Source organism: Ilumatobacteraceae bacterium, from assembly GCA_033344875.1.
GTDB lineage: Bacteria > Actinomycetota > Acidimicrobiia > Acidimicrobiales > Ilumatobacteraceae > Ilumatobacter.
On sequence record JAWPMO010000001.1, the window covers coordinates 458,103 to 573,445 of the forward strand.

A 115,343-nucleotide genomic window follows, 5' to 3' on the forward strand; every position below is an offset into this window, starting at 1 on the left:
AGATGGTCTCGGCCGTCAACGCGATCGCGAACGACGGCACCTACGTCGCCCCCCGGCTCGTCGCCGGCACGGTCGGGCCCGACGGCGAGGTCATCCCCGCCGAGCCGTCGGCGACCCACGAGGTGGTCCGCCCCGAGATCGCCGAGCAGGTGCAGCAGATGATGCGGGCCGTCGTCTGTGACCCGGCCGGTACCGGCAAGCGTGCCCAGGAGGGGCTCACCACCTTCAGCGTGGCCGGCAAGACCGGCACCGGACTGAAGGCGCAACCGAACGGTACGTACCTCAACGAGGCGGGTGACCGCGTCTACTACGCCAGCTTCGTCGGGTTCTTCCCGGCCGAAGACCCGCAGATCACGGTGCTCGTGTCGATCGACGAGCCGCCCGCCGGTGACATCAACCGCTTCGGCGGTACCGCCTCGGCGCCGGTGTTCCGCGAGTTGGTCCCGACGATCGCCCACGAGACGAACCTGCAGCCGCCCGCCGACATCACCCCCTGCGCGCCGTGAACGAGCGCACCGTGTCGGCCGAGACGGTGGCCGCAGCGATCCCGCCCTCGATCGTGCTCGAGGTGATCGGTGCGGCGACCGACATCGTCGATCTGACCCACGACTCGCGAGATGTTCGGCCCGGCGTCGGTTTCGCCTGCGTCGTCGGTGACCGCTCGGATGGACACGACTTCGCAGCGCAGGCGGTCGAGGACGGAGCGACGATGCTGATCGCCTCGCGTCGGCTCCCACTCGACGTCGCCCAGATCCTCGTCACGGATGTGCGGCGTGCGATGGGGTACGCCGCCGCCGCGGTGCACGGCTTCCCGTCGCGGGCCCTCGAACTCGTCGGCATCACCGGCACCAACGGCAAGACGACGACGGCGCAGATGCTGGGAGCGATCCTCACGGCGAGCGGTCGCTCGCAGCGCACGCTCGGCACGCTGTCGGGCGCCCGCACGACACCCGAGGCCACCGACCTCCAGCGTCGGCTCGCCGAGTTCGTCCGCGACGGCGTCGAGAGCGTCGTGATGGAGGTGTCGTCGCACGCGATGGTGTACCACCGCGTCGTCGGGGCGGAGTTCGACGTGGTCGTGTTCACGAACCTGGGTCGCGACCATCTCGACCTGCACGAGTCGATGGAGTCGTACTTCCGCGCCAAGGCGTCGCTGTTCGACCCTGCGTTCGCCGCGGTCGGCGCGTCCAACGTCGACGATCTGCACGGACGACTCCTCGTCGATGCGGCGTCGATCGAGGTGACACCGTTCGGTCTCGCCGATGCCGCCGACGTCGAGGTCGGCGTCGCCGAGCACTCGTTCACCTGGCGCGGCCATCGGGTCCATGTGCCGATCGGCGGTGGGTTCAACGTGCTCAATTCGCTCGCAGCGCTCACGGCAGCGTCACTGCTCGGCCTCGACCCGGCCGATGCCGCGTCCGGTCTCGGCCACCTCGCGCCGGTGCCCGGACGATTCGAGACGGTCAGCGACCCCCGCCGGCATCGTGCCGCCGTGGTCGTCGACTACGCACACACGCCCGACGGGCTGCAGGAAGTCCTGCGATCGGCGCGCCGACTGGTCGCCGGGGGTCGTGTGATCGCCGTGTTCGGCTGCGCGGGCGACCGTGACGTCGAGAAGCGGGCACCGATGGGTGCGGTCGGGGGAGACCTGGCCGACGTCGCGATCGTGACGTCCGACAATCCCCGGAGCGAGGACCCGCAGGCGATCGTCGACCAGGTCGTCGCCGGCGTGGCCGCGTCGGCACGTTCGAAGGTGCGTTCCGAGGTCGACCGCCGAGCTGCGATGGCCGACGCGATCCGCCTCGCCGGACCCGACGACATCGTCGTGATCGCCGGCAAGGGACACGAGGCGACCCAGACGATCGGTGATGAACAGCGTCCGTTCGATGACAGAGTGGTGGCTCGTGAGCTCCTCGACGAGCTGGCCACCATCGACATGACTGGAGACGCCTCGTGATTGCCGTTCTGATCGCCGGCGCGGTCTCGACCCTGATCTCGCTGTTCGGGACCCGCTACCTCATCGTGTTCTTCCGCACCCGCGGGCAAGGGCAGCCGATCCTCGGCAAGGAGGACCACGGCCCGGAACACCACATGGTCAAGCAGGGCACGCCCACGATGGGTGGCATCGCGATCGTCGTCGCCGCCTTCGTCGGCTGGGCGGTCGCGCACGTGCGCGACATCGCGTTCTCCGACCAGGCGATGATCGTGTGGGTCGGCATCCTGTCGATGTCGTTCATGGGGTTCCTCGACGACTGGATCAAGGTCCGCAAACGCCACAACCGAGGCATCTTCTGGAAGCAGAAGAACTACATCACGATGGCGATGGCCTTCGGATTCGCAGCCTGGCTCGCGACGACGACCGGCATCGACGAGTCGGTGACGCTGGTGCGCGCCGGCGACCTCGGGTTCGAGGTGCCGACGATCCTCTGGATCATCTGGGCCGGCGGCATCGTGTGGGCGACGACCAACGCCGTCAACGTGACCGACGGGCTCGACGGGCTGGCGGGCGGCTCGGCGCTGATGGGATTCGGTGCGTTCATGATCATCGCCTACTGGGGTTTCCGAAATCCCGACGTGTACAGCGAGATCGTCAACCCGCTCGACATGGGGGTGCTCGCCGCCGGCTTCGCCGGTGCCTGTCTCGGTTTCCTGTGGTGGAACGCGGCACCCGCGCGCATCTTCATGGGCGACGTCGGCGCGTTGGGTATCGGATCGGCGTTGGCCTTCCTGGCGCTCACGCTGAACACGCACCTGCTCTTGATCCTGATCTGCGGCATCAACGTCATCGAGGCTGGTTCGGTCGCGGTCCAGATGGGCGTGTTCAAGGCGTCCGGTCGGACCCGTCGCCTGTTCCGCATGTCACCGATCCACCACCATTTCGAGCTGGGCGGTTGGCCGGAGACCACGGTCATCATCAGGTTCTGGCTGATCTCGGCGATCTGCGTCGCATCGGCCCTCGCGATCTTCATCGCCGACTACACGCGGGTGATCGGCTGATCATGCGCGCGCTCGTGTACGGCTTCGCGATCGCCGGCGAGTCGACCGTGCGCGCGTTGCTCCGCCACGGCCACGAGGTCGTGGTCGTCGACGACCGCATCGACGACACCAAACGAGATCTGGCGGACGCGCTCGGGGTCGAGCTGCTGCACACACCCCTCGACCCCGGCGCGTTCGCCTGCCAATTCGACGTGATCGTGCCGGCTCCCGGCGTGCCCGAGACGCACCCGATCGTCGTCTCGGCCCAGCGTGCGGGGGTCCCGCTGGTGTCGGAGATCGAACTCGGCTACCGCTGGGAGCAGGAACGCCCCGGCGGGCCACGCCCGATCCTCGCCGTCACCGGGACCGACGGCAAGACGACCACCACCGACATGACCGTCGCCATGCTCCGCGCCGCCGGTCGACGCGCCGAGGCGGTCGGCAACACCGATGTGCCGTTCGTCGACGCGATCGACACCGATCTCGACGTGTTCGTGATCGAGTGCAGCAGCTTCCGGTTGGCGTGGACCGAACAGTTCCGGGCCGACGCCGCCGTGTGGCTCAACTTCGCCCCCGACCACCTGAACTGGCATCGCTCGCTCGAGAGCTACGAGGCGACCAAGGCCCGGATCTTCTCGCTGCAGTCCGCCACCGATGTCGCCGTCGGATTCGCCGACGACCTCACCGTGATGCGGCACCTCGCCGACGCTCCGGGACGCCGATGCTCGTTCGGTCTGGAACACGGCGACTATCGGCTCGACGGGACCACGCTCGTCGGCCCGCTGGGTCCGATCGCCGACACCGCGGCCATGGCGCGCAGCCTGCCGCACGACATCACCAACGCGCTCGCCGCGTCGGCACTGGTGCTCGAGACGGGTCTCGCCGACGCCGATGCCATCGCCACGGCGCTCGCCACGTTCGCCGCGCAGCCGCACCGGTTGGAAGAGATCGGGCGTGCCGGCGGAGTCACCTGGTACAACGACTCGAAGGCGACGACGCCTCACGCAGCGGCGACCGCGATCCGAGCATTCGACTCGCTGGTGCTGATCGCCGGTGGGAGCCGCAAGGGCGTCGACCTCTCGCCGATGGCGACGACGGGGTCGCGCGTGCGGGCGGTCGTGGCGATCGGAGAGGCTGCGCCCGACGTCAGCGCCGTGTTCGCCGACTCGACCGATGTGACCGTCGCCGACTCCATGGCCGACGCCGTCGCTCTGGCCGGCGAGCGTGCCGAGCCCGGCGACGCCGTCGTGCTGTCGCCCGGATGTGCCAGCTTCGACTGGTACGTGGGCTACCACGCCCGGGGCGACGACTTCCGCCGTCTGGTCCGGGAGCGACTCGCGCTGCCCGGAGACACCGTTTCGCCGACCCTCGAGGCCACGGCATGACCGTCGCCTCCTTCCAGAAAGCAGGTCGATACCGATGACCTCCGCGATGAATCCGTGGTCGGCGACGTCCGACGTGCGCGCACGCCGGGCCGCCGCGCTCGATCGTCTCCACGGAGGCGCCGACTACTCGACCAAGGCACGCCGGGCGAAGCCGTCACGTCGAGCCGTGCAGATGAAGGAACCACGCGTCACCGAGCAGCTCGGACCGACGCCCGGCGTGTTCTACGCGATCATGGTGATCGTCGCCGTGTTCGTGATGCTCGGGCTCGTCATGGTGCTCTCGGCCACGTCGGCCAACCAGGTCGGCGGCGACGAATCGCCGTACTCGATCTTCAACCGCCAGCTCCTGTGGGCCAGCCTGGGGTTCGTCGCGATGATCGTCGCCTACAAGGTGCCGTACCAGCGCTGGCGGTCGTTCGTCGTGGTCGGCTCGATCCTCGCTGCCGGCAGCATGATGCTGCCGTTCGTCCCGGGTCTCGGCGCGACGATCAACGACGCCAACTCCTGGGTGCGGTTCGGTTCGTTCGGGTTCCAGCCGTCCGAGTTCCTGAAACTGGCCGCGATCGCGTTCCTCGCCGACACGTTCGCCCGTCACCGCGACGAACTCCACGAGCCGCGCCGCGGTTTGATCCCGCTCGGAGTCGTGGCGTTCGGGAGCGCCGGCATCAGCTTCCTGCAGGGCGACCTCGGATCGGCCATCGTGCTCGCCGCGGTCGTGCTCGCCGTCGGGTTGATCGCCGGGGTACCGATGATCCACGTCTCGTCGATCGGGTTGATCGGAGCCCTCGGCGCGACCATCGCCGTCGTGTCGGACCCTCGGCGCTTCAATCGACTCGCCGCCTTCCGCGACATCGAGGGCAACAAGGAGCATCTCGCCTGGCAGTCGTGGCAGGGGCTGCTCAGCATCGCCAACGGCGGCATGACCGGTTCGGGCATCGGCGGCAGCAACTCCAAGCTCGGGTACCTGCCGCTCGCCCACAGCGACTTCATCTTCGCGGTGATCGCCGACGAGCTCGGCTTCATCGGTTCGGTCGCCGTCATCGGGGGGTTCGGTCTCCTGGTGTGGTTCGGGATCCAGACCGCGCTGGCCGCGCCCGACCAGTTCGGCCTCATCCTCGCCGGGGGGATCTCCGCCTGGTTCGGGGTGCAGGCGATCGTCAACCTCGGCGGCGTCGTGGGCCTGATGCCCGTGACCGGGCTCACGCTCCCGTTCTTCTCCGCCGGCGGAACATCTCTGTTCACCTCGATGGTCGCCGCCGGGCTCCTGCTCAACGTGGCCCGACGGGCCGTGACCGCCCCTCGCCGACGCGCTGCGCCCACGTCGACCCCGTCCCGGTCGGCCCGCCGGTCGCCGGCTCTGGTGCGGTGACGGAGACGTTCGCCGTCGTCACGGGCGGCGGTACCTCGGGTCACGTCCTGCCCGCCATCGCCGTCGCCGAGGCGCTCGTCGCTCGAGGACACGATCCGTCGACGATCCACTACATCGGTGCCGTGCGCGGTATCGAGACGCGCTTGCTGCCCGAGACGCCGTTCGCGCACACGTTCTTCGACGTCGTGGGGTTCCAGCGCAGCTTCAGTCGCCGCAACATCGCGTTCGTGCCGAAGATGGTCCGAGCCCGGCAGCAGGCGATCCGGCTCCTGCGATCGCTGCGACCGAGCGTCGTCGTCAGCGTCGGCGGATACGCCAGCATGCCGGCCGTGTTCGCGGCTCGAGCCCTCGACATCCCCGTCGTCGTGGTCAGCTACGACCTGCTGCCCGGCCGGGCGAGCACGCTCGCCGCCAAGCGGGCCGCGGCATCCGCGGTCGCGTTCCCCGACTCGCCGCTGCCGCGTGCCACGCTCACCGGTGCCCCGGTCCGCCAGTCGATCCTCGACGTCCGGCGCGGACGTGATCGAGCGGTCGCCCGGCATCGCCTCGGGCTGCCGTCCGACCGTTTCGTCATCGCCGTCATGGGCGGATCCCAGGGGTCCGGACTGCTGAACGAGGCGATCGCGCGACTCGTCGACGAGCGCCGCGACGACGCATCGATCGCGATCCGACACGCGGTCGGTGAGCGGTTCCTGGACGAGGCGGCACCGGCAGCCGACGGCACGTCCGGCATCCTGTACCAACCGATCGGCTACGAGACCGAGATGCCGCTCGTGTACGCCGCCGCCGACGTCCTGGTCGGGCGCGGCGGGGCCAGCACGGTCCACGAAGTCGCCGTGACCGGCATCCCGGCCGTCCTGGTGCCCTGGGCGAACTCGGCGGAAGACCACCAGACGCTGAACGTGCGCTGGCTGTCCGACGCCGGCGCGGCGGTGCTCCTGACCGAAGACCGCATCGGCGAGCTCGGCGTCGTGCTCCACGAGCTGCAGGTCGATCACGAGCGGCGGTCGACACTGTCGGCACGAGCCGCCGAGTTGGGCGAGACACATCGCCGCGGCGCCCTGGCCGAACTGATCGACGAGGTCGCCGCACGATGATTCGACCACCGTCGACGGTCGACGGCTGCGGTCGTCCGAACCCGCCCGTCCCCGTCGGCGGCATGGCGCCCGTCGCGGGTGGCGGTCTCCTAGCCTGAGCGGTGCTGTGAGCACCGTCGTAACCACCCCCGTCGCCCCACTCGACCTGTCGACGCCCCGTCGCCTGCACGTGATCGGCGCGGCCGGGCCCGGCATGAGCGCGATCGCGATCGCATTGGCCCAGATGGGGCACAACGTGTCGGGGGTCGACCTGCGCGAGAGGCAGATCCTCGACCGCCTGCGTGCGGCGGGCGTCATCGTCCACATCGGGCACTCGCGATCGCACGTGGTGGGGTGCGATGCCGTCACCGCGTCGACCGCGATCCCCGCCGATCTCAACGAGCTCGACGAAGCCCGCAAGCTCGGCGTCACCGTGCTGAGCCGAGCGGGCATGCTCGCGTCGATCTGCGCACAGGCCAAGTCGCTGGCGGTCGCCGGCACACACGGCAAGACGACCACGACCTCGATGTTGATGCTGATCCTGAGCGAAGCCGACCTCCGGCCGAGCTTCGTGATCGGCGGCGACGTCCGTGACATGGGCACCGGGGCCCACTGGACCGGTGGCGAATGGTTCGTCGTCGAAGCCGACGAGAGCGACGGCACGCACCTCGAACTACCGCTGTACGGCACGATCCTCACCAACATCGACGTCGATCACCTCGACCACTACGGCTCGATCGACGAGATCGAGCACTCGTTCGACCGGTATCTGTCGCAGATCCCGGGCCCGAAGGTCGTGTGCGTCGACGGTGAACGGGCGGCAAGCGTCGCCGCCCGGCACCCCGACAGCATCACCTACGGTCTCGACGCCGCTGCGCAGTTCCGCGCCGTGAACCTCCGGCCCGACCACGGCTCGTTCCGTTTCGACGTCGAGCGCGACGGCGAACTGCTCACGTCGGTCCACCTGCCGCTGCGCGGCGAACACAACGTCGTCAACGCCACTGGTGCCCTCGCGCTGGCGGTGGCGATCGGCGTCGACCCCGCGGTGGCGGCCGACGCGCTGTCGCGGTTCGGTGGCGTGGCGCGCCGCTTCGACGTGCGCGGATACGACGGGGGAGCCACGTTCGTCGACGACTACGCCCACCTGCCGACCGAGATCGACGCCGTGCTGCGAGCCGCCCGCGACAGCGGCGACGACTGGCGACGGCTGGTCGCCGTGTTCCAACCCAATCGGTACAACCGGATGGCCGAGATGTGGCGCGACTACGGCGATGCGTTCACCGCGGCCGATCTGATCGTGCTGACCGACATCTACCCGTCGGGTACGCAGCCGATCCCCGGCGTCACGGGCAAACTCGTCGTCAACGCCGTGCTCGACGACCACCCCGATGCCCGAGTCGTGTGGCTGCCGCGTCGCGACGACCTCGTGTCGTTCCTCGCCTCGCACGTCGGCGACGGCGACGTGTGCATCTCGATGGGGTGCGGCGACATCGCCTCGCTGCCCGACGAGGTCCTCGCCGCTCGGGGTGCGGTGTGACGGTCTCCGTCGTCGACGAGGCATCCGACCTGCTCGGAGCGCACCTCGGCGACCGCCTCCGGCGCGACGTGCCGCTGGCACCGATGACCACCTATCGGGTGGGTGGTTCGGCAGCGATGTTCGTCGACGTCGCGTCGCTCGACGACCTGATGGCGGTGGCCGACGTGCGAGCGCGGACCGGCGTGCCGGTGCTGGTCGTCGGCCGTGGTTCGAACATGCTCGTCGCCGACTCGGGGTTCGCCGGCGTCGCGTTGTCGATCGCCGGTTTCGCCGACCACATCGACCTGCCCGACCCGATGATCGCGGCGCAGAACGAACCGGGGTACCCGCTCGTCGTCGCCGCCGGCGGTGGTGTCTCGCTCCCGGTGCTGGCCCGCCGGACGGCGACGGCCGGCATCCGTGGTTTCGAGTGGGCCGTCGGTGTGCCCGGCTCGGTCGGCGGTGCGGTACGGATGAATGCCGGCGGACACGGTTCCGACATGGCCGCCCACCTGATCGACGTCAGCGTCTTCGACATGAACGCCCCGGAGTCAGGTCTGCAGACGCTGCCGGCCGAGCGGCTCGGGCTGCGCTTCCGCGCCTCCGACCTGGCGCCGGCGCACATCGTCCACGAGGTGCGACTGCAGCTGGAGTCGGGCGATCGTGCCGAGGCGGACGACGAGATCAGCGCCGTCGTCAAGTGGCGTCGCGAGCACCAACCGGGCGGTCAGAACTGCGGGTCGGTGTTCGTCAACCCGGTTCCGGGCGAGGTCACGGCGGGTGGTCTGATCGACGGGTTGGGGCTCCGTGGCTTCTCGATCGGCACGGCGTTCGTGTCCGACAAACACGCCAACTTCATCCAGGCGAGCGACGGCGGCCGTGCCGCCGACGTGCGGGCCGTGATCGAACACGTCCGCGACGCGGTCGCCAGCGAGACCGGATACCGACTGCGCAGCGAAGTGCGGCTCGTCGGGTTCGACGACACCGACCCGCTGTCGTTCGACGAAGCAGGCGGGACCGATGCCTGAGTCCCACGAGCACGAACCCGACCAGGCGGCGCTCGACGAGCTGATGCGCGCCTTCGGCCGGGGACCCGATCCCGACACCGTCCCGGACGAGACGGACGAGCCGGGTGCTGATGAGGACGATCGCTCCGACCACGACGCGTTCGTCGACATCGACGCGTCCGACGGTCTCGCGTTCGATGATGCCGACGGCGAGCCGGCCGAGTTGCTGATCGTCGAACAGGAACCGATGGAGGCACCGGTCGACCCGACGCCGACGCCGCCCACGGTCATCCGCATCGACGACTACAGCGGATCGACGGTGGTCGACGTCGCCGGCGACGAGCAGGCACCGCCGGTGAGCGACGTCGCACCACCGCCGAGCGGCGACGACGAGGCGCCCGTCGTCATCGCGATCGAGGACGAAGACCTTCCCGACGCCGTGTACGTCGCCGGGAACCTCGAACGGTCCGGTAACCGGTCGATCGTGTTCATCGAGGACGACGACACCGGCGACACGATCGCGCCCGACGCCGAACGAGACGTCCGCCGCGGGATCGAGCCGCGCATGCGCGAACGTCGCGCTGCGGTCAGACGGGCGATCGGCCGCAAGCGGCTGCGCTGGATCCTGCTGGTGCTCGTGGTGGTCGTCGTCGCCGTCGGCGGTCTGGCGGTGCTGGGATCGGGGCTGTTCGCGGTCAAGGCCGAGAACGTGCGGGTGTTCGGAGCCGTTTACGCCGACGAAGAACAGGTGCAGGCGGTCGTGGACGATCTGGTCGGAACACCGACGTTGCGGGCCGACAGCCAGGCGGCCGAAGTCGCGCTCGAGCGGATCCCCTGGGTCGACGAGGCTCGCGTCCGGGTGTCGTTCCCGAACAGTGCCACGATCGAGATCCGTGAACGTGAGGCCTGGACGACCTACCAGGGGCCCGATCAGCGCTACCGGGTGCTCGATCGCGAGGGGCGCGTCCTCGCCGTGCTCGACGGGTATCCGATCGCCTACCTGCTGCTCGCCGGCCCCGACCCGGTCGACCTCGAACCCGGCGACTTCGCCCCCCAGGGCTACGCCGCGGCATCGGAGTTGGCGAAGAACCTGACCGGCTCGATCCGGGGGCAGGTGTCGTTCGTCTCGGTGACCTCCGACGGTTCGAGGCTCAGCATCTTCCTCGACGACGGCACCGAGGTGCGTTTCGGGGCCGCACGTGATCTCTTCAACAAGCTGCTCCGGCTCGAGACCACGCTGGCGAACAATCCCGAACGTGAACCCGGCGTGATCGACGTCTCGACCAGCGAGGTGACCCTCTGATCGAGGTGGAGGCGTCGGCTCCGATCGACGGTTGGGGAAGGGGTCGGCCACTCGGCGGGCTAGCATCACCGCAGCTGTGGGCTTCTACGTGCCAGGATGTCGCGTTGAGACGTCGATCGCAGACTGCAGAACCATGACTTCACTGACCCGCTCTACCTCGATCCACCTGTTCCGACGGAGGAATCACTGATGGCCGCCGCACCCACCAACTATCTCGCTGTGATCAAGGTCGTCGGTGTCGGCGGCGGCGGCGTCAACGCTGTCAACCGGATGATCGACGCCGGTCTGAAGGGCGTCGAGTTCATCGCGGTCAACACCGATGCGCAGGCGCTGCTCATGAGCGACGCCGACGTCAAGCTCGACATCGGCCGTGACCTGACGCGCGGGCTCGGTGCCGGCAGCGATCCCGAGGTCGGACGCACCGCTGCGGAGTCGCACAACGACGAGATCGACGAGATGGTCAAGGGTGCCGACATGGTGTTCATCACCGCCGGTGAGGGCGGTGGCACCGGCACCGGTGCCGCGCCCGTGATCGCCGAGGTGGCCCGGGCCGCCGGCGCACTCACGATCGGCGTCGTCACCCGGCCGTTCGGGTTCGAGGGCCGCCGCCGGTCGGTGCAGGCCGACAACGGCGTGCAGCGCCTCAAGGAAAAGGTCGACACGCTCATCGTCATCCCGAACGACCGACTGCTCTCGGTCGCGAACGACAAGACCAGCGTGCTCAATGCGTTCAAGATGGCCGACGAGGTCCTCCTGCAGGGCGTGTCCGGCATCACCAACCTGATCACCACCCCCGGCCTGATCAACACCGACTTCGCCGACGTCAAGATGGTGCTCTCGAACGCCGGGTCGGCGCTGATGGGTATCGGACAGTCCAGCGGCGACGAGCGAGCGGTCTCGGCTGCCAAGCAGGCGATCTCCAGCCCGCTGCTCGAGTCGGCGATCGACGGCGCCCGCGGCGTGCTGCTCAACATCACCGGCCCGTCCAGCATGGGCCTGTTCGAGATGAACGCCGCCGCCGAGATCATCCACGGCGTCGCCCACCAGGATGCGAACATCATCTTCGGCACCGTCATCGACGACGAGATGGGCGACGAGGTCAAGGTCACGGTCATCGCCGCCGGCTTCGACCGACTCGACAGTGCGTCGTCGTCCGGCGGGCTGTCGCTCGGCAACGGTGGCGGGTCCACCCGGATCACCGAGTTGTTCGCCGAGCCGGAAGCGGCCGAGCCGATCGACGATGACGACGACGACTTCGACGTCCCGTCGTTCCTCAAGTAGCGGCCGCAGCGTCACGATCGCGTGCTCCACGCGCCGTGACGGCGACTTCCACCTGACCCGACAACCGCGGCCCGTCCTCGAGCGCACCCGTCGTGCCTTCGTCGACCTGCCGTGGACGATGACCGACCAGCGGCACGGCCGTGACGTCGTGCGGGTGACGGCGCCCGGCGATGGCGACGGTGCCACCGGCGACATCGCCATCACCGGCCTCGACGACGTCGTGCTGGGCTGCTGGGTCGGCGACTGCGCCCCGATCGTCCTGATCGGCGCCGACCGCCAGTTCGCGGTCGTCCACGCCGGCTGGCGTGGTCTGGCGTCAGGTGTCGTCGACGCCGCCGTGGCGGCGTTCGACGAACCCGTCGTCGGCGCCGTGCTCGGCCCGACCATCGGGGCATGCTGCTACGAGTTCGGCGATCACGACCTGGTCGCCGTCGCCGCCGGCACTCACGCCGATCCCGAAGCGATCCGAGGGCGCACGACCTCCGGCGCACCGGCGCTCGACGTCGAGGCTGCCGTCCGGTCAGCGCTGGCGGTCCACGAGCTGTCGGCCGACGTGCTCGCCGGGTGCACCGGCTGCACCTTCGACGGCTTCTCACACCGTGTCCGCCGCGACGCCGAACGCCACGTCGTGGCGGCCTGGAGGAACGGCGCATGAACGACGCAGCGACCGTGGCGTCGCGGCTCGCCGAGACGCGAGCCCGGATCACCGCCGCCGGCGGGGGACCGGAGGTCGACATCCTCGCGGTGACCAAGGCGTTCGATCCCGAGGTCGTCGCCGTCGCCGTCGCCGCCGGATGCCGCTCGATCGGCGAGAACTACGCGCAGGAACTCCTCGCGAAGCAATCCGCGATCGGCGCTCATCCTGGCCTCGGCGTGCACTTCATCGGCCAGTTGCAGACCAACAAGGTGCGTCAGATCGCCGGTCTGGTGACGCTCTACGAGACGATCGACCGGGCCAAGCTCGCTCGTGAGGTCGCCAAACGAGCGCCGGGCGCCGCCGTCCTGCTCCAGGTCGACACGTCCGCGTTGACCGGTGACGAAGCCGATGGCAAGGGCGGATGCCCGATCGCCGAGCTAAGTGCGCTCGTCGAATCGGTCGGTGAGGTCGACCTCGACCTCCGGGGCCTGATGACCGTCGGCCCGACCGAGGGTGGCCCCGCTGCGGCGAGGATCGGCTTCGATGCGGTTCGTTCGGCGACCGATCGGCTCGGCCTCGCGATGTGCTCGATGGGCATGTCCGGCGACCTCGAGGTCGCGGTCGAGTGCGGGTCGACGCAGGTACGCGTCGGAACCGCTCTGTTCGGTTCTCGACCTGTCCCCATCTGGCGTGAGCAGGGGCGATAGGCTCCGCGGCAAGGAGGAAGTCAGCACATGTCTTTCTGGAAGCGAACGATGGACTATCTGGGTCTGGGTCCTGACGACGCATACGACGACTACGACGTCGAAGAAGAGTACGAACCAGCCCCTCGAGGCCGTCGGCAAGACGTAGAGGCGCGCGCTCCGCGCCAACGCGACGAGACCGGTGGCGAAGGAGTCGTTCGCACGTTGCCCAGCCGTCCCACGTTCCCATCCCGTGACTTCGACCCGTCGCAGGCGCGTCGCTCGAACGAACGCGACGACTCCGGTGTGCAGCCGCGACCGAAGGGCAACGGCCGCCAGGCGTCCGGCAACAGCGAACCGGCCACGGTCAAACCGCGCCGATTCGACCAAGCCCAGGAAGTCGCCGACAAGTTCAAAGAGGGCAACCCGGTGATCATGAACCTCGAAGGCTCCGATCGCGAAGTGGCCCGCCGTCTGATCGACTTCGCCAGTGGCCTGTGCTACGGCCTCGACGGCTCGATGGAGAAGGTCGCCAACGGCGTCTATCTCCTCAAGCCGATCTCAGCACGCACGCCTCGGTACGACGAGTACGACGACTGAGCCCGGCAATGGAGCTCTCACCCGCCCAGATCACCGAGGCGTCGTTCCGTACCATCCGCAAGGGGTACGACCCCGACGAAGTCGATGCGTTCCTCGCCGAGGTCGCCAAGGCACTCGAATCCTCCCGGCAGCAGGCGACCGCGATGGAGGCACGCGCTCGTGCCGCAGTCGCCCGCCTGCAAGAGGTCACCGCCGCCGCTGCGGCCGAGCCCGCACCCGCGCCGCCCGAACCTGCCCCGGCGCCGCCGCCCGAACCGGTCGAGGCGCCGACCGTGCAGCTCCCGGCTGCCGAGTCCGAGGCGATCTCCCGAACCCTGTTCCTGGCGCAACGGACCGCCGACTCCACGGTCGCCGAGGCGCGGAGCGAGGCCGAACGGATCCTCGGCGAGGCCACCTCCGAGGCCGAAGCGACCATCGACTCCACGCGCGAGATGTCCGCGCAGATGATCGAAGAGGCTCGTGCCGAGGCGAGGAGCGCATCCGAAGCCGAACGCGTCGCCGCCGCGAACGAGGTCGAGGCGCTGGTCGCCCGCCGCGAGTTCCTCGTCGGCGACGTCGACCAACTCGAGCGGTTCCTGATCGACCAGCGCGACCGCCTCCGCGGTGCCGCACGCCAGATCGAAGCGCTCTGCGAGCGTGTGCCCGAGGGCCTGGGCTCGGTGCGGCCGCCGGCGTTGTCGGCGTCCGACGACCACGAGCAGGGCGACCCGACCGAAGAGATGCAGCGGCCGTCACCCGACGACGACCAGGACGACGATTCGTCGAGCCGAACCGACGGCGAAATCGACCCGACCGCTCGCTAGCATGCCTCCAACGGCATCGACGAGCCATCACCTCCGAGCCTCCGGAAGAACGGCTCCTGGTCGACAGGAGCTCAGTAGAACCGGACGGGTCCAGCCCGTCACCGCTGGCGAATGCGAGCGGCCGTCTCCTGCGGGAAGCGGCAAGCAGGGTGGTACCGCGGGCTCCGGCTCGTCCCTGGCAGAACCGACACCGCCAGGAGCCAACGTGAACCAGCCCGCATACCCCGCCGTGACGTCACAGCCGAACCTGCCCGAGCTCGAACGCGCCGTCCTCGACCGCTGGAAGCGTGAGCAGACGTTCCGCGCATCGGTCGAACAGCGCCCCGCGGGCGACGACGGTGACAACGAGTTCGTGTTCTACGACGGCCCCCCGTTCGCGAACGGACTGCCGCACTACGGCCATCTCCTCACGGGATACGTCAAGGACGCCGTGCCCCGCTACCAGACGATGCGCGGTCGTCGCGTCGAGCGTCGATTCGGATGGGACTGCCACGGACTGCCCGCCGAGGTCCAGGCCGAGAAGGAGCTGGGCATCGCCGGCCATCCCGAGATCACCGAGTTCGGCATCGACAAGTTCAACGATGCCTGTCGTACGAGCGTGCTGCGGTACACCTCCGAATGGGAGGAGTACGTGACCCGCCAGGCCCGCTGGGTCGACTTCGACAACGACTACAAGACGCTCGACACCGACTACATGGAGTCGGTCATGTGGGCGTTCAAGTCGCTGTGGGACAAGGACCTGATCACCGAGGGGTTCCGGGTGCTCGCGTACTGCTGGCGCTGTGAGACGCCGCTCAGCAACACCGAGACCCGGATGGACGACGTGTACCGCGATCGGCAGGACCCGGCGCTCACGGTGCGGTTCCGGCTCACCGAGGGGTTGCCGGGTGGAGAGGACGTACCGACCTCGATCCTCGCCTGGACGACGACGCCATGGACGCTGCCGTCGAACCTCGCGCTCGCCGTGGGACCCGACATCACGTACGCCGTCATGGAGGAGGACGGACAGCGGTACGTGCTCGCCGAGTCGCGCCTCGCCGCCTATGAGCGTGAGCTGGAACATGCCACCCGCGTCGGCGAGATCTCGGGTTCCGAGCTCGTCGGCCGCACCTACGCGCCGATGTTCTCGTACTTCGCCGACACGCCCAACGCCTTCCAGGTGCTCGGTGCCGAGTTCGTCTCGACCGAGGACGGCACCGGCATCGTCCACATGGCTCCCGGCTTCGGCGAGGACGACCAGATCACCGCGAACGCGGTCGGTATCCCGACCATCTGCCCGATGGACGAGCACGGCCAGTACACCGCCGAGGTCGTCGACTACGTCGGCCAGCACGTGTTCGACGCCAACCCGGCGATCATCCGCCGGCTCAAGGACGAGGGCGTCGTCGTGCGCCACGACAGCTACGACCACTCGTATCCGCACTGCTGGCGCTGCGCCCAGCCGCTGGTGTACCGGGCGATCTCGTCGTGGTTCGTCAAGGTCACCGAGTTCCGCGATCGTATGGTCGAGTTGAACCAGGACATCACCTGGGTGCCCGAACACATCAAGGAGGGCAGCTTCGGCAAGTGGATCGAGAACGCCCGCGACTGGGCGATCAGCCGCAACCGGTTCTGGGGTTCACCGATCCCGGTCTGGAAGAGCGACGACCCGACCTATCCCCGGATCGACGTGTACGGCTCGATCGACGACCTGCAACGCGATTTCGGCACGACGGTCACCGACCTGCACCGGCCGGCGATCGACGACCTGACGCGCCCGAACCCCGACGACCCCACCGGACGGTCGACCATGCGACGCGTTCCCGAGGTGCTCGACTGCTGGTTCGAGTCGGGCTCGATGCCGTTCGCCCAGGTGCACTACCCGTTCGAGAACGCCGAGTGGTTCGAGAACCACTATCCCGGTGACTTCATCGTCGAGTACATCGGTCAGACGCGCGGCTGGTTCTACACGATGCACGTGCTGGCCACGGCGCTGTTCGACCGGCCGGCGTTCTCCAGTTGCCTCAGCCACGGCATCGTGCTCGGCGACGACGGTCGCAAGATGTCGAAGTCGCTCAGCAATTACCCGGATCCGAACGAGATGTTCGACGTCCACGGGGCCGACGCGATGCGGTGGTACCTGCTGTCGTCGCCGATCCTGCGGGGGGCCGACTTCTCCGTCACCGAGACGGGGCTGCGCGACACCGTCCGCCATGTGATCCTGCCGTTCTGGAACGCGTACTACTTCCTGACGCTGTACTCGAACGCGGCCGGGACGACGGGAACGTTCCGGACCGATCAGACCGACGTTCTCGACCGCTACCTCCTCGGTGAGCTCCGCGGGCTGGTCGAGGGTGTCACGGAGACGATGGACGTCTACGACCTGTTCGGCGCGTGCGAGAACGTCGCGACGTTCCTCGACACGCTCACGAACTGGTACATCCGCCGGAGCCGTGACCGGTTCTGGGCCGGTGACCAGGACGCGATCGACACACTCCACACCGCGCTCGTCACGCTGTGCCAGGTGGGAGCACCGCTGCTCCCGCTGGTGTCCGAGCACGTGCACGACGGTCTGACCGGCGGGGCGGGCAGCGTCCACCTGACCGACTGGCCGGCCGCCGACCAGTTCCCCCGCGACAGCGATCTGCACGCCGGCATGGCGCAGGTCCGCGATGCGTGCTCGACCCTGCTGTCACTCCGCAAGGCGGAAGGGTTGCGCGTTCGGTTGCCGCTGGCCAAGGCGGTCGTCGCGACTCCCGACGTCGACCTGATCGCCCCGCACGTCGACATCCTGCGCGACGAACTGAATGTGAAGGACGTCGAGCTCACGGTCGACGTCGACCGGTTCGGCCGAAAGGAACTGATGCTCAACCCGAAGGCGCTCGGGCCACGGCTCGGCGGGCAGATGCAGCAGGTCGTGAAGGCGCACAAGTCCGGTGATTGGACGGTCGAGGGCGATGTCGCGACCGTCGGCGGGGTCGAACTGCAGCCGGGCGAGTTCGACTTCCGTCTGGTCTCGGGTGACGACGGGGGAGCGGTGGCGACGTTGAAGAACGCCGCCGGGCTCGTCGTGCTCGACACCGCCGTCACGCCCGAACTCGAGCGAGAGGGGACCGCACGCGACCTCATCCGCCAGATCCAGCAGGCGCGGCGTGAGGAGGGGCTCGACGTGAGCGATCGCATCGACCTCACCGTGACGGGTCCGGCCGAGGTGGTCGAGGCATTCGAGGCCCATCGAGAACTCGTCATGAGCGAGACGCTCGCGGTGTCGGCATCGGCCGAGACGGGCGACGCCTCGGTGCGGGTCGCTCGCAGCACCGGCTGATGGCCCGGCTCGTCGTTCGCGCCCAGCCGAATGCCCGGCGCGACGGCTTCAGCGGTTGGTTCGGTGACCTCCCGAGGTTCTCGGTGAGGGCGGCACCCGTCGACGGTGCGGCCAACGAGGCGATCGAGCGGGCGCTGGCCGCCGCGCTCGGTCTGCGGCGTCGGGCCGTCCGCCTGATCGGCGGCGCGGGGTCGCGCACCAAACGGTTCGAGGTCGACGGCCTCGATCAGGATGGTCTCACAGCGCTCGTCGAGCGACTGAATCCGCGTCGCATCGAAGCGTCGTCGCACGTAGACCCCCACATCGGGGAATGAAACGGGTAGAGTCCGGCGTTCACATTCGCCAGGAGGTGCACCGATCGTGGCTGTAGCGAAGAAGAAGTCGTCCGCGAAGCAAGCGGCCGCGAAGCAGAAGACGACCAAGAAGACGTCGTCCGCCAAGAAATCGGCTCCGACGAAGAAGACGACCGCCAAGAAGGCGGCTGCGAAGAAGACGACCGCCGCCAAGGCCAAGAAGACCACGGCGAAGAAGACCACGGCGAAGAAGGCACCGGCCAAGAAGACGACCGCCAAGAAGACGACCGCCAAGAAGACCACGGCCAAGAAGACCACGGCCAAGAAGACCACGGCCAAGAAGGCGCCGGTGAAGAAAACGACCGCCGCCACGAAGGCACCGGCCAAGAAGACGACCGCCAAGAAGACGACGGCCAAGAAGACCAGCACCAAGAAGACCACGAACGCCACATCAGCGACGTCCACGACGACGACTCCAGCCCGGTCGGGCACCTCGGGCAGAGCCCGCAAGAAACCGGCCGCATCCACCCCTCGATCATCCGCACGGAAGGCACCTGACACCCCCACCATGTCGACCACCAGCGCCCACAACGGTTCCCAGACCGAACTTCCCAAGCCTCGCTTCAACAAGGACGGCTTCGGCTACACCAAGGACTTCGACCTCACGTTCGTCAAGGAGATGCACGATGCACTGCAGGCCGAGCGGGTTCGCCTGACCGGTCAGGCGAAGCGACTCGAAGACGAAGCGCACCAACTCGTCGAAGAAGCCGAGATGGGCGACGTGCAGTTCGACGACGAAGGCGGCGAAGGCGACACCATGGTCGTCGAGCGGGAGCGTGACCTCGCGCTCAGCGCGCAGGCGCGTGAGGCCGTCCAGGAGATCGACGCAGCGTTGCTCCGCATCATGGCCGGCACCTACGGCTACTCGACGGTCTCCGGCCGTCCGATCCCGAAAGAGCGGCTCGAGGCCATCCCGTGGTCCACCGAGCTGGTCGAAGAGAAGGTCGGCGGCATCGGCCGCTGATCGATCTTCGCGACCCCGGCGCGCCATGATGGTTCCGACATGAACCGCTTCGAAGGCGCGCGCCTCGCCTGGGCACCGGTCGCCCTGTTCGTGATCGTCGCCGACCAGCTGACGAAGCACTGGGCCGTCAACGAACTCGTCGATCGCGACATCGACGTGTTCTGGACCCTCCGGTTCAACCTGTCGTACAACACCGGTATGGCGTTCAGCCGCGGACAGAACATGGGGCCGATCATCGGCGTCGTGGCGCTCGTGGTCGTCGTGGTACTCCTGCTCAGCATCAAACGCCAGCCCGGTCGACTCACCGACGTCGCCGTCGGGATGATCGTCGGTGGTGCGATCGGCAACGTCATCGACCGGCTGTTCCGCCAGGAAGCATGGCTCCGCGGCGGCGTGGTCGACTTCATCGACTTCCAATGGTTCCCGATCTTCAACATCGCCGACATCGGGGTCACCGTCGGGGGAGCGCTGCTCGTGCTGGCATCCTGGATGGTCGGCCGTGCCGATGCGAGCGAACCCGACAGAACGGTGGATGCCCATGAGTAGCGAGATCGTCGAAGCGGTGCCGTCGGCACTCGACGGCGAACGACTCGACCGGATCGTCGCGCTGCTGCTCGACGTGAGTCGATCGATCGCGTCGACGGTGATCGACGCCGGCGGAGCCACCGTCGACGGTGAGACCGCCCCGTCGGGCAAGATCCGCCTCGCCGAGGGGCAGGTGGTCACGGTCGACCCCGACGCCGTGCCCGTCGACCAACCGCCGCAGGCCGACGACTCCGTCGAGTTCGGCGTCATCCACGAAGACGACTCGATCGTCGTCATCGACAAGCCGGCCGGTCTGGTCGTCCATCCCGGGGCCGGCAACGACACCGGTACGCTCGCCAACGGCCTGCTGGCCCGGTACCCGGAGGTCGTCGACGTCGGCGAACGGATCCGACCCGGCATCGTGCACCGTCTCGATGCCGGCAGCTCCGGTCTGCTCGTCGTCGCCCGTACCCAGGACGCCGCCGACGCGCTGATCGAACAGTTCGCCGACCACTCGGCCACCCGGGCCTACCTCGCGCTCGTCTGGGGGCACCCGGCGTCACCCCACGGGGTGATCGACGCGCCGATCGGTCGTTCGCGGCGCGACCCGCTGCGGATGGCGGTCGTCGCCGACGGTCGCTGGGCCCGCACCGAGTACCAGGTCCTCGAACGGTTCGACAGCCCGGCCGAGCTCGCCTTGCTCGAATGTCGGCTCGAGACCGGGCGGACCCATCAGATCAGGGTGCACCTCAGCTCGATCAACCACCCCCTCGTCGGCGATCCGACGTACGGCCAACGGCGGCCGAAACTCCAGGTCGAGCGACCGTTCCTGCACGCTGCGGAGCTGTCGTTCGTGCACCCGGCGACCGGCGAACAGGTGACGTACCGGAGCGAACTCGCCGCCGACCTGTCGGAACGGCTCAGCACCCTTCGTCGCGTCGATCCCGACGCCTGACCGCGCTCAGGGCTCGACGGGCACGGTCGGCCACGGCGCGTCGCCGCGCGCGACGTCGGCGATCGACGCCAGGGTGAATCCGACGAGGTGGCGACGCATGACCTCGCCCGCCTGGTTCCAGATCGCCAGGAGGACGCACTGGCCCTCGTGGTCGCACGACCCGTCCTGGTGGGGTTGGCCGAAGTCGCCGAGCGTGATCGGGCCGTCGACCGCCGAGAGGATCTCGGACAGCAGGATCTCCTCGGGCTGGCGTGCCAGCACGTAGCCACCGCCGACACCGCGCTTCGACCGGACGAGCCCGGCGCCCTTGAGCGCCAGCAGGATCTGCTCGAGGTACGGCTGTGGGAGGCCGGTGCGCTCGGCGATGTCGCGCACCGACGTGGGCCCACTCTCGCTCTCTCGGAGCGCCAACGACAACAGGGCTCGACACGCGTAATCGCCTCGGGTGGACACTCGCACGAGCCCAGCGTAGGGCTTCGAGCGGCTCGCGCTTGGCCTCGGCCCTCCGAAGGTGGTGGACTGGGCGTGCGTGACCGAGATCGACGACCAGCCCATCGTGCCCGACTACGGCGGCGCGAACGTGCGCGGCATCGTGCCGGCGCTGCTCGGGCCGCAGTCGTGGAGCACGTCGCTGCCGAGCTGGATGCCCGAGGTGGTCTCCCACGCGAACCAGGTGGTGATGCTCGTCCTCGACGGACTCGGCTGGGATCAACTCCGGGAGCGACCCGACGTCGCACCGACGCTGTCGTCGCTCGGCGGTGAGCGGATCACGACGGTCGCGCCGACTACCACGGCGACCGCGCTCAGCTCGATCGCCACCGGGCTCACACCGGGCGAGCACGGGCTGATCGGCTATCGGATCGTGCTCGGCGGCGAGGTGATGAACGTCCTGCGCTGGGCGGTCGACGGCGACAACCGCCGTCGATCCAACGTGCCACGCGACATCCAGCGTTTCCCGGCGTTCCTCGGTGAGACCGTGCCGATCATCAGCCCGACCGAACTGGCCGACTCGGCATTCACCGAGGCCCACCTGCGAGGAGGCCGCTCGGTCGGCTACCGGGCCCCGTCGTCGATCTGCGTCTCGGTCGCCGAGCAGCTGGCCGCCGGTGAACGATTCGTGTACGCGTATTACGCCGGCGTCGACAAGATCGCCCACGAGCGCGGGTTCGGGCCGTACTACGACGCCGAACTCCGCACCGCCGATCGGCTGGTCGGCGACATCCTCGACGCACTCCCGCCTGGTGCCGCGCTGCTGATCACCGCCGACCACGGCCAGGTCCAGGTCGCCGACAACATCGTCAAGCCGACCGACGATCTGCTCTCGCACGTCGCGATGCAGTCGGGTGAGGGTCGGTTCCGATGGTTGCACGCGCATCGTGGTGCGACCGACGACCTGCTCGACGCGGCGACCGAGGAGTTCGGTGACACGGGCTGGGTGCGTTCACGTGAGCAGTTGATCGCCGACGGGTGGTTCGGACCCACCGTGGCGCCCCAGGTGGCCCAGCGGCTCGGTGACGTGGCACTCGTGGCACGCGACGACGTCAGTTACCACGATCCCGACGACGGTGGGCCGTTCGAGCTGGTGTGCCGGCACGGGTCGATGACGTCGGCCGAGGTGTACGTTCCGCTGTTGGCGGGAATGCCTCGTTGACGAACTGGTTGTAATCGACCGAGGAGAACCATGACCGACACCCCCGACCTGATGACCGAGACCGACGCGGAGACACCAGACGCCGACCGTACCGACGATCCGAACTCCGTCGTGGAGCACGGTGAGTTGGTCGAGTCCGATACGGACGACCAGTCCGACGAGCCCGAGACGAACTCGGTGACCGAGCCCGCCAAGGTGATGCGGATCGGGTCGATGGTCAAGCAGTTGCTCGAGGAGGTCCGGCAGGCCCCGCTCGACGAGGCGAGCCGGGAGCGGTTGGCCGAGGTGTACGAGCGATCGGTCGTCGAGTTGTCCGAGGCGCTGTCGCCCGATCTGCAGCAGGAACTCAAGATGCTGACGCTGCCGTTCGAGGACGGCGAAGTTCCGAGCGAGAGTGAACTGCGCGTTGCCCAGGCACAACTCGTCGGCTGGCTCGAAGGCTTGTTCCACGGCATCCAGGCCACGCTGTTCGCGCAGCAGTTGGCCGCACGACAGCAGCTCGAGCAGATGCGGCAACTCCCGCCAGGGGCCCAGGTGCCGGGCATGCCCGGGCAACCTCCGGCCGGTGGCGAGCGCCCTGGCACCTACCTCTGAGCGACCACCTGCCGAGCCCGCCGTCGCGGAACCGTCAGAACAGCGGTGCCTGACCGGTGACCTCACCGGCTTCGGCGACGGTGATCGGTTCGGCGAGTGGTTCCACGTCCGGACGGAGTTCACGCACCGCGGCGTGGAACCGGCGCGCGAGTGCCGGTGAGAACAGGTTCTGAGGCTGATGGGCGAAGACGAACGGTCGTCGCCCCTCGTCGAGCCACCGCACCACGTCGGTCTTCCACGCTGCGAGCCCGGCGAAGTTCGATTCGACGTCGTCGCCGCCGATGACACGTACCACGGGATCGTCGCCCATCAGGCCGGTCACGACGGGCAGGCGTGGCTTCGTCCGTCGCTCCTCGACCGCGGCCTCGGTGGCCGCCGGCTCCGCGTACAGCGGACGGGTGTCGAGGACGACCCGACCGACGCCGGCGCTGCGCAGGATCTCGTCGACCTGCCGGTGCGCCGGGCCGCCGTCGAAGAATCGCCCGTGACGGAGTTCGACCACCCACCGGTGCGTCGTGGGGAGTCCGACCACGAACCGGGCGAGCACATCGATCGATTCCGGACCGAACGACGGCGGCAGCTGCAGCTGTACGGGGCCGACCCGGTCGCCGAGCGGTGCGACGGTTCGCAGGAACGAGGCTACGTCCCCATGTGACTCCGGCCTGAGCCTGCGGTCGTGGGTGACCGTTCGAGGCACCTTGAAGGCGAACCGGAAGTCCGGCGGCGCCTGCGCCGCCCAGCGGACCACGGTCGACGCGGCGGGTTCGGCGTAGAACGTCGTGTTGCCCTCCACCGCGTTGCACCACGTGGCGTACTCGGCGAGTTCATCGCCCTTGCGACCAGGGGAGAGGTACCGCCCCACCCACGGCGGGTGCGCCCACATCGCGCACCCCACCCGCAACGTCTGGTTCGTGCCGTGGTCGGCGTCCGGCCGGGTCATCCGACCAGTCTGGTGTGCGAGGATCAGCCGATGCTCCACGAGTGGCACATCGAGCGACGCGAGATCGAACGTCACCTCGCTCGACGGGGGTCCGAGCATGCGTTCGCCGAGATCGTGGCGTCTCGTACCGCATTGGTCGTCGTCGATCTCGTGCCGTTCTTCACGCAGTCGAACCCGTACGCCGCCGGTGTCATCCCGAACGTGAACGCGCTGGCTCGCTCTGTGCGCTCCGGTGGCGGTGTGGTCGCTTGGATCGTGCCGTCCGCCACCGAGCCGAACGCCGCCCGTCGGGCGCTGTACGGCAGTGATGTCGCCGACCGGTACCGGCGCTCCGGAGGAGACGGCGAGGTGTTCGACCGACTGGACCCGGACCTCGCCCAGCGCGAGGGCGACCTGGGCCTGGAGAAGGACGGTGCGAGTGCGTTCTTCCCAGGATCCTGCGAGTTGCACGACGAATTGCGTCGCCGAAGCATCGACACGGTGCTCATCGCCGGGACCGTCGCCGATGTCTGCTGTGCCTCGTCGGCCCGTGATGCGCTCGAGCACGGCTACCGGGTCGTGATGGTCGCCGACGCCAATGCGGCCAACCGCGACGCCGACCTGAACGCGACGCTGCATACGATCTATCGCAGCTTCGGCGACGTGCGGTCGACCGCCGATCTCGTCGGCACGTTGAGCGGCTGATCGCGCCGGAGCGGGGGCAGATCGCGCGTGGTAGGTTCGCGAATCACGTCTTTGTGATTCCCACCGCCTGAACCAGTGTCTTCCGACTCCTTCACCCACCTCCACGTCCATACCGAATTCTCGATGCTCGACGGCGCGGCGCGCCTCGACGAGATGGTCGCCAAGGCGGTGGCCGACGGTCAGCCGGCGATCGGCATGACCGATCACGGCAACATGTACGGCACCTTGGAGTTCTACAAGGAGTGCCGCAAGCAGGGCATCAAGCCGATCATCGGCACCGAGGCCTACATGGCCCACGATCACCGGTCCGAGCGCCCGACCCGGCGTGGTCGCGTCGACGACTCCGGTGGCGACACCGAGGGCGGCAAGAAGCTCTACTACCACCTCACGCTGCTCGCCGAGAACGAGGTCGGCTACCGCAACCTGATCCAGCTGTCGAGCCTCGCGTTCCTGGAGGGCTACTACTACAAGCCCCGGATCGACTGGGAGCTGATCGAGCGATACTCCAAGGGCCTGATCGCGACCACCGGCTGCCTCGGCGGTCAGGTGCTGCAGTCGATGCTCAACGGCGACGACAAGGGTGCGCTCGAGAAGGCCGCCCGGCTGCAGGACATCTTCGGCAAGGACAACCTGTTCGTCGAACTGCAGGACCACGGCATCGCGGCGCAGATCGAGACCAACCCCAAGCTCGTCGAGATCGCCAAGAAGATCGGCGCACCGCTGCTCGCCACCAACGACAGCCACTACACGCATCGCGAAGACCACGAGGCGCACGACGCCCTCCTGTGCGTGCAGACCGGGGCCCTGATCTCCGACCCCAAGCGGTTCAAGTTCGAAGGGCACGAGCACTATCTCAAGACCGCGCAGGAGATGCGCTACCTGTTCCGTGAACTCCCCGAAGCGTGCGACAACAGCCTCTGGATCGCCGAGCGGGCCGACCTCGAGATCGAGTTCGGCGATGCGCTGCTCCCGAACTTCCCCCTGCCCGCCGGCTTCTCCTCCGACGCCGAGTACCTCGAGCACCTCACGTGGGAGGGGGCCAAGCGGCGGTGGGGCGACAACCTGCCCAACAGCGTCGTCGAACGGGTGTCGTACGAGCTCAAGGTCATCAACGACATGGGCTTCGCGTCGTACTTCCTGATCACGTGGGACCTCATCAAGTACGCACGCGATGCAGGTATCCGCGTCGGGCCGGGCCGCGGTTCGGCCGCCGGTTGCGCCGTCGCGTACTGCCTCTGGATCACCGACCTCGACCCGATCAAGTACGACCTGCTGTTCGAGCGGTTCCTCAACCCGAGCCGCGTGTCGATGCCCGACATCGACATGGACTTCGACTCCCGCTACCGCGACCAGATGATCCGGTACGCGGCCGACACGTACGGCCGCGACCACGTGGCGCAGATCATCACCTTCGGCACGATCAAGGCCCGCAACGCAGTCCGCGACGCGGCCCGCGTGCTCGGCTACCCGTACGGCGTCGGCGACAAGGTGGCCAAGGCGATGCCGCCCCTGGTGATGGGTCGTGACACGCCGCTGAAGTACTGCTTCGAGCAGAGCGACAAGTACGCCGACGGGTACAAGGCGGCGCAAGACCTGCGGGCCATGTACGACACCGACCCCGACATCAAGAAGGTCGTCGACGTCGCCAAGGGACTCGAGGGGCTGAAGCGCTCCGACGGCATCCATGCCGCAGCGGTGGTCATCACCAAAGAACCGGTCACGCACTACCTGCCGATCCAGCGCAAGCCCGAGTCGGGGCAGAACCCGGAAGACGCACCGGTCGTCACGCAGTACGAGATGCACGGCGTCGAGGAACTCGGTCTGCTCAAGATGGACTTCCTCGGGCTGCGCAACCTCGACGTCATCACCGACGCGCAGGCCATGATCCGGGCCCACCGCGACCCCGACTTCGACATCGACACGGTCCCGCTCGACGACCAGCCGACCTTCGACCTGCTGTCGCGCGGCGACACGATCGGTGTGTTCCAGCTCGAATCGCCGCCCATGCGTCAACTGCTCAAGGCGATGGCGCCCAACAGCTTCGAGGATGTCTCCGCTGTGCTCGCGCTCTATCGGCCCGGGCCGATGAGCGTCAACATGCACTACGACTACGCCGACCGCAAGAACGGTCGGAAACCGGTCGAGTACATCCACCCCGACGCCGCCGAGGTGCTCGAAGACACGTTCGGCCTGATGATCTATCAGGAGAGCGTGATGCGGGTGGCGCAGAAGTTCGCCGGCTACTCGCTCGCCGAAGCCGACAACCTCCGCAAGGCGATGGGCAAGAAGGTCCGCGAGGTCATGGCCGCGGCGCGCGACGGCTTCGAGCGCGGTGTCGTCAACACGGGGTACGACGAGTCGCTCGGCAAAGACCTGTTCGACATCATCGAGAAGTTCGCCGACTACGCGTTCAACAAGAGCCACACGTTCGGGTACGGCCTCGTCACGTACCAGACCGCCTACCTCAAGGCGCACTACCCGGTCGAGTACTTCGCCTGCCTGCTGACGAGCGTCAAGAGCAACCTCGACAAGGCAGCGGTGTACCTCAGCGATTGTCGGTCGGCCGGGATCAAGGTGCTCACACCCGACATCAACCGGTCGGTGATGAACTTCGACGCGATCGAAGCCGGTCGGGTCCCCGACGACGTGTCCCTCGCCGTCGGCAGCCCCGGGGCGATCACGTTCGGACTGTCGGCAGTCCGCAACGTGGGGGAGGGGCTCGTGGAGCTCCTCCTCGCGGAGCGCGACGAGAACGGCGAGTTCGAATCGTTCTACGACTTCGCCGAGCGCGTGCCCGAGCAGGTGCTGAACAAGCGCACCGTCGAGTCGTTGATCAAGGCCGGTGCGTTCGATCGCCTCGGTCTGCCGCGGCGTGGGCTGCTGGCCTCGTTCGAACAGATCCTCGACACGACGATCGATCGTCGGCGTGAGCGCGACAAGGGCATCATGAGCCTGTTCGGCGACATGGGCGACGACGAGGCCGGCGACGACGGCGGCTTCAGCGAACGGATCCCGATCCCCGACATCGAGTTCGACAAGGGCGACAAGCTGAAGGCCGAAAAGGACATGCTCGGCCTGTACGTGTCGGACCACCCGCTGTTCGGCGTCGAGGCGGCGCTCAAACGTAAGGTCGAACACGCGTTGCTCGACCTGCCGGAGATGGAGGACGGCGCGGCGGTCAAGGTCGGCGGTGTCATCACCAATCTCGCCCGGAAGTTCACGAAGAAGGGTGACCAGATGGCCGTCTTCGTGATCGAGGATCTCGAGGCGTCGATCGAGGTCACGGTCTTCCCGCGCACACTGCTCGAACAGGGCCACAAGCTCGAGGACGACGTGATCGTCACCGTGAAGGGTCGGCTCGACAAGCGCGACGAGTCACGGTTCGGTCTGATCGCACAGCAGATCGACGTGCTCTCGGGGTTGACCGACGGTCCTGCCCCGCCACTGCGCCTGCTGTTGCCGAGCACCAGCCTCGACGAACTCAAGATCCAACGGCTCAAGCGGATCCTCCGCGATCACCCCGGCGATTCGGTCGTGCAGATCGACATCGGCCAGGGCAAGCTGCTCCGCCTCGCCGACGAGTTCCGGGTCGACATCGATCGAGCGGTCGGCGAACTCCGCATGGCGTTCGGTCACGACGCGGTGATGTTGTGATCAACCGGATGAAACGCCTGGTCACCAGCATCGTGATCTGGCGTGTCATCTCGGCGATTCGTCGCCGTTTGTGAATCCCCCGCGAATCAGTGGCACAATAGAGGCTCCAGAAGTTCCGGGAGCTGAGGACCAGATGCCGCTCGAAGTCACGACGAATGACGCCAGTTCACTGACCGATGCCGATCTCGACGAGATGGGCTCGATCGAAGGTGCCTTCGACATCGGGGCCATCTCCAAGGCCAAGGAGGATTGGGTCCTCGCCACGGTCGCCCGGGTCGACGACAAGCTGCACGGCTTCATGTTCTCGACCCTCGAGCGCATCGGCGGCACGCCCTGTGTGCTGATCGGCATGTTCAGCGTGCGGCGTCACTCCAAGCGCGACACCGTGATGCGCGGATTGATGGGCGAGGCATACCACCGGGCGCTCATGGCGTTCCCCGACGAGGACGTGGTGGTCGGATCGCGGTTCGTCGGCGCCGACGGACTCGAAGCGTTCGACAAGCTCGACGAGGTCACCCCGGCTCCCGATTCGCAAGCGGTCGGCGAAGAGCGGGCATGGGGTCGTCGGCTCGCCAAGCGGTTCGGCGTCGACAGCAAGTACGACGCCAAGACGTTCATCGCCTCGAACGGTCAGTCGGGCTTCCTCGACTTCGAATCGTCCAAACCCGAGAAGCTCGACCCGGATGTCGTCGAGATGTTCTCGAAGCTCAAGCCGAAGTCGTCCGACGTGATGATCGCGTACGGCTGGACCATGGCCGAAGACCTCGTCAAACTCGGCAAACGCTGAGAACGGGCCGAGTGCGGCGATCGCTGCGTTGCGCCTCACCGCTCACAGCCCGAAGGCTGTTCGGGTTCGTCGCGCCTTGCGCTCCCCACACTCGATCCCGTCTCAGAAGATCTGATGCGCAGGTCATGCGCCACTGCGTCGGTGGGGCGGGTGCACGCTCCTGGGCTCGGGGCACGCCGCCGATCACTGCGTTCCGCCTCACCGCTCACAGCCCGGAGGGCGATGGCCCGAGCGGGTATGTCGTTTGTGGGGCCGGGGTCCTGGACTCGCGTCAAACGGCTGGGGCGGCCATCGGTGGGGTTCGAGGGGCGATGGGGGATGATGGGGGATGAGTTCGTTCGGGGGTCGGTCGTTCGAGGAGGTGGTTCGTGGACGGCGGATGACCCGGGCGTTCCGGACCGATCCGCTGCCCGCCGGGATGCTCGACGAGCTGATCGACCTGGCGAGCCGGGCGCCCAGCGCCGGCAAGACGCAGGGCTGGCACGCCGTGGCGCTCGAGGGTGATCAGACGTCGACGTTCTGGGACATCACGCTGCCAGAGCCCCGACGATCGACGTTCCGGTGGCAGCGTCTGCCCGACGCCCCGGTGATCCTGCTGCCGTTCGCCGATCCGCAGGCATACGTCGACCGATACGCCGAACCGGACAAGGCTCGTACCGGACTGGGATCGGGCACGGACGCCTGGCCCGTGCCGTACTGGACCATCGACACGTCGATGGCGGTCATGAACCTGCTCCTGGCCGCCGAGGACGCGGGGCTCGGCGCGCTGTTCTTCGGTGTGTTCCGCGGCGAAGAACAGCTGCGAGCAGCGATCGGGGTGCCGGCGCGTCTCCAACTGCTGGGGGCCGTCGCGCTCGGGTACCCGGCAGGAGACCACGACGGCGCCGGCCGCAGCTCGGGGCGGGCGAGGCGTCGGCCCGACGAGATCATCCACCGGGGACGATGGTCGCACCCTCCGGCAGCGGACGGCCGGTGATCCGCTCGTAGAGCGCTTCCGGCGAGCTCGCCGGAAGGTCACACACCGCGTTGCGGCAGACGTACGCATGGCCGGCGTCGCGGTCGTCCCACAGCGGCGAGTCGAACGGTTCACCCCACGCCAGTACGGCGTCGGGACGCCAGACGGTCTGAGCGACCCGCACCATCGTCGGTTCGTCGCCGACGATGACGATCTCGACCAGCCCGCGGTGACGGAGCTCGATCGCCAGCAGGGCGTTCGACACCGCGCCCGGCGCGGCATCGATGACCGACGCGAGGAGCTGCAGGATCCGATCGGCGTGGTTCCGGTATCGGAGGTCGCCGGTGAGCGCCGCCAGCCGGAGCAGCCCATGCGTCGCGGAGGAGTTCGCCGACGGCGTGGCGTTGTCGTGCAGGTCCTTCTGGCGGACCACGAGGTCGTCGCCGTCCTCGGGCGTCGTGAACAGACCGCCGTCGACGGGGTCCCAGAACCAGTCGAGCATCGTGTCGGCGGTCTCGCGAGCGGCGTCGATCCAGCGCGCCTCACCGGTGAGTTCCCCGAGCCGGATGAAGGCCTCGACGAGCGCCGCGTGATCCGCTGCGAGCGCACGGTGTCGTGGCCCGCCGTCGGCGTGCCACGACCGGTACCAACGACCCGACGCATCGCGCAGTTCGGCGAGCAGGAACTCCCCGTTCGCGACCGCTGCGGCCTTCCAATCGGGGCGCTGCAGCGCAGCGGCCGCATCGGCGAGTGCGGCGAGGAACCATGCGTTCCACTCGGTGATGACCTTGTCGTCGAGCCCCGGTCGTCGGCGCGAGGATCGTGCGTCGAGGAGCCGGCCGTGTGCCCCGTCGATGTCGGCCGGTCGCGTGAGTTGGCCACGCGCGTGCATCCGGTTCGGGATCGAGCGACCTTCGAAGTTGCCCTCGTCGGTGATGTTCCACCAGTCGAGGACACGCTCGACGCCGTCGGCGTCCATGTCGGCGAGCGCTTCACGGACCTCGGTCGGGGTCCAGGTGGCGAACAGGCCCTCGACGCCGTGACCATCCGCGTCGGGGGAGTCGGCGTCCTCGGCGGCGTAGAAGCCGCCGTCGGGGTGGCGGAGGTCGCGCAGGACGTACTCGATCGTCTCCTCGACGATCTGGCGGTCGGCCGGCCGGCCGAGCACCGAGTACGCCTCGCGATAGACGCGAACGAGCATCGCCTGGTCGGTGAGCATCTTCTCGAAGTGCGGCACGAGCCACTCGCGGTCGGTCGAGTAGCGGGCGAACCCGCCACCGATGTGGTCGTACACGCCCCCGGACGCCATCGCATCGAGGGTGGTCGTCACGACCTGCTTCGCCCCGTCGCCACCGGAGGTCATGAACGCCCGGAGCACGAGTTGGAGATGGTGCGGCGACGGGAACTTCGGTGCGGTGCCGAACCCGCCCCACTCCTGGTCGAACGCCCCGGCGATCTTCTTCAACGTGTCGTTGATGACATCGAGCGCCGGGATGGACGCTTTCGGCTGCGTGGCCTTGCCGATGGCGGCGATGATCGAGTTCGCGCTCTGATCGAGTTCGTCTCGGCGCTCGGTCCAGGCCTGACCCAGGGCGTTCAGCAGTTCCATGAACTGCGGCTTGGGGAGGTACGTCCCGCCCCAGAAGGGGCGTCCCGTCGGGTCGAGCGCCACCGTCATCGGCCAGCCGCCGCGCCCGGTGATGGCCTGGACCGCGGCCATGTACAGCGCGTCGACGTCGGGCCGTTCCTCGCGGTCGACCTTGATGTTGACGAACCGCTCGTTCATCACGGTGGCGACCTCGTCGTCCTCGAAGCACTCGTGCGCCATGACGTGGCACCAGTGGCATGCGGAGTACCCGATCGACAGGATGATCGGAACGTCGCGCTCGCGTGCGGCGGCGAAGGCTTCGTCGCCCCAGGGGTACCAGTCGACGGGGTTGTCGACGTGTTGGCGGAGGTAAGGCGAGCTCTCGTCGGCGAGGCGGTTCACGTGGCGACCCTACCGACGACGAGTCCCGTCGTCGCCGCGTCCCGAGCCGGGCGTCGTCGACCGATCACCCTGCCGATGCGCGACCGGTCGGGCGGTTCTCGTGCCATCCTGGCGCCGTGTCCGTCGTCGCCGCCGTCCTCCTGCTGTTCGTCGGGCTCGTGGGGCTCTTGTCGTCGTGGAATGCCGCGAGGCCCTTGATCGATCCGACACGCCGATATTCGCCGTCGTGGCTTCCGGCGATGGTCGTCACGGAGTTGGCGCCGTTCTGGGTGCTCGTGCACCTCGGTGTGCTCGTCGGCGGGCTCGCTCTGGGCGGCTGGGAGAACTGGGGTGGCCGAATCGGCGTCGGCCTGCTCGCCGCATCGATGATCCTGCTCGGCTGGATCATGATGCGAACGCTGCTCGCCGTGCGGCGTCTCCGCCGGCTGGTCGACGGCCCAGTCCACCGACCGTCGGGCGTCGCCCGCCTGGTCGGTCGGCCGGTGCGCACACCGCTGGGCGTTCGGGAGATCGCCGGCCTCGAGTGGCGGCACGGTCTCACCCTCGACCTGATCCGGCCGGACGACGATCGGCGCGAGCTGCCCGTCGTCGTGTACGTGCACGGCGGTGGATGGACCGGGGGAGGCCCGCAACGACAGGGCCGCGACATGTACCACACACTCGCGCTCGACGGCTGGGCCACGTTGGCGATCAGGTACCCGTTCACGCCGCAGGTGACGGTGCTCGACCAGATCGCCGCCGTCCGTGACGCCGTCACGTGGGCCCGCACGCACGGCCCCGATCACGGTGTCGTGCCGACGATGGTGGTCCTGGCCGGAGGATCCGCCGGCGCGCACCTGGCGACGATGGCCGCCCTCACCCCGGCCGACGACACCCAACGGGTCGCCGGCATCGTCGGGCTGTACGGCATCTACGACATGGCGAACCGGCACGGGCAGCGTGCGCACTGGGACATGATCCGGCGTGACGTGATGCGGGCAAGCGTCGCCGAGGCACCGCAGCGGTACGACGCGGTGTCGCCGCTCGTCCAGAGGTTGTCGGCTGCGCCACCGATGCTGATCGTGCACGGCACCCGCGACACCCTGGTGCCGATCGGTGAGGCGGAGCAGTTCGTCGAGGCGCTGCGTTCAGCCGGTCGTCCGGTCGACTTCGTGCCAGTCGTCGGCGCCCAGCATGCGTTCGACGCGGTGACGGCACCCGTCCCCCGAGCCACGGCTGCGGCGATCAGGACGTGGTTGCGGGGTCTCGAGGGAGCGGCCTGACACCGGGCTCACGGGCGAACCACGAGCGGTGGTCGACCGACCGGGTGCTCAGGCGCCGACGGCGTGGTAGCCGCCGTCGACGTGGATGATCTCGCCGGTCGTGGCGGGGAACCAGTCGGACATCAGCGCGACGCACGCACGTGCGACGGGTTCGGAATTCTGGACGTCCCATCCGAGTGGCGCACGGCCGTCCCACGTGTCCTCGAAGAGCTTGAATCCGGGGATCGACTTCGCTGCGATCGTCTTGATGGGGCCGGCCGCGACCAGATTGCAGCGAATCTGCTGTGGTCCGAGTTCGCGTGCGAGGTACCGGGACACGCTCTGCAGCGCGGACTTCGCGACGCCCATCCAGTTGTACGCGGGCCATGCCTGCTGGTTGTCGAAGTCGAGTCCGACGATCGAGCCGCCCTGGTCCATCAGCGGGACGAAGGCGTCGGCGAGGGTCTTCAGCGAGTACGTCGAGACGTGCATCGCCACGGCGACATCGTCCCACGGTGCACCGAAGAAGTCGTCGCCGAGGCACGACTCCGGAGCGAAGCCGATGGCGTGGAGCACACCGTCGACGCGACCCCACTTGGCGGCGACCGCATCGCGGACGGCGTCGACGTGCTCGGGAACGGTGACGTCGAGTTCGAACACGTCGATGTCGTCACCGAGCTTGCGTGCCGTTCGCCTGGTCAGGCTGAGGGCGCGGCCGGCGCCGGTGAGCACGATCTCGGCACCTTCCTCGAGGGCGATCTTGGCGACGCCGAAGGCCAAGGAGGCGTCGGTGAGGACGCCGGTGATCACGAGCTTCTTGCCGTCGAGGATTCCCATGCATCGGAACGTAGTCGGCCCGGCACCCTGGGCCAGAACGTTTGCCGCCGCCGCGATCAGGTGGTCGACCGGTTACGTGTGCCAGGCTCGGTGCATGCGAATCGGTGTGATCGGTGGCAGCGGACCGGCCGGCAGCAGCCTGGCGGCCCGTCTGGCCAGCGTTGGGTACGAATCGGTGATCGGCTCCCGCTCGAAGTATCGGGCGATGGAGAGCAGGGACTCGTTCGTCGAGCGGTTCCCCGACCTCGAGGAGTTGCTCGGTTACGGCGACAACGCAACAGCGGCCGATTGTGAGATCGTCGTGATCGCCACCCCGTGGGACTCGGCCGCGACGATGGCGCAGGATCACGCTGCCTACCTCCGCGGCAAGATCGTCGTCAGCATGGCGAATGCGCTGATCCGTGTGGGGAAGGAGTTCCAGCCGCTCGTCCCACCCCGCGGGAGCGTCGCCGCGCACGTGCAGGCGGCGGTGCCCGAGAGCCGCGTCGTCGCGGCGTTCCACCATCTCCCGGCGACCGAACTCGGTCACATCGGCGATCCGATCGAGAGCGATGTGCTGATCTGCGGCGACGATGCGTCCGCGGTCACCACGATAAGCGAGATGGTCGCGAAGATCCCGGGCTGCCGGCCGCTCGACGCCGGCGAACTCTCCAACGCGACCGCGATCGAAGCGTTCACGGCCGTGCTGCTGCAGCTGAACGTGCGGTACAAGACCCGGGTCGCCCCGAAGCTGACGGGAATCAAAGCAGACCCGCGCACGTTGAAGGCCTGAGCATGTCCACCCTCCAGCTCTACGACACGGCGCGGCGCGCCGTCGTGCCCTTCGAACCCGGTGAACAGGTGCTGATGTACACGTGCGGGATCACGCCGTACGACGCCACACACCTCGGCCACGCAGCGACGTTCATCTCCTATGACGTGCTGCAACGGCACCTGATCGACAAGGGTCACACGGTCAAGTGCGTCCGCAACGTGACCGATGTCGACGACCCGCTGTTCGAGAAGGCTCGCCAACTGGGTGTGCACTACCTCGATCTGGCCGCCGCCGAGGAGGCTCGGTTCGAGCGCGACATGGTGGCGCTCAACGCATTGCCGGTCGCATCGACGCCTCGCGCCTCGTCGGCGATCCCGGACATCCGAGGTTTCATCGGCATGGTGCTCGATCGGGGTTTCGCCTACGAGGCGGGCGGTTCGGTCTACTTCGATGTGACGAAGTTCGACTCGTTCGGTTCGCTGAGCAACTACACCGAAGCAGAGATGCTGGAGTACGCGAAGCAGCGCGGCGGGCAGGTCGACGACCCGAACAAGCGGCATGCGCTCGACTTCGTCCTGTGGCATCCGTCGGCCGACGACGAACCGGCATGGGACACGATGTGGGGCTCGGGGCGGCCGGGCTGGCACATCGAGTGCAGCGCTCTGGCGTTGCGCGAGCTCGGCACGACGATCGACCTGCACGGAGGCGGCGCCGACCTGATCTTCCCGCACCACGAGAGCGAGCGGGCGCAGTCCGAGGCGGCGACGGGCGAACCGTTCGTGAAGCACTGGATGCACACGGCCCTCATCAGCATGGACGGTCAGAAGATGTCGAAGAGCCTCGGCAACCTCGTGTTCGTCGACGGCCTCCGGGAGGAGTACGACCCGATGGCGATCCGCCTCGGCCTGATCGAGCACCACTACCGCGTCGAGTGGGAATGGGACGACGGGCTGATGCCGCGCAACCAGCGTCGCCTCGACACGTGGCGCGCTGCCGCCGACGGCACGCCCGGCGACGTGCTCGACGAGGTGCGCGAGCGACTCGACGACGACCTCGACTCGCCCGGAGCCGTGGCGGCGGTCGACGCGGCCGCCGCGCGTGGCGAATCGACGCGTGCCGCCGCGACGCTGCTCGGTGTCGAGTTCTGACCGCGCCGCAGCTTCACGGAGAATCAACCTGCCGGGCCACCCGGCGACACCCGGGTGTTCTACAGTGCGGGCATGGGTGACCAGCCGGGGGCGAGCAAGCTGCAGGCCCGTACGCGCACGGTCCTCCGCCCCCTCGCGAAGCGAGCGTGGAACATCGAAACGGTGGGCTACGAGCGTCTGCCGGCGGTCGGCCCGGCGATCCTGTGCCCGAACCACATCAGCTTCCTCGACTCCGCGGTGCTGATGCTGACGATGCCGCGCAACATCAGCTTCGTCGGCAAGGCCGAGTACATGGACGACTGGAAGACGAAGTACGTGTTCCCGGCGATGGGCATGATCCCGATCGACCGGTCGGGCGGCAGCAAGAGCCAGGCCGCGCTCGACACCGCCGCCGAAGTGCTGCGCCGCGGCGAACTCTTCGGGATCTACCCGGAAGGCACCCGCAGCCGTGACGGCGACCTGTACAAGGCCCGCACCGGTGCCGCCCGCCTGGCGATGAGCATCGGTTGCCCGATCTTCCCGGTCGGCATCACCGGGACCGACGTGATCCAGCCGATCGGCTCGAACATGCCGAAGCTCGGCAAGTCGTGTCGCATCCAGATCGGGCGCCCGGTTCGCCCCGAGCGGTACGCCGGTCGGGGTGCCGAACACCTGTCCTGGCGTTCGATGATGGACGAGGTCATGTTCGAGATCCGTGACATGACGGGTCAGACGTACCACAACGTGTACTCGGGCGAGCGTGAAGCGGCCGATCGCGAGCCCGGTCGGGTCGGCACGGTGACCGACGGTCCGGTTGCCGACCGCGAACTCGTCTCCGCCGGCTGATCGACCGCTGTGGCGTCGGGTTTCCTGCGCCACCTCGAAACGGAGCCGACCGACCTCACCGGTCGCTGCCTAGACTTTTCGACGTCATGTCGAACATCACCATCTCCCTGCCGGACGGATCCGAGCGAGAGTTGCCGGAGGGCGCCACGGCGCTCGACCTGGCGGCCTCGATCGGCAATCGACTCAAGAAGTCGGCGGTCGCAGCGACCGTCGACGGCACCGAGACCGACCTGACCCGGCCGCTGCCCGACGGCAGCACGGTCGGCATCATCACCAACGACACCGACGAGGGCCGCCATGTGTTGCGCCACTCGACGGCACACGTGCTGGCCCAGGCCGTCACCCGGCTGTTCCCCGGCGCCAAGTTCTCGATCGGTCCGGCCATCGAGAACGGCTTCTATTACGACTTCGACCTGCCCGACGGCAAGACCTTCAACGACGACGACCTCGAGGCGATCGAGCGTGAGATGCGCGAGATCGTCAAGGCGAATCAGCCGTTCGAGCGCAGCGAGATGTCGATGTCCGAAGCCAAGGAGCTCTTCGCCGATCAGCCGTACAAGGTCGAGATCATCGAGCGGGTCGAGTCGGCCGCCGGCGACCAACTCGACGCGGGCGAGGTCTCGAGCGACGGCATCATCAGCGCCTACCGCAACACCGACGAGTTCGTCGACATGTGTGTCGGCCCGCACGTGCCGTCCACCGGCAAACTCGGGTTCTTCAAGCTGCAACGGGTGTCGGGCGCCCACTGGCGTGGCAACGAAGAGGGCATCATGCTCCAGCGCATCTACGGCACGGCGTGGGAGTCGAAGCAGGCGCTGGCCGAGCATCTGCACCGCCTCGAAGAGGCGGCCAAGCGCGATCACCGCAAGTTGGCCACCGAGATGGATCTGCTCAGCTTCCCGTCGGAACTCGGCGGCGGTCTGGCGGTCTGGCACCCCAAGGGCGCCATCATCCGCAAGATCATGGAGGACTACAGCCGCGAGCGTCACGAGCACGGCGGCTACGAGTTCGTGTTCACGCCGCACCTCGCCAACGCCAAGTTGTTCGAGACCTCCGGCCACCTCCAGTGGTACGAGGACGGCATGTACCCGCCGATGGAGATGGACAACGGCACGTACTACATGAAGCCGATGAACTGCCCGATGCACTGTCTGATCTTCAAGAGCAGGCAGCGGTCGTACCGGGAGCTCCCGCTCCGGCTGTTCGAGCTCGGCAACGTCTACCGCTACGAGCGGGCCGGCACGCTGCACGGTCTGCTCCGGATCCGCGGGTTCACGCAGGACGACAGTCACATCTACTGCACCAAGGAGCAGCTCGCCGACGAGATCGCGTCGCTGCTCGACTTCGTGCTGTCGGTGCTGCGGGCCTTCGGGTTCGAGGACTTCACGTTCAACCTCTCGACCAAGGACCCCGAGAAGTACGTCGGTTCCGACGAGATCTGGGACGAGGCGACCGAGGCGCTGCGCCAGGCGCTCGACTCCCACGGGCTCGAGTACGCGATCAAGGAAGGCGACGCCGCGTTCTACGGCCCGAAGATCGACATCGACGTGCGTGATGCGATCGGACGCTCCTGGCAGCTGTCGACCATTCAGGCCGACTTCCAGTTGCCCGAGCGGTTCGACCTCGAGTACGTCGGTGCCGACAACGAGCGCCACCGCCCGATCATGTTGCACCGCGCCCTGCTCGGGTCGATCGAGCGCTTCATGGGTGTGCTGATCGAGCACTACGCGGGCAACTTCCCGACCTGGCTCGCACCGCTGCAGGTCCGGGTGCTGCCGGTCTCGACCGCGCACGAGGAGTACGCCGAGACGGTGCGCAGCCGCCTCGCCGACGCCGACGTCCGGGTCGACGTGATCGGTGCCAACGACGCACTCGGCAAGCGGATCCGCTCGTCGAAGATGGAGAAGATCCCGTACATCCTCGTCGTCGGCGACGACGACGTCGCCGCGACGACCGTCGGTGTGAACCCCCGCGGGGGAGAGGTCGAGCGCGATGTCGACCTCGGCGAGTTCGTGCAGCGCGTGGCCGACGAGGTGTCCGATGCCACGCATCAGGCGCTCAGCGCCTGACCCGAGGCGTCACGACTCCGGCACGAACGACGCCTTGCTGTAGTCGAACGAGATGATCCGGGTCGGACGAATTCGGATCAGGACCGGATCCCACTTGTCGGCCATGCCGGCGGCGTACGCGGCAGCGGCGTCGTGATCGCCGATGTAGCGCTCGAAGATGCTCACCCGGCGCTCCGCCGCGTCGGTCGGGTCGACCGTGGCCTCCCCGGAGATCATCACGCCCCGGTACGGCATCGATGCGCTGTCGATCAGGATGGTGACCCTGGGATCGCGTTCGACGTTCTTGACCTTGCGCTGCACCGATTGTGTGCTGACGCGAACTTCACCGTCCCGCCACTCGTACCAGATCGGCAGCGTGTGCGGTGTGCCGTCGGGATCGATCGTGCTCAGACGCGCCAGATGCGGTTCGGCGAGGAACTCGTCGAGTTCGGCCTCGGTCATCGCCGGCATCTGTGGATAGCCATGGACTTCGGTCACGGCCCACCTCCTCGTTGTCGGACCACCATGTTCGCGCAGCGACTCCGTCCGACGCGCCGGTGGTAGACAACAGGACATGACTCCGCTCGAACGACTCTGGAACGGCTGGCGGGCCACGTACGTCCAGTCGGTCGGCACCTCCGAGGTGCCGGCGGGGGAGGGCAGCATCTTCACGCGCATCCTCGCTTCCGGGATGAGCGACGAGGAGGCCAACATCGTCCACCGCGGGGAGCACGTGTTCGTGATCCTCAACGCGTACCCGTACGGGACGGGGCACACACTGATCCTGCCGTACCGTGAGGTGGCCGACCTCGAAGCACTCACCGTCGACGAGACGACCGAGCTGTGGGCAACCGCGACCGACACCGTGCGCGCGGTCAAGACGGCCTACCGTCCCGACGGTGTGAACGTCGGTCTCAACCTCGGACGCCCGGCGGGCGGATCGGTCAGCGAGCACCTGCACGTCCACGTCGTGCCGCGCTGGACGGGCGATGCGAACTTCATGACGGCGGTCGCCAACACGCGCACACTCCCCGAACCGCTGGCTGACACCGCACGCAAGCTCCGGTCGGCTTGGCCAGTAGGCTGAGTCGATCATGAGTTCCCCCGATTCCGTCGACGACCTGCGCGACGAACTCCCGGACGACATCAACGCCGCCGATTTCGTCGGGGCGTACCGATTCCCCGACAACTCGCGCCGCCGGATTCCCGGCTACCTGTACCTGGCGCTCGCCGTGGTCTGCCTGGTCGCCTATCTCACCGGCCGCGACTCGTCGCCGATCGTCAACGGTGGTCTGGGCTGGGCGGCGGTGATCCTGGGTGTCGCCGGGGTCGTCAGCATCACCTCCGGGTGGCGGATGAAGATCGACGAGAAAGAAGCGTTGGTCGAGGCCCAGCAGGCGATCGGCTTCCCGGTCGGACACGCGTCGGCCCAACAGGTCTGGCACGGGCTGCGCAGCCGCCCGACGTGGCGCGTGCTCTGCTACTCGACCGAAGAACCACCCGAACGTCGCGGTCTGGTGCTGGTCGACGCGGTCGACGGCCGCGTGATCCAGCACCTCGTCGAAGACAACCCCGAGCAGTGGCGGCCGTCGCCGTCCGACGCATGATCGGCCTCGACTGATGTTCGACGGCAAGTTCCGCGCTCCGGTCGACGCCGCGGTCAAGCCGATGGGCGCCGCGCTCCGGAAGACCAAGCTGACCCCCGACCACCTGACCGTGGTCGGGCTGGTCGTCGGTGCGGCATCGGCGGTCGCGGTCGGTTCCGGTCATCTGCGTTGGGGGCTCGTGCTCGTCATCCTGGCGGCCCTGCCCGACCTGCTCGACGGCGCGCTCGCCAAGGCGTCCAACACGTCGAGTCAGCGGGGTGCGTTCTTCGACTCGACGGTCGATCGCGTCACCGATGCGCTCCTGCTCGGCGGTATCGCCTACTACTTCGCCGAGACTCAGGATCCCCGCCTGGCCGTCCTGCCGTTCGCGGTCTCGGCGGTCTCGTCGGTCATCTCGTACCAGCGGGCCAAGGCCGAATCGCTCGGGCTCGATGCCAAGGGCGGCCTGATGGAACGCGCCGAGCGGATCGTCGTGCTGTGCATCGGCCTCTTCATCGAGCCGTGGGTCGACGGCGCACTGGTGTGGATCCTGTGGGGCATGCTCGTGCTGATCTCGATCACGGCCGTGCAGCGGTTCGTCAAGGTGTGGAAGCAGGCGGCGGTCGCTCCGGTCACGCAGGCCCGCATCGACATGCGCCGCGAGCAGCGGATGGCCCGTCGCGATGCACGAACCCGACGCCGGAGCACTCGGGTGCCCCTGCGTGAGCGGGTGCCCCGTCGACAGGACTGATCGGTCGGTGAGCCGGTCGCGTCCCACCCTCAGCGACGCCGCAGCACTCGGCGGGTACCGGTTGGCGGCGCTCGCAGCTCGCGGGCTGCCCGGGTTCGCAGCGCAGGGCCTCGCTCCGGCGCTCGGGTTCGGTGCCAGCTTCGCCAGCCTCGAACGCCGCTCGATGATCGAGCGGCATCTCCGCCGAGCCGACCCGACGATCGGCGGCGTCCGACTCAGGCGCTCGGTGCAGGAAGCGTTCGACTCGTACACCCGCTACTGGCTCGAGAGTTTTCGGCTGCCGCACCTGAACGGGCGCGCCGTCGAGCGAGGGATGCGCGTGCAGGGCTACGAGCACGTCGTGGAGGCGCTCGACGCCGGCAACGGAGTGATCCTCGCATTGCCCCACCTGGGTGGCTGGGAATGGGCCGGACGCTGGCTGGTCGAGCGTGGTCACGGCATCACCGTGGTGGTCGAGCAGATCGAACCACCCGAACTGTTCGATTGGTTCGTCGATCTGCGTCAGAAGCTGGGCATGAACGTGGTCGCGCTGGGGCCCTCAGCCGGGCGCGAGGTGCTCGCCGCCCTGAAACGCAACGAGGTGGTGTGTCTGCTCAGCGATCGAGACATCCAGCGCACCGGTGTCGAGGTCGAGTTCTTCGGTGAAGTCACCACGCTGCCGGCCGGGCCGGCCACGCTCTCGCTGCGCACCGGCGCACCGTTGTTGCCGACGGCGGTGTACTTCACCGATCGCACCGACGGCCACCTCGGCGTGGTCAGGCCGCCGGTCGACATCAGCCGATCCGACGACGGTCTGCGGGCCGATGTCGCCAGGGTGACCCAGGCGCTCGCCGACGAACTCGAGCACCTGATCCGACGGGCGCCGCACCAGTGGCACCTCTTCCAGCCCAACTGGCCGAGCGATCCCGGGTACGCGGCGGGCTGACCCTCAACTCGGGTGATGCCCGTGCCGATGACCCGTTGATGAATCGGTCGCTCTTCGCGCCCATCGGCCTCGGGCTGTTCGGTCTCGGTGCTCTTCTCGCGTACCTGTTGCCGACGGCATCGAAGAACACCGAATACGCCGCCGCCGGTGCACCGGCGTTCGCCGCGATCGCCGTGGTGATCGCCATCGTGACGTTCCGCCCGGTCCGCCCCGTTCCGTGGCTCCTGTACGCCGTCGGGATCACGATGCTCGGCGTCGCCACACTCGTGCGGGCCGACGAATGGTACGGCTCGACCGGCGTCATGTTCCCGGCCGGGTACGAGGCGTTCACGATCCTGGCGTACCCCTCGCTCTTCGTCGCCACGATCGGGATCTCATCCGGTCGGCGTCACGCTCGCGATCTGCTCGCCGGCTCCGAACCGATCATCTACGCCATCGCCGTCACGGCGTTGATCTGGCTGGCCGTCACCGGGCCGTACCTCGAAGACGGCACGATGCCGTTGACCGCCGAGGCGTGGATCTGGGTGTTTCCTCTGCTCGACGGCCTGCTGGCACTGCTCTCGCTGCGTCGGAGCGACCGCTCGGAACCGGGCCACCGCGCCTTCCAGACGATGACGCTGGGGTTCCTCGTCCTCGGCGGGGCCCACGTGCTGACCGGCTGGGAGGCGTACGAGGGCGGGCTCCAGCTGGGCTCCATGGTCGCCGCGTCGGCCATGGTCGGGCCGATCTTGCTCGGACTGGCCGCGACGATGCCATCATTGCGGCCAGTGGTAGCAGGAACCGGTGAACCCTTCCGTGTCCACTGGGCACAGATTTTCGGACTGCTCCTCGCCGCGCTCGTCCCGCTCGGAGCGATGATCCTGATGCTCGCGGCCGGACTCTCGTCGACGTCGTCGTTCGTGGTCGTGTCGCTCGCGACCGTGAGTGTGATCGTCCTCGCGCTGGCCCGCATGTGGCGGCTGGTCGACCAGGTCCGACTGCTCACCGAGCAGCGTGGCCACGCTCGTCTCGCCGCGATGGTCGAGCACTCCAGCGACGTCGTGATGCTCGCCGACGACCAGGGCCGGGTGAACTATGCCAGCCCGGGGCTTCGGGCGACCCTCGGGTACGACCCCGAGAGCTGGTCGGGACGCCATCTGCTCGACGTCGTGGTCGAAGAGGAGCGCGACGACGCGCTGCGCCAGTTCGAGCGACTCGTCGAGTACGGACACGGTGGCACGGTCGAGTTCGAGACCGGCCTGCTGCACGTCGACGGCCAGCATCGGAAAGCCAACGTCGTCGTCGCCAACCTGGTCGGCGGTGCCGCGGTCGACGGGATCGTCGCCACGTTCCGTGACGTCACCGAGCAGCGCAACCTCGAGCGACAGCTGAGCCACCGGGCGTTCCACGACGAACTCACCGGTCTGGCGAACCGTGCGCTGTTCCTCGACCGCATGGATCACGCGCTCCGGGTCACGCGTCCGCAGAGCGATCCGGTCGTCGTGCTCTTCGTCGACCTCGACGACTTCAAGTCGGTCAACGACGTGCTCGGGCACGCCGTTGGCGACCAACTCCTCAAGACCGTTGCCGACCGCATCCGCAACGCCGCCGGCAGCGGCGACACCGCAGCCCGGCTCGGCGGCGACGAGTTCGCCATCCTGCTCGAGGACCGCGGTGGCATCGATCGGGCGATCGACGTCGCCGAGACGTTGCTCGATGCGCTCCGTGACCCGGTCACGATCGCCGGGTACGACGTCGCCGTCCTGGCCAGCGTCGGCGTGGCCGTCGCCGCTCCGGGCATGAACACGACCAGCCTGCTCCGCGATGCCGACGTGGCGATGTACGAAGCCAAGCGGGCCGGCAAGGGCCAGATCCGCATCTTCGATCCGGCCATGCGCCTGGTCGCCACGAAGCACCTCGAGTACCGCAGCGAGCTCGCCGCCGCACTCGAGCACGACCAACTCCGGCTCGTGTACATGCCGTTCGTCGACCTGCGCAGCGGTCAGGTCACCGGCGCCGAGGCGCTCGTGCGCTGGCACCATCCCACCCACGGCGACGTGCCGGCCAGCGACTTCATCCCGATCGCCGAGCGTTCGGGTCTGATCGTGCCGATGGGGTACTGGATCCTCGACGAGGCGCTCGCTCAGGCAGCGGCGTGGCGACCGGGGCTGTACCTCAGCGTCAACGTGTCGGGCGTGCAGATCCGCCAGACCGACTTCGCCGAGCGGGTCATCGAGGCCGTCGATCGCCATCACGTCGATCCGAGCTCCGTCGTGTTCGAGATCACCGAGACCGTCCTCGTCGACGAGGGCGACCGCGCGACCGAGACGATCCGGCGGCTCCGCGAGGAGGGGTTCCGGTTCGCCGTCGACGACTACGGCGCCGACTACTGCTCGCTGAGCCACCTCCAGCGGCATCCGGTCGATCTCCTGAAGATCGACCGCGCCTCGATCGAGGAGTTCGGCAACGACCCGCGCGGCAACACGTTGGCCCGCACGATCCTGCAGATGGCGGAGTCGCTGGCGCTCCAGACCGTCGCGGAGGGCATCGAGACGTCGAGCCAGCTGCGCGAGCTCCGCCGGTACGGGTGTGACCTCGGTCAGGGGTACTTGCTCTCGAAACCGCTCGAGGCGAACGAACTCGCACAGCGGTTCCGTCAGGCCGACGCCGTCGGCGCCTACTGACCACCGGCCGCCGTTCGGGTACCGTGCTGTCGGTGACCCCCCACGGCGTGCGCTCCGATTCTGCGTCGCGTGGCCCATCGGCCCCGGCCCGACCGTTGCGGGTGGGCATGGTGTGCCCGTACAGCCTGTCGATTCCGGGTGGTGTCCAGGCGCAGGTGCTCGGCCTCGCCCGCGAGCTTCGTCGACAGGGACACGAGGTCAGGGTGCTCGGGCCGTGTGACGGGCCACCGCCCGAGCCGTTCGTGACACCCTTGGGCGACAGTCTGCCGGCCTCGGCCAACGGGTCGGTCGCGCCGCTCGCTCCCGACCCGTCGGCAACCCTGCGGACGATCCGGGTGCTGCGCGACGAGGCGTTCGACGTGGTCCACATCCACGAGCCGCTCGCCCCGGGCCCTCCGATCACGTCGGTGGTGCTGCACACCGCTCCGACGGTCGGCACGTTCCACGCCGCGGGTCGATCCTCGAGCTATCGGTTCATGGCCGGGGGATTGCGGCGGATCCTCGGTCGCCTCGATCACAAGGTCGTGGTGTCGAAAGATGCGCTCGCGCTGGTGCAGGGCTACCTGGGTGGCGAGTTCGAGATGCTGTTCAACGGGGTGGAGACCACGGAGATCCGCAGTGTCGAACCCGCCCGGCCGGAGCGTCGCTCGATCTTCTTCGTCGGCCGCCACGAAGAGCGCAAGGGCCTCGGCGTGCTGCTGGCGGCGCTGCGTCTCACCGACGCCGACATCACCTGCTGGGTGGCGGGAGACGGCCCCGACTCGGCCGCCCTCCGCTCAGAGTACGCGGCCGACACGCGGATCGAGTGGCTGGGTCGGATCTCCGATGCCGACAAGATCGCCCGCTTGCGCGGTGCGTCACTGTTCTGCGCGCCGTCGTTGCACGGTGAGTCGTTCGGCGTCGTGCTGATCGAGGCGATGGCGGCCGGGACCCCCGTCGTCGCGAGTTCGCTCGACGGCTACCGCAACGTCGCCACGCACGGCGTCGACTCGCTGCTCGTGCCTCCGGGCGACCCCGAAGCCCTCGCGCGGGCGATCGAGCAGGTGCTGGCCGACGACGATCTCGCGGCCCGACTCGTGGCGAACGGTGAGCATCGGGCGGAGGACTTCGCCATGTCGAGCCTGGCTGCGGCCTATGTGGGCATCTACGAACGCCTGAGGGCGGGCGGCGTAGACTGACGCCCATGGTCTATTTCATCATCCTGCTGATCGTGGTGGTGGCGCTCGTCGCCTACCTGATCAGCGCCTACAACGGTCTGATTCGCCGGCGCAACCAGATCGAGAACGCCTGGTCACAGATCGACGTGCAGCTCAAGCGTCGCCTCGATCTGATCCCCAACCTCGTCGAGACGGTCAAGGGCTACGCCGCCCACGAGAAGGAGACACTCGACGCCGTGATCCAAGCGCGCAACGCGTCGGTCGCCGCCTCGACCCCGCACGAGCAGGCCAATGCCGAGAACATGCTCGAGGGCACCCTGAGTCGGTTGTTCGCACTGAGCGAGGCCTATCCCGACCTCAAGGCCAACCAGAACTTCCTGGCGCTCCAGGAGGAACTGACCGCCACCGAGGGCCGGGTCGCCTATTCGCGCCAGTTCTACAACGACAGCGTCCTGGCGTACAACAACAAGCTGCAGCAGTTCCCGACGATGTACTTCGCGAAGATGCTCAAGTTCGAGCGCCGCGAGTACTTCGAGGCGGACGAGGCGGCGCGCACGGCGCCGACCATCGAGTTCTGATCCGACCGTCCCCCCGACATGCATGAACTGATTCGTTCGAACAAGCGCCGCAGCGCGCTGCTGGTCACCGGCTTCGTCATCGTCGTCGCCATCGTCGGCGGCGGCTTCGGCCTGCTGATCGGCGGCGGCCTGGTCGCCACCGTGATCGCCCTGGTCGTCGCCGGTGGCATCGCCTTCCTCAGCTACTGGAAGGCCGACAAGATCGCACTTCGGGTGAGCCGCGCCTACGAGGCCGACACCCAGGAGTATGCGCGACTGCACAACATCGTCGAAGGGCTCTGCATCGCGAGCGGCCTCCCGAAGCCCGGGGTGTACATCGTCGACGACCCTGCACCCAACGCTTTCGCCACCGGGCGCGATCCGAAGCATGCCTCGATCGCCGTCACGACCGGACTGCTCGAGAAACTGAACCGCGTCGAGCTCGAAGGTGTGGTCGCTCACGAGCTGAGCCACATCCGCAACTACGACATCCTCGTGTCCACCCTGGCGGTCACCATGGTCGGCGCGGTCGCCTTGCTGAGCGATGTCGCGATCCGCACCATGTGGTGGAACGGAGGGCGTGTCCGCCGCGCCGGTGACCGCAACGACAGCGGCAACCCGCTGGCGATCGTCGGCTTCGTCCTGCTGATCCTGGCACCGCTCGCCGCCAAGGCGATGCAGGCAGCGATCTCGCGCCAGCGCGAGACGTTGGCCGACGTGAGCGCGTGCCAGATGACCCGGTATCCGCCAGGTCTGATCTCGGCGCTCGAAAAGCTGCAGGACGACACGACGGTGACACATTCTGCGTCGACGGCTACGGCACACTTGTGGATCGAACAGCCGATGAGCGGGGTGGGTGACGCAGGTCGCCTGGGTGGCGCTCACAAGATGTTCGACACCCATCCGCCGCTCGAAGAGCGCATTGCCCTGCTGAGAGAACTGTGAACAGAACTGCCCTTGCCCTGCTCGTGACCGTCGGCTTCGTCGCCGCATCCTGCTCGGGTGGCGACGACGACGCCTCCGAGACCACGCCGGCCCCGACGATCGAGTCGACCGTGCCCGACACCGAACCGACGACCACGACGTCGAGCACCTCGACGACCGTGGCTCGCACGACGACCACCTCGACCACGGTGCCCGACGTGCTCCGGATGCCGCTGACCGGCGAGCCGATCGACGATGAGTCCGAGATCCCGGATCGTCCGGCGCTCGTGGTGAAGATCTCGAACGCACCGCTCAACGTGATGCCACAGGCCGGTCTGAACAGCGCCGACATCGTGTTCGAGGAGGTCATCAACGATCAGGCCACCCGGCTCGCCGCGGTCTACCACTCGCAAGACGTCGATCCGGTCGGCCCCATCCGCTCGGGGCGTGCGCAGGACATCAACCTGCTCCTGTCGCTCCAACGACCGCTCTTCGCCTGGAGCGGCGGCAACCCGGCGGTGACCCGCGCGATCCGCGACTCCGATCTGATCGATCTGAGTGCCGTCAACGGCTCGTCGGGCTACTACCGGCGGTCGGGGCGCTCCGACGCGAACACGTTGTTCTCGAGCTCGGAGGCGCTCTGGGCCCAGACCACCGACGAGGCCGGGCGGCCGAATCCGGTGTATCCGTACGTGTCCGAGGGAGAGGAGATCTCCGGTGCGCCGGCGGCGCGCATCGAGATCATCATGGACAGCCTGACGGTCGTCTGGGAGTACGACGAGGAGACCGACGGGTACTACCGCATGCAGAACGGACGCGAGCACAACACCGAGACCGCCGACGGGGTGGAGCCGGTGTGGGCCAAGAACGTCGTCGTCATGCTGGCCGACTACGGACGCAACCAGTTCGACGGCAACCCCGACGCCCAGGTGCTCGGCTCCAACCCGGTCTACGTGTTCACCAACGGCCTCGTGCAAGAGGGCGAGTGGCTGCGTTTCATGCCGGAGGATCCGTTCGAGTTCTACGACAACTTCGACGATCTGAACGAGTTGTCGCTGCAACCAGGTCGGACCTGGATGGAGATCCCACGCAACCTCGACGACATCATCTCCTGGGAGAGCTGACCCGAGGGGCCTGACCGGGAAGCGTGATCCGGGCGTGTGCCAAGCTGGCCACGACCCGGTCATCCCGCCGGCATCCCGAGCCCGACCCAGGAGGATCCATGCGTCTGACCGCAGCCGACGACCACGAGTTCGACGCCTACGAGGTGCACCCCGACGGGGCCGCCGCCTCGGTGGTGATCGTGCAGGAGATCTTCGGGGTCAACGCCCACATCCGCTCGGTGGTCGACCGGTACGCGTCGTTCGGGTACCGGGCGGTCGCTCCCGCCCTGTTCGACCGGGTCGAGGCCGGGGTCGAGCTCGGCTACGACGAGCAGGGCATCACACGCGGTCGTGAGATCGCCGGGCAGACCGCCTTCGAACCGGCGATGCGTGATGTCGCCGCCGCGGTCGAGGCCGTGGCGGCGACCGGTCCGGTGGCGGTGATCGGCTACTGCTTCGGCGGGAGCGTCGCCTGGCTCGCTGCCGACGAACTGCCGGTGCAGGCCGCGGTCGGCTACTACGGAGGCCAGATCGCGGGCCTGATCGACCGGCAGCCGAAGGTGCCGACGATGCTGCACTTCGGCGAACTCGACCACGCGATCCCCCTCGACGGTGTGGAGCAGGTCGCCGACGCACATCCCGAGGTGCCCGTCCACGTGTACGCGGGTGCCCAGCACGGGTTCAGCTGCGACGCGCGGGGTTCGTACCATCCGCTGTCGGCCGCGATCGCGCTCGGCCGGACGCTCGAGTTCCTGCTCGACGCCGGCGTCACACCCTGAGCCGGCCGGCGGCGCTCAGCCGTTCGCGAGCGAGCGGGCTGCGGTCGTGACGACGTGCACCGCGGCTTCCTCGACGGCGTCGTGCACACTCGCGTCGGGGATCTCCTGGGCCGAGCGGTTCACGAGCACGCCGGCGACCATGCCGGCTCGCCATCCGTTGGCGGCGCACATCGTGAACAGCGTGGCGCCTTCCATCTCGTAGTTGAGGACGTGGAGGGCGTGCCACTCGTCGCGGCTGCCGGCGAAGCGCCGATTGACGTAGCCGGAGACCGTGTCGTACCGCTCCTGTCCGGGGTAGAACGTGTCGGACGAGGCGGTGACACCGACGTGGCGGGTGATCCCGAGGTCGTCGGCGGCGGTGACGAGCGCGTTCACGCAGTCGTAGTGGGCGACCGCCGGGTACTCCAGCGGAGCGAAGTGCTGGCTCGCACCGTCGAGCCGAACGGCGCCGGTGGTGACGATCACGTCGGCGACGGCGATGTCGTCCTGGATCGCCCCGGTGGTACCGACCCGCAGGAAGGTACGCACGCCGAGCTGAGCGAGTTCTTCGACGGCGATCGACGTGGACGGCCCGCCGATGCCGGTCGAACACACGACGATCGGGGTGCCGTCGGCGAACCCGAGCGCACTGGTGAACTCGCGTTTGGAGGCGAGGGCGACCGAGCGATCGAACCGGTCGGCGATCTTGGCGACGCGCCCGGGATCGCCGGGCAGGATGGCGATCGTCGCCCCCTGGAGGTCACTGCGGGTCAGGCCGAGGTGGAACACATCCGACATGCACCCACCGTATCCGTGACGGACCGGCTCCGCCCGGCGGCGCAGTAGGACCGCGAAACCCGCACGACCCCGACGGTCCGTGTCACACTTCTGGTGGGCTGGAGGGTCTAGGTGGGTGTGACGTACGAGGAGTTCGTTCGACGTGATGGCGTCCGGCTTCGGGCCGGGCTCGTCGCGGCCTACGGGCCCGACGTCGGTGCCGATGCAGCAGCCGAAGCGCTGGCGTACGGGTTCGAGCACTGGGACCGGGTGGGCGGCATGGACAACCCCGCGGGCTACCTGTACCGGGTCGGGCAGAGCGAGGCTCGCAAGCACTTCCGACCGACGGGCTACCTGCCGCTCGCTCCCGCACCGGGTTTCCCCGACTTCGAGCCGGGCCTCGCCCCGGCGATGGAGGCGCTGACCGAGTCGCAGCGCGTCGGTGTCGTGCTCGTGCATGCGCTCGGCTGGACCCAGCGCGAAGCCGCCCAACTCCTCGATGTCGACATATCCACCCTGCGTACGCACATCGCAAGAGCGATGGTCAAGCTGCGCACCGCCTTGGAGGTGACCGTCGATGCCCGATGACCTGGAATCCCAACTGAAGGCGTTCGGCGCCACCCTCGAATCGCACACCGGTGAACCGATCGCGAGCGGCTCGCCCGAGAACGCAACGACACGGGCGACCCGCCGCTGGTGGTCGATCGCCGGCGCTGCGGCGTGCCTGCTCGCGATCGTGGTCGGCCTGGTCGCATTGACCGGTCGCGACGCCGAGGCGCCCGCCGTCCAGCCGGTGAATCCGGCCGTGTTGGTGCCGGCGCCGGCGGTGCCCGTCGACGGATTGCGCCTCGACGATGAGGGTTGGATCCTGACGCGACACAGCCGGTCGGCCTTCACGGTCATCGACGCGATGTCGTGCGGCGAGACACGCGAACTCGCGGCGCTGTCGGGACATGAAGTGGTGGTCGAGGAGTATCAGGGCTCGACCGGCGCTGCGTGGATGAGGGTCACCCATGTCAGCTACCCGGACCTGGCGACGGCGGTGGACCGGGTCGGACCCTTCACCGACCTTCGGAACTGTCCGGATGCCGACCTGGACGGTTACGAGCAGATCGATCTCGACGCCGGCCCCGACGTCACGGCGATGGGGTATCGACAGCACGGTTCGGCCGAGGTCGCGTTCATCGGCGGCGACGGCGGGACGGTGCTCGCCCGTGTCGGCAACGACGACAGCGCTGCCACGCTCCAGCTGCTCGCCGAGCGATCCGCCGTGCTCCTCGGTGGCCGGCTCGACTCGGTCCCGCCCGACGGCACCGTGACCGGCCTCGATGACCTCGCGGCGATGGTCGGCGATGATCCGATCGGCCTGATGGCCGACGGTTGGACGGAGGTGTCCTATGGGCTGACACCGTTCGAGCCCCAGACCTGGCCCGTGTGCGGACCGCCCGACGCGGTGGACGCGCTGGCCGGCGTATCCGTGCTCGACGCCGTGTTCGTGTCCCCGTCCGAAGAAGGAACCTGGGTCCGGTTCCTCCGGGTTGACGATCCTGCCGCTCGAGCTGCACTCGGGAGCGCGTTCGTCGCCGAGAGCGAGTGTCCGGCGTCGTCCCAGCCCGACCTCGGCGCGAGCGTCGCGGTCGAGTCCGATGCCGAAGCGGGCCGCTGGCGGCGGAGCGAGCGTGATCTCACGTCGGTGCTCGTCGCTCCGCGGGGCGCCGGCGCGCTCCCGCTGGTGGCAACCGTGACCGGCGAGAGCGATCGCGTCGAGGCGCTCGCCGACCGCGCTGCGGCCTTCATCGCCGGTGGCGCTACGGCTTCACCGGCCGATCCGGTCGGTGACGATCCGCTGGGACTGGAGCGGGACGGCTGGACGCTCGTGCAGCGGGACACCGAGTCGTTCGCGGCCGGTGAGCTGCCGTGCGGCGTCGCGGCCGTGGTCGAGGGGATCGACGGCGCCGACCAGGTGCACGACATGCTCACGCCGCCCGACGGCGACGGGTTGGACCTCGACATCCAGATCGTCGATGTCGGATCGATCGAGCGTGGCCAGGCGCTTGCCGAGTTCGTGGCAGCGATCGGCGACTGCATCGCCGACACGCAGGGCATCGCCGTCGAGACCGGGGCGATGTCGTCGATCCGGGCGACCTGGTTCCGAGCCGGCCCGGACTTCGCCCTCGTGGCGATCGTGGGGGAGGGGGCCCGGTCGATCGTGTTGGAGATCGAGGGCGCCCCGTTCGACGACGACCTGATCGGCGCTCTGGCCGAGCGTGCCGACCAGTTCCTCCGAGGCGAATCGGTTGCCGAGGTGGAGGTCATCGAGGTGGTCGGTGGTTCCGACCTCGGGACTCCGCAGGTCGAGCCGGTTGCCGGCCAGGTGAAGCTGTGGGTCTCGAACCAGAGCTTCGAGGACGACCCCGTCGCCGTCACGATCGAGATCGACGGTGTGCAGATCGTCGACGACTCGTTCGAGGTCGGCGGTCAGCACAACTGGTTCAGCTTCCTGATCGACGGCCTGGAACCGGGCGAGCACACACTGACCGCGACCAGCGGCACCGGAGCGGTGTTCGAGGGCACCTTCACGCTGCCGCCGGACGAGCCCCGTTGGATGGTCGTCGATTACTGGCACTACCCGGACGACACCGAGGGTCGCCACTTCACCTTCGACACATCGGACGAGCCGATCATCTTCAGCTGAGCTCGACGTGTCTCGGAACGAACGGAGCGAACCTGGTTCGCTCCGTTCGGGCAGCAGGTCAGAAGCGGCCGCCGTCGACCATGAACTGCTGGGCGGTGCAGCCGCCGCTGTCGTCGGCAGCGAGGAACAGGATCATCTGCACGAACTCGTCGGGCACGATCCGCTTCTTGAGCGCCTGGTCGTTCAGGGTGCCTTCCTCACCCTCGGGTGACCACCACTTCTCCAGCTGACGCTCGGTCGGCACCCAGCCGGGCAGCACCGTGTTGACGCGCACGTTCTTCGGCCCGAAGGTGCGGGCCATCGTTCGGGTGATGCCCTCGACGCCCGACTTGCCGATCGCGTAGCCGGGAAAGAAGTCCTCCTGCATCATGTAGCTGCTCGACCCGACGTTGACGATCGAGCCGAGTTCGGCCTCGAGCATCTGCGGTGCCATCGCCTGGATCGCGAAGAAGTAGTGCCGCAGGTTCACGTTGAGCCGGTCGTTCCAGTAGTCGACGGTCATGTCCTCCCAGCTGTGGCGGTCGTCGTTGGCGGCGTTGTTGACGAGCACCGTTACTCCGCCCAGGTCGTCGATCGCCTGGGCGCAGGCCGCCTGGAGCGCGTCGATGTCGCGCAGGTCCACCTCGTAGAAGATCGGCGTGTGGACGGCACCGGCGTCGACGCACCGTTCGATCGTGCGCCGTGCGTAATCGGCGTTGATGTCGACGAAGGCGACCTTGCTGCCCTGGCGGGCGAAGTGCTGCACTGCGGCGCTCCCGATGCCGTCGGCGCCGCCGGTGACGAACACCGTCCGGTCGACGAGCGACGGGTAGCGGGCGTAGTTCTCGATGGCGCTGTGCTGGTCGGTCATGATGTCTCCTTGGTGATCGATGGGAATCCGTAGACCTCGGCCGGGTTGTCGACCAAGACCTGTTGCTGCAGTTCGGCGGTGGGGAGCCACGCGTCGAGCAACCTGTTGACGTGTTCGTTCGGCACGGGCGCGGTCTGGCTGGGGTGCGGCCAGTTCGACGCCCACAGCATGCGTTCGGGGGCGACCTCGATCAAGCGGTGCGCGAGCGTCGCGACGGCGGGGTAGTCGGGCGCACCCTCGGTGGTCGATTCGTACGGGGCCGACAGCTTCACCCAGCATCGGCCGGTCTCGATCAGCGTCAGCAGGGCGCCGAACGCCGGCTCGTCGACCCGCACCGGCGGCGTGAACCGCCCCACGTGGTCGATCACCAGCGGTGTCGGCAGGTCGAGCAGCGCGTCGAGTCGCTCGGGTAGCTCACGGCCGTTCAGCTGGAGCTGCACGTGCCAGCCGTGGTCGGCGATCGTGCGGGCGACGGGGGAGAGCATCTCCCACGGCACGGCGCCACCGGGCAGCATGTGGAACCGCACGCCGACAGCGCCCTGCTGGGCGAGTCGGGCGATCGTGTCGGCGTCGGCTCGGTCGTCGACGACCACGACGGCGCGGGCGCGCGATCCGACTTCGGCGACGGCGTCGAGCTGGCACCGGTTGTCGAGCCCGTAGGTGGTGGGCTGCACGAACACCACCCGTTCCAGTCCGAGCTCGGCCTGTACGGCGCGGTAGTCGTCGACCGAGGCATCGGGTGGGGTGAGCACGGTCGTGGCACTGAGCGGGTACCGCTGGTCGTACACGTGGACGTGCGTGTCGCACGCACCGGGCAGGCGGGTCACTGCGACCACCAGGCTCGCAGTCGGTGCGCGTCGCCGGGGTTCACGGACCGTTCGGGCAGTTCGTGCGCCGCGATCGAACGCACCTGCTCGACGGAGTGCATCGCCTGGGCGTCGGCGTTCTCGGGCGTCAGGCCACCGAGGTGTGGCGTGGCCACGACGCCGGGTCGCGCCGCGAGTTCGGGTGATGGTCGCTGGTCGGGCGCCCGGCCGACGTCCATGGCCAGCCCGCCGAGGTGGCCGCTGTCGAGCGCGGCCGCCACCGCAGCCTCGTCGAGCAGCTCGCCGCGCGACACGTTGACGAGTATCGCCCCCTGCTTCATCCGGGCGAGGGCCGCTCCGTCGATCAGGTTCTCGGTCTCCGGGGTGGAGACGGCGAGCGGCAGCACGTAATCGCTCCGGCCGAGCAGCGTCGGCACATCGACCTGTTCGAACCCGTCGGCGGCAGCATTGGCGTACGGGTCGGCGATCAGCACGTGGACGCCGAGGCCGGCGAGCGCGGGTGCGAGGTAGCGGGCGATCGAGCCGTACCCGATGATGCCCGCCACCTTGCCGCGCAGCTGGAAACCGGGACGCTGGGCCGGAGCGACACCGTTGCGGTAGTCGACCACCGACTCGCTCACGTTCCGGGTCACGTCGAGCAGCAAGGCCAGGGCGATCTCGGCGGTGGACGGCACGAACGCCTTGTCGGCGTGGGCGACGAGCACGCCGTTGCGTGACGCTGCGGCGACATCGACGGTCGAGATGTCGACCGCGGTGCGGAGGAAAGCGACGAGATCGCTGTTCCGCTCGAACAGTTCGGCCTCGCCGGGCGTCGCCCGATGTGCGACCACGATCTGACATCCCGCCGAGTGTTGGATCAGTTCGTCGGTCGTGAGGTCCCGATCGAGCGGGTTCAGCACCACCTCGCACACGTCGCGCAGCTCGGGGAGGGCACGCCCGAAGTACACGTCGAGGTCCTCGGGATTGTGGGTCACGAAGGTCCGCAGCACCCTCCCGAACCTAACCCGACGGTTGGTGCCCTGCACCAACCGTCGGGTACCGTCCGCGGCATGGGACGCCACGCGATCAAGACACCCCCACACCACGCCACCTGGCAGGACTTCCTCGACACCTGGGTCGAAGCGGACGGCATCGAGACGTTCGAGTCGGCCTGGAGCTGGGACCACTTCTACCCGCTGGCGCCGCCCTACGACGGACCGAACCTGGAGGGCTGGACGATGCTCGCCGCCCTGGCCCAGGCGACCACCCGGCTCCGGCTCGGTGCGATGGTCAACGGCATGCACCACCGCCACCCGGCGGTCACCGCCAACACGGCGGCGACGGTCGACATCATCTCCGGTGGCAGGTTCGAACTCGGAATGGGGGCCGGCTGGAACGAGATGGAGTCCAAGGCCTACGGCATCGAGTTGGGCACGGTCACACAGCGACTCGACCGGTTCGACGAGGGCATCGAGATCATCCGATCGCTGCTCGACAACACCGTCACCAACTTCGCCGGCGAATACTTCACGGTCACCGATGCGTGGTGCGAGCCCAAGCCGGTGCAGACGAAGGTGCCGCTGGTGATCGGCGGCAAGGGCAAGAAGCGCACGCTGAAGACCGCCGCTCGATTCGCCGACCAGTGGGACATGACGTTCCCCGATGCCCCGTCGCACTGGCAGGAGCTCGACGAGGCGCTGCGCGGTCACTGTGACGACGTCGGTCGCGACCAGTCGGAGATCACCCGGTCGGTCCACCTCGGGTTCGCCGAGAGCGACGACCCGGCTGCACTCGCCGATCAGGCCGACGGCTTCTTCGAGGTCGGCGTCGACGTCGTCGTGTGGTCGATGCGGGGTGCGATCACCCCGGCGCGGCTCGGGCCGCTCGCCGACGCGGTCCGCTGATCAGCCGAGCGAGGTGACGTCGCTGACGGTGTACTTGTTCACGACCCGCGACACCACCGGCAGCGAGGCGGACCGTTCCCGCCAGGCCGCCATGTGCTCGGACGCGAAGTGGCCGGCGAGGGCGTCCTCGTCGTCCCAGAGTTCCCACAGTCGGACCAGATCGGCGTCGTTCGGGTCGGGTGTGAAGGCGTAGGCCCGGCAGCCGGGCTCGGTCAGTGTGGCCTCGACCATCGGTGCGACCGACTCGAAGAACTGGTCACGGGTTCCTGGCTGCATCCTGAACTCACCGGCGATGATCAACATGGCGCCACCGTAGCGAGGCGGCCGGGTCGGTCTGGCACACTGGCACCATGCCGATCGAAGGAACGTACGTCCCCAGCGCGAGCGACTGGGTCAGGGAGCAGATCGAGGAGTACGAGGCGTCCGGTGGCACCCGTGCCACGACGTTGCGCGAGACCGGCATCCCGGTGATCGTCGTGACGATGCGGGGTCATCAGACGGGTAACGTCCGCAAGATCGCCCTGATGCGGGTCGAGCACGACGGCGCCTACGCGCTGGTCGCCTCGATGGGTGGGGCACCCAACAATCCGGCGTGGTACGCCAATCTCGTCGCCGACCCGAACGTCGAGATCCAGGACGGCCCCGACAAGCACGACTACACGGTCCGCGAGGTCGACGGTGACGAGCGGGCCGCGTGGTGGGAGCGTTCGGTCGCGGTGTTCCCGACCTACGAGGAATACCGGGCGAAGACCGATCGTACGATCCCGGTGCTCGTCGCCGAGCGCGCCGACTGATACGCCGACGGGTTGTCCCCAAGCTGTCCACAGCGTCGTCCCCACGGTAATTCACACGTTTTCGGGGGTGACGTTCCACAGGGTGTTTGGTTCATGATGGCGTCATGTCGTCGAGCATCCTTCATTCCGGGCAGCGAGCTCGTCAGCACGGTGCCGTGCTGCAACCGAACTCGCGCCGCGAACTGGAGCGCGCCGGGTGGCGTACGACGCTCGACTACCGCGAGAACCACGTCCGCGGACTCGATGGACGACTGCTCCGGGTCGAGCCGGTCTGGACCGCGGAAGCCGAGCGCTTCGACGGCGAGGTCGTCGTCGCCAGCGCGACGGGGTCCACGTCCGACATCGCCTGGGCGAATCTGCGGTCCGACATCGACGCGGCGCTCGTCACGACCAGGCGTCGGGTCCGACTGGCGCCACTGCGCTGAGGGGCTGCCCGCCGGACGTCATCGGTAGAGCGGCGGCGGTTCTTCGATCTCGATCGGCACCGTGATCTGCTCGTCGAGCGACCGCCGGATCGCACCGACGACCTGTTGGGACCGATAGCCGTCCCAGGTGCTCGGCCCCGTCGGTTCGCCGGCGCGGATCGAGGTGACCCACGCCTGATCCTGGTTGCGATAGGCGTCGGCGAACCAGCCGAACCAATCGGTACCGAGATGGACGTCGACCGACCCGTCGTGCCGCCGGATCGCCCGCGTCGGTGGGCTGGTGAGCGCATCGCCGGTCCGGGTGAGGACCTCGACGCCGACCTCGTACGCGAATCCGCCGTCGTCGAACTCGACGAACGCGTGAGCACCGTCGGAGAGGCGACACAGCGCACCGATGTGTCGGAACGAGCCGTCGTCGGCGCCCGCTCCAGACACGTGCACCGAGGTGATCTCGGCGCCGGTCAGGAACCGGACCGAGTGGACGTCGTGCACCATCGACTGCACGATGATCGCCTCGAGTGTGCGCCGGGTGGTGTTGGCGTTGCGGTGGAAGGCGCGTACGTGGTCGATCCGGCCCAGTTCGGCGAGCGCCGCGACGAGTTGCCGGTGTGCCGGGTCGTACTCGCGCATGAATCCGAGTTGGATCAGGCGTCGACCGAGTGCGACTTCGGCCTCGACGACCGATCGGGCATCTTCGACCGTCGTCGCCAACGGTTTCTCGCACAGGGTGGGGAGCCCCCGCTCGAGCGCTGCCAAGGCGAGTCCGGCGTGCGTGTCGTCGGGCGACGCGATCACCAACGCGTCGATCTCATCGCTGCGGATCAGCTCGAACGGATCGTCGACGATGGCGGCACCGTGCCGGTCGCTGACCGCCTCGGCGTTGGGAAGATGTGGGTCCGAGACCGCGGCGATCGAGACGTCGGCGAGATCGCCGAGCGTGTTCGCATGGAACGTCCCCATACCGCCGACGCCGATGATGCCGATTCGGAGGTGCTGCACGCGACGAGTGTGGCACGCGTCCACGATGTGGAAGGCGACCTGGTTTCGAGCCCCGTCTACAGTGGCGTGTTCGTCGCACGACGAGGTGCGGCCGACGAGCCCAAGGAGTACCGATGCAACTCGCTGAACGTCTGGATCGACTCGGCACCGAGACCGCCTTCGCCGTCTCGCAGGCAGCGAGCGACTGGGCGGCGGGCGGCAATCGGGTCTACCCGTTCCACCTCGGCGACATCGACCTGCCGACGCCGGGCAACATCGTCGAGGCGATGAACGCGGCGATCGCCGACGGCAAAACCGGCTACTGCCCGGCCGCCGGCATCCCGGCGCTTCGTGAGGCGCTCGCCGACGACATCGGCCGGGGGAGAGGCATGGAGCTCTCGGGTGCCAACATCGTCGTGCAGCCGGGCGGCAAGCCGGTGATCACCAAGTTCGTCCAGACCCTGATGAATCCGGGCGACGGTGTGCTCTACCCGAACCCGGGATACCCGATCTACGAGAGTCAGATCGACTACTACGGCGGCCGGGCGCTGCCGTACCGCTACCACGAGACGGCGACGGGCTTCGGGATCGACCTCGAACAACTCCGGGAGCTCGCTCCCCTGGCCCGGGTGCTGATCTACAACAACCTGCAGAACCCCCTCGGCTGTGAGAGCACGCCGGAGGAGATGGCCGAGATCGCCCGCATCGCGATCGAACACGACCTGATGGTGCTGTCCGACGAGGCGTACTTCGAGATGCGCTACTCGGGGACGTCGACGTCGATCGCGTCCCTGCCGGGTATGGCCGAGCGGACGGTGATCCTGTACACGTTCTCGAAGAAGTTCGCCATGACGGGGTGGCGGCTGGGGTGTGCGGTCGCACCGGTGCCGGTCGCCGACCAGATCGCGAAGATCAACACCAACGACGAGAGCTGCACCGCCCACTTCGTGCAGGCCGCCGGCGTCGAGGCACTGCGTGATCCGTCGGGCGCGGCGAGGCTGCTCGCCGAACTCGAGCGCCGCCGCGATGCCGCCGTGGCGGGTCTCGCGGCTGTACCCGGGGTCTCCTGTGCGACTCCGGAGTCGACGTTCTACCTGTTCCCCAACGTCACTGCGGCCGTCGAACGGCTGGGGCTGTCGACGGTGACCGAGTTCGCGACCGCCGCGCTCCACCAGACGGGTGTGTCGTTCTGCACCCGTCACCACTTCGGTTCTGCGCAACCCGACGAGACCGAGCACTACATCCGGCTCGCGTATTCGGGCATCTCGGTCGAGGCGATCGAGGAGGGTCTCGGCGAGCTCGCCGCCTGGGTGGGCGCAACGTGAGCCGCGTGGTCGTGACCGGAAGGATTCCGGAGCCCGGGCTCGAGGTGCTCCGCGGAGCCGCCGACGTGTGGGCATGGGACGGTGACGGACCGGTCCCGAACGATGTTCGCGATGAGCAACTGGCGACAGCCGACGCGGCGGTCACACTGCTCACCGACCGCGTCGACGACGCCTTCCTGGACGCCGCTCCGAACCTGCGGATCGTCGCCAACGTCGCCGTCGGCTACAACAACGTCGACGTCGACGCGTGTGCGGCTCGTGGCGTCGTCGTGACCAACACCCCTGACGTCTTGACCGACGCCACCGCCGACCTCGCGATGGGGCTGACCCTGATGATCACCCGCCGCCTCGGAGAAGGGGAGCGCTTGATCCGGTCGCAGGAACCGTGGAAGTGGGGCATGTTCATGATGCTCGGTTCGGGCTTGCAGGGACGCCGGCTCGGCATCGTCGGGATGGGCGCGATCGGCGAAGCGTTCGCCCGTCGCGCGACGGCGTTCGGCATGTCGGTCGTCTACCACAACCGGCGGGCCGTCGACGCCGAGACCGAAGCCGCGCTCGGCGCCGAACTCGTCGGTCTGCACGAGTTGCTCGAGACATGCGACGTGGTGTCGCTCAACTGCCCCTACACCGAGGCGACGCATCACCTGATCGACGAAGCCGCGCTCGACCGGATGCGGCCGAACGCGTACCTGATCAACACGGCGCGAGGCCCGATCGTCGACGAAGCGGCCCTCGTCGATGCACTGCGGGCGGGCCGCATCGCCGGCGCAGGACTCGACGTGTTCGAGAACGAGCCCGACGTCCACCCCGGCCTGATCGGTCTCGACAACGTCGTCCTCGTACCCCACCTCGGCTCCGCCACGGTCGAGACCCGCTCGGCCATGGCCGAGTTGGCCGCGAAGAATGTCGTCGAAGTTCTCGCCGACCGAGCGCCCCTGACCCCGGTCGGTTGACCGGTCGCCGCTGACGAGCCGACGACTTCTCGGGGCGGGGTTCCCAGGGCAGGGCTGGAGGACCTCGACGGTGACGCAGGAAGTCCGACAGACGCGGTGGTAACGAAACGCACGTCGGCTACTGTTTGGCTCCCAGTGCAGCAACTGGTCACGCCCTGTCTCGAGTGGTTCGGCGCCATGCGTTCGTCACCGCTGAGCGAGACCGGAAGCGGAGCGGTGCGCTGCGGAGTTCGAAGGCGGGAAGTCACATCATGAAGAGGTTCCAACGTCACGCTGCGGTGCTCGGTGTGGTGGCGATGATGGCAGGTGGTCTAGTGGTCGCGGTCCCGACCAACGTCGCGCAGGCAGCCGGGCCGCCCGTTGCATCGTTGCCGACCGACAATCCGGCGAACTGGACCCCGAACGTGTTGGACGGTCAGGTCAACTCGATCTGGCAGTTCGGGAACAAGGTCGTCATCGGCGGTACGTTCACGCAGGTCGCCGACTCGGACATCAACGGCGGAGTGGTCCACGATCAGGCGTACGTGGCAGCTTTCGACGCGGCGACGGGCGTGGTCGACACCGGGTTCGACCCGGTGCTCAACGACGGCGTCGAAGTCGTCATCCCCGGCACCGACGCCAACACGTTGTTCATCGGCGGTGACTTCAACACGGTCGACGGTGAGAATCGCCGCAAGGTCGCCAAGCTGAACGTGGCCGACGGTTCGCTGGTCGAGGCGTTCGACATCAACGGGATGAACGGGCGGGTCCGCGACCTGCGCCTCGTCGACACCACGTTGTACGCCGCCGGCCTGTTCACCGTCGTCGGCGGCGCCGACCGCGAGTATCTCGCATCGTTCGACGCCGCTTCCGGCGACGTCACGGGCGACCTCGACCTCGACTTCGCAGGCCTGCACAGCGGCGGGGTGGGCAAGGTGATCAAGATCGAGACCACCCCCGACGCCGGCCGGATGCTGATCACCGGCAACTTCACCTCGATCGAAGGTGTCGAGCGTGACCAGGTCGCGCTGATCGACCTGAGTACGACTCCGGCGACGGTCAGCGACTGGCAGACCGATTGGTACGCCGCCGAGTGCGCATCGGCCTTCGACAGCTACACGCGCGACCTCGACATCTCGGCCGACGGCGCCTACGCGATCGTGGTGACGACCGGCGCTTACCGGGCCGGGCGCTCGTGCGACACGGTGTCGCGACTCGAGCTCGACGACGAGTCGGCCGGAGTGACGCCGACGTGGGTCAGCTACACCGGCGGCGACACCAGCTACTCGGTCGAGATCCACGACGGGGTCGCCTACGTCGGCGGTCACATGCGCTGGTTCAACAACCCGTACGCAGGCGATCGACACGGCGCCGGGGGCGTCGCCCGTGCGGGCATGGGTGCGCTCGACGTCGTCACCGGGCTGCCCTTCTCGTGGAACCCGACCCGCACCCGGGGGATCGGGCTGTTCGACTACCACGTCACCGCACAGGGCATCTGGGCCGGCAGCGACACCGACCGCTGGAACGACGAGCTACGGATGAAGCTCGCGTTCTTCCCGTGGACCGGTGGGACGACGGTGCTGGGCAGCGAGATCGGCGACCTGCCGGCCGACATCTACCAGCTCGGCAACGAAGCGGGCACCACCGGCACTCCCGATCAGACCGTGCTGTACCGCGTCAATGCGGGCGGCCCGGCACTCGCGTCCGCCGACGACGGCCCCGCTTGGGAGGCCGACACCTCGACCCTGTCGAGTTACCGCAACAGCGGCAGCAACGCCTACACCGCGCCGGACGGCCTGGCGGTTCCCCAGCTCGACTCGGCCGTGCCTGATGGCGACATGGATCGCCCACCGGCGCATCTCTGGACGACCGAGCGGTGGGACCCCAGCGGCGGCACGGAAATGCAGTGGAACTTCCCCGTCGACCCCGGGGCCGACCTCACCGTTCGGATCTTCCTCGCGAACCGCTGCACCTGTACCAACGGTGGCAACGAGCGGATCTTCGACGTCCAGATCGACGGCGTCACGCGGGTCGACGACCTCGACCTGTCCAAGACCGTGGGCCACGATGTCGGGACCGTCCGCTCGTTCGACATCACCGCCGATGCCGACGGGGTCGACATCGACTTCATCCACGGTGCCGAGGACAATCCGCTCGTCAGCGGCATCGAGATCATCGACCGCGGCACCGCGGCTTCGGGCACGCTCGGAACCCAGGACGACGTCCGGACGTTGACGTGGAACGGCGCGGATGCGCCGGTGTCGACGCCGATCCCGAACACCACCGTTCCGTGGCGGACGGTGCGCGGTGCGTTCATGGTCAACGCCGACCTGTTCACCTTCCACGCCGACGGCACGCTCATGAAGCGCACGTTCGACGGCAGCGACTTCGGCCCTGGTCGCTCCGTCGACGGCTGGTCGAACGACATCATGGCCGACATGCCGACGATCAGCGGCATCTTCTTCGACCCCGACACCGCGAGCGTCTACTACACCGTCGAGGGAGAAGGCGCTCTGTACACCAGGACGTTCCTGCCCGAATCGGGTGTGTTGAACGCCCAGGCGACCACCGTGGCCGCCGGTGACGTGGGCGCGCTCGATCCGACACGGGTCGCCGGGATGTTCCTGGCCGACGGTCGTCTGTACCTCGTCGACGACGCATCCGGCGAACTGCTCTCCATGGCCTGGGCCGACGGTGCGCCGGTGGGCCCGACATCGCTCGCCGACGACACCGCGGACTGGCGCGCCCGGGCGCTCTTCCTTGCCACTGCGCCCAACGTGAACGAGGCGCCGACGGCGGTGATCGCCGCACCGACCTGCGACGACAACGTGTGCGAGTTCGACGGCACGGGTTCGAGCGATGTCGACGGCACGATCGTGTCGCACCAGTGGGACTTCGGCGACGGTGGTCTGGACGGCACCGGCGCGAGCACGTCGCACACGTACGGCGCTGCGGGTGCGTACACCGTGACCCTGACGGTCACCGACGACGACGGAGCGATCGGAACCACCGACGTCGTCGTCAACCCGACGGCTCCGCCGAACGAGGCACCGACCGCAGTGGCCGCCGAGCCGAGTTGTGTCGACAACCTGTGCACGTTCGACGGTACGGGTTCGAGCGATGCCGACGGCACGATCGTGTCGTACCTCTGGTTCTTCGGTGATGGTGAGACGGGTACGGGTTCTTCGCCGTCGCACACGTACGAGGCGGGCGGTTCGTACACGGTCACGTTGATCGTGACCGACGACGAGGGTGCGACCGGTACGACCGATGCGGTGGCCGATCCGACGGATCCGCCGAACGCGTCGCCGACGGCGGTGATCGGCGAGCCGATTTGTGTCGACAACGTGTGTGAGTTCGACGGTACGGGTTCGAGCGATGTGGACGGCACGATCGTGTCGTACCTCTGGTTCTTCGGTGATGGTGAGACGGGTACGGGTTCTTCGCCGTCGCACACGTACGAGGCGGGCGGTTCGTACACGGTCACGTTGACGGTGACCGACGACGAGGGTGCGACCGGTACGACCGATGCGGTGGCCGATCCGACGGATCCGTCGAACGCGGCGCCGACCGCGTCGGCCGCCGGCAGCTGCACGGCCAACGTGTGTGAGTTCGACGGCACGGGTTCGAGCGATGTCGACGGCACGATCGTGTCGTATCTCTGGGACTTCGGTGACGGCGAGACCGGCAGCGGTCCGTCACCGTCGCACAGCTACGGCACGGGCGGCGAGTACACCGTCACCCTGACGGTGACCGACGACGACGGTGCGACCGGCAGCGACGAGCTCGACGTCGCTCCTGCTGCCGCGGACGACCTGGTGTCGGTGGTGCCGGCTCGGTTGTTGGAGTCGCGTCCTGGTGAGTTGACGGTGGATCACGAGTTCGAGGGGATCGGGCGTCGTGGGGCTGGGTCGGTGACGGCGTTGAAGGTGACGGGTCGTGGTGGTGTTCCGGCCGATGCTGATGCGGTGTTGTTGAACGTGGCGGCGGTGTTGCCGGATGGTTTGGGGTTCTTGACGGTGTATCCGTGTGGTGTGGATCGGCCGTTGGCGTCGAACGTGAACTATGGGCCGGGTGATGTGGTGCCGAATGCGGTGTTGGCGAAGGTGGGTGATGGTGGGCGTGTGTGTATCTACACGTTGACCGGGACCGACATCATCGCCGACGTCAACGGGTACGTGCCGGCTGGTGGTTCACCGGTGTCGGTGGTGCCGGCTCGGTTGTTGGAGTCGCGTCCTGGTGAGTTGACGGTGGATCACGAGTTCGAGGGGATCGGGCGTCGTGGGGCTGGGTCGGTGACGGCGTTGAAGGTGACGGGTCGTGGTGGTGTTCCGGCCGATGCTGATGCGGTGTTGTTGAACGTGGCGGCGGTGTTGCCGGATGGTTTGGGGTTCTTGACGGTGTATCCGTGTGGTGTGGATCGGCCGTTGGCGTCGAACGTGAACTATGGGCCGGGTGATGTGGTGCCGAATGCGGTGTTGGCGAAGGTGGGTGATGGTGGGCGTGTGTGTATCTACACGTTGACCGGGACCGACATCATCGCCGACGTCAACGGGTACGTGCCGGCTGGTGGTTCACCGGTGTCGGTGGTGCCGGCTCGGTTGTTGGAGTCGCGTCCTGGTGAGTTGACGGTGGATCACGAGTTCGAGGGGATCGGGCGTCCTGGGGCTGGGTCGGTGACGGCGTTGAAGGTGACGGGTCGTGGTGGTGTTCCGGCCGATGCTGATGCGGTGTTGTTGAACGTGGCGGCGGTGTTGCCGGATGGTTTGGGGTTCTTGACGGTGTATCCGTGTGGTGTGGATCGGCCGTTGGCGTCGAACGTGAACTATGGGCCGGGTGATGTGGTGCCGAATGCGGTGTTGGCGAAGGTGGGTGATGGTGGGCGTGTGTGTATCTACACGTTGACCGGGACCGACATCATCGCCGACGTCAACGGCTACGTGCCGTAGACCGCGTGCAGGTCGACGGGTCGGTCAGTTGCGCTGCCAGGGCCACCGGCGCGGCGTCGGTTCCGCTGGCTGCGGGGGCGGGGCCTCGCTCGGTTGACCGGTGAAGACCTCGGCCGGGTCGCTGCCGTACGGATTGTCGGTGGCGTCGTGGCCGGGCCACACGACCATCTGCGGGAACGCGATGGTGATGCCTTCGTCGGCCAACGCATGGTGTACGGCGAGCATCAGATCGTGGGTCGTCGCCAGTTCGGACGGCACGTCGCTGGTGTGCCAGTAGAAGATCGTGAAGTCGATGCTCGACTCGCCGAACTGGCGCAGCAGTACCTGCGGCTTGGGCATGGTGCGGATGCGAGGCACCCTGGCGACCGCCTCACCGAGCACGCGGGTCGCCTGCTCGAGATCGGAGTCGTACGCCACGCCGACCTGGAGCTCGCTGCGGCGGGCCGAGTCGCGGGTCAGATTGACGATCGCCGAGTTGAGGACGTCCATGTTCGGGAGCCGGATCATCGAGCCGTCGAGCCCTCGAAGCACCACCGTGCGGGCATCGACATCGGTCACGACGCCGGTGTGGCCGTCGAGCTGCACCGTGTCGCCGACCGTGAACGGCCGACGTGTCTGCAAGATCAGTGCCCCGACGAAATTCTCGACCACCTTCTGGAGCGCCAACGCCAGCACGAGACCGCTGAGCCCGAGGGCGCCGAGCAGGGGACCGACGCGTACTCCCAGCGTGTTGAGGGCGTACACCAGGCCGATCAGGAAGATCAGGTACCCGATGATGCGGGCGGTGATGATCGCCCCGAACCCGGCGCCCAGCGAACGGGACACGATCGACCGGGCGATGCGGTTGGCGGCGATCGCGACGGCGATCGCACCGAGCATGATGGCGCCGGCCTGGAGCCAATCGGTCCCGGTCAGCCCCTGCAACGCCTCCACGGTGTCGGAATCGGGATCGGGCGTCGGCAGGCGCAGCATCGTGACCCTCATACTGCCCGATCGACCGAACCGGCGGGGGCCGCCGCTGCCGGCGTCCGCCCCGTGGTGTCGAACCACATCAGCGCAGCCGCGATCGCAGCGAGGCAGGCCGCAACCGTCCAGACCGGCCAGTACACGCCGATCCGGTCGACGGTGAAGCCGGCGACCGGCGCCGAGATCGACATGCCGCCGAGGAATCCGAGCATCACCACGCCGGACGCCCGACCCGACTGAGCCTTCGAGAAGAACATGATGATCGCGAGCATCGCAACCGCATTCCAGGCGGCGATCCCGACGGCACTGAGCGGCGGAGCGAGGAACAGCAGACCCCGCGTCGACTCGTTCACGGCAGCGAGCAGCACGCAGTAGGACACGCCGACCATCGCCAGCACGCTGAGGAGCCGAGTCGGTGCGATCCGGTTCTCCGCCAGGCGTCCGACGATCACGCGGGCGATCATGCCGAGCAACCCCCCGATCGCGGTCAACAACCCGGCCGTGCCGAGCGAGAATCCGAGCGACTCCTCGGCGTAGAGCGGGAAGAAGCGGCCGACCGCGCCGCCCGCGGTACCCATCAGGAGGGCGAACACGGCCAACCGGACGACGAACGGATCGAGCCGGCCCCTGACCGAGCTCCCCGCCGACGACGTGGTGGGCTCGGGCTCGGCTTCGGGGTCGGGTCCGAGGGTGAAGTGCACGGCGACCGCCAGGACGGTGAAGACGACGGCGAAGGCGAAGCTGGCCGCCCGCCAGTCCCACTGCGCCTCGAACGCCGGGAGCGCGAGACCGGAGAGGAACACGCCGAGCGTGACACCCGACTGCTTCACGCCGGTGACCCCGCCTCGGCGGCCCGGTGCCACACGCGTGGCGATCAGGCTGTTGGTCGCCGGATTGCCCCAACCCTGCGGGATCCCGCCGACGGCGGCAGCCAGGAACAGCCACCACATCGAGGGCGCCCAGGCCATGAGCGCCATACCCGCCGCGCTGAACCCCAGGACGAAGCTGACCGCACGGCGTGGACCGATCCGGTCGGTCAACCGACCGGTCATCGGTGCGGTGACCGCTCCGATCGCCGTGTTGACCGAACCGACCAGCCCGAGTTGGGCTCGGCTCAGATCGAGTTCGGCGATGATCGGTGACGCGAGGATCGCGAGCGCGAAGACCTGGAACGCCGACGCGGTCATCGTGAGCAACAATGTGCCCGGGAAGACCACCCGTGGCGCCGCGGCCGGCGCGGCGTCAGATGGCGGCAAGAATGTCGTTGAGCGTCTTGCTCGGCCGCATCGCTGCCGCCGCCTTGGCCGGGTCGGGCTGGAAATAGCCGCCGAGGTCGACCGGGTCGCCCTGGGCGGCGATCAGCTCGTCGTTGATCGTGTCGGCGTGCTCGGTGAGCTGAGCGGCCACGGGGGCGAAGCGTTCGGCGAGCGTCGCGTCGTCCGTCTGCTCGGCGAGCGCCTGCGCCCAGTACACGGCGAGCCAGGCGTGGCTGCCGCGATTGTCGATCTGGCCGAGCCGACGTGCCGGCGACTTGTTCTCGTCGAGCACGCGGCCGGTCGCGACGTCGAGCGTGGCGCCGAGCACCTTGGCCTGCGAATTGCCGGTGACGTCGCTGAAGTGCTCGAGCGACACGGCGAGCGCCAGGAACTCACCGAGCGAGTCCCACCGCAGATAGTTCTCCTTGACGAACTGCTGCACGTGCTTGGGAGCCGAACCACCGGCACCGGTCTCGAACAGACCGCCACCGTTCATCAGGGGCACGATCGAGAGCATCTTGGCGCTCGTGCCGACCTCGAGGATCGGGAACAGGTCGGTGTTGTAGTCGCGCAGCACGTTGCCCGTGACCGAGATCGTCTCGAGGCCCTGGCGGATGCGGGCGACAGAGAGTTTGGTCGCCTCGACCGGCGACATGATCCGGATGTCGAGACCCTCGGTGTCGTGGTCGCCGAGGTACCGGTTGACCTTCTCGATCAGCTGGCGGTCGTGTGCGCGCTCCTCGTCGAGCCAGAAGACGGCGGGGGCGCCGGTGGCCCGGGCCCGGTTGACCGCGAGCTTGACCCAGTCCTGGATCGGCAGGTCGCGCACGTTGCACATGCGCCACACGTCGTTCGCGCCGACGTCGAACGTCATGAGGGCCTCACCGGCCCGGTCGACGACCCGGACGGTGCCGGCGGCGGGCACCTCGAAGGTCTTGTCGTGGCTGCCGTACTCCTCGGCCTTCTGGGCCATCAGGCCGACGTTGGGCACCGTGCCCATCGTGGCGGGGTCGTAGGCGCCGTGCTCCTGACAGTCATCGATCACGGCCTGGTACACCCCGGCGTAGCTGGAGTCGGGGATGACGGCCTTGCTGTCTTGGAGTTCGCCCGCCTTGTTCCACATCTGGCCCGACGTGCGGATCATCGCGGGCATCGAGGCGTCGACGATCACGTCGCTCGGCACGTGCAGGTTGGTGATGCCACGATCGGAGTCGACCATGGCGACATCGGGTCGATCGGCCATCGTGGCTTCGATCGCAGCGTTGATCTCGGCCTGTTGATCGGCGGGGAGCGTCTCGATCGCTGCGAGTACGCCGGCCCAGCCGTTGTTCGGCTCGGCGCCGGCCGCCTCGAGCACGTCGCCGTACTGCTCGAAGACCGGGGCGAAGAACGCCTCGACCGCGTGACCGAAGATGATCGGGTCGGACACCTTCATCATCGTGGCCTTCATGTGGAGCGAGAACAGGATGCCCTGCTGCCGGGCATCGGCGATCTGCTCGTGGAGGAACTGCTTGAGCGCCGCGACCGACATGAACGTGCCGTCGACGACCTCGCCGGCCTGGACCGGTACCGAGGCCTTGAGGACCGTGACGTTGCCGTCGGCGTCGACGTGCTCGATGCGCAGATCGTCGGCCGACTCCATGGTCGTCGACTGCTCGTTGGACTTGAAGTCGTCGTGGCCCATGGTCGCGACGTGCGTCTTCGAGTCGCTCGACCACTCGCCCATCGAGTGCGGGTTCTTGCGGGCGTACTCCTTGACGGCCTTGGGCGCACGACGATCGGAGTTGCCTTCTCGCAGCACCGGGTTGACGGCCGAACCCTTGACCTTGTCGTAGCGGGCCCGGATGTCGCGCTCGGCGTCGGTCTGCGGGTCGTCGGGGTAGTCGGGGAGCGCGTAGCCCTGCGACTGCAACTCGGAGATGGCCGCCTCGAGCTGCGGCACCGATGCCGAGATGTTCGGCAACTTGATGATGTTCGCCTCGGGTGTCGTCGCGAGCTCGCCCAACTCGGCGAGGTCGTCGGACTGCCGCTGTTCCGGCTGCAGGAAGTCGGGGAACTGCGAGAGGATCCGGCCGGCGAGCGAGATGTCGCGCTTCTCGAGCGCAACCCCGGCGGCCCCGGCGAACGCCTCGACGATCGGGAGCAGCGAGTACGTGGCGAGTGCCGGCGCTTCGTCGGTGTGCGTGTAGATGATTTTCGAGTCGGTCACAAGGCGATCGTACCGGTCGACCATTCGCTCGCTCCAATGGTCCGGGGCCGCGTCGCCTTGTCGGGCCGCCGTCGGGCGGGCGCTCCGGCGTCGGATGGTTCAACTCGCCCAGGATGTCTGCCGATGGAGTGTCATGAATCTGGCGCGCCGCTACCTGGTCCCGGGGCTCCTGCTCGCGTGCCCGATCGCCGTCCTGCTGATGCTCCGCCTGGTGCCCCGTCTCGACGTGCAGTTCTTCGACGCCGGCGTCCATCTGGTCGTGATCGTCGGGATCGCGACGTGCGCGTTCGCGACGGCTGCCGTGGCAGTGGCGGGTGCGAGACGCGCCGAGCATCCCGGTCCGGTCTGGCTCGGCGTCGGTTGTGCCGGCGTGGGCGTCTTGATGATGGGCCACGGACTGATGACCCCCGGCGTGAACGGTCGTGAGTTCACGCAGTGGGTCACCAGGTTCCCGCATCTCGCGATGGTGGTGTTCGCCGTCTCGCTCGTCATCGCCGGGCGCCGAGCCGATTGGGGTCCCAACCGGGTGGTCGCGCGGTTCCCGCTCGGTTCCGCCCTGGTGCTCGTCGCTCCGATGGTGGCACTGCTCATGTGGGCGCTCGTCGACGATCAAGCGCTCGGCGCCGGAACTCCGCCACGGTACGAGGAGTCGCTGTTCGACGTGGTCAGTGTGGTCACGATCGTCCTGCTGCTGATCGTCATGGTGACCCACTCACGTCGGTGGCACCTGGGTCGTGACATCGTGCAGCTCGCCATCGTGCTCGCCGCCGGCATGTCGATCGCCGCGGTGACGGCATTCCAGCACGGACGGTTCACGCAGCTGTCGTGGTGGGACTACCACGCCTACCTGCTGGCGGGTTTCGGCGCCGCGGTGTATGCGGTGTTCCAGTCGGGCGTCCGTGAGCGGGCGATCAGCCAGGTGCTGGGCCGCACCTTCTCCGACAATCCGTTCGAGCACATCGAGCAGGGATACCCCGAGGCGCTCCGGTCGCTCGTCCGGGCAGTCGAGATCAAGGACGCCTACACCCATGGTCACAGCGCCCGGACCGCGCGTGTCGCGGTGGAGATCGGACTGCGGATGCGGCTCGACGAACGTCAACTCCGTGTGATCGCCCGTGGCGCCTACCTGCATGACCTCGGCAAGATCGGCATCCCGGACGAGATCCTGAACAAGGCCGGACGACTCACCGACGAGGAACGCTCGGTGATCGAGACACATCCCCAGCTCGGCTACGAGCTGGCGTCGCCGGCGACGTCGTTGGCCGAGGCGCTCCCGGTCATCCTGCACCATCACGAACGTGTCGACGGCGGTGGGTATCCCCATGGGCTCGCGGGTGCGGAGATCCCGATCGAGGCGCGGGTCGTCGCCGTGGCCGACGTCTGGGATGCACTGACCTCCGACCGGTCGTATCGGAGGGGTTGGCCTGCGGCCGAGGCGCTGGCACACATCGAGGCCGGCGCCGGGACCCACTTCGACACCAGAGCGGTCGACGCCATGGTCGCGCTCGCTGCCGACTGGGGCGTGCGCTCGACCGATGACGGTGAGGCCGACCAGGCCTGGCACGCGGCGCAGACGTGCCACGAGTTGGACAGCGACACGACGGACGCAGACGCCGACCTGATCTCGGCCTGACGGAGCAGCGCCCGACCGGTTCGCACCGGAGAGCCGTTTGCGCGACGCTCGGGGGGTGAGCTCGCCCGACGACGGACCCACCGGTTGGCAACTCCTCCGGAACCGCTACCTCAACAAGGGGACCGCGTTCACCGCCGACGAACGCGACCGTCTCGGTCTGCACGGGCTCCTGCCGCCGGTGGTCGAGTCGCTCGGCCATCAGCTGGAGCGGGTCGACGCCGAGTACCGGACCAAGGGCACCGACCTCGGGCGCCACATCTTCCTCCGGCTCCTCCAGGAACGGAATTCGGTCCTGTTCTACTCGTACCTCCAGCGCCACCTCGCCGAGCTGCTCCCGGTCGTGTACACGCCGACCGTGGGCCTCGCGTGCCAGGAGTGGTCGCGCATCTACCGGCAGGAGCACGGTCTGTACCTGTCGTGGCCCGAACGGCACCGCATCCCGGAACTGCTCGACAACGTGCTGCGCGACCACGACGACGTCGACGTCATCGTCGTCACCGACGGCGAACGCATCCTCGGGCTCGGCGACCTCGGAGCCGGCGGGATGGGGATCCCGATCGGAAAACTCGCGCTCTACAGCGCCGTCGGCGGCATCGACCCCTCCCGGTCGCTGGCCGTGCTGCTCGACGTCGGCACCGACAACGAGGGATTGCTCTCCGACCCGCTGTACCTCGGATGGCGCCACGCCCGCGTGCGCGGCGGCGCGTACGACGAACTCGTCGATGCGTTCGTCGACGCCGTGTCCGATCGGTTGCCGCGGGCGCTCGTGCAATGGGAGGATTTCGCCCAGCAGAACGCCCGACGGCTCCTCGACCGGCACCGTGATCGTTGCTGCTCCTTCAACGACGACATCCAGGGCACGGCCGCGGTGACGGCCGCCGCCGTCCGTTCTGGCCTGCATCGCACCGGGGTCTCGCCCGACGAGATGCGTGTCGTCATCGTCGGCGCCGGCTCGGCGGGGACGGGTGTCGCCGACGAGCTCGTCCGGTTCCTCGTCGGCGCCGGCATGTCGGAAGCCGAGGCGGTCGGGCGGTGTTGGCTCGTCGACCGAGATGGTCTGCTCCACGACGGCATGGACGGTCTCCACGACTTCCAGTGGCGCTACGCACACCCGATCGGCGACGTACCCGGCGACGGCTCGCTGGTCGACGTGGTGCGGGCCGTGCGTCCGCAAGCACTCATCGGCGTGTCGGGTCAGCCGGGCCTGTTCACCGAGGAGGTCGTGCGGTCGATGGCCGCCGGCGTCGACCGTCCGATCGTGCTGCCCCTGTCGAACCCGACCCCGCGAGCCGAAGCGATCCCGGCCGACGTGCTCGCCTGGACCGACGGACGAGCCTTCGTCGGGACCGGCAGTCCGTTCGCACCGGTGGCGGTCCACGGGCGCGATGTCGTGATCTCGCAGGTCAACAACATCTCGATCTTCCCCGGTGTCGGACTCGGCGTGATCGCCTCGGGTGCCGACACCGTGACCGATTCGATGATCACGGCCGCTGCCGGAGCGGTCGCCGAGCTGGCCGTGTCGCTCCCGGGGGAGCAGCTCCTCCCCCCGGTCGAGGAGGCGGCAAGATGTGCCGAAGCAGTGGCGCTCGCGGTCGCGGAAGCAGCCGTGCGAGCGGGGGTCGCCGCACCGGATGTCGGTACCGGCGACGACCTCGTGGCCCGCATCGCGGCGGCGACCTGGTGTCCGACGTACGCCTGACGTCGACGTGACCACGTCGATCCCGGACGTCGTCGGCCTCGGCGCAGTGTTGCGGTCAGCGGGCTTCGTCGCCGCCGAACGCGAGGCCGAGGTGTTGCTCGCCCACGCGTCAGGCGACCGGGCCGTTTTCGGCGCCGCGCTGGCACGGCGCCTCGGTGGTGAGCCGCTCGCCTGGATCGTCGGTGAGACGATGTTCTTCGGGGCGACGGTTTCGGTGCGGGCCGGGGTGTACGTCCCCCGTCGACAGTCCGAGTCGCTCGTGCGCCGAGCGATCGAACTCCTACCGCGAGGTGGTACGGCGGTCGACGTCTGCACCGGGACGGGTGCGATCGCCCGAGCCATCGGCCGCGCACGTCCCGACGCCACGGTCGTCGCGTCCGACATCGACCCCCGGGCCGTGGCGTGCGCGAGAGCGAACGGCGTCGAGGCGTTCGTCGGCGACCTGCTCGAACCGGTTCCGGCGGGTCTGCGGGGTCGTGTCGATCTCGTGGTCGGTGTGGTGCCGTACGTGCCGAGTGCCGCCATGTCGTTGCTGCAGCGGGACACGTTGGCGTTCGAGTCGGGAGTGTCGTACGACGGCGGTGACGACGGCGTCGACATCCTGCGCCGCGTCGTCGCCGAGGGCACTCGCTACCTCCGCCACGGCGGTTCGCTCCTGCTCGAACTCGGAGCCGACCAGGCGGGGCTGATCGCTTCCGACCTCGAACGTGCGGGCTACTCGCCGGCGGTCGTACTGCTCGACGACGATCGAGACCCACGCGGGATCGAAACGACGTTCACCGGGTCGTGAACGCCCGGCACACCACCCGGCCGACGATTCAGCTCGTGGGAGCGTGTGGCGCCCGCACGGGCTCCGGATGATCCTGGCTGAGCACGATCGATGCGAGCGCACCGATCACCACCACGATCGCGGCGATCTGCACCGCGGACAGCGCCTCGCCGAGGAAGATCCACGCGACGACCGCGCCGACCACCGGGATCAGCAGCGTGAGGACCGAACCGAGCCACAGCGGGATCCGTACGAGCGACCAGTTCATGATCGAATGCCCGAGGATGCCGGCGCCGATCGTGAGACCCAGCACCAAGAACCAGTCGGTGCCGGTGGGCGGTGACATGTCCTGGCCGAAGGCCAGCCCGGCCATCAGGCAGATCAGCGTCGTCCAACAGGCGGTGCCGGCCGTGTACTGCTGCGACGTGAGCACACCCTTCGAGCGCTTCGAGAAGATGAAGTAGCCACTCCACGAGAACACGGCGCCAACGGCCAGCAGGTCGCCCTTCGGGCTCCACTCCGGCGTGTCGCTCGACTCGATCACGATGACGATGACCGCGACGATCGCGATCAGTGCGGCGACGACATCGCGCCAGCGGATCCGCTCACCGAAGAACCGGGCTGCGACGACCGCGACGATCACCGGCTGCAGCGCGCCGATGGTGGTGGCGTTGACGACGTTGGTCAGCTTGACCGCCGAGAAGAAGAACACCACGTCGAGGCCGAGGCTGAGACCACCGGCCGCCGACGCCCGGAGCACGCGCAGGTCGAGCGTCGCTCGTCTGAATCGCATCCAGCCGGTGAGCGCGACGACGTACAGCAGGAATCGCCAGAAGCCGACGGACAGGCCACCCATGTCGATCGACTTGATGACGGCGCCGGAGGCACCCCAGGCCGTGACGGAGATGCAGATGCCGAGCAGCGCGAGGTTCGTGTCGCCGCCGGTCTCGGGAGAGGCGGTCGAGGGCTCGCGCACTCAGGCGCCGCCGGCGATCTCGAACGCCGTGGCGTACTCGCAGCCGAACTGTTCGCCGATGCTGCGGGCCGGATTGCGGAGGAACGGATCGGGGTCGTCGTGGTCGCCGAGCGCGGCGAGGTACAGTTCGTGGCACCGCAGCGACGCGATGCCGGCCTCGATGTGATCGCCGACGTCGACGGCGTGCGTGTTGTTCGGCGAGGCGTTGAACGCGACGAACCGGACGCCGTCCCACGGCTCACCGACGTCTTGGAACAACCACCGGTTGCCGGCGTCGCGCATCGCGTCGAGCAGGGCGCGCCCGACCGCACGATGGTCGGCGTGGTTCCATGACGGCCCGCCCCACGAGTCGCGATGGTTGATCGACAAGATGACGTCGGGCCGGTGGCGTCGGATCGCCGCCGTCAGGTCGCGGCGCAGTTCGATGCCCTCGACGACGAGTCCGTCGGGGTGGTCGAGGTACTCGAGGATGTCGACGCCCACGGCCGCACAGCTGTTGCGTTGCTCGACCTCGCGGAGCGCCTTCACCTCGTCGGGCGGCATCGTCGAGATGCCCGCCTCGCCCCGGGTGGCCAGCACGTACGCGATCTGTTTGCCCTCGGAGGTCCATTTCGCCACGGCGCTCGCAGCGCCGTACTCCATGTCGTCGGGGTGGGCGACGACCGCGAGCCCTCGCTGCCAATCGTCGGGGAACGGCTGGAGATCGTTCACGAGACCACCCGGTCGAGCCACGAGACGAGGTCGTCGAGCACCTGATCCTGCTCGGGCTCGTTGAAGATCTCGTGGTACAGACCGTCGTAGTAGTGCACGGTCAGGTCGGCGTTCACCGCACCGGCTTCGAGCGCCTTCGAGCCGCTGATGTCGGCCAACTTGTCGTCGGTGCCGTGCATGATCAGAAGCGGCAGTTGCAGCGAGGGGTACCGATCGGGGAAACGCTCCATCGCATCGATCAGCGCGGCGCCGATGCCCGCCGACATCTTGCCGGTGTAGACGAGCGGGTCGGCGAGGTAGGCGTCGACCACCGACTGGTCGCGACTGATCGCGCTCGCGTCGAGTCCCTCCGGGCGGACGCCGGGAGCGACCTTGGCGATCAGCTTGAAGATCTTGATCTGGAGGGGGGAGAGCGCGTCGCTGACCGCGAGCGCAGGACCGCTGAGGGCGAGGCCCGCGACGCCGCTCTGGTGGTCGAGCACGTGACCGACGGCGAGGTTGCCGCCCATGCTGTGGCCGAGGACGATCAGCGGCAGCCCGGGGTGCTCGGCCTCGATGTGCCCGCGGAACTGGATCAGGTCGGCCATGAACTCGTCGTACGATTTGACGAACACGCGCTTGCCCTCGCTCTTGCCGTGGCCCCGATGGTCGAGCGCGTGGACGGCGTAGCCGGCCGAGATCAACCGGCCGGCGACGTGCCCGTAGCGACCCGAGTGCTCGCCCAGCCCGTGGACGAGCATGACGGCCGCTTTCGGGTCGCCGTCGGGCAACCACGACTGGTGGTGGATCGTGAGCCCGTCGAACGACGTGAGGGTGCCTTCGGCATGCTGCGACATGCCGCCAGTCTCGCAGTTCGGAGGGGGATCGGTCGCGTCAGAACCCCGAACGCCAGTCGGCGATCGCGGCAGCGATCTCGGACGGGCTGTCCTCTTGCAGGAAGTGGTTGCCGCGCACGGTCACCTCGGTCTGGTTCGGCCACGTCCGGCAGAACTCCCGTTGCTCGCCGATGAGGATCGCCCCGGGGTCGGCGTCGACGAACAGCTTCGGGAGATCGGCGCCCGAGAGCCAGTCGGCGTACGAGTGCACGATCTCGACGACATCGTCGGGATGCCCGTCGATCGGGATCTCGCGCGGCCACGTGAGCGTCGGGCGGCGGCGCTCACCGCCTTCAGCGAACGGGCGCCGGTACTCGGCCATCTCCTCGTCGGTCAGGTCACGGAGGATCGAACCGGGCAGGACCCGTTCGACGAACACGTTCTTCTCGAGCACCATCTCCTCGCCGGCCGGGCTGCGGAAGGCTTGGAAGATCGGACGGGCGGCGTCGGGCCACTGCTCCCACGTGACCGGCATGACGATCGCCTCCATGTAGGCGATGCCGGCGACGCGGTCACGGTGCCGGTTGGCCCAGTCGAACCCGAGCGCGGAACCCCAGTCGTGGATCACGAGGGTGATCGCGTCACCGAGATCGAGTTGGTCGAGCAGTTTGTCGAGGTACTCGCGGTGATCGACGAACCGGTAGGCCTCGGGCCCCTCGTCGCCGGTCGGCTCGCTGTCGCCCATGCCGATCAGATCGGGAGCGACGCATCGGTACGAGCCGTTCAGCTCGCGAATGATGTTGCGCCACAGGTACGACGACGTGGGATTGCCGTGCAGGAACACCACGGTCGGGCCGGTGCCGGAGTCGTGGTACGCCATCTGCTTCCCGTTGACGGTGGCGTACTGCTTGTCGAGCGGGGTCGCGTCCATGACGCGACGGTAGATCAACCGAGTTCGGCGGTGAGCAGCGGGAGCAACTCGTCGAACTCGTCGACGGCGGAGAACTGCGGATACTCCGCCTGCACGTTGGCAGGCGACTTGAACAGGAACCCACGATCGGCCGCACCGAGCATCGACGTGTCGTTGTACGAGTCGCCGGCGGCGATCACGCGGAAGTTGAGGCCGTGCAGCGCCTCGACCGCGCGTCGCTTCTGGTCGTGCTGGCGCAACCGGTAGTCGATTATCCGGTCACCGTCGATCACGAGTCGGTGGCAGAACACCGTCGGCATCCCGAGGTGTGGCATCAGCGGCGCCGCGAACTGCTCGAACGTGTCGCTCAGCACGATCACCTGGGTGCGGCGACGCAGTTCGTCGAGAAATGCCCGCGCGCCGGGGAGCGGTTCGAGGCCGCCGATCACGTCGGCGATCAACGACATCGTCAGACCGTGTTCGGCCAGCACGTCGAGTCGGTACCGCATGAGCACGTCGTAGTCCGGCTCGTCGCGCGTGGTGCGACGCAATGCGTCGATCCCCGTGCGTTCCGCGACCGCGATCCAGATCTCGGGGACCAGCACGCCCTCCATGTCGAGCGTGACGACGGTCTGGCGCTGGTCGGTCGGCATCGGCACAGTTTGACCGAACGGAGGGCATCGCCACGAATGGCGGGGGATCACCGGTGGCGTCAGTCGTCGGTTCGGGTCGCGGTGCCGATCGGCTCGGACGACCGCACGTAACCGAGCAGCGGGGTGGCTCGGACCCGGGCCTGAGCGCCCTGCGGTGCCGCGCTGCGTTCGTTGGCGAGCCAAGCGGTCACGAGTGGCCGTCGACCGTCGTCGACGGCGAGGTAGGTCGAGAAGCGGTCCCGTTCGGCGAACGGCTTGACGACGCTCGACAGGAGCGGGGGGACGACCTCCACCGGTCGGCGGGCCCGGACGATCGCGCCGACCCGCTCACGCGTCGCGATCGAGTCGACGGCGCCGGCGATCATGGCCCACACGCCCCACAGGATCGGCACCCAGCAGAGCACGGCCAGCACCTCGGCGATGCGCTCGATCAGCTCGATCTGTCCGGGCACACGTTCGAGCAACGACTCGAGCGCCTCGCCGTCGGCGACACGGCCCAGGAACCCCCGGATCCAACGAAAGAGGAAGAACACGACGACGCCGGCGAGACCGACCCGCAGCGGATGCTGGCCGTAGCCGGGCCGCAGCGGGTAGCGGACGGCGACGACATGTGGCGTGCCGCCCGCCTCGGACCAGGCGCGACGATGGTCCTCCGGTGCGGCGGGCAGCTGGTCGAGCACCTGCTCGGAGACACCCATCACGGCACCGTGGGCCAGCGCCACCTGTTGGGCGGGCGATGCCAACACACTGGCGTGCTCGGGGATGCGTTCGCGCAGCCGTCGTCGATGTCCCATCCACCGCGCCGTGCGTTGGAGCCCCGCATCGGTGGGCGTCTGGGACGAGCCGAGCAGTCGCTCGAGCGTCTGCCACGCGAGCAACGCCACGCCACCCAGCACGACGAACCAGAGGGCGCGCGACTTCCACGAGTCGGAGATCGCGATCTCGGTACCGCCGCGGACGGACATCCACAGCGCGATCAGCGCGATCGCGGCGCAGACGGCCGGCGGTGCGAGTTCGAGCGTCGAGTAGCGACGGTGCGACAGTCCGAGGTCGTTGGCGCACGTGGCGACCGAACGTCGGAACCGCTGCCACCATCGACGGTCGAGCCGGTGATGCGATGCGGCCAACGTCCCGGCCGACGTGACGTCGTTGAACGCCCGGGCGGCCAGGTGGTTCAGGACCTGTTGTTCGAACGGCTGCAGCGTGTCGCCCGCCTGAGCGGCGCCGCGGGTGACGACGACCAGTTCTCCGTCGGACGTCGTGAGTCGGATCCAGCCACGAGCGGCGAGGTCGAGCGCCGTCGCGGTGACCGCGCTGCGGGGAACGTCGTAGCCGTTGGTCAGCAACGCGACGACGGCTGGGGGTTCGAGCGTGCCGTCGTCGAGCGGGTCGGGGCGTTTGGTCCCCACGGGTTCGAGGAGGCGCGGGCGCTTGCTCCAGTAGGCGTACGCGTGCAGCGCCCAGCCGATGGCGCCCACCAGGATCGCGACCGTCAGTGCGCCCGTGGTGGGCCGATCGAGGATCGCCGCGATGTGCGGCGTGGTCAGATTGGCCCCGGGCATGGAGTCATGATGTCAGGTGCTCGGGCCGTCGCGGCGCATCAGTCGTCGTCGCCGGCCGGGTCGGTCCCGGCCTCGCGGTCGACGCGCATCCACACCGTGCGCTGGGGAAACGGGATCTCGACGCCCGCGCTGTCGAAGACATCCTTCACGTGTTGGCGGATCGCACGCTGCAGCTCCCACTGGGCACCGGGCGTCACCTTGACGGTCAGTCGGATCGAGATGCCGTCGGCCGCCAACGCTTCGACACCGAGAACCTGCGGCGGCTCCAGGACCTGGTCTCGGAAGTGTTCGGTCTCGCAGACCTCGTCGGCGGCCTGTTGGAGCAGGCTTCGGGCCTGATCGAGGTCGGAGTCGTAGGCGACGTCGACGTCGATCACGGCGACCGACCAGAGCTGGCTCTTGTTGCCGACACGTTGGACGACGCCGTTGGGTACGTGCCACACGGTGCCGTCGAGCGATCGCAGCACCGTCGTGCGCAGCGAGACCTCTTCGACGACGCCGATCGCCTCGCCGAGGTCGACGACGTCACCGATGCCGTACTGATCCTCGATCAGCATGAACAGGCCGGCGATGCAGTCTTTGACGAGGCTCTGCGCACCGAAGCCGAGCGCGACGCCGGCGATACCTGCACCGGCGAGCAGCGGGCCGAGTTCGATGCCGACGATGCCGAGCACCGTGAGCCCGGCGATCACCCAGATCGCCACGACCGTCGTGCTCGTCAACACGATCGAGATCGAGTTCGCCCGGGCCGCCCGGCGCGGATCGGGCTCGCTGGTCGCGCTCAGCGCACGCGGCAGTTCGATCCCGAACTGTTCGAGTCGTTGTGTCGACGTCACCTCCGGCGCGACCACACGGGTGACGAAGCGGCTGACCCACCGACGCGCCAGCCGCACGAGGACCCACGAGATGATGACGACGACGAGGATCTCCACCGGCTTGTCGACGAACCAGTTGGCGAGGTTCGCCGCCGTCTCGCTGCCGTCGGTCCAGTCGTAGACCTGACGGCAGAGGCTGCCGGTCTGTTCGTAGCAGGCATCGGAGGCGCGAGGGATGTCCACGGGGTTCGACGGTAGCGGTGTGACACGCCGAGACGGGCGACCCACGGGAACATCGCAATCGTTCGATGTCGCGTGCGCGTCGTACACTGACCCGACGTGTGGCGTCGACGGATGATGAGGGCTCTTCGCCCGGAATCGTTCGAGGTGCGCCGAGACGAACTCCGGCAACTCGTCCGCCGTTCGCGCGAGGTGGTGCTGCTCGCGGCGCTGACGGGTGTCGTCACCGGTCTCGCCGTGCGCGGGTTCGAGTATCTCGTCGAAGAGATCTACCACCAGGTGCTCGAGGCGCCGCTCTGGTTGGCGGCGATCTCACCGCCGATCGGTCTCATCGTCGCCTCGCTGATCCTGAAGATCGGTGGCGGTGCATCGCCGTCGACGTCCGACGAGTACCTGCGCGCGTTCCACGATCCGGCGTACCGACTGCGGCCGAAGTATCTGGGTGCCCGCATCGGAGCGTCGATCGCCACGCTCGGGTCGGGCGGTGCGCTCGGTCTCGAAGGCCCATCGCTCTACGGTGGTTCGGCGATCGGCACGATGATCCAGCGGCGTCTGCCGAGCCCGTTCAGGGGGACCGACCACCGGACCCTGCTGGTCGCCGGGGCGGCGGCGGGCGTCGCAGCCATCTTCAAGGCGCCCGCGACCGGCGCGATCTTCGCGCTCGAGGTGCCGTACCGCGACGACATGGCACGGCGCATGCTCCTGCCGGCGCTCGTCGCCAGCGCCACCGGCTATCTGACGTTCGTGACCCTCAGCGACACGACGCCGCTGCTCGCCGTGCCCCAGTTCAACCTCCCGGCGTTCGAACTGATCGACCTGCTCGGGGCGCTGCTCGTCGGTGCCACCTGCGCGGTCGGCGCGCGGGCGTTCGCCAAGCTGATGCGCATCGCCAAGGGATTCTCGCTGCGTGCCCTCCCGGTCCGGTTGCTCGTCAGCTCCGTCGCCCTCGTCGGTCTGTTCATGGTCTCCCGCCAGCTGACCGGGCTGTCGCTGAGCGCCGGCTCCGGGTACGAGGTCTTCCGCGACTGGCTGTTCGTCGAGGACAACCTCTCGATCCAGATCCTCGTCGCGGTCTTCTTCATCCGTTGCCTGGCGTCGGCGATGACGACGGCGGGCGGCGGTGTCGGCGGTGTGTTCATCCCGCTCGTCGTCGGTGGAGGCATCGTGGGCCGAGGCATCGCCGAAATGATCCACCCCGACCGGGCGTCGCTGTACACGCTGCTCGGTATCGCCGCATTCCTCGGAGCGGGCTACCGCGTGCCGCTCGCCGCCGTCATGTTCGTCGCGGAGACGACCGGCAAACCGAACTTCGTGGTGCCGGCGCTGTTCGCAGCGGTCGCGGCCGAACTCGTGATGGGCGAACAGTCGATCACGGCGTTCCAACGTCGTCCCGGCAGCGACTGACTGCAAGGATCGGTCGCATGGCCGACACCCCCGCCGAGACGACCGACGTCAACTCCGAACTCCAGGGCACCGTGGTGTCGATCGAGGTGGAGGTCGGCAGTTCGGTGGCCGCCGGCGCGACGCTGGCGCTCGTCGAATCGATGAAGCTGCACCACGACGTGGTCGCCCCTGTCTCCGGCGTCGTGCGGTCGATCATGGTCGAGATCGGTTCGACGGTGCATCCCGGTGACCTCATGTTCGGTGTCGGGCCGGGTGGTGATGCGTCGCGTGCATCGGACGCGGCCGTCGATGTCGGCCCGAAGGGGCTCGAACGCCACGACCTCTCCGACGTGCTGGCTCGCCGCGCGCTCGGCACCGACGCGGCTCGACCCGACGCCGTCGAACGACGCCGCTCACGCGGTCGCCGAACCGCGAGAGAGAACGTCGCCGATCTCGTCGACGAGGGTTCGTTCGTGGAGTACGGCCCACTGGTCGTCGCCGCGCAGGCCAAACGGCGCACCCACGACGACCTGATCACCCGCACGCCCGCCGACGGCCTGATCGGCGGCATCGGCACCGTCAACGGCGACCGGTTCTCGGGGCGGGCGGCCAAGGCGATCGCCGTCTCGTACGACTACACGGTGATGGCCGGCACCCAGGGGCATCGCAACCATCGCAAGAAGGACCGCCTGTTCGAGGTGGCCGAGCAGCTGCGGCTGCCGATCGTGTTCTTCACCGAGGGTGGTGGCGGCCGACCTGGCGACACCGACACCGGGGGAGTGACCGGTCTCGACTGCCTGGCGTTCCTGTGGTTCGCCCAACTGTCGGGCACCGTGCCGCTCGTCGGGGTGAACGCCGGGTACTGCTTCGCGGGCAACGCGGCGATCCTCGGGTGCTGCGACGTCGTGATCGCCACCGAAGACTCCAATATCGGCATGGGTGGCCCCGCCATGATCGAGGGCGGCGGTCTCGGCGTGTACGAGCCCGGCGAGATCGGTCCGATGTCGGTCCAGCGAAGGAGCGGGGTCGTCGATCTCGTGGCCACCGACGAGGCGCACGCCACGGCGCTCGCCAAGCAGTACCTGTCGTACTTGCAGGGCCGGGTCGACGACTGGACGTGCGTCGACCAGACCGAACTGCGCGACGTCGTGCCCGTCGACCGCCTGCGGAGCTATGACGTACGCGAGGCGATCGAGCGGATGTTCGACGACGACTCGGTGCTCGAACTCCGCCGCGAGTTCGGGATCGGGATGATCACGGCGCTCGCCCGGGTCGAGGGGCGACCGGTCGGCGTCATCGCCAACAACCCGGCCCATCTCGCCGGAGCGATCGACAGCGACGGATCCGACAAGGCGGCCCGCTTCATGCAGCTCTGCGATGCGCACGGCTTGCCGATCGTCACGCTTGTCGACACGCCCGGCATGATGGTCGGGCCCGACGTCGAGGCCACCGCGCTCGTCCGCCATTGCAGTCGCCTGTTCGTCACCGGCGCCAATCTGAGCGTGCCGATGGTGTCGCTGGTGCTGCGCAAGTCGTACGGCCTCGGTGCCCAGGCGATGATGGGTGGCTCGACCAAGGCCCCGCTGGCGTGCGTGGCGTGGCCGACCGGCGAGTTCGGTGGCATGGGGCTGGAGGGAGCGGTGCGCCTGGGCTATCGCAAAGAGCTCGACGCCTGCGAGACCGACGACGATCGCGACGCGCTGTTCCAGGAGTTGGTCGACAAGCTGTACGAGCACGGCAAGGCGTTGAGCATCGCCGAGTACTTCGAGATCGACGACGTGATCGACCCGGCCGAGAGCCGCCGCTGGATCACCACCCTGCTCGAGTCGGCGCCGCCCCGTCCCGAGGGCGTGCAGCCGCGGCCCAACATCGACACGTGGTGACCGAGGTGGTGGAAGCGGCATCCGCGAGCGGGCGGTGGGAGCCGGGTACGACGATCGTGCGACGCGAGGTGCTCGGCCTCGACCCGGTCGCAGGTGACGACGGCCACGCCAGCGCGCCATGGGTCGGCAGTGTGTGGATGGAGATGCCGGTTCGCGTCGTCGAGGACTCCGACGATGCGCTCGTGGTCCATGTCGAGTCGGGTGCACCCTTCACGTTTCCGGACGGCCCCTGGCCGGCCGATGGCCGGCACCCGTGGTCTGGTCGATCCGGCTGGCACGGTCACGGCTGCCTGATGGTTCAGCGGCCGGGCGACCACCATGCGATCTGGCACTTCTGGACGGGGCCCGAGCGGACGTTCGCGTGCTGGTACGTCAACCTCCAGACCGCGTTCCGACGCACCGCAGATGCGATCGAGACCCAGGATCTCGAGCTCGATCTGGTCGTCGCGCCCGACGGTTCGTGGGAGATGAAGGACTGGGATCTGCTGGATCGCCGAGTCACCGAGGGCCGCTTCACGGTCGACGTGGCCGTGGCCGTCCGGCGACTGGGCGTTCGCCTCGGCCGCGAACTCGACGCCGGCCGCCTCTGGTGGGATCTCGACTGGCAGCACTGGACCCCCGACGATGCAGCCTGGGCCGCGACCTGCGTCGCCTGCGGCTCGTCGGCTACCCAGGGCTGGGATACGGGATCCGGTCGCGTACGCATGTGTGTCCCGTGCGCCACCGCCCACGACATCGGTTGCCCCTGAAACCGAGACGTCCGCTGCCGAGCCAGAGACTGCCGATCTCGGTCGAGTCCGAACCAGCGCGGGCCGCGGTGCGGCGCTTGCCTGATCGGACGGTGCCTGATGGTGAACGCGGTTGTCGAGCGGGTCAGCAGTTGGCCATCGCGTCGAGCGCATCGCAGATCTGTCGTCGCCCACGACTGCCGAGTTGGCCGAGCCGCGTCGTGAGCACTGACTTCGGGACTGCAGCGAGGTTGTCGAAGGTGGCGACGCTGTCGTGGTCGATGCCTTCGTCGGGCCCGACGCGAATGCAGGTCGGGATGTCTCGCAGTGTGCTCGTCACCGGTGCAACGACGACGTTGTTGAGGACGGGGATGACTTCGTCTCGTGAGACGATGAGTACGGGACGGCGTTTCCGATTCGGTGTTTCCATGAGCCAGATCTCGGCCTGGGCTACCACGGCTCTGCCTCGGTCATCGCAAGTGCGCTCGCCATCGCGAGTTCGTCGTCTGCGGGCGTTTGGGGCTGATCACGGTATGACGCTGCAATGGATGCGCCGACCTGAGCCCGGCGTACCGACTCGGCGAGGTAGTGGACTCCTCGCCGGATGACGGCCGAGCGACTGTCGGCGATGCCGCTGTCGACGAGGTGGTCGATCAGTGCCAGTTCGTCGTCGGTGAAGCGTGTCGGCACCGGCGTCGTCATACCATTCAGTATACGTATTGTAGAACGGATTGGCGAGGGTCTGTGGTGACGATCGCGGCGTGGCACCGCGCTCCCCGATTGCCACGAGTCGGGCCACGATGCGGCGCGGTCGGAGAGCCGATGGCCCGATTGTCGAGTGCAACATGTGCGCTGATCCCGATGAGCAGAATGCCAAACCCGGACGGGTGTGAGCACGTCGCCACGCCGCGACTGTCGAGCGCGGCATCAGGGCCGCGGCGCGGCGCGTGCGCATCGGCGTCGATCGAGTTCTGGAGCGGACGTTGTGCGTGCGTCGTCGACGAGCATCCTCGATCCGGGCATCCGAGAAATGTGAGAGTTTCTTCGATCCCCGCCGCCGGGCTCAGGTGCCGAGCACCTGGTCGAACACGTAGTTCGACTGCTTGACCGACCCCATCGTGGCGCTCGACGCCATCGAGTAGCGGTGCCCGGGGTACAGCACGATGTCGTCGGCGAACTTGCTCAGCCGTTGGAGGCTCTCGATCATGAGAGCGTGGTCGCTGCCCGGCAGGTCGGTACGGCCGCAGCCGTCGAGGAACAGCGTGTCGCCCGACACCAGCTTGCCGTCGACGAGGAAACACTGGCTGCCCGGGGTGTGGCCCGGTGTGTGCACCAGCTGGATCTCGATCTCGCCGACGGTGATCACGTCGGCCGAGTGGTGGGCGACCAGGTCGGTCTCCTCGAGCCCGGTCGTGCGGGTCACCCACGGCACCTCGTCGCGCTGCACGTGGATCGGGCACGACACCCGTTCGAGCAGGTCGGCGACACCGGCGATGCCGTGACCCATCATCGAACCACCCACGTGATCTGGGTGGTAGTGGGTCGCGAGTACCCCGGTGACGGTCATGCCGTCGGCCTCGACGGTGTCGACGAGTCCGGCGGGGTCGTACGCCGGGTCGACGAGCACGCACTCGCCGGTCTGCCGGTCGCCGATCGCGTAGACGAAGTTGACCATCTGGGCGGCGAGGTCGTCGGTCGTGGCGAAGTCGCGACCGGAGAGCAGTTGGCGGAAGTAGAGACGATCCTTGGGGTCGGCCATGGGGCAAGCGTACGCTTCGGGCCCATGCCCGACGCACCTGATCATCTCGCCGCGCTGACCGTCGGGCAACCGATCGTGTACGGCGGCAACCGTGTCGCCCATGTGTCGCCCGAGCTCGCCGCCGTGTTCCGTCCAGGCGATCGGGTGATCGTCGACCCGCTGTCGGGCGAGCTGTTGCACGTGCCGGAGGCCGAGTTCGAGCACGCCGCCGCACCGGTGACCCGAGCCCGCGATGCGTTCGCGGCGCTGGCGCGCTGCAGCGACGATCAGATCACCGCGTTCTTCACCGGCTTCGCCGATCGTCTGGCCGACGACGCCACCTTCGCCGCGATCGCGGCGGCCAACCGGGGCGACGTCGAACGAGCGACCGAGCGCGGACGATCGACGACCCGACTGATCCTGGGCGACGCGATGCGCTCCGACATGATCGCCGGGTTGCGCGGCTGGGCCGGGTCGTCGGCCGGGCGTGACGCCGTCGACCGAGTGGTCGAGCACGAGGGCTGGCGGCTCGAAGCCCGGCGTGCCCCGTTGGGCGTCGTGGGGTTCGTGTTCGAGGGCCGTCCCAACGTGTTCGCCGACGCCGCCGGGGTCGTCCGGACCGGCAACACCGTGGTGTTCCGGATCGGGTCCGATGCGCTCGGCACGGCGCGGGCGATCGTCGAGCACGCCCTCGACCCGGCGCTCGCAGCGGCGGGGCTGCCCGACGGCACCGTCGCGCTGGTCGAGTCGGCGGCCCATGCGGCGGGGTGGGCGCTCTTCTCCGACACGCGCCTGTCGCTCGCCGTGGCGCGCGGCTCGGGGCCGGCGGTCGCCCAACTTGGTGCCGTCGCACGGCAGGCCGGGGTACCGGTCAGCCTGCACGGCACCGGTGGCGCCTGGGTCGTCGCCGCCGACGACGCCGATCGCGACCGGTTCCGGCTCGCGGTGACCCACTCGCTCGACCGCAAGGTCTGCAACACGCTCAACGTCTGCTGTGTGGTCCGCGACCGGGCCGACGAGCTCGTGCCCGCGTTCCTCGACGCGGCGTCGGCGGCCGGCGAACAGCGGGGGAGCGATGCCCGCATCCACGTCACCGACGCCGCAGCGCCATTCGTGCCCGAGGCGGCCTGGGACCGACGGTCGGCGGTCGAACGCGCCGACGGTGTCCACGACGAACCGTTCGTGTCCCGCACCGGCGTCGAGACGCTGGGGCACGAGTGGGAGTGGGAGGGCTCACCCGAGGCGACGCTGCACGTCGTCGACACGGTCGATGAAGCGGTCGGCCTCTGCAACCGGTACAGCCCGCACTTCGTCGCGTCGCTGGTCAGCGAGTCAGCAGCGGCGCACGACGCCTTCTTCGCCACGGTCGATGCGCCGTTCGTCGGCGACGGCTTCACGCGGTGGGTCGACGGTCAATACGCCCTGAACGCACCCGAACTCGGGCTCTCGAATTGGGAGGGCGGCCGCATGCTCGGTCGAGGTGGGATCCTCTCGGGTGACTCCGTGTTCACCGTTCGTTATCGCGCCGAGGTCAGCGACCCCGACGTCCACCGCTGATCAGAGATAGACGCCGTTGACGTCGACGATGATGTGCGTCGAGTTCAACGTGTAGACGCACAACTCGCCCTCGCTCGACAGCTTCACCATCGCACCGTTCGCCGCTGCGCCCTGCGACGGGAAGATGTTCACCGTCGAGGTCGCCGGACGCTTCCCACAGGGGTAGGCGGTCAGGAAGGAGGCGGCGAGCGGTTCGGCGGCCGTGAGGTTGAGCGACACCGCCGTGGCGTCCTCTGGCACGCCGCGGGAGCCGGCGATCTTGAGCCGGACGACCTGGCCGCCGCCGACGCGTCCACCGTTGGTCGACTCGTTGAAGGCCCGGGTGGTCGAACGGCTGTCGAACATGCGGATGGGGTCGAGCGGCTGGAAGTCGAGCCCGTCGCCGTCCGAGAAGTAGCCGGTGTAGTCGACGATCACGTCGGTGGCGACCAGCGACTGGACGCAGACCTTGCCGGATCCGTCGACCGGGACGACGACGCTGTTCGGGCGGATCTCGCCGGCCGCGTAGTTGACCGTCGAGATCTCGGTGCCGGCGGGGAGACCGCACGGGTAGACCTTGAGGAAGCCGGCGCCCGAAGGCTGTTCGACCGTGACGTTGAGTGAGACGCCGGTGGCGTCTGCGGGTGCCGCGCGGTCGGCGCCGGCGACCCGGATCACGCGCTCTTCGCCGGCGCGGAGTCGCCGTTGACCGGCCGCACGAGTGTCGAGGAGTCGCTCCGGGGTCTCGGGGGTGAAGGTGCTGTCGGCGTCGTCGTGGAAGAAGCCGTTGACGTCGATCACGACGTCGGTCGACACCAGCGAGTAGAGGCACATCTTGCCGCCCTTGAGCGGCACGACCGCCTGATTGGCGACGAACTCGCCGGGCCGGAAGTTGAGCGTGCTGACATCAGGACGGTCGGTGGTGCAGTTGTAGGCGGTGATGAACCCGTAGCCGTCTGGGTTCACGGCCACGAAGTTCGCGCTGACGGCCATGACGTCGGCCGGTGCCACGTCGATCTCGACGACCTTGCCGGCCTGGAGACGGGTGGTGCCCTGCTTGACGCGACTGTCGACGAGGCGGTACGGGGCGACCGGTTCGAAGCGGACCTCGTCGCCGACGACCGACGTGTCGACCGCACCGCCGGGGGTGGACGGGGCGTTCTTCGGGGAGGCCGACAGCGGAGCGTCGCGGTCGACGGTGAACGACCAGGTCACGTTGCCGCCGTTGCTGTCGACGGTCGCGGTGTAGACACCGTCGGCGAGCACCTCTCGGGGCATCACGACCACGGCGTTGTCGCCGTCGAGGATCGAGCGGGCGGTGCCGTCGGACACGTTGCCCTTGTGGAGGGTGCAGGTCTCGATCGGGCCGTTCGGGCCGGTGAGGGACGAGTTGGCCGACGTGACGTCGTTCGGCAGCATGGCGATCAGCGGGAGGCCGGCGCTACCGCTCCATCCGCACATCGTCAGCGGGTTGGGGAACTCGGTGATGAAGCTGTGGAGGGGGACCGTCGCGCCGTCGCCGGGGAACAGGATCGGGGTCGCGGGCCGAGGTGCGCCGGCATCGATGCCCCGGATGACATCGAGCGTGCCACCCGAGTGCCACGAGGTCGGCGTATCGCTCTCGGCGCACAACCCGAAGCCGCTGGTGCGGAGGTTGTGGCGGAGGATGCCGATCGCGTGGAAGGGCCCGGTCATCCAGAGTTCGACATGGTTGCGGGCGGTGGCGGTCACCGAACTGCTGACCGCGACGTTGCCGTGGTTGCCGGCCACGTCGCCGCCAGGGGTGTATCCGGGGCGGCCCTCGATCTCGTCGTGGGAGATGCCGTTCTGCAGCATGTAGCAGGAGTGGGCGCGGGCTTCGGCCGACCAGGTCGTGTTCTCGCTGACCGGCTGGAGGCCGGACATGGCGCGATACGTGTTGACGGTCGACATCCAGTCGTCGCCGGCGACGTCGGCTGTTGCGGTGCCGGGGAGGGAAGCGACGAAGGTACCGACTGCCAGGAACATCGTGGCGGCGACGATGTGGCGCCCCCGCCGACGGCGCGCGTGAGTCGGGAGTGTGGAGGCTTCGGTCACGCAAGGTCATCGGTGGATCTGGACGAGCCCTTGACGAACCCGCACAAATTTGAAGGAATCTTGCTGACGCTTCACGCCGACCGGGCTGGCCGCCCGCGAATCGGCCGGGGGAGGCCGCGATCACGCCGGTTCCGAGTGTCGGTACCGTTGCGGGATGCAGCGAGACGGCCGGCCGGTGCGACGTGTCGCCGTGGTCGGGGTCTCGTTGGGCCTCCACCTGGCGCTGATCGGCTGCTCGGGATCGTCGGCGCCGCGAGTGGTCGACATCGACCCGGTCGGGCCGACCGTGATCCCCACCGCCCCGCCACCGACCGAAGGGTCGACGTCGGTGACCGTGGCGCCGTCGTCCGGCGGACCTCCGGCGACCACCGGGTCGAGCGGCCGCGACCGGGAGGAGGTGTCGCGCAGCCTGTCGGTCGGCGATCGGCGCTTCCCGGGCCTGGGCTCCGCCGATCTCGATGTCGGCCACTACGACGTCGCGCTCGACTACGACCCGGTCGCCCGGGTGTTCGACGGCACGGTGACCGTCAGTTTGACGACGACCACGACCACCGACCAGCTGGCGTTCGACGCCGAATCGCTCGACGTGGGCTCGGTCGCCGTCGACGGCACGTCCCGGCCGTTCCTGACGGCGGATCGTGAGCTGCTGATCACGCTGCCGACAGCGGTCGCGGCGGGCACCGAACTGGTCGTCGACATCGACTACCGGGCCGAACTCGACACCACCCGCCGGTTCGCCGACGATGCCGGCGTGTTCGTGACGGCGGGCGGCTTCTGGTCGGTCAACGAACCCGATGGCACCAGCACGTGGATGCCGACCAACGACCACCCGACCGACAAGGCGACCTGGACGTTCGTGCTGACGGTGCCCGACCCGGCCGTGGCCATCGCGAACGGGGAGCTGGTGAGCTCGGAGTCGGCGTCACCCGGGACGACGGCCTGGACCTGGGAGCAGACCGAACCGATGGCGTCGTACCTGACGCTGCTGCTCGTCGGCGACTACGACCTGGTCGACGCCGGAACGACGGCGAGCGGGGTCGAACTCCACCACGCTGCCATCGACGGCTCGACGTCCTCGCTCGACGCCTACACCGAGGTCACGCTCGAACAGTTCGAGTTCTTCGAGCCGCTGTTCGGCCCGTACCCGTTCGACCGGTACGGCCTCGCGATCACCGACTCCACGCCGGGGCTCGCCATGGAGACCCAGGGGCTGTCACTGTTCAGCTCGGGCGACCTCGACGGGTCGCTCGGTGCGCTCCAGCACCTCCTGCTCGCTCACGAACTCGCCCATCAGTGGTTCGGCGACGCCGTCTCCCCGGCCACCTGGGACGACATCTGGCTGAACGAGGGCTTCGCGACGTACGCGCAGTGGTTGTGGCTGGACGAAGCCGGATTCGGCACCGTCGACGAGTTCGCTGCCGACGCACTCGCAGCGCTTCCCGACGCCGGCGGACCGGTCGGACGGCCCGACGAGCTGTTCGGCGCCGTGGCCTACGAGGGCGGTGCGATCGTGCTGCATGCCATGCGATCGGTGCTCGGCGACGAGGCCTTCTTCGAGGGTCTGCGGACGTGGAGCGCCGAGCACGCCGACGGGGCGGCGACCACAGCCGACCTCCGTGCGACCTTCGAGCGTGTCTCGGGTCGGGACCTCAAGGGGTTCTTCGACACGTGGGTGGCCGCCGAACAACGCCCCGACCGGTACCCCGACCCGGAGAGCCCTGCCTGATCAGCGCCCGACGAGACGGTCGAGCACACCGCCCCAGAGCCGGCTCTCGGTCCCGGTCCGGGCCTCGACGCTGTCGGCCAGCCGCGCTGCGACCCGTCCGGCGTTGACGCCGACCCATCGCAGCGGTTCGGGTTCCCACGACCGCGAGCGGTGGCCGACCCATGGCAGGGTCGTCAGGTCGTCGTCGCCGTTTTCGGTGATCAACGCGGCGAGGGTGCGGCCGGCCAGGTTGGTCGTCGACACGCCGTCGCCCACGTAGCCGCCGGCGGCGGCGAGACCGGTCCGACGATCGAACCGGACGCTGCAACGCCAGTCGCGCGGTGCGCCCAGCACGCCGCCCCAGTGGTGGGTGACGGCAGCATCTCCGATCGACGGGAACAGCTCGCGCAGCGAGGCGGTCAGCAGCGTCTCGATCCGGTCGTCGGTGTCGAACTCGGGACGGATCGCCGAGCCGAAGTGGTACGGGGCGCCTCGACCACCGAACGCGAAGCGATCGTCCGTCGTCCGCTGGCCGTAGATGATCATGTGCCGGCCATCAGCGAATGTCGGTCGGTCGTCGAGTCCGATCTGCGCCCAGACGTCACGGCCGAGCGGTTCGGTCGCGATCATCAGCGAGTACAGGGGCAGCATGGTGCGGCGTTCGCCGTCGAGTTCCGCCGTGTACCCCTCGGTGGCACGAACCACGATCTCGGCCGACATCGTGCCGTGCGACGTGTCGAGTCGCCCGGGCTCGATCGAGCGCACGTCGACGCCCTCGCGTATCTCGACCCCGGCCGCGAGCACGGCACGAGCGAGGGCGTGGACCAGCCGAGCGGGATGCACGGTCGCGCAGTGCGGTGTGAAGACCCCACCGACCGCCGACGTCGCCGCGCAGTGCGCGCGCGTTTCGTCGGCGTCGAGCCGGCGGTAGTCGTCGTCGCCGAATCCGTGGCGGCGGTACTCGTCGAGGTGACGACGAAGGCGCCGTTCCTGCGGGCCCGACCGAGCCAGATCGACGGTGCCGCCGCGATGGAAGATGCCGGGTGCCCCGTGTTCGTCGACGAACGAACCGATCTCGTCGACCGTCGCGTGCATCGCCCGCTGGAACCTCGCCGCAGCTGCTGATCCACTCCGAGCCGCGATCTGATCGAGGCCCATCGGGAGCAGCGCCGAACACCACCCGCCGTTGCGGCCGCTGGCCCCGAAACCCACGGGGTGGCGCTCGACGACGACGATCCGGAGGGCGGGATCGTGACAGGCCAGGTACCAGGCGGTCCACAGCCCGGTGTAGCCCGCGCCCACGATGACGACGTCGGCGTCGACCGTCGTGTCGGACGCAGGTGGCCGGACGATCTCGTCGTCCGGCAGGGTGTCGGCCCACAGGGAACGTCCGGCTCGCTCGGTCACGCCCGTACGCTAGGTCGGCGAATCGTCCTCTCGGCACTCGAACACGCGCCGGACCCCACCCCACCCCATGGTCTCACTGCCTCCACCCACGAGCGCCCCAGCCGGCTGGTACCCCGATCCGTCGGGCGTCGGCCAGCGGTACTTCGACGGACGCGCCTGGGTGGCGCAGCATCCGGGTTTCGCCGAACCCGAGGAGCATCCGAGCCTGCCGCTGAGCGCGGCGCTCGGGGCACTCCTGGTCCTCGTCGTCTCGCTGATCGCCGGCAAGGTGCTCGTCGATCGGCTCACTCGGTACGACTGGCCGGTGATGGTCTACGTGGTGATCCTCGCGGTCATCGGCTACGGCCCGTCGCTGGCCTGGGGTGCCCACGTCCGTCGGCGCTGGGGCTCGAGCCGGCTCACGTCGCTCGGATGGCGGTTCCGTTGGGCCGATCTCGGCTGGGGGCCGCTGACCTGGCTCGGAGCGATCGGCACGCAACTCGTGCTGGCGTCGATCGTGTTGATCTTCGACATCCCGCTCAGCAGCAACGTCGATTCGGCCTCCGATCTCGACGCCGATCGGGCGTACCTGGTCGCGACGCTGGTCACGGCGGTGATCGCGGCGCCGATCATCGAGGAGCTGGTGTTCCGCGGTCTGGTGCTCCGGGGTCTCCTGAGCCGGATGCGGCCGACGTTCGCCATCGCCGCCCAAGGTGTCCTGTTCGGTGTGGCCCACGCCGATCCGGTTCGTGGTGCCGGCAACATCGGGCTCGTGTTCGTACTGTCGGGGGTCGGTGTCGCGTTCGGCGTCTCGGCCTACCTGGCCAGACGGCTCGGCCCGACCGTGATCGCCCACGCGATCTTCAACGGCGTCGTCATGGTGATCGTGCTCAGCGGAGTGCTCGACGACGTCGAGACCGACTTCGGCGCGTTGATCGCCATGTTCGCGACCATCGCCGGCGGCTGATCCTCGCGGCCCGGTCGGGGTCGTCGGGTCCTACGCGTCGAGCAGGACGTTGTCGATCAGCCGGACGTCGCCGAACCACGCCGCCGTCAGCACGCACACCGGCGGCTCCGCCCGCTCGACCGGATCGAGGTTCATCGCGTCGACCACCTCGACGTACTCGACGTCGGCCCGCGGCTCGGCGGCGATGCCGTCGAGCACGATCGACCGGATCGTGGCGGCGTCGCGTTCGCCGGCATCGAACGCATCGGCGGCAGCGCGCAGCGAGCGGGAGATGACGAGCGCCGCCTGCCGGTCGTCGGGGCCGAGGCGGACGTTGCGGCTCGACAGCGCGATGCCGTCGTGTTCGCGCACGATCGGGACGCCGAGGATCTCCACGGCGAGGTCGAGGTCGCGGACCATCCGTCGGACGATCGCGAGCTGCTGGAAGTCTTTCTGGCCGAAGGCGGCGACGTCGGGCAGCGTGGCGTTGAGCAGCTTCGTGACCACGGTCGTGACCCCCCGGAAGTGGCCGGGTCGCATGGGTCCTTCGAGGCGGTCGGCGAGGTCGCCGGGTTCGACGTGGGTCTGGAATCCCGAGGGGTACATCGTGGCCGCCGTCGGCGCATACACGGCGTCGACCCCTGCTCCACGACACGTGTCGAGATCGGCGTCGATCGGTCGCGGGTAATGGTCGAAGTCGGTCGACTGGTTGAACTGCAACGGGTTCACGAAGATCGTGACGACGACCCGGTCGGCCCGTTCGCGCACGGCTTCGACCAGTGCGAGGTGGCCACGGTGGAGCGCCCCCATCGTCGGCACGACCCCGACGCGTTCGCCGTCGAGGCGGCGGGCTCGGGTCCACTCGCGCATGTGCGCGGGTGCGGTGATGAGATCCATCGGGGCCGAAGCTACCCGGGCCAGGCGCCCGGGCACAGATCGCGGTACGCCGGTGACGAGCCGATCGATGTCGCCGTGACGACGGCGTCGGTACACGCTCGCTCGAACACGTCGGCCGCGGCAGCGAACACACGGTTGAGCCGGACCACCCGCGACCCGGTGGAGCGGATCTCGATCACATCGTCGCCGGGGACCGGATGCCGGTCGGTCGACAGCCCGAAGATCGTGTCGCCGTCGACGAGGGTGTGAGCGGGGCGGATCGCCCGGGCGAGGCCGTCGTGGGCCGACTGGGCGAGCCGACCGGCCTCGGGGCGCGACAGCACGGCGTCGGTGGCGACGACGCCGATCGTCGTGTTGAGCGGTGGCGGCGCTGCCGCCGCTTCCAGGTGGTCGCGCAGTGCGATTCGTTGAGCGGCCGGCGGTCGTCGGAGCGACCGGACGGGTGACCACGGTGCGCCGGTGGCCGGGTCGATCACGGCACCGCTCGCGTTGACGACGGCGAGCGCAGCGACCGTGATGACGATGTCGTCGAAGTCGACCGTGGTGCTCGCCATGCCGACGCCGCCCTGGAGACCACCCGCGCGGGCGCCGGTGCCGGCTCCGACCGATCCGCGCCGCGTGGGCCGCCGCGCAGCGCGCAGCGCGCGTGCTCCGAAGTCGGGGCCCGGTCGGTTGCCGAACCGGCCACCGCGCCCGAGGTCGAAGATGACCGCGGTCGGAACGACCGGCACGACGTGTTCGAGGTCGGGCCCGACCGGCACGCCGAGTCGGCGTCGCTCGAGCTCGGCCATCACGCCGTCGGCGGCCGACAGCCCGTACGCGCTGCCGCCGGTCAGGCAGATCGCGTGGACGCGGTCGACCAGGTTGCGTGGGTCGAGCGCGTCGGTCTCCCGGGTGCCGGGCCCGCCGCCTCGCACGTCGACGCCCGTGACCACGCCACCGGGCGCGCTGATCACGGTCGTCCCCGTCTGCCAGCCACGCCCGCGGCGCTGGTGGTGCCCGACGAGGATCCCGTCGACGTCGGTGAGCGAGCCGTGGGCGAAAGGGTCGAGCGTCACGCCGCGACCGTACCGAACCCGCCGCTATGGTTCGCGACGTGCTCGGCCGAGAACCTGCCCCGGACACGACCTGGGTCCGGCTGGCAGGCGGGGCGAAGCAGCGGGTCGGTGACGGCTTCCACCGTTTGCACGAGGTCATGTACCGGTGGGCGGCGATCGGCCCCCGCTCGTCGCGGGCACGGGAGTTCGGTGCGTTCGGCGATGGCAGCATCATCTGCTACCCGCCCAACACGCTGATGAACGTGCGGTACATCCGGATCGGTTCGTCGACGATGATCGGGCCGCAGATCGCACTGTCGGCGGGCATGGTTCCCGGTCAGCAGTGCATCACCGACACCGTCGTCTCGATCGGCGATCGTTGCCTGATCGGGCGGGGGAGCGGCATCGTCGGTCATCTGTCGATCGACATCGGCGACGACGTCTGGACGGGACATCACGTCTACATCACCGACCAGAACCACGGCTTCGCCGACCCGAACCGCCCGATCTCACAGCAGATGCAACCCGAGCGGCCGGTCCGGATCGGCGACGGCTCGTGGATCGGGCACGGATCGGTGATCCTGCCGGGTGCCACGATCGGCCGCAACGTCGTGATCGGTGCGAACAGCGTCGTGTCGGGCGAGATCCCCGACCATTCGGTCGCGGTGGGCGCGCCGGCGCGGGTGGTGAGACGGGTCAGCGAGTGAGGTCGCGTGGGGGAGCGCAGGCGGGCATGTCGTTGTCGCCGGCGAAGGTCTCGATCCGCTCGCTGATCGGGATGCCGTCGGCGGTCTCGTAGAACGCCAGGTTCTCGCCGGTCTCGCGCAGCTGGTCGGCGTAGCGGTACCGATCGCCGATGTAGGTCCGGTAGTCGGCTTCCCAGAGGGGGACGATCTCGCGGCCCTTCTGGTCGCTCGGCACGACCGCGACGACGTCGTCGATCATCTCGTCGATGATGTCGGTCGACCGCTCGACGATCTCGGCCCGCTCACGGATGAGTTCGGGACCGCCCTCGGTGATCAGGCGGAAGTCGGCCAGTTCGAGCCGTTCGGCGGTCGCGGCCTGACAGATCTGTTCGGCCCGCTCGGCCCAGGCCCGATCCTCGATGCGGTTGACGGCCTCTTTGGAGGCGAAGAACAGCGCCCAGATCCAGAAGGTGGCGAACAGGGCGACGAGGATGGTCAACCCGACGCGGACGCCGAGCTTGCGGGCGCGACGCTCGTCGAGGTCGTCATCGACGGGCATCGGCGGCGTCGTGGTGTCCACCGGGACAACGCTACGAGCTGGGCGGCCCATCCGGACGTCGTTCCGATGCCCGAGCCGATGCCGGGGCTCAGTCGACCGGGTCGACCTCGATGCCGTACGGGAACGGGCCCTGCACGGTGATGCCCGGGTCACAGTCGGCGCCGGCCGATCGCACCGTCACGACGGTCGACCACTCGGCCGTCTCTCCGGGATCGAGTTCGTCGATGGTGACGAACTCGGTGCGGTCGTCGACCTCGACGAACAGGGTGTACTCCCGGGCATCGTCGTCGAGGTTCGTGATGGAACCGCTCACCTCGGCCCGCCGCCCGTCGATCGAGCAGGAGATGATCTCGGTGCGCGCTTCGCCCGGTTCGACGAAGCGGATCACCTCGCGGAGCACGGTGATCGACAGGAGCACGCCGACGACCGACGCCGCGATGCCGAGGCTGCCCATGACGATGCCGGCGATCGAGGCCCCTCGCCCGACGTCGGACACCCGTGAGCGTTTGATGCCGATGATGCCGAAGACGAGGGCGAGCACGGCGAGCACCGCTCCGAACACGACGATGAACGGGATCCAGGCGATCGCGACGCCGACCGATCCCATCACGACCGCCGCGGTCGCGGCGCCGTTCGTGGGGCCCTTGCCCCCTGCCGCATGCCCGGGGCCGGTGCCGAGCGGGTCGACGTACCGCTGGCCCCCGGCGCTCACGTCGGAGGTCCAGGAGGTGCCGTTGAAGTAGCGATGGTCGTACCGATCGAGCGGATCGGGGAACCAGCCGGACGGCGTCGAGGTCGGGTCGGGCACGGCGTGAGAGTACCGTCGCTGCCGTGGAGATCGTGCTGATTCGTCATGGCCAACCGGAATGGGTGAAGGACGGACTCAACGTCGTCGACCCGCCGCTCACCGATCTCGGCCACGAGCAGGCGGCACGAATGGCCGAGCTCCTGGCCGACGAGGAGTTCGACGAGGTGCTCGTCTCACCGCTGCAGCGAGCTCGGCAGACCGCGGCACCGCTGTACGAACGCCTCGGCCGCCCCGAGCAGATCGAACCGTGGCTGGAGGAGATCCGTGACCCGGGCTGGCACGGCACGCCGGCCGAGAAAGCGCAGCAGGCGTACGCAGAGCTGAAGGGACGCGCGGCCGATCAGCGGTGGGACGGTCTCGACGGCGGCGAGTCGATCCGTGAGTTCACCGACCGCATCCATATCGGTGCCACCGAGTTCCTGCGCAGCAGGTCGATCGTTCGGGTCGAGCACGAGCTGCCGATCTGGTCGCCGGGCGAGTACGGCAAACGCATCGCGCTCGTCGCCCACGCCGGCACCAACTCGATCACGATCGGTCACCTGCTCGGCCTCGACGCGACGCCGTGGGAGTGGGACCGCTTCGTGCTCGGCCACGCCTCGATCAGCCGGGTCGAGGCGCTGCCGGTCAAGGACGGGTGGACGTTCAGCCTGACCGCACTGTCGAACGCCGAGCACATCCCCGCCGAGCGCCGCAGCCGCTGACGAGTCGTCCCGTGCGGTTCGGTACCGTACGGCATGTCCGACGACGCACAGCATCGACTCAGAGCGTTCTCCTTCCAGGTCTACTCGAAGCTGGAGGGGGCGTTCACCGCCGGCATGATCCACCTCGGTGACCGGCTGGGCCTGTACGAGGCACTGGCCGCCGCCGACGGGCCGGTGACCAGTGACGAGCTGGCCGACGCCACGGGATTGCAGGAGCGCTGGGTGCGCGAGTGGCTCCACAACCAGGCAGCGGCGCAGTTGCTCGAGCTGACCGACGACCACGGCCGCGACCGGTTCGGCATGTCGGGCGAGGCCCGTGCGGTGCTGGCGTCGCCGAACCATCCGGCGTTCGGGATCGGGATGTTCCATCGGCTCCCGCAGACGATGCAGGCGCTCGAGGCGATGCCCGAGAGCTTCCGGACCGGGCTGGGTCACGACTACGACAGCCACGGACCCGAAGGCGCGGTCGGTATCGAGCGGAGCTTCGAGCCGTGGAACCACCACAACCTGCTGCGCAAGGTGCTGCCGGCGATGGACGGGGTCGTCGAGCGCCTGACCAACGGTGCCACGGTCGCCGACGTGGGGTGTGGCGCCGGGGGAGCGGTGCTGCTGATGGCCGAGGCGTTCCCGAACAGCACGTTCACCGGCTACGACATCTCACGCCACGCGCTCGACCGGGCCGAGGCCCGCCTCGCCGCGGCCGGGCTGACCAACGCCCGGTTCGTCGACCCGCGTGACGAGCCGCTCCCGGTCGACGGCTCGCTCGATCTGGTCACGACGTTCGACTGCATCCACGACATGGCGCACCCGACACCCGTGGTCGACGCGCTCCGTGGTGCGCTCCGCGACGACGGGTACTGGCTCCTCGTCGACATCCGTGCGGCCGAGACGCTCGCCGAGAACATCGAGCTCAACCCGATGGCGCCGCTGCTGTACGGCGTGAGCGTGCTGTCCTGCATGTCGTCGGCGCTGTCCGAACCGGATGGCGAGGGGCTCGGCACGCTCGGGCTCCCGGCATCGAAGGCGGAAGCGATGGCGAACGCGGCCGGCTTCTCGCGGTTCGAGACGCTCGACGTGTCCCACCCGATGAATGCGTTCTACGAGGTCCGTCCGTAGTTCGTCGGTTCCCGGCGATCCGGTCGGGCGATTCGCCTCGTAGCCTGACGGACGCATGCAGATCTCGCCGCATCGCTACCGACAGGTCACGGTCGTCGCGCTGGTCGCGCTGGCGATCATCATCGTCACCGGTGCCGCCGTCCGGCTCACCAACAGCGGGCTGGGCTGCGACGACTGGCCGAACTGCTCAAGCGAGCGGTTCGTCGACGTGTCCTCGAAGCACGCGGCGATCGAGCAGATCAACCGGCTGTTCACCGGCGTCGTCGGGTTCGCTGCCATCGCCGCGGTGCTCGGCGCGCTCGTCCGGGTCCCACGCCGCCGTGACCTCACGACCCTGTCGCTCCTCGTCGCCGGTGGCGTCGTCGCCAATGCGGTGCTCGGCGGCATCTCGGTCCTGGTCGATCTGCACCCGCTCGCGGTGCAGGGGCACCTGCTGCTGTCGATGGCGCTGATCGTGGTCGGCACCGTCCTGGTCCGGCGGGCGGGCGAACCCGACGGCGTCGAGCGGGTCCGGGTGGTGTCCGAACCCACACAGCGGTTGACCTGGTTGCTCTTCGCGCTGACCTGGGTCGTGCTGTTCACCGGCACCCTCGTCACGGGTGCCGGCCCCCACGCCGGCGACGAGAACGCCGAGCGGCTCGACCTGGACATCCCGACGGTGGCCCGGGTCCACGGGATCGTGGTCGTGACCACGATCGTGGTCGCGCTGCTGATCGCGTGGCGGATCCGTGCGCGTCGGGCCGGTGACGGATCGCTCGCCTCGCCGATCTCGACGTGGCTGTTCGTCGGCGTGCTCCAGGCGGCCGTCGGCTACGTCCAGTACTTCAACGACGTGCCCGCACTCCTCGTCGGCATCCACGTCGCCGGTGCGACCGCGGTGATGTGGGCGACGACGATCGTCGTCCTCGACACGACACGCCCGGTACCGGCATCGCCGATGTCGCCGGTCGGGGTGTCGGACGTCACAGATGAGTTCAATGTGCACGTTTCCGCCGACTAGAGTCCGTGCACGATGCGAGCCAGATCGCCCATGCCCGGAGGACCACGCTCGATCGGGCGAGCACTGAGAGCGCTCGTTGTCGCCCTGGTGATCGTGTTCGGCGTGTTCGGCGTCTCGACTCCCGCGACGGCCCAGGAGGGCAGCGGTGACGAGACGACCGACGAGTCCGTCGACGACACCGGCACCGAGGTCACGGGCACCCTGCGGGCACGCGACGCCGAGGGTGAGGACGTCTTCCTCGAAGGCGTCGAGTTCGTCGTGTCAGACGCCGACGGCAACGAGGTCGGTCGTGGCGTCAGCGACGCCGAGGGCAACTGGAGTGTCGGTCTGCCCGGCGCCGGCGAGTATTCGACGCTCCTGGTCGTCGAGACCCTCCCTGAGGGCAACTCGCTGCGGAACCCCGACAACAACCCGTTGTCGTTCTCGGTCAACGAGGGTGACAGCCGACCGAACCTGTTCCCGATGGGTGAGGCCGCCGCCAAGACCGACAACACGATCAAGGCACTGCAGCTGTTCGTCGACGGCCTCAAGCTCGGATTGATCATCGCCATGTGCTCGATCGGTCTGTCGCTCATCTACGGCACCACGGCGCTCGTGAACTTCGCCCACGGCGAGATGGTCACGTTCGGCGCCATGGCCGCCTACCTGTTCCACGCCAGCGGTGCGCTCGGCTTCGAGACGTCGTTGATCGTCGCGGGCATCCTGGCGGTGCTCCTGTCGGGCGTCGCCGGCGGCCTGTTCAACGGATTCGTGTGGCGCCCGCTGCGCAACAAGGGTGCGAGCCTCATCTCGGCACTCGTCGTGTCGATCGGGTTCTCGATCTTCCTCCGCTACGTGATGCTCTACATCTTCGGCGGTCGAGACGGGTTCTACCGTGACTACCGGATCCAGGAGAAGTGGGATCTGGGCTGGTTCACGCTCGCTCCGAAAGATGCGTTCATCATGGTCTTCTCGATCCTGGTACTGACCGGCGTCGGCATCGGACTCGAGAAGACCCGGGCCGGCAAGGCGATGCGTGCCGTCGCCGACAACCGTGACCTCGCCGAGTCCTCCGGCATCGACGTCGAGAAGGTCATCAGCTGGGTGTGGGTCGGCGGTAGTGCGTTGGCGGGCCTCGGCGGTGTGCTGTTCGCGACGACCGAGGCGATCGGCTGGGAGATGGGCTTCCGGATCCTGCTGCTGATGTTCGCCGGCGTCACCCTCGGTGGCCTCGGCACGGCGTACGGCGCCCTGTTCGGCAGCCTCATCATCGGCGTGTTCATCCAGACCTCCACGCTGGTCATCCCGAGTGACCTGAAGAACGTCGGCGCACTGCTGATGCTGGTCGTCGTGCTGCTCGTGAGACCCCAAGGCCTGCTCGGACGAGCGGAAAGGATCGGCTGATGGATTGGGGAGCGATCATCGAGAACATGTTCCGCGGCCTGATCGGCGAGAACCTCATCTACTTCGGGCTCGCAGCGATGGGGTTGAACATCCACTTCGGCTACACAGGACTCCTCAACTTCGGCCAGGCGGTGTTCATGGCGGCCGGCGCGTATGGGCTCGCGATCGCCGTCACGTCGATGGGTTGGAGCTTCTGGGTCGGTGTGCCACTGGGGCTCGTCGTGTGTCCACTCATCCTCGCCGGACTGATGGGTATCCCGACGCTCAGACTCAGAGCCGACTACCTGGCGATCGTCACGATCGCGGTGGCCGAGATGTTCCGCATCATCTTCCGGTCGCCGACGCCGAGCATCGCGAAGTACACCAACGCATCCGACGGCCTCAACGGCTTCACCCGCACGTTCTACGACCTCAGCCCGTTCAGCAACAACACGCGCTACCTGGGGCTCTGGCTCGGCAACCAGATGTGGGTGGTCGTCGTCGGCTGGATCGCCTTGGCGCTCGCCGTGCTCATCGTGTGGCTCCTCATCCGCAGCCCTTGGGGACGTGTGCTCAAGGCCATCCGCGAAGACGAGGACGCCGCACGCAGCCTCGGCAAGAACGCCTACTGGTACAAGATGCAGGCCCTGGCGTTGGGCGGCATGCTCGGCGCGGCAGGTGGCATGCTCCGGGCGATCGGCACCGGTTCGGCGCAGCCGCAGAACTTCATCACCGACGTGACCTTCTTCGCCTGGGTCGCGTTGATCCTCGGTGGCGCCGGCAAGGTGTTCGGTCCGGTGGTCGGTGCGGCGCTCCTGTACGGCGTGTTGAACTTCACCGACTCGTTCCTGCGCCAGGCCGTCCAGAACGACGTGATCCCCGAGTCGATCATGTCCGGAACCCAGGTCGGTCAGGTTCGCTTCATGCTGATCGGGCTGGGACTGGTGCTCCTCGCCGCCTTCAGACCGCAGGGGATCTTCGGCTCCAAGGAAGAGATGGCCCTCGATGATCGCTGACGCCCGCGCTCGCACGACCCCGACGTCCGATGTCGTCGACCCGGTGGCAGCCCGCGCTGCGCTCGCCGACGTCGCCCGCGAACCGGGTGTTGCGAAGCCCGACCCGATCCTGATCGCCGACAACGTCGTGCGCACGTTCGGCGGCCTCACCGCCGTCTCCGTCGACCACGTCGAGATCCAGCGCGGCGTGATCACCGCGCTGATCGGCCCGAACGGCGCCGGCAAGACCACGCTGTTCAACCTCCTCACCAACTTCGACGACCCCGACAGTGGGACCAGGGTGTTCGACGGCAACGACATCGGTTCGGTACCGGCCCACAAGATCGCCAACTACGGCATGGTGCGCACCTTCCAGCTCACCAAGGCACTCTCGAAGCTGAGCTGCATCGACAACATGAAGCTGGGGGCCACCGGGCAGAAGGGTGAGTCACTCTGGCGGGCGTTGTTGCCGTTCCTCTGGAGCAGCCAGGAGGCCGAGATCGAGGCCCGTGCCGACGCGCTGCTCGAACGATTCAAGATGGACCACATGCGCGACGAGTTCGCCGGTACGTTCTCCGGCGGACAGCGCAAGCTGCTCGAGATGGCACGGGCGCTGATGGTCGAACCGAAGATGGTCATGCTCGACGAACCGATGGCGGGTGTGAACCCGGCGCTCACGCAGTCGTTGCTCGGTCACATCACCGGCCTACGCGACGAGGGCATGACCGTCCTCTTCGTCGAACACGACATGGACATGGTGCAGGAGATCAGCGACTGGGTCATCGTGATGGCCGAGGGACGCATCATCGCCGAGGGCCCACCACGAACGATCGGCGAGAACCAGGCCGTCGTCGACGCATATCTCGGCACGTCCCACGGGGCCGCCCTGCTACTGGACGAGGACTGACCGATGAGCGACTCCGAACCGACGAGCGCAGCCGAACCACTGTTGATCGCCGATGATCTGACCGCCGGGTACCTGCCCGGCGTCGACATCCTCAGCGATTGTTCACTCGAACTCGCCGAAGGCGAATTGGTCGGCATCATCGGTCCGAACGGCGCCGGCAAGTCGACGCTGGTCAAGGCGATGTTCGGGCTGGTCAGCGTGCGAGCGGGCAGTGTGCGGCTCCGGGGCGAGGACATCACGAACCTCAAGGCGCACTCGCTGGTCAGCCGGGGTGTCGGGTACGTCCCGCAGAACAACAACGTGTTCCCGGCCCTCACGATCGCCGAGAACCTCGAGATGGGCACCTTTCTCGAGCCGAAGAAGTTCCGCGAACGGTTCGAGCGCGTCGGCGAGATGTTCCCGCGCCTGGTCGAGCGACGCGATCAGCGGGCCGGGTCGCTGTCGGGCGGTGAGCGTCAGATGCTCGCGATGGGTCGGGCGCTGATGATGGATCCGTCGGTGCTGCTGCTCGACGAGCCGTCGGCCGGGCTGTCGCCGGCACTGCAGGACGAGGTGTTCATCCGGTGTCACCGGATCAACAAGGCCGGCATCTCGATCGTCATGGTCGAACAGAACGCCAGCCGCTGCCTGCAGATCTGTCACCGGGGCTATGTGCTCGACCAGGGCACCAACGCCTATTCGGGCACGGGCAAGGAGTTGCTCACCGACCCGAAGGTGATCGAGCTCTACCTCGGCACCCTCGTCAAGTCCCACCAGTAGGACGCTCGGGCACGCTCTGGCTGTGCGTTCCGCCTCACCGCTCGCCGTCCGAAGACAGCTCGGGTTCGTGGCGTTGTTCCAGAGCGCACCTGAGCACCCTCCTGGATCCCCAGTTCGCTGGTGCAGGGTGTTCGGGCGTCGGATCGGGCCCTGCCCGGCCGCGTTCCGGCGCACCGTTTCCCGGTCGACGATCACCCGCCCCGGGGCGCTCACCGCGAGGCCGTGTCGCGGGTGCGTGCGTGGCGGGCCCAGTTCCGCGACATGGCGAGTCTGCGTCGGCGGCGTCCGTGGGCTGTGTCGCGGTTGTGTGCGTGGGGTGCTCAGGTTCGCGACACGGCGGACCTGGGCCGGGACGCGAGAGGGCCCGGGGTCGGAACCCCGGGCCCTCTCAGGTGTTCAGTTGTTCAGGTGGTGCTGATCAGGTGATCAGACCGCACCCTGGACCGAGCCGGCGACGAAGATGGTGCCCGTCTCGTCGAACTCGAGGATCAGGATGCTTGCCTGCGACGGCTCGCCTGCGTCGATGAATTCCAGCGGACCGGAGACACCGTCGTAGTCGATGTCGGTGCCGGCGTCGACGAGTGCGAGGCAATCGGCGTACGTCGTGCACTTCTCGCCTTCGCGGGTGACGCCGTTGATCTCGGCGGCAACAGCGACCGGGTCGTCGGTGCCGGCGATCGCGGCGGCCAATGCGGTCACGATCACGGCGTCGTACGACTCTGCCGAGTACGAGTAGTCGATGAGGTCCGGGTCGATCCCGAGCAGACGCTCCTGGAAGTCGGCCAGTTCACCGGCGACGTCGACACCCGGGAGCGTGCCCTTCATGCCGGCGACCACGGACGGGTCGTCGAACTGCTGAGCGAGCGCGTTGCCCATGTTGCCGTCGGTGCCGTAGAGCAGCTTGTCCGACGGGCCGAAGCCGGCCTCGATCAGGCCGCCGAGGATCTGAGCGGTTTCGTCGAAACCGATGATCACGATGGCATCGGGGTTGGCGTCGACGACTGCCGCGATCTCGGCGTCGAAGTTCTCGGCCTGCGGGTCGTACGTCGTGCCCATGTCGCCGTAGACGACCGTGCCGCCACCGGCGGTGTAGGGCTCGATGGTGTACTGCTGGAGGCCGGTTCCGTACGAGTCGTTCAGCACGAGGAACGCTGCCGTGGCGGCACCGTCCTGGAGCATCACGTCGGCGAGGGCAGCGCCCTGGATGACGTCGGACGGGGCGGTACGGAAGTACAGACCGTTGTCGTCGTAGTCGGTGAACGTCGGCGAGGTGTTGGCCGGCGAGAAGTGGATCTTGTCGGCCTGGGTGATCTTGTCGATCACGGTCAGCGACACACCGGAGCTGGCGGCGCCGATGAAGGCATCGACGTCCTGGGCGAGCAGGCGGTCGACCGTGGCGTTGGCCACTTCACCGTTGTCGCCCGAGTCGCCGGGCAGCCACACGGCGTCACTGCCGAGCACGCCACCGTTCTCGTTGATCTCCTGGACCGCGAGTTCGACACCAGCGAACTCGGGTGGTCCGAGGAACGCAAGGTTGCCCGTCTCGGGCAGGATGCCGCCGAACGTCAACACCCCGTCGCCGCCGGTGGCGTCGTCCGAACCGTCGTCGGTGGGCTCGTCGGACATGTCGTCGCTCATGTCTTCGGACATGTCTTCGGAGGGCTCGTCGGACATGTCGTCGGACATGTCTTCGGAGGGCTCGTCGCTCATGTCGTCCGACATGTCTTCCGACGACTCTTCGGTCGCGTCGGGAGTCGAGTCGGCAACCGGGGCATCATCGTCATCGCCGCCACACGCGGCAGCGACGAGAGACAGACCCACGATGAGGGCGCCAACGCGGCGCACACGTGATTTCTGCATAGTGGTTTTCTCCCCCTGTTTCCGCGGGGCGGGTTTGCCCCGTCGGTGTTAGGTGGCGCAAAGCGTAGGTCATGGTCGGGGCCGACTACAACCACCCCCGTGTTTCGCGGGTTACGGTTTCGTGCGTGTTTCGTCCCAATTCTCGGCATGTTCCGCCCGACCCGTTCGCCGTCCTCGGAATCGATTCAGACGCCGACGTCGCGGCGATCCACGAGGCGCGGCGTGCGCTGGCCAAGCAGCGGCATCCCGATGCCGGTGGGTCGGTCGCGGCGATGCAGGAACTGAACGCGGCGGTCGATGCGGCACTGGCCGCGGCGACCGGGGCACCGGCACCCGGACCTGCACCCGCTGGGCGCCCGCGTCGACAGGCGCCACCGACGCCTCGCGGCGGTGTTCGACAGGACCACCCGTCGTTCACGATCGAGGCGCTGCCGGTCGAAGCGTTCGAAGGGTTGCTGGTCGCGGGGGCGGAGCTCGGTGAGCTGGCCGACGACGACCCGCCGTACCTGCTCGAGGTACTGATGACGTCGCCACCGGCGTGGTGCCGACTCGAACTCGTGCCGGACGCCGGTGCTGTGACGGTGAGCATCACGACGGCGCGGCTCCCCGGCCACCCGACGCCTGACGTCTACGACGTCCGCGACGTGTGGATCGACGCTCTCAACCGTCTCGACTGGCCGGGTCCGGACGAGTCGCCGACGCCTTGAACAGCCGGTCGCGGATCGCGTGGCCGATCCCCGAGGCGGGCGGGAGGACGACGATCAGTCGGTCGAGACCGGCTGCGTCGGCGGCACGGAGATCTGCGAACAGGTGGTTGGCCGCGATCACGAGGTCGTCGGTGCGGTCGAGCACCTCGACCCGTTCGCCGCTCGTTCGGCGCTGTGCCGCCAGGCGTTCGGCGGTGGCACGGTCGTCGACGGGTTCGACCGCGCACGCCGGGGCGTAGTGCGACTCGAGCATGCCGCTGGCTCGACTGGGCCCCGACGCCTCGGCGACCTCGGTCGCGAGGATGCGTCGGAGGTCGTCGGCGCTGATCGCCCCGGCACGGAGGACCTGGGGCGGATCCACGGTCAGGTCGACGATCGTGCTCTCGACGCCGACGACGCTCGGTCCGCCGTCGAGAATCAGGTCACGATCGGGGTCGAGGATCCCGCCGAGGTCGTCGAGCACGTGCTGGGCGGTCGTCGGGCTCACCTTGCCGAACCGGTTCGCCGACGGCGCGGCGAGACCGGAACCGAACCGTCGGAGCAGGTCGTCGGCGACCGGATGGCTCGGCACCCTGAGGCCGACCGTCGGGCGGCCCCCAGTGACACGGAGGTCGACGTCGGGATGCTTGGGGACGAGCATCGTCAGCGGGCCCGGCCAGCACGTGGTGGCGAGGCGGGCAGCGTTGGAGTCCACGGTGGCGGCCCAGTCGACGAGCTCGTCGGCCGAGCCGAGGTGCACGATCAGGGGGTGATCGGTCGGACGACCCTTGATCTCGAAGATGCGGGCGACCGCAGCAGGGTTGCGAGCGTCGGCCGCCAGGCCGTACACGGTCTCGGTCGGGATCGCGACGACCCCGCCGGCACGGAGGCGGTCGGCTGCGAGCCCCACGTCGGACGAGATCATCACGCGGGGATCGCGTCGAGGAACTCGAGCGTGGCGTCGATGAAGTCGAAGGACTCGGGGGTCGCGAAGTGGTCGGTGCGCCGCAGCATCGCGAGTCGCGCCCGGGGGAGCGCGTCGACCAGGGCGTCGGCGGGCAGGACGAAATCCTGATCGCCGACCGCGACGAGGGTCGGCAGGTCGAGCGTCCGGATGTCGTCCGGTCGGAGCCGCTCGCCGCCGGTTCCTCGCATGATCGCGGCGAGCGCCACCGGATCGTTGCCGGGCTGGTGGGCGTACTGGGCGAACAGCCGGGCCCGGTTGTCGTCGGTGTCGCCCCCGTTCTCGATCGCGGCGACGATGCGAGCGGTCGATTCCTCGTCGCGCTCGAACACGTTGCGGCCGACGCCGGCGAGCACCAGGCGCCGGAAGCGCGACGGGTCGTCCAGAGCGGCTCGCAGCAGGGTCATCGCGCCGAGCGAGAAGCCGACGGCGTCGACCGGACCGTCGGGGAGTGCGTCGACGATCCGACCGGTGAGGTCGGCGTACGCCGCAGGATCGTGCGGTTTGGGTGCGGTGCCGTGGCCCAGCAGGTCGACACCGATGACCGATCGCCCGGCATCGGCGAGCAGCGCGGTGAACCCCGATCGCTCCCAGGTGGCGGCGAACGACCCGCCCCAGCCGTGGACGAGCAGGATCGGAACGGAATCGGCATCGACATCGGTCACACGGTCATCGTACGCGACGGTGATGCAGCGTTAGCCTGGTGCGGCTCCGAGGAGATGACCCCATGAAGATGTTGCACCCCCAGCCCGCGCACGACCTCACGTACAACGACGTGTTCATGGTGCCGAGCCTGTCGTCGGTCGGCTCACGCTTCGGCGTGGATCTGACCACACCCGACGGGATCGGCACGACGATCCCGCTCGTCGTGGCGAACATGACGGCCGTCGCCGGTCGCCGGATGGCCGAGGTGGTCGCCCGACGTGGCGGCGTGGCCGTCCTGCCGCAGGACATCCCGATCGAGGTGATCGAGTCGGTGATCGGGTGGGTGAAGGAGCGCCATCCGGTGTTCGAGACGCCGATCACCCTGGCACCGACCGACACGGTCGGCGAGGCACTGAGCCTCATTCACAAGCGTGCGCATGGCGCCGTGATCGTGGTCTCGGAAGACCGCCCGATCGGCGTGTTCACCGAGACCGACGCGGTCGGGTTCGACCGGTTCACACAGCTCCAGCACGTGATGACCGCTGAACTCGACACGTTGCCGGCGACGATCACACCTCAGCAGGCGTTCGACCAACTCCACGGCGAACGTCGGTCGCTCGCCCCGGTGGTCGACGACGACGGACGACTGCTCGGCCTGCTGACGAGCACCGGTGCACTCCGGAGCACGATCTACCAACCGGCCCTCGACCGTGATGGCCGGCTCCTGACCTCGGTCGCTATCGGGATCAACGCATCCCCGGTCGAACGCGCGACGCGCCTCGCCGAGATGGGGGTCGACGTGCTCGTGCTCGACACCGCCCACGGCCACCAGTCGAAGATGCTCGAGGTCGTCGAGTCGGTGCGTGCCGCCTGCCCCGACAGCAAACTGGTCGCCGGCAACGTCGTCACGACCGAGGGCACCCGCCAGTTGATCGAGGCCGGCGCCGACGTCGTCAAGGTGGGTGTCGGGCCCGGTGCGATGTGCACCACCCGCATGATGACCGGCGTCGGTCGCCCGCAGTTCTCCGCCGTGGTCGAGTGCTCGCAGGAGGCCGACCGGCTCGGCAAGCACATCTGGGCCGACGGCGGTGTCCGCTTCCCGCGTGACGTCGCGCTGGCGCTCGCCGGTGGTTCGGCCAACGTGATGATCGGGTCGTGGCTCGCCGGGACGCACGAGGCGGCCGCGGACGGGCTGCGCGACACCGACGGCCGCCTCTACAAGGAGAGTTTCGGCATGGCGTCGAATCGGGCGGTCAAGAACCGTACGAAGACCGAGAGCGACATCGAGCGGGCCCGCAAGGAGCTGTTCGAGGAAGGCATCAGCACATCGCGGATGTACCTCGATCCCGAACGCCCCGGCGTCGAGGACATCATCGATCAGATCGTGGCCGGTGTCCGGTCCGCGTGCACCTACGCCGGGGCCGCCACCATCTCCGAGTTCCACGACCGGGCGGTCGTCGGGGTGCAGAGCCACGCCGGCTACGACGAGGGCCGCCCGCAGGGGACGTCGTGGTGAGCGAGGGGGAACGACGCATCGTGATCGCGATCGACGGTCCGGCGGGCGCCGGGAAGAGCACGGTCGGGCGAGCGCTGGCCGACCGACTCGAGCTTCGCTACCTCGACACCGGTGCGATGTACCGCGCCATGACGTTCGCGGCGCTCCGGCGCGGCGTCGTCGAAGGTGACCTCGACGAGGTCGCCGCGATGGCGCCGGATGTCGTGATGACGATCGAGGACGGCGTCGTGGTCGTCGACGGCGTCGATGCCACCACGGCGATCCGCGGGCGCGAGGTCACCGAGGCGGTGTCGCAGATCTCGTCGAACCCGGTGGTCCGACGGGTGCTCGTCGACCGCCAACGCAGCTGGGTCGCCGAACACGGTGGTGGTGTGGTCGAAGGCCGCGACATCGGCACGGTCGTGTTCCCCGACGCCGACCTCAAGCTCTACATCACCGCGTCGCCACGGGTCCGTGCCGAGCGTCGGGTGCGCGAGCTGGGCGGCGACGTCGACGACGTCGAGGCCTCGATCATCAAACGCGACCGGGTCGACTCCTCACGGGCGGACAGCCCGTTGACCGAGGCCGCCGACGCCGTGATCGTCGACACCACCGGTATGACGATCGACGAGGTCGTCGCCCACATCCTCGAGATGCTGCCGTGAGCGCCCCCGACACGTTCCTGGCCGGCAACGGGCTCGGGAGCCGAGTGGCGTACCAGCTCGGGCGATCGATCGTGATCCCCTTCATGCGGATCTACACCCGCATGACCATCAACGGTCGCGAACACATCCCCAAGACGGGGGCGTTCGTGCTGGCACCGGTGCACCGGTCGTATCCCGACACACCGATCGCCGGGTGCGTCACCCGTCGCCGGCTCCGGTTCATGGGGAAGGACAGCATGTGGAAGAACCGGCAGTTCGGTTGGCTGCTGTCGGCGTTCGGCGCTTTCCCGGTCACCCGCGGCACGGCCGACCGGGAGGCGCTCCGCCGGGCGATCGAGGTGTTGGAGGCCGGTGACCCACTGGTGCTGTTCCCCGAGGGTGAGCGCAAGCAGGGCCCGACGGTGCAACCCCTGTTCGACGGAGCGGTCTACATCGCGATCAAGGCCGGTGTACCGATCGTCCCGGTCGGGATCGGCGGTTCCGAACGTGTCATGCCGAAGAAGGCGAAGTTCATGCACCCGCGCAAGGTGCACGTCGAGGTCGGTCCGCCGATCCCGGCCCCGGTCGCGCCCGAGGGCGGACGCCTGTCGCGCACCGTCTACAAGGAGCACTCGGCGCGGCTCCACGACGAGTTGCAGCGTCTCTTCGACGAGGCGATGACCAAGGTGCCCTGGGACTACCCGCTCGACTGACCGGAGGGGGTCGGACCCCCTCCGGTCAGAGTTCGAACGAGGCGCGCAGTGCGCCGGCGAGCGACACCGGGTCGGCGGTGCCGCACAGCTCGCGTGCCGAATGCATCGACAGTTGCGGTACGCCGACGTCCACGGTGTCGATACCCAGGCGCGTCGCCGTGATCGGGCCGATCGTCGACCCGCACGGCATGTTGTTGCGTGACACGAACAGCTGGAACGGGACATCGGCTGCTTCGCATGCTCGACGGAACGACGCCGCGGTCGCCGACGACGTCGCGTAGCGCTGATTGCTGTTGATCTTGATCGCCGGCCCGGCGTTGACGACGGGGTGGTGCTCGGGGTCGTGCCGGTCGGTGTAGTTGGGATGGATCGCGTGGGCGTTGTCGGCCGAGATGCAGCTCGACGCGGCGAGCGAGCGCAGGAGTGCGTCGCGGTCGCCGCCGCGGGCCGCGACGTGCCGCTCGAGCACTCGCTGGAGCAAGGGGCCGCCGGCACCGGTCGTCGACGAGGAACCGACCTCTTCATGGTCGTTGAGGACGATCATCCCGACGGCGTCCGACGGGGTCGCCGACACGAGCGCGTCGACCGCTGCCCAGCACGACAGCAGGTTGTCGAGTCGACCGCTCGCGAGCAGCGACCGGTCGGCGCCGATCACCGCCGCCGGCTGGACGTCGTAGAGGCACAACTCCCAGAACGCCGGCAGGTCGGTACCGGCGCGCTCGGCGATCCAGTGTGCGAACTCACCGGGCTGGGTCAGCCCGACGCCCCAGACGGGCCGGAGATGCTGCTGCGGGTCGAGTGTGAGTCCTTCGGTGTTGACGCCGCGGTCGAGGTGGACCGCCAGCTGGGGCACCCGGGCGATCGGCTCGGCGACGTTGACGAGCACATGGCTTCCGTCGGTCATCGTCAGCCGTCCGGCCACGCCCAGGTCGCGGTCGAGCCACGAGTTGTTGAGGATGCCGCCGTAGACCTCGACGTTCAGCTGCTTCCAGCCGACGTGTGACTGATCGGGGCGCGGCTTGACCCGCAGGCATGGTGAATCGGTGTGCGCTCCGGCCAGGCGGAACGGCGCATCGGGCGCCGCACCGTCGGGTGTGCGCCACGCGACGACGCCGCCGTCGCGTTGCACGAAGCCGTCGGCGGGGAGGTACGACCAGTCGGCACCGTCGGCAATCTCGTCGAAGCCGGCCGCGAGCAGGCGATCGGCGGCCGACCAGGCCGCATGGAACGGCGACGGGGAGTCGTCGAGGAACGAGCGCAGGTCGTCGAGCATGGCTGGTCAGCCCTTCTGGAACAGGCCCATCGGCAGTCCCGTGTTGCGGAGGTGTGAGGTTTCGTTGATGGTGACGATCGACCTGATCCCCGAGCGGGATGCAGCGACGCGATGGATCGAGGTGTAGTTGGGGTAGAAGAAGCCCGGTCCGGCGTGATCGATGCCCAGCACGGTAGCGAGCACCGTGTTGATCACGCCCCCGTGGCACACCACGACGATCGTTTCGCCGGGGTGAGTATCGATCAGCCGGTCGATGGCGGCACCGACCCGCTCGTCGGGGTCGTCGCCGGCCCAGATGTCGCTGCTCAGGTCGTGGAACCGGGGATCGCCCGACGCCTTGAGTTCCTCGATCGGGATGTACGACGAGGCGTGACGATCGAACTCGGCGATGTCGTCGACGACGACCGCCGCGAGGCCGAGGCGGCGAGCCAACGGAGCCGCGGTCTGGACGGCGCGGCGCAACGGGCTGGTGTACACGAACGTGATCGGCTCGTCGCCCAAGTACTCGGCGAGCAGTTCGGCCTGCCGGTGTCCGGCGTCGGTGAGGTCCGGGTCGGCGGCGCCGGTCGACAACTCTTTTCGCTCCGGGAGTGCGTGTCGCACCAGGATGAGTTCCACACCTGGTAGATAGCAGGTATGACCCGGCGCACGAAGATCGTGGCAACCATCGGACCAGCGAGCGACTCCCCGGAGGCGCTGCGTGACTTGATGCGGGCGGGTATGAACGTCGTCCGTCTCAATCTGAGCCACGGCGACATCGACGAACACCTCGAACGGCTCGCTCGCGTGCGGGAGGCAGCTGCCGAACTCGGGCTGCCGATCGGTGTGTTGGCCGACCTGCCGGGCCCCAAGGTGCGCTCGGGGCAGTTCCCCGAGGGTGGCGTCGAACTCGTCGCCGGCGCGTTTCTGCATCTCAAGCCGGGCGACCGCCCCAGCGACGCCGGGACGATCTTCGTCGACTACGAGACGCTGCTCACCGACGTCACCGTCGGCGATCGGATCATCGTCGGCGACGGGGCGATCTGTCTGCGGATCGAGGCGACGTCCGAATCACACGTGACCGCGATCGTCGAGACCGGCGGTCGCACGCAGGGGCGGCCCGGCATCCACCTGCCTTCCGAGCGTCTGAGCCTGACCACGCCGACCGACGAAGACCTCGACCTCGCCCGCACGATGGCCGCCGCGGGGGTCGAGTACCTGGCGGTGTCGTTCGTCCGCCAGGCGGCCGACGTGCTGCAGGTCCGCGACGTCGTCGGTACATCGGTCGGCCTGGTCTCGAAGATCGAGACCAGTGCATCCCTGGAGAACCTGGCCGAGATCCTCGACGTGTCCGACGCGATCATGGTCGCCCGTGGCGATCTCGGGATCGATTGTCCGCTCGAAGACGTCCCGCACCTCCAGAAGTCGATCATCCGGCAGTGTGTCGAGTACGGCCTGCCGGTCATCACTGCGACGCAAGTGATGGAGTCGATGGTCACTGCGCCGTCGCCGACGCGGGCCGAGGTGTCCGACATCGCCAACGCGGTGTTCGACGGCACCGACGCACTGATGCTGTCCGGCGAGACCGCCATCGGACACGACCCGTCGCTCGTCGTCGAGACGATGGGCAAGGTCGCCGAGCGAGCCGAGGCCGAGGCGAGCTACCGCGCGTGGGCGGCCCGCCTCGGACGGATCCAGCGTCAGAAGTGGGATTCGCTCCACGACCGGGTGACGGCAGCGATCACGCACGCCGCGTCCGAGGCGGCGGTCGACATCGACGCCGCGGCGATCCTGTGCTGCACCGGAAGTGGCCGAACCGCCCGGGCGATGGCGCGATTTCGGCCCGAGATGGAGCTCGTCGCGCTCTCGCCGAGCCAGCGAACCGTCAACACGCTGGCGCTGTCGTGGGGCGTCGGTCCGCTCCTGGTCGAAGCGTCGGAGAGCACGTCCGACATGGT

The 115,343-nt window shown here is 68.5% G+C and carries 105 protein-coding genes (2 of these 105 cut by a window edge); 70 read left to right on the plus strand and 35 right to left on the minus strand.

Annotated elements, in window-relative coordinates; translation table 11 throughout:
• The 19 genes from R8G01_02180 to R8G01_02270 form a co-directional block, all read left to right on the plus strand.
• On the plus strand, positions 1–506 hold the end of the coding sequence (locus R8G01_02180) for a penicillin-binding protein 2 (GenBank protein ID MDW3212775.1). Its footprint begins 1,306 nt before the window's first position; the window shows 506 of its 1,812 coding nt (coding positions 1,307–1,812); its start codon lies beyond the left edge, outside the window; it ends in the stop codon at positions 504–506.
• Positions 503–1,957, plus strand: coding sequence for a UDP-N-acetylmuramoyl-L-alanyl-D-glutamate--2,6-diaminopimelate ligase (locus tag R8G01_02185; GenBank protein MDW3212776.1), 1,455 nt, complete (start codon positions 503–505; stop codon positions 1,955–1,957). The genes R8G01_02180 and R8G01_02185 overlap by 4 nt, the downstream gene beginning before the upstream one ends.
• A complete protein-coding gene (mraY, locus tag R8G01_02190) occupies positions 1,954–2,997 on the plus strand; it encodes a phospho-N-acetylmuramoyl-pentapeptide-transferase (protein ID MDW3212777.1) in 1,044 nt (347 codons plus the stop codon). The genes R8G01_02185 and mraY overlap by 4 nt, the downstream gene beginning before the upstream one ends.
• Before the next feature lie 2 nt (positions 2,998–2,999).
• On the plus strand, positions 3,000–4,361 hold the full coding sequence (murD, locus tag R8G01_02195) for a UDP-N-acetylmuramoyl-L-alanine--D-glutamate ligase (GenBank protein ID MDW3212778.1): 1,362 nt from the start codon (positions 3,000–3,002) through the stop codon (positions 4,359–4,361).
• Between the two features lie 34 nt (positions 4,362–4,395).
• Complete coding sequence (locus R8G01_02200) at positions 4,396–5,730, plus strand: putative peptidoglycan glycosyltransferase FtsW (protein ID MDW3212779.1); 1,335 nt, start codon at positions 4,396–4,398, stop codon at positions 5,728–5,730.
• The gene (locus tag R8G01_02205) at positions 5,727–6,827 is read left to right on the plus strand and encodes a UDP-N-acetylglucosamine--N-acetylmuramyl-(pentapeptide) pyrophosphoryl-undecaprenol N-acetylglucosamine transferase (protein MDW3212780.1); all 1,101 of its coding nucleotides are present in this window, start codon (positions 5,727–5,729) and stop codon (positions 6,825–6,827) included. The genes R8G01_02200 and R8G01_02205 overlap by 4 nt, the downstream gene beginning before the upstream one ends.
• Before the next feature lie 106 nt (positions 6,828–6,933).
• The gene (murC, locus tag R8G01_02210) at positions 6,934–8,343 is read left to right on the plus strand and encodes a UDP-N-acetylmuramate--L-alanine ligase (GenBank protein MDW3212781.1); all 1,410 of its coding nucleotides are present in this window, start codon (positions 6,934–6,936) and stop codon (positions 8,341–8,343) included.
• Positions 8,340–9,350 carry a UDP-N-acetylmuramate dehydrogenase gene (gene murB / locus R8G01_02215; GenBank protein ID MDW3212782.1) on the plus strand — a complete coding sequence of 337 codons (1,011 nt, stop codon included), beginning with the start codon at positions 8,340–8,342 and terminating at the stop codon, positions 9,348–9,350. Before murC ends, murB begins: the two co-directional genes overlap by 4 nt.
• Positions 9,343–10,632 carry an FtsQ-type POTRA domain-containing protein gene (locus tag R8G01_02220; protein ID MDW3212783.1) on the plus strand — a complete coding sequence of 430 codons (1,290 nt, stop codon included), beginning with the start codon at positions 9,343–9,345 and terminating at the stop codon, positions 10,630–10,632. The genes murB and R8G01_02220 overlap by 8 nt, the downstream gene beginning before the upstream one ends.
• A 189-nt stretch (positions 10,633–10,821) precedes the next feature.
• Entirely contained in the window at positions 10,822–11,913 is a 1,092-nt protein-coding gene (ftsZ, locus tag R8G01_02225) for a cell division protein FtsZ (GenBank protein MDW3212784.1), read from the plus strand.
• A complete protein-coding gene (locus R8G01_02230) occupies positions 11,873–12,568 on the plus strand; it encodes a polyphenol oxidase family protein (GenBank protein MDW3212785.1) in 696 nt (231 codons plus the stop codon). Before ftsZ ends, R8G01_02230 begins: the two co-directional genes overlap by 41 nt.
• Complete coding sequence (locus tag R8G01_02235; protein ID MDW3212786.1) at positions 12,565–13,257, plus strand: YggS family pyridoxal phosphate-dependent enzyme; 693 nt, start codon at positions 12,565–12,567, stop codon at positions 13,255–13,257. Before R8G01_02230 ends, R8G01_02235 begins: the two co-directional genes overlap by 4 nt.
• Before the next feature lie 27 nt (positions 13,258–13,284).
• A complete protein-coding gene (locus tag R8G01_02240) occupies positions 13,285–13,833 on the plus strand; it encodes a cell division protein SepF (GenBank protein MDW3212787.1) in 549 nt (182 codons plus the stop codon).
• 8 nt (positions 13,834–13,841) lie between these two features.
• A complete protein-coding gene (locus tag R8G01_02245) occupies positions 13,842–14,636 on the plus strand; it encodes a DivIVA domain-containing protein (GenBank protein ID MDW3212788.1) in 795 nt (264 codons plus the stop codon).
• Between the two features lie 205 nt (positions 14,637–14,841).
• Positions 14,842–17,940, plus strand: coding sequence for an isoleucine--tRNA ligase (gene ileS / locus R8G01_02250; protein ID MDW3212789.1), 3,099 nt, complete (start codon positions 14,842–14,844; stop codon positions 17,938–17,940).
• The gene (locus tag R8G01_02255) at positions 17,940–18,254 is read left to right on the plus strand and encodes a DUF167 domain-containing protein (protein ID MDW3212790.1); all 315 of its coding nucleotides are present in this window, start codon (positions 17,940–17,942) and stop codon (positions 18,252–18,254) included. Before ileS ends, R8G01_02255 begins: the two co-directional genes overlap by 1 nt.
• Positions 18,255–18,300: 46 nt before the next feature.
• Positions 18,301–19,257 carry a histone H1-like repetitive region-containing protein gene (locus R8G01_02260; GenBank protein ID MDW3212791.1) on the plus strand — a complete coding sequence of 319 codons (957 nt, stop codon included), beginning with the start codon at positions 18,301–18,303 and terminating at the stop codon, positions 19,255–19,257.
• A gap of 39 nt (positions 19,258–19,296) precedes the next feature.
• Positions 19,297–19,803, plus strand: coding sequence for a signal peptidase II (gene lspA, locus R8G01_02265; protein MDW3212792.1), 507 nt, complete (start codon positions 19,297–19,299; stop codon positions 19,801–19,803).
• The gene (locus tag R8G01_02270; GenBank protein MDW3212793.1) at positions 19,796–20,737 is read left to right on the plus strand and encodes an RluA family pseudouridine synthase; all 942 of its coding nucleotides are present in this window, start codon (positions 19,796–19,798) and stop codon (positions 20,735–20,737) included. Before lspA ends, R8G01_02270 begins: the two co-directional genes overlap by 8 nt.
• A 6-nt stretch (positions 20,738–20,743) precedes the next feature.
• Here R8G01_02270 and R8G01_02275 read toward each other — a convergent pair whose 3' ends face one another.
• Positions 20,744–21,196: an Rrf2 family transcriptional regulator gene (locus R8G01_02275; GenBank protein ID MDW3212794.1), complete on the minus strand. Its 453-nt coding sequence runs from the start codon at positions 21,194–21,196 to the stop codon at positions 20,744–20,746.
• Positions 21,197–21,266: 70 nt separating this feature from the next.
• Here R8G01_02275 and R8G01_02280 point away from each other — a divergent pair, with 70 nt between their 5' ends.
• Positions 21,267–22,388 (plus strand): alkaline phosphatase family protein, encoded by a 1,122-nt coding sequence (locus R8G01_02280; protein ID MDW3212795.1) that lies wholly within the window; start codon positions 21,267–21,269, stop codon positions 22,386–22,388.
• Between the two features lie 30 nt (positions 22,389–22,418).
• Positions 22,419–22,982, plus strand: coding sequence for a bacterial proteasome activator family protein (locus R8G01_02285; GenBank protein MDW3212796.1), 564 nt, complete (start codon positions 22,419–22,421; stop codon positions 22,980–22,982).
• A gap of 34 nt (positions 22,983–23,016) precedes the next feature.
• Here R8G01_02285 and R8G01_02290 read toward each other — a convergent pair whose 3' ends face one another.
• Positions 23,017–23,922 carry a DUF72 domain-containing protein gene (locus R8G01_02290; GenBank protein MDW3212797.1) on the minus strand — a complete coding sequence of 302 codons (906 nt, stop codon included), beginning with the start codon at positions 23,920–23,922 and terminating at the stop codon, positions 23,017–23,019.
• Positions 23,923–23,952: 30 nt separating this feature from the next.
• Here R8G01_02290 and R8G01_02295 point away from each other — a divergent pair, with 30 nt between their 5' ends.
• The 4 genes from R8G01_02295 to R8G01_02310 all read left to right on the plus strand — a co-directional run bounded on the left by R8G01_02295 (position 23,953) and on the right by R8G01_02310 (position 30,023).
• Positions 23,953–24,606, plus strand: a complete 654-nt coding sequence (locus R8G01_02295) for an isochorismatase family cysteine hydrolase (GenBank protein MDW3212798.1) — start codon at positions 23,953–23,955, stop codon at positions 24,604–24,606.
• A 75-nt stretch (positions 24,607–24,681) separates the two neighbouring features.
• Positions 24,682–28,260 (plus strand): DNA polymerase III subunit alpha, encoded by a 3,579-nt coding sequence (dnaE, locus tag R8G01_02300; protein MDW3212799.1) that lies wholly within the window; start codon positions 24,682–24,684, stop codon positions 28,258–28,260.
• Between the two features lie 133 nt (positions 28,261–28,393).
• The gene (locus R8G01_02305) at positions 28,394–29,047 is read left to right on the plus strand and encodes a hypothetical protein (GenBank protein ID MDW3212800.1); all 654 of its coding nucleotides are present in this window, start codon (positions 28,394–28,396) and stop codon (positions 29,045–29,047) included.
• Between the two features lie 328 nt (positions 29,048–29,375).
• Positions 29,376–30,023, plus strand: coding sequence for a nitroreductase family protein (locus R8G01_02310; protein MDW3212801.1), 648 nt, complete (start codon positions 29,376–29,378; stop codon positions 30,021–30,023).
• Here R8G01_02310 and R8G01_02315 read toward each other — a convergent pair.
• The gene (locus R8G01_02315; protein MDW3212802.1) at positions 29,974–31,992 is read right to left on the minus strand and encodes a thioredoxin domain-containing protein; all 2,019 of its coding nucleotides are present in this window, start codon (positions 31,990–31,992) and stop codon (positions 29,974–29,976) included. The two genes, R8G01_02310 and R8G01_02315, sit on opposite strands and share 50 nt — an antisense overlap.
• Positions 31,993–32,108: 116 nt before the next feature.
• Here R8G01_02315 and R8G01_02320 point away from each other — a divergent pair, with 116 nt between their 5' ends.
• Complete coding sequence (locus tag R8G01_02320) at positions 32,109–33,254, plus strand: alpha/beta hydrolase (GenBank protein ID MDW3212803.1); 1,146 nt, start codon at positions 32,109–32,111, stop codon at positions 33,252–33,254.
• Between the two features lie 48 nt (positions 33,255–33,302).
• Here the strand turns inward: R8G01_02320 and fabI are convergent, their stop codons facing one another.
• Positions 33,303–34,070, minus strand: coding sequence for an enoyl-ACP reductase FabI (fabI, locus tag R8G01_02325; protein ID MDW3212804.1), 768 nt, complete (start codon positions 34,068–34,070; stop codon positions 33,303–33,305).
• Between the two features lie 94 nt (positions 34,071–34,164).
• Here fabI and npdG point away from each other — a divergent pair, with 94 nt between their 5' ends.
• From npdG to thrS, 4 genes are all read left to right on the plus strand, one after another.
• Positions 34,165–34,842, plus strand: coding sequence for an NADPH-dependent F420 reductase (gene npdG, locus R8G01_02330; protein MDW3212805.1), 678 nt, complete (start codon positions 34,165–34,167; stop codon positions 34,840–34,842).
• 2 nt (positions 34,843–34,844) lie between these two features.
• Positions 34,845–35,972 carry a cysteine--tRNA ligase gene (gene cysS / locus R8G01_02335; protein MDW3212806.1) on the plus strand — a complete coding sequence of 376 codons (1,128 nt, stop codon included), beginning with the start codon at positions 34,845–34,847 and terminating at the stop codon, positions 35,970–35,972.
• A gap of 72 nt (positions 35,973–36,044) precedes the next feature.
• Positions 36,045–36,797, plus strand: coding sequence for a lysophospholipid acyltransferase family protein (locus R8G01_02340; protein MDW3212807.1), 753 nt, complete (start codon positions 36,045–36,047; stop codon positions 36,795–36,797).
• Between the two features lie 86 nt (positions 36,798–36,883).
• Entirely contained in the window at positions 36,884–38,866 is a 1,983-nt protein-coding gene (gene thrS, locus R8G01_02345) for a threonine--tRNA ligase (GenBank protein ID MDW3212808.1), read from the plus strand.
• Between the two features lie 9 nt (positions 38,867–38,875).
• Here the strand turns inward: thrS and R8G01_02350 are convergent, their stop codons facing one another.
• The gene (locus R8G01_02350) at positions 38,876–39,343 is read right to left on the minus strand and encodes a PPOX class F420-dependent oxidoreductase (GenBank protein MDW3212809.1); all 468 of its coding nucleotides are present in this window, start codon (positions 39,341–39,343) and stop codon (positions 38,876–38,878) included.
• Positions 39,344–39,419: 76 nt separating this feature from the next.
• Between R8G01_02350 and R8G01_02355 the strand changes: the two genes are divergently transcribed.
• The 10 genes from R8G01_02355 to R8G01_02400 all read left to right on the plus strand — a co-directional run bounded on the left by R8G01_02355 (position 39,420) and on the right by R8G01_02400 (position 49,290).
• Positions 39,420–39,932, plus strand: a complete 513-nt coding sequence (locus tag R8G01_02355; protein MDW3212810.1) for an HIT domain-containing protein — start codon at positions 39,420–39,422, stop codon at positions 39,930–39,932.
• Between the two features lie 7 nt (positions 39,933–39,939).
• A complete protein-coding gene (locus tag R8G01_02360) occupies positions 39,940–40,452 on the plus strand; it encodes a hypothetical protein (GenBank protein ID MDW3212811.1) in 513 nt (170 codons plus the stop codon).
• Positions 40,453–40,465: 13 nt separating this feature from the next.
• Positions 40,466–41,182, plus strand: a complete 717-nt coding sequence (locus tag R8G01_02365) for a CDP-alcohol phosphatidyltransferase family protein (GenBank protein MDW3212812.1) — start codon at positions 40,466–40,468, stop codon at positions 41,180–41,182.
• A gap of 7 nt (positions 41,183–41,189) precedes the next feature.
• On the plus strand, positions 41,190–42,107 hold the full coding sequence (locus tag R8G01_02370; GenBank protein MDW3212813.1) for a phosphatidylinositol mannoside acyltransferase: 918 nt from the start codon (positions 41,190–41,192) through the stop codon (positions 42,105–42,107).
• Between the two features lie 38 nt (positions 42,108–42,145).
• Positions 42,146–44,770, plus strand: coding sequence for an EAL domain-containing protein (locus tag R8G01_02375; protein MDW3212814.1), 2,625 nt, complete (start codon positions 42,146–42,148; stop codon positions 44,768–44,770).
• Positions 44,771–44,802: 32 nt separating this feature from the next.
• Positions 44,803–45,948 (plus strand): glycosyltransferase family 4 protein, encoded by a 1,146-nt coding sequence (locus R8G01_02380; protein ID MDW3212815.1) that lies wholly within the window; start codon positions 44,803–44,805, stop codon positions 45,946–45,948.
• A gap of 5 nt (positions 45,949–45,953) precedes the next feature.
• On the plus strand, positions 45,954–46,505 hold the full coding sequence (locus tag R8G01_02385; GenBank protein ID MDW3212816.1) for a LemA family protein: 552 nt from the start codon (positions 45,954–45,956) through the stop codon (positions 46,503–46,505).
• 18 nt (positions 46,506–46,523) lie between these two features.
• Positions 46,524–47,429: a M48 family metallopeptidase gene (locus tag R8G01_02390; protein ID MDW3212817.1), complete on the plus strand. Its 906-nt coding sequence runs from the start codon at positions 46,524–46,526 to the stop codon at positions 47,427–47,429.
• The gene (locus R8G01_02395) at positions 47,426–48,532 is read left to right on the plus strand and encodes a DUF3048 domain-containing protein (GenBank protein MDW3212818.1); all 1,107 of its coding nucleotides are present in this window, start codon (positions 47,426–47,428) and stop codon (positions 48,530–48,532) included. Before R8G01_02390 ends, R8G01_02395 begins: the two co-directional genes overlap by 4 nt.
• A 98-nt stretch (positions 48,533–48,630) precedes the next feature.
• Positions 48,631–49,290, plus strand: a complete 660-nt coding sequence (locus R8G01_02400) for a dienelactone hydrolase family protein (protein MDW3212819.1) — start codon at positions 48,631–48,633, stop codon at positions 49,288–49,290.
• Positions 49,291–49,305: 15 nt separating this feature from the next.
• On the opposite strand, the gene udp is transcribed toward R8G01_02400, so the two are convergent.
• The gene (gene udp, locus R8G01_02405) at positions 49,306–50,067 is read right to left on the minus strand and encodes a uridine phosphorylase (protein MDW3212820.1); all 762 of its coding nucleotides are present in this window, start codon (positions 50,065–50,067) and stop codon (positions 49,306–49,308) included.
• A 111-nt stretch (positions 50,068–50,178) separates the two neighbouring features.
• Here udp and R8G01_02410 point away from each other — a divergent pair, with 111 nt between their 5' ends.
• Positions 50,179–50,634: a sigma factor-like helix-turn-helix DNA-binding protein gene (locus tag R8G01_02410; GenBank protein ID MDW3212821.1), complete on the plus strand. Its 456-nt coding sequence runs from the start codon at positions 50,179–50,181 to the stop codon at positions 50,632–50,634.
• On the plus strand, positions 50,624–52,741 hold the full coding sequence (locus R8G01_02415) for a hypothetical protein (protein ID MDW3212822.1): 2,118 nt from the start codon (positions 50,624–50,626) through the stop codon (positions 52,739–52,741). Before R8G01_02410 ends, R8G01_02415 begins: the two co-directional genes overlap by 11 nt.
• Positions 52,742–52,799: 58 nt before the next feature.
• Here the strand turns inward: R8G01_02415 and R8G01_02420 are convergent, their stop codons facing one another.
• Genes R8G01_02420 through R8G01_02430 form a run of 3 tightly spaced genes read right to left on the minus strand, consistent with a single transcriptional unit; the run spans position 52,800 to position 55,407 of the window.
• A complete protein-coding gene (locus R8G01_02420; GenBank protein MDW3212823.1) occupies positions 52,800–53,591 on the minus strand; it encodes an SDR family oxidoreductase in 792 nt (263 codons plus the stop codon).
• Positions 53,588–54,418 (minus strand): amidohydrolase family protein, encoded by an 831-nt coding sequence (locus R8G01_02425; protein MDW3212824.1) that lies wholly within the window; start codon positions 54,416–54,418, stop codon positions 53,588–53,590. The genes R8G01_02420 and R8G01_02425 overlap by 4 nt, the downstream gene beginning before the upstream one ends.
• On the minus strand, positions 54,415–55,407 hold the full coding sequence (locus R8G01_02430) for an NAD(P)-dependent oxidoreductase (GenBank protein MDW3212825.1): 993 nt from the start codon (positions 55,405–55,407) through the stop codon (positions 54,415–54,417). Before R8G01_02430 ends, R8G01_02425 begins: the two co-directional genes overlap by 4 nt.
• Before the next feature lie 60 nt (positions 55,408–55,467).
• Between R8G01_02430 and R8G01_02435 the strand changes: the two genes are divergently transcribed.
• The gene (locus tag R8G01_02435) at positions 55,468–56,301 is read left to right on the plus strand and encodes a TIGR03560 family F420-dependent LLM class oxidoreductase (GenBank protein MDW3212826.1); all 834 of its coding nucleotides are present in this window, start codon (positions 55,468–55,470) and stop codon (positions 56,299–56,301) included.
• Here R8G01_02435 and R8G01_02440 read toward each other — a convergent pair whose 3' ends face one another.
• A complete protein-coding gene (locus R8G01_02440) occupies positions 56,302–56,604 on the minus strand; it encodes a putative quinol monooxygenase (GenBank protein ID MDW3212827.1) in 303 nt (100 codons plus the stop codon).
• Between the two features lie 47 nt (positions 56,605–56,651).
• On the opposite strand from R8G01_02440, the gene R8G01_02445 reads away from it, so the two are divergent.
• Positions 56,652–57,095, plus strand: a complete 444-nt coding sequence (locus tag R8G01_02445; protein MDW3212828.1) for a nitroreductase family deazaflavin-dependent oxidoreductase — start codon at positions 56,652–56,654, stop codon at positions 57,093–57,095.
• Positions 57,096–57,199: 104 nt separating this feature from the next.
• Positions 57,200–57,520: a hypothetical protein gene (locus R8G01_02450; protein ID MDW3212829.1), complete on the plus strand. Its 321-nt coding sequence runs from the start codon at positions 57,200–57,202 to the stop codon at positions 57,518–57,520.
• An 18-nt stretch (positions 57,521–57,538) separates the two neighbouring features.
• On the opposite strand, the gene R8G01_02455 is transcribed toward R8G01_02450, so the two are convergent.
• The gene (locus R8G01_02455) at positions 57,539–58,519 is read right to left on the minus strand and encodes a Gfo/Idh/MocA family oxidoreductase (GenBank protein MDW3212830.1); all 981 of its coding nucleotides are present in this window, start codon (positions 58,517–58,519) and stop codon (positions 57,539–57,541) included.
• Positions 58,520–58,632: 113 nt separating this feature from the next.
• On the opposite strand from R8G01_02455, the gene R8G01_02460 reads away from it, so the two are divergent.
• The 3 genes from R8G01_02460 to R8G01_02470 all read left to right on the plus strand — a co-directional run bounded on the left by R8G01_02460 (position 58,633) and on the right by R8G01_02470 (position 65,704).
• Positions 58,633–59,823: an aminotransferase class I/II-fold pyridoxal phosphate-dependent enzyme gene (locus tag R8G01_02460; protein MDW3212831.1), complete on the plus strand. Its 1,191-nt coding sequence runs from the start codon at positions 58,633–58,635 to the stop codon at positions 59,821–59,823.
• Between the two features lie 5 nt (positions 59,824–59,828).
• Positions 59,829–60,776 carry a D-glycerate dehydrogenase gene (locus R8G01_02465; GenBank protein ID MDW3212832.1) on the plus strand — a complete coding sequence of 316 codons (948 nt, stop codon included), beginning with the start codon at positions 59,829–59,831 and terminating at the stop codon, positions 60,774–60,776.
• A 251-nt stretch (positions 60,777–61,027) separates the two neighbouring features.
• Positions 61,028–65,704 carry a PKD domain-containing protein gene (locus tag R8G01_02470; protein MDW3212833.1) on the plus strand — a complete coding sequence of 1,559 codons (4,677 nt, stop codon included), beginning with the start codon at positions 61,028–61,030 and terminating at the stop codon, positions 65,702–65,704.
• Between the two features lie 24 nt (positions 65,705–65,728).
• On the opposite strand, the gene R8G01_02475 is transcribed toward R8G01_02470, so the two are convergent.
• From R8G01_02475 to R8G01_02485, 3 genes are read right to left on the minus strand one after another with little or no spacing between them, the layout of a single operon-like run.
• Positions 65,729–66,688, minus strand: a complete 960-nt coding sequence (locus tag R8G01_02475) for a mechanosensitive ion channel (GenBank protein ID MDW3212834.1) — start codon at positions 66,686–66,688, stop codon at positions 65,729–65,731.
• Entirely contained in the window at positions 66,685–67,857 is a 1,173-nt protein-coding gene (locus R8G01_02480; protein ID MDW3212835.1) for an MFS transporter, read from the minus strand. Before R8G01_02480 ends, R8G01_02475 begins: the two co-directional genes overlap by 4 nt.
• Before the next feature lie 55 nt (positions 67,858–67,912).
• Entirely contained in the window at positions 67,913–70,135 is a 2,223-nt protein-coding gene (locus R8G01_02485) for an NADP-dependent isocitrate dehydrogenase (GenBank protein ID MDW3212836.1), read from the minus strand.
• Between the two features lie 133 nt (positions 70,136–70,268).
• On the opposite strand from R8G01_02485, the gene R8G01_02490 reads away from it, so the two are divergent.
• Genes R8G01_02490 through R8G01_02500 form a run of 3 tightly spaced genes read left to right on the plus strand, consistent with a single transcriptional unit; the run spans position 70,269 to position 74,257 of the window.
• Positions 70,269–71,768 carry an HD-GYP domain-containing protein gene (locus R8G01_02490; GenBank protein MDW3212837.1) on the plus strand — a complete coding sequence of 500 codons (1,500 nt, stop codon included), beginning with the start codon at positions 70,269–70,271 and terminating at the stop codon, positions 71,766–71,768.
• A 55-nt stretch (positions 71,769–71,823) separates the two neighbouring features.
• Positions 71,824–73,467 carry an oxaloacetate-decarboxylating malate dehydrogenase gene (gene maeA / locus R8G01_02495; protein ID MDW3212838.1) on the plus strand — a complete coding sequence of 548 codons (1,644 nt, stop codon included), beginning with the start codon at positions 71,824–71,826 and terminating at the stop codon, positions 73,465–73,467.
• 7 nt (positions 73,468–73,474) lie between these two features.
• Complete coding sequence (locus tag R8G01_02500; GenBank protein ID MDW3212839.1) at positions 73,475–74,257, plus strand: HemK/PrmC family methyltransferase; 783 nt, start codon at positions 73,475–73,477, stop codon at positions 74,255–74,257.
• Positions 74,258–74,285: 28 nt separating this feature from the next.
• Here R8G01_02500 and R8G01_02505 read toward each other — a convergent pair whose 3' ends face one another.
• From R8G01_02505 to R8G01_02535, 7 genes are read right to left on the minus strand one after another with little or no spacing between them, the layout of a single operon-like run.
• Positions 74,286–75,212 carry a DMT family transporter gene (locus R8G01_02505; protein MDW3212840.1) on the minus strand — a complete coding sequence of 309 codons (927 nt, stop codon included), beginning with the start codon at positions 75,210–75,212 and terminating at the stop codon, positions 74,286–74,288.
• The gene (locus R8G01_02510; GenBank protein ID MDW3212841.1) at positions 75,213–75,923 is read right to left on the minus strand and encodes a PIG-L deacetylase family protein; all 711 of its coding nucleotides are present in this window, start codon (positions 75,921–75,923) and stop codon (positions 75,213–75,215) included. It lies immediately after the preceding gene.
• Complete coding sequence (locus tag R8G01_02515; protein MDW3212842.1) at positions 75,920–76,759, minus strand: alpha/beta hydrolase; 840 nt, start codon at positions 76,757–76,759, stop codon at positions 75,920–75,922. The genes R8G01_02510 and R8G01_02515 overlap by 4 nt, the downstream gene beginning before the upstream one ends.
• Positions 76,760–76,796: 37 nt before the next feature.
• Positions 76,797–77,669 (minus strand): haloalkane dehalogenase, encoded by an 873-nt coding sequence (locus R8G01_02520; GenBank protein MDW3212843.1) that lies wholly within the window; start codon positions 77,667–77,669, stop codon positions 76,797–76,799.
• 14 nt (positions 77,670–77,683) lie between these two features.
• A complete protein-coding gene (gene thrH, locus R8G01_02525) occupies positions 77,684–78,301 on the minus strand; it encodes a bifunctional phosphoserine phosphatase/homoserine phosphotransferase ThrH (protein MDW3212844.1) in 618 nt (205 codons plus the stop codon).
• A gap of 59 nt (positions 78,302–78,360) precedes the next feature.
• Positions 78,361–79,863 (minus strand): DUF2207 domain-containing protein, encoded by a 1,503-nt coding sequence (locus tag R8G01_02530; GenBank protein MDW3212845.1) that lies wholly within the window; start codon positions 79,861–79,863, stop codon positions 78,361–78,363.
• 38 nt (positions 79,864–79,901) lie between these two features.
• Positions 79,902–80,921 (minus strand): mechanosensitive ion channel family protein, encoded by a 1,020-nt coding sequence (locus tag R8G01_02535; protein ID MDW3212846.1) that lies wholly within the window; start codon positions 80,919–80,921, stop codon positions 79,902–79,904.
• A gap of 111 nt (positions 80,922–81,032) precedes the next feature.
• On the opposite strand from R8G01_02535, the gene R8G01_02540 reads away from it, so the two are divergent.
• The 3 genes from R8G01_02540 to R8G01_02550 are packed head-to-tail and all read left to right on the plus strand — an operon-like array spanning position 81,033 to position 84,933.
• Entirely contained in the window at positions 81,033–82,322 is a 1,290-nt protein-coding gene (locus R8G01_02540) for a chloride channel protein (GenBank protein MDW3212847.1), read from the plus strand.
• Between the two features lie 17 nt (positions 82,323–82,339).
• Positions 82,340–84,184, plus strand: coding sequence for a carboxyl transferase domain-containing protein (locus tag R8G01_02545; protein MDW3212848.1), 1,845 nt, complete (start codon positions 82,340–82,342; stop codon positions 84,182–84,184).
• Positions 84,181–84,933 carry a DUF402 domain-containing protein gene (locus R8G01_02550; GenBank protein MDW3212849.1) on the plus strand — a complete coding sequence of 251 codons (753 nt, stop codon included), beginning with the start codon at positions 84,181–84,183 and terminating at the stop codon, positions 84,931–84,933. Before R8G01_02545 ends, R8G01_02550 begins: the two co-directional genes overlap by 4 nt.
• A 124-nt stretch (positions 84,934–85,057) precedes the next feature.
• Here the strand turns inward: R8G01_02550 and R8G01_02555 are convergent, their stop codons facing one another.
• From R8G01_02555 to R8G01_02565, 3 genes are all read right to left on the minus strand, one after another.
• Positions 85,058–85,369, minus strand: coding sequence for a type II toxin-antitoxin system PemK/MazF family toxin (locus R8G01_02555; GenBank protein MDW3212850.1), 312 nt, complete (start codon positions 85,367–85,369; stop codon positions 85,058–85,060).
• On the minus strand, positions 85,363–85,614 hold the full coding sequence (locus R8G01_02560) for a hypothetical protein (protein MDW3212851.1): 252 nt from the start codon (positions 85,612–85,614) through the stop codon (positions 85,363–85,365). The genes R8G01_02555 and R8G01_02560 overlap by 7 nt, the downstream gene beginning before the upstream one ends.
• Before the next feature lie 361 nt (positions 85,615–85,975).
• Complete coding sequence (locus R8G01_02565; protein ID MDW3212852.1) at positions 85,976–86,671, minus strand: MBL fold metallo-hydrolase; 696 nt, start codon at positions 86,669–86,671, stop codon at positions 85,976–85,978.
• Positions 86,672–86,695: 24 nt separating this feature from the next.
• Here R8G01_02565 and R8G01_02570 point away from each other — a divergent pair, with 24 nt between their 5' ends.
• On the plus strand, positions 86,696–88,207 hold the full coding sequence (locus R8G01_02570) for an aldehyde dehydrogenase family protein (GenBank protein ID MDW3212853.1): 1,512 nt from the start codon (positions 86,696–86,698) through the stop codon (positions 88,205–88,207).
• On the opposite strand, the gene R8G01_02575 is transcribed toward R8G01_02570, so the two are convergent.
• Entirely contained in the window at positions 88,208–90,262 is a 2,055-nt protein-coding gene (locus tag R8G01_02575) for a CAP domain-containing protein (GenBank protein ID MDW3212854.1), read from the minus strand.
• A gap of 154 nt (positions 90,263–90,416) precedes the next feature.
• Here R8G01_02575 and R8G01_02580 point away from each other — a divergent pair, with 154 nt between their 5' ends.
• Positions 90,417–91,988 carry a M1 family metallopeptidase gene (locus R8G01_02580; protein MDW3212855.1) on the plus strand — a complete coding sequence of 524 codons (1,572 nt, stop codon included), beginning with the start codon at positions 90,417–90,419 and terminating at the stop codon, positions 91,986–91,988.
• Here the strand turns inward: R8G01_02580 and R8G01_02585 are convergent, their stop codons facing one another.
• Positions 91,989–93,374, minus strand: coding sequence for an FAD-dependent oxidoreductase (locus R8G01_02585; GenBank protein MDW3212856.1), 1,386 nt, complete (start codon positions 93,372–93,374; stop codon positions 91,989–91,991).
• Between the two features lie 67 nt (positions 93,375–93,441).
• On the opposite strand from R8G01_02585, the gene R8G01_02590 reads away from it, so the two are divergent.
• On the plus strand, positions 93,442–94,320 hold the full coding sequence (locus R8G01_02590; GenBank protein ID MDW3212857.1) for a CPBP family glutamic-type intramembrane protease: 879 nt from the start codon (positions 93,442–93,444) through the stop codon (positions 94,318–94,320).
• A gap of 30 nt (positions 94,321–94,350) precedes the next feature.
• On the opposite strand, the gene panC is transcribed toward R8G01_02590, so the two are convergent.
• Both panC and R8G01_02600 read right to left on the minus strand, forming a co-directional pair.
• Positions 94,351–95,196, minus strand: coding sequence for a pantoate--beta-alanine ligase (gene panC, locus R8G01_02595; GenBank protein ID MDW3212858.1), 846 nt, complete (start codon positions 95,194–95,196; stop codon positions 94,351–94,353).
• Between the two features lie 11 nt (positions 95,197–95,207).
• Positions 95,208–96,254 (minus strand): P1 family peptidase, encoded by a 1,047-nt coding sequence (locus tag R8G01_02600; GenBank protein MDW3212859.1) that lies wholly within the window; start codon positions 96,252–96,254, stop codon positions 95,208–95,210.
• 38 nt (positions 96,255–96,292) lie between these two features.
• Between R8G01_02600 and R8G01_02605 the strand changes: the two genes are divergently transcribed.
• Positions 96,293–96,940 carry a DapH/DapD/GlmU-related protein gene (locus R8G01_02605; GenBank protein ID MDW3212860.1) on the plus strand — a complete coding sequence of 216 codons (648 nt, stop codon included), beginning with the start codon at positions 96,293–96,295 and terminating at the stop codon, positions 96,938–96,940.
• Here the strand turns inward: R8G01_02605 and R8G01_02610 are convergent.
• Together R8G01_02610 and R8G01_02615 are read right to left on the minus strand one after the other, a co-directional pair.
• Positions 96,930–97,499 (minus strand): hypothetical protein, encoded by a 570-nt coding sequence (locus tag R8G01_02610; GenBank protein MDW3212861.1) that lies wholly within the window; start codon positions 97,497–97,499, stop codon positions 96,930–96,932. The genes R8G01_02605 and R8G01_02610 overlap by 11 nt on opposite strands.
• A gap of 67 nt (positions 97,500–97,566) precedes the next feature.
• Complete coding sequence (locus R8G01_02615; GenBank protein ID MDW3212862.1) at positions 97,567–98,286, minus strand: DUF4190 domain-containing protein; 720 nt, start codon at positions 98,284–98,286, stop codon at positions 97,567–97,569.
• A gap of 23 nt (positions 98,287–98,309) precedes the next feature.
• Here R8G01_02615 and R8G01_02620 point away from each other — a divergent pair, with 23 nt between their 5' ends.
• Genes R8G01_02620 through R8G01_02650 form a run of 7 tightly spaced genes read left to right on the plus strand, consistent with a single transcriptional unit; the run spans position 98,310 to position 105,126 of the window.
• A complete protein-coding gene (locus tag R8G01_02620; protein ID MDW3212863.1) occupies positions 98,310–98,987 on the plus strand; it encodes a histidine phosphatase family protein in 678 nt (225 codons plus the stop codon).
• A 33-nt stretch (positions 98,988–99,020) separates the two neighbouring features.
• Positions 99,021–100,103, plus strand: coding sequence for a class I SAM-dependent methyltransferase (locus R8G01_02625; GenBank protein ID MDW3212864.1), 1,083 nt, complete (start codon positions 99,021–99,023; stop codon positions 100,101–100,103).
• Between the two features lie 55 nt (positions 100,104–100,158).
• Positions 100,159–101,103, plus strand: coding sequence for a COX15/CtaA family protein (locus tag R8G01_02630; protein MDW3212865.1), 945 nt, complete (start codon positions 100,159–100,161; stop codon positions 101,101–101,103).
• Between the two features lie 30 nt (positions 101,104–101,133).
• Positions 101,134–102,486: a hypothetical protein gene (locus R8G01_02635; GenBank protein MDW3212866.1), complete on the plus strand. Its 1,353-nt coding sequence runs from the start codon at positions 101,134–101,136 to the stop codon at positions 102,484–102,486.
• The gene (locus tag R8G01_02640; GenBank protein MDW3212867.1) at positions 102,486–103,481 is read left to right on the plus strand and encodes a branched-chain amino acid ABC transporter permease; all 996 of its coding nucleotides are present in this window, start codon (positions 102,486–102,488) and stop codon (positions 103,479–103,481) included. Before R8G01_02635 ends, R8G01_02640 begins: the two co-directional genes overlap by 1 nt.
• On the plus strand, positions 103,471–104,367 hold the full coding sequence (locus tag R8G01_02645; GenBank protein ID MDW3212868.1) for an ABC transporter ATP-binding protein: 897 nt from the start codon (positions 103,471–103,473) through the stop codon (positions 104,365–104,367). Before R8G01_02640 ends, R8G01_02645 begins: the two co-directional genes overlap by 11 nt.
• A gap of 3 nt (positions 104,368–104,370) precedes the next feature.
• Complete coding sequence (locus R8G01_02650) at positions 104,371–105,126, plus strand: ABC transporter ATP-binding protein (GenBank protein MDW3212869.1); 756 nt, start codon at positions 104,371–104,373, stop codon at positions 105,124–105,126.
• 426 nt (positions 105,127–105,552) lie between these two features.
• On the opposite strand, the gene R8G01_02655 is transcribed toward R8G01_02650, so the two are convergent.
• A complete protein-coding gene (locus tag R8G01_02655; GenBank protein ID MDW3212870.1) occupies positions 105,553–106,836 on the minus strand; it encodes an ABC transporter substrate-binding protein in 1,284 nt (427 codons plus the stop codon).
• Positions 106,837–107,111: 275 nt separating this feature from the next.
• On the opposite strand from R8G01_02655, the gene R8G01_02660 reads away from it, so the two are divergent.
• Positions 107,112–107,693: a J domain-containing protein gene (locus R8G01_02660; protein MDW3212871.1), complete on the plus strand. Its 582-nt coding sequence runs from the start codon at positions 107,112–107,114 to the stop codon at positions 107,691–107,693.
• Here R8G01_02660 and R8G01_02665 read toward each other — a convergent pair.
• Positions 107,647–108,597: an L-threonylcarbamoyladenylate synthase gene (locus R8G01_02665; GenBank protein ID MDW3212872.1), complete on the minus strand. Its 951-nt coding sequence runs from the start codon at positions 108,595–108,597 to the stop codon at positions 107,647–107,649. The two genes, R8G01_02660 and R8G01_02665, sit on opposite strands and share 47 nt — an antisense overlap.
• Positions 108,597–109,301, minus strand: coding sequence for an alpha/beta fold hydrolase (locus R8G01_02670; protein ID MDW3212873.1), 705 nt, complete (start codon positions 109,299–109,301; stop codon positions 108,597–108,599). The genes R8G01_02665 and R8G01_02670 overlap by 1 nt, the downstream gene beginning before the upstream one ends.
• Positions 109,302–109,363: 62 nt before the next feature.
• Here R8G01_02670 and R8G01_02675 point away from each other — a divergent pair, with 62 nt between their 5' ends.
• The 3 genes from R8G01_02675 to R8G01_02685 are packed head-to-tail and all read left to right on the plus strand — an operon-like array spanning position 109,364 to position 112,133.
• Complete coding sequence (locus tag R8G01_02675; protein ID MDW3212874.1) at positions 109,364–110,797, plus strand: GuaB1 family IMP dehydrogenase-related protein; 1,434 nt, start codon at positions 109,364–109,366, stop codon at positions 110,795–110,797.
• Positions 110,794–111,441 (plus strand): (d)CMP kinase, encoded by a 648-nt coding sequence (gene cmk, locus R8G01_02680; protein ID MDW3212875.1) that lies wholly within the window; start codon positions 110,794–110,796, stop codon positions 111,439–111,441. The genes R8G01_02675 and cmk overlap by 4 nt, the downstream gene beginning before the upstream one ends.
• Positions 111,438–112,133, plus strand: coding sequence for a lysophospholipid acyltransferase family protein (locus tag R8G01_02685; GenBank protein MDW3212876.1), 696 nt, complete (start codon positions 111,438–111,440; stop codon positions 112,131–112,133). The genes cmk and R8G01_02685 overlap by 4 nt, the downstream gene beginning before the upstream one ends.
• Positions 112,134–112,158: 25 nt before the next feature.
• On the opposite strand, the gene R8G01_02690 is transcribed toward R8G01_02685, so the two are convergent.
• A complete protein-coding gene (locus R8G01_02690) occupies positions 112,159–113,406 on the minus strand; it encodes a M18 family aminopeptidase (protein MDW3212877.1) in 1,248 nt (415 codons plus the stop codon).
• A gap of 6 nt (positions 113,407–113,412) precedes the next feature.
• Positions 113,413–114,024, minus strand: a complete 612-nt coding sequence (locus R8G01_02695) for a histidine phosphatase family protein (GenBank protein MDW3212878.1) — start codon at positions 114,022–114,024, stop codon at positions 113,413–113,415.
• Between the two features lie 18 nt (positions 114,025–114,042).
• Between R8G01_02695 and pyk the strand changes: the two genes are divergently transcribed.
• Positions 114,043–115,343, plus strand: partial view of a pyruvate kinase gene (pyk, locus tag R8G01_02700; protein ID MDW3212879.1) — the 5' portion only. 133 nt of this gene lie beyond the right edge of the window; only the first 1,301 of its 1,434 coding nucleotides appear in the window; the start codon lies at positions 114,043–114,045; its stop codon lies beyond the right edge, outside the window.

What these genes read in the sequence shown, in the direction of transcription:
- R8G01_02295 (MDW3212798.1), top strand. Translation starts at nt 23,953, where the DNA reads ATGCTCCACGAGTGGCACATCGAGCGACGCGAGATCGAACGTCACCTC.
- R8G01_02355 (MDW3212810.1), top strand. Translation starts at nt 39,420, where the DNA reads ATGACTCCGCTCGAACGACTCTGGAACGGCTGGCGGGCCACGTACGTC.
- R8G01_02545 (MDW3212848.1), top strand. Translation starts at nt 82,340, where the DNA reads ATGGCCGACACCCCCGCCGAGACGACCGACGTCAACTCCGAACTCCAG.
- R8G01_02580 (MDW3212855.1), top strand. Translation starts at nt 90,417, where the DNA reads ATGCAGCGAGACGGCCGGCCGGTGCGACGTGTCGCCGTGGTCGGGGTC.
- lspA (MDW3212792.1), top strand. Translation starts at nt 19,297, where the DNA reads ATGAACCGCTTCGAAGGCGCGCGCCTCGCCTGGGCACCGGTCGCCCTG.
- R8G01_02490 (MDW3212837.1), top strand. Translation starts at nt 70,269, where the DNA reads ATGAATCTGGCGCGCCGCTACCTGGTCCCGGGGCTCCTGCTCGCGTGC.
- R8G01_02650 (MDW3212869.1), top strand. Translation starts at nt 104,371, where the DNA reads ATGAGCGACTCCGAACCGACGAGCGCAGCCGAACCACTGTTGATCGCC.
- fabI (MDW3212804.1), bottom strand. Translation starts at nt 34,070, where the DNA reads ATGGGAATCCTCGACGGCAAGAAGCTCGTGATCACCGGCGTCCTCACC.
- panC (MDW3212858.1), bottom strand. Translation starts at nt 95,196, where the DNA reads ATGGATCTCATCACCGCACCCGCGCACATGCGCGAGTGGACCCGAGCC.
- ftsZ (MDW3212784.1), top strand. Translation starts at nt 10,822, where the DNA reads ATGGCCGCCGCACCCACCAACTATCTCGCTGTGATCAAGGTCGTCGGT.
- R8G01_02460 (MDW3212831.1), top strand. Translation starts at nt 58,633, where the DNA reads ATGCAACTCGCTGAACGTCTGGATCGACTCGGCACCGAGACCGCCTTC.
- R8G01_02375 (MDW3212814.1), top strand. Translation starts at nt 42,146, where the DNA reads ATGAATCGGTCGCTCTTCGCGCCCATCGGCCTCGGGCTGTTCGGTCTC.
- udp (MDW3212820.1), bottom strand. Translation starts at nt 50,067, where the DNA reads ATGTCGGATGTGTTCCACCTCGGCCTGACCCGCAGTGACCTCCAGGGG.
- R8G01_02415 (MDW3212822.1), top strand. Translation starts at nt 50,624, where the DNA reads ATGCCCGATGACCTGGAATCCCAACTGAAGGCGTTCGGCGCCACCCTC.
- R8G01_02635 (MDW3212866.1), top strand. Translation starts at nt 101,134, where the DNA reads ATGCCCGGAGGACCACGCTCGATCGGGCGAGCACTGAGAGCGCTCGTT.
- R8G01_02655 (MDW3212870.1), bottom strand. Translation starts at nt 106,836, where the DNA reads ATGAGCGACGAGCCCTCCGAAGACATGTCCGACGACATGTCCGACGAG.
- R8G01_02470 (MDW3212833.1), top strand. Translation starts at nt 61,028, where the DNA reads ATGAAGAGGTTCCAACGTCACGCTGCGGTGCTCGGTGTGGTGGCGATG.
- R8G01_02515 (MDW3212842.1), bottom strand. Translation starts at nt 76,759, where the DNA reads ATGTCGCAGCATGCCGAAGGCACCCTCACGTCGTTCGACGGGCTCACG.
- npdG (MDW3212805.1), top strand. Translation starts at nt 34,165, where the DNA reads ATGCGAATCGGTGTGATCGGTGGCAGCGGACCGGCCGGCAGCAGCCTG.
- R8G01_02475 (MDW3212834.1), bottom strand. Translation starts at nt 66,688, where the DNA reads ATGAGGGTCACGATGCTGCGCCTGCCGACGCCCGATCCCGATTCCGAC.
- R8G01_02255 (MDW3212790.1), top strand. Translation starts at nt 17,940, where the DNA reads ATGGCCCGGCTCGTCGTTCGCGCCCAGCCGAATGCCCGGCGCGACGGC.
- R8G01_02530 (MDW3212845.1), bottom strand. Translation starts at nt 79,863, where the DNA reads ATGCCCGGGGCCAATCTGACCACGCCGCACATCGCGGCGATCCTCGAT.
- R8G01_02340 (MDW3212807.1), top strand. Translation starts at nt 36,045, where the DNA reads ATGGGTGACCAGCCGGGGGCGAGCAAGCTGCAGGCCCGTACGCGCACG.
- R8G01_02640 (MDW3212867.1), top strand. Translation starts at nt 102,486, where the DNA reads ATGGATTGGGGAGCGATCATCGAGAACATGTTCCGCGGCCTGATCGGC.
- murD (MDW3212778.1), top strand. Translation starts at nt 3,000, where the DNA reads ATGCGCGCGCTCGTGTACGGCTTCGCGATCGCCGGCGAGTCGACCGTG.
- thrH (MDW3212844.1), bottom strand. Translation starts at nt 78,301, where the DNA reads ATGCCGACCGACCAGCGCCAGACCGTCGTCACGCTCGACATGGAGGGC.
- R8G01_02675 (MDW3212874.1), top strand. Translation starts at nt 109,364, where the DNA reads ATGAAGATGTTGCACCCCCAGCCCGCGCACGACCTCACGTACAACGAC.
- R8G01_02420 (MDW3212823.1), bottom strand. Translation starts at nt 53,591, where the DNA reads ATGACCGACCAGCACAGCGCCATCGAGAACTACGCCCGCTACCCGTCG.
- R8G01_02365 (MDW3212812.1), top strand. Translation starts at nt 40,466, where the DNA reads ATGTTCGACGGCAAGTTCCGCGCTCCGGTCGACGCCGCGGTCAAGCCG.
- R8G01_02590 (MDW3212857.1), top strand. Translation starts at nt 93,442, where the DNA reads ATGGTCTCACTGCCTCCACCCACGAGCGCCCCAGCCGGCTGGTACCCC.
- R8G01_02480 (MDW3212835.1), bottom strand. Translation starts at nt 67,857, where the DNA reads ATGACCGCGTCGGCGTTCCAGGTCTTCGCGCTCGCGATCCTCGCGTCA.
- R8G01_02235 (MDW3212786.1), top strand. Translation starts at nt 12,565, where the DNA reads ATGAACGACGCAGCGACCGTGGCGTCGCGGCTCGCCGAGACGCGAGCC.
- R8G01_02310 (MDW3212801.1), top strand. Translation starts at nt 29,376, where the DNA reads ATGAGTTCGTTCGGGGGTCGGTCGTTCGAGGAGGTGGTTCGTGGACGG.
- R8G01_02400 (MDW3212819.1), top strand. Translation starts at nt 48,631, where the DNA reads ATGCGTCTGACCGCAGCCGACGACCACGAGTTCGACGCCTACGAGGTG.
- R8G01_02690 (MDW3212877.1), bottom strand. Translation starts at nt 113,406, where the DNA reads ATGCTCGACGACCTGCGCTCGTTCCTCGACGACTCCCCGTCGCCGTTC.
- R8G01_02360 (MDW3212811.1), top strand. Translation starts at nt 39,940, where the DNA reads ATGAGTTCCCCCGATTCCGTCGACGACCTGCGCGACGAACTCCCGGAC.
- R8G01_02245 (MDW3212788.1), top strand. Translation starts at nt 13,842, where the DNA reads ATGGAGCTCTCACCCGCCCAGATCACCGAGGCGTCGTTCCGTACCATC.
- R8G01_02240 (MDW3212787.1), top strand. Translation starts at nt 13,285, where the DNA reads ATGTCTTTCTGGAAGCGAACGATGGACTATCTGGGTCTGGGTCCTGAC.
- R8G01_02230 (MDW3212785.1), top strand. Translation starts at nt 11,873, where the DNA reads ATGACGACGACGACTTCGACGTCCCGTCGTTCCTCAAGTAGCGGCCGC.
- R8G01_02445 (MDW3212828.1), top strand. Translation starts at nt 56,652, where the DNA reads ATGCCGATCGAAGGAACGTACGTCCCCAGCGCGAGCGACTGGGTCAGG.
- R8G01_02200 (MDW3212779.1), top strand. Translation starts at nt 4,396, where the DNA reads ATGACCTCCGCGATGAATCCGTGGTCGGCGACGTCCGACGTGCGCGCA.
- R8G01_02385 (MDW3212816.1), top strand. Translation starts at nt 45,954, where the DNA reads ATGGTCTATTTCATCATCCTGCTGATCGTGGTGGTGGCGCTCGTCGCC.
- R8G01_02570 (MDW3212853.1), top strand. Translation starts at nt 86,696, where the DNA reads ATGCCCGACGCACCTGATCATCTCGCCGCGCTGACCGTCGGGCAACCG.
- R8G01_02625 (MDW3212864.1), top strand. Translation starts at nt 99,021, where the DNA reads ATGTCCGACGACGCACAGCATCGACTCAGAGCGTTCTCCTTCCAGGTC.
- R8G01_02565 (MDW3212852.1), bottom strand. Translation starts at nt 86,671, where the DNA reads ATGGCCGACCCCAAGGATCGTCTCTACTTCCGCCAACTGCTCTCCGGT.
- R8G01_02305 (MDW3212800.1), top strand. Translation starts at nt 28,394, where the DNA reads ATGCCGCTCGAAGTCACGACGAATGACGCCAGTTCACTGACCGATGCC.
- R8G01_02440 (MDW3212827.1), bottom strand. Translation starts at nt 56,604, where the DNA reads ATGTTGATCATCGCCGGTGAGTTCAGGATGCAGCCAGGAACCCGTGAC.
- R8G01_02390 (MDW3212817.1), top strand. Translation starts at nt 46,524, where the DNA reads ATGCATGAACTGATTCGTTCGAACAAGCGCCGCAGCGCGCTGCTGGTC.
- cysS (MDW3212806.1), top strand. Translation starts at nt 34,845, where the DNA reads ATGTCCACCCTCCAGCTCTACGACACGGCGCGGCGCGCCGTCGTGCCC.
- thrS (MDW3212808.1), top strand. Translation starts at nt 36,884, where the DNA reads ATGTCGAACATCACCATCTCCCTGCCGGACGGATCCGAGCGAGAGTTG.
- R8G01_02540 (MDW3212847.1), top strand. Translation starts at nt 81,033, where the DNA reads ATGATGAGGGCTCTTCGCCCGGAATCGTTCGAGGTGCGCCGAGACGAA.
- R8G01_02270 (MDW3212793.1), top strand. Translation starts at nt 19,796, where the DNA reads ATGAGTAGCGAGATCGTCGAAGCGGTGCCGTCGGCACTCGACGGCGAA.
- R8G01_02450 (MDW3212829.1), top strand. Translation starts at nt 57,200, where the DNA reads ATGTCGTCGAGCATCCTTCATTCCGGGCAGCGAGCTCGTCAGCACGGT.
- R8G01_02560 (MDW3212851.1), bottom strand. Translation starts at nt 85,614, where the DNA reads ATGACGACGCCGGTGCCGACACGCTTCACCGACGACGAACTGGCACTG.
- R8G01_02520 (MDW3212843.1), bottom strand. Translation starts at nt 77,669, where the DNA reads ATGGACGCGACCCCGCTCGACAAGCAGTACGCCACCGTCAACGGGAAG.
- R8G01_02220 (MDW3212783.1), top strand. Translation starts at nt 9,343, where the DNA reads ATGCCTGAGTCCCACGAGCACGAACCCGACCAGGCGGCGCTCGACGAG.
- R8G01_02290 (MDW3212797.1), bottom strand. Translation starts at nt 23,922, where the DNA reads ATGACCCGGCCGGACGCCGACCACGGCACGAACCAGACGTTGCGGGTG.
- R8G01_02630 (MDW3212865.1), top strand. Translation starts at nt 100,159, where the DNA reads ATGCAGATCTCGCCGCATCGCTACCGACAGGTCACGGTCGTCGCGCTG.
- R8G01_02665 (MDW3212872.1), bottom strand. Translation starts at nt 108,597, where the DNA reads ATGATCTCGTCCGACGTGGGGCTCGCAGCCGACCGCCTCCGTGCCGGC.
- R8G01_02285 (MDW3212796.1), top strand. Translation starts at nt 22,419, where the DNA reads ATGACCGACACCCCCGACCTGATGACCGAGACCGACGCGGAGACACCA.
- R8G01_02645 (MDW3212868.1), top strand. Translation starts at nt 103,471, where the DNA reads ATGATCGCTGACGCCCGCGCTCGCACGACCCCGACGTCCGATGTCGTC.
- R8G01_02435 (MDW3212826.1), top strand. Translation starts at nt 55,468, where the DNA reads ATGGGACGCCACGCGATCAAGACACCCCCACACCACGCCACCTGGCAG.